At 62.3% G+C, this 115,343-nt stretch carries 94 protein-coding genes, 1 pseudogene and 1 riboswitch (1 of these 96 running past the window's edge); of the genes and pseudogenes, 62 read left to right on the forward strand and 33 right to left on the reverse strand.

The window, feature by feature from the left end:
- Positions 1–78: 78 nt before the first annotated feature.
- Genes J1N02_RS15790 through J1N02_RS15815 form a run of 6 tightly spaced genes read right to left on the reverse strand, consistent with a single transcriptional unit; the run spans position 79 to position 4,306 of the window.
- On the reverse strand, positions 79–1,749 hold the full coding sequence (locus J1N02_RS15790; protein WP_368961404.1) for an AMP-binding protein: 1,671 nt from the start codon (positions 1,747–1,749) through the stop codon (positions 79–81).
- Positions 1,746–2,291 (reverse strand): hypothetical protein, encoded by a 546-nt coding sequence (locus tag J1N02_RS15795; protein ID WP_421147479.1) that lies wholly within the window; start codon positions 2,289–2,291, stop codon positions 1,746–1,748. The genes J1N02_RS15790 and J1N02_RS15795 overlap by 4 nt, the downstream gene beginning before the upstream one ends.
- Complete coding sequence (locus J1N02_RS15800; protein ID WP_003187949.1) at positions 2,288–2,542, reverse strand: acyl carrier protein; 255 nt, start codon at positions 2,540–2,542, stop codon at positions 2,288–2,290. The genes J1N02_RS15795 and J1N02_RS15800 overlap by 4 nt, the downstream gene beginning before the upstream one ends.
- A 9-nt stretch (positions 2,543–2,551) precedes the next feature.
- Positions 2,552–2,821: a phosphopantetheine-binding protein gene (locus tag J1N02_RS15805; protein ID WP_027604978.1), complete on the reverse strand. Its 270-nt coding sequence runs from the start codon at positions 2,819–2,821 to the stop codon at positions 2,552–2,554.
- A complete protein-coding gene (locus tag J1N02_RS15810; RefSeq protein WP_027604977.1) occupies positions 2,799–3,611 on the reverse strand; it encodes a lysophospholipid acyltransferase family protein in 813 nt (270 codons plus the stop codon). Before J1N02_RS15810 ends, J1N02_RS15805 begins: the two co-directional genes overlap by 23 nt.
- Complete coding sequence (locus J1N02_RS15815) at positions 3,587–4,306, reverse strand: beta-ketoacyl synthase chain length factor (RefSeq protein WP_027604976.1); 720 nt, start codon at positions 4,304–4,306, stop codon at positions 3,587–3,589. Before J1N02_RS15815 ends, J1N02_RS15810 begins: the two co-directional genes overlap by 25 nt.
- 337 nt (positions 4,307–4,643) lie before the next feature.
- On the opposite strand from J1N02_RS15815, the gene J1N02_RS15820 reads away from it, so the two are divergent.
- The gene (locus J1N02_RS15820; RefSeq protein ID WP_027604975.1) at positions 4,644–5,414 is read left to right on the forward strand and encodes a ParA family protein; all 771 of its coding nucleotides are present in this window, start codon (positions 4,644–4,646) and stop codon (positions 5,412–5,414) included.
- A gap of 77 nt (positions 5,415–5,491) precedes the next feature.
- Here the strand turns inward: J1N02_RS15820 and trxC are convergent, their stop codons facing one another.
- A complete protein-coding gene (gene trxC / locus J1N02_RS15825; protein WP_421147480.1) occupies positions 5,492–5,926 on the reverse strand; it encodes a thioredoxin TrxC in 435 nt (144 codons plus the stop codon).
- A 235-nt stretch (positions 5,927–6,161) separates the two neighbouring features.
- Here trxC and J1N02_RS15830 point away from each other — a divergent pair, with 235 nt between their 5' ends.
- Together J1N02_RS15830 and J1N02_RS15835 are read left to right on the forward strand one after the other, a co-directional pair.
- Positions 6,162–6,449 (forward strand): type II toxin-antitoxin system HigB family toxin, encoded by a 288-nt coding sequence (locus J1N02_RS15830; RefSeq protein ID WP_027604973.1) that lies wholly within the window; start codon positions 6,162–6,164, stop codon positions 6,447–6,449.
- A gap of 6 nt (positions 6,450–6,455) precedes the next feature.
- Entirely contained in the window at positions 6,456–6,857 is a 402-nt protein-coding gene (locus J1N02_RS15835) for a helix-turn-helix domain-containing protein (RefSeq protein WP_027604972.1), read from the forward strand.
- An 18-nt stretch (positions 6,858–6,875) separates the two neighbouring features.
- Here the strand turns inward: J1N02_RS15835 and selO are convergent, their stop codons facing one another.
- The 5 genes and pseudogenes from selO to J1N02_RS15860 all read right to left on the reverse strand — a co-directional run.
- Positions 6,876–8,339, reverse strand: coding sequence for a protein adenylyltransferase SelO (gene selO, locus J1N02_RS15840; RefSeq protein ID WP_421147481.1), 1,464 nt, complete (start codon positions 8,337–8,339; stop codon positions 6,876–6,878).
- A gap of 48 nt (positions 8,340–8,387) precedes the next feature.
- A complete protein-coding gene (mscK, locus tag J1N02_RS15845) occupies positions 8,388–11,771 on the reverse strand; it encodes a mechanosensitive channel MscK (RefSeq protein WP_141156559.1) in 3,384 nt (1,127 codons plus the stop codon).
- Between the two features lie 52 nt (positions 11,772–11,823).
- On the reverse strand, positions 11,824–13,566 hold the full coding sequence (locus tag J1N02_RS15850) for a potassium/proton antiporter (protein WP_027604969.1): 1,743 nt from the start codon (positions 13,564–13,566) through the stop codon (positions 11,824–11,826).
- A gap of 233 nt (positions 13,567–13,799) precedes the next feature.
- On the reverse strand, positions 13,800–14,672 hold the full coding sequence (locus tag J1N02_RS15855; RefSeq protein WP_371914547.1) for a methyl-accepting chemotaxis protein: 873 nt from the start codon (positions 14,670–14,672) through the stop codon (positions 13,800–13,802).
- Positions 14,655–15,425, reverse strand: a pseudogene (locus tag J1N02_RS15860) (MCP four helix bundle domain-containing protein); the annotation flags it as partial. The gene J1N02_RS15855 and the pseudogene J1N02_RS15860, both read right to left, overlap by 18 nt.
- 275 nt (positions 15,426–15,700) lie before the next feature.
- On the opposite strand from J1N02_RS15860, the gene J1N02_RS15865 reads away from it, so the two are divergent.
- Positions 15,701–15,931 carry a hypothetical protein gene (locus tag J1N02_RS15865; protein WP_003187970.1) on the forward strand — a complete coding sequence of 77 codons (231 nt, stop codon included), beginning with the start codon at positions 15,701–15,703 and terminating at the stop codon, positions 15,929–15,931.
- Positions 15,928–16,218, forward strand: coding sequence for a cell division protein ZapA (locus J1N02_RS15870; RefSeq protein WP_017526490.1), 291 nt, complete (start codon positions 15,928–15,930; stop codon positions 16,216–16,218). Before J1N02_RS15865 ends, J1N02_RS15870 begins: the two co-directional genes overlap by 4 nt.
- On the opposite strand, the gene J1N02_RS15875 is transcribed toward J1N02_RS15870, so the two are convergent.
- Together J1N02_RS15875 and putA are read right to left on the reverse strand one after the other, a co-directional pair.
- Positions 16,215–18,017, reverse strand: coding sequence for an acyl-CoA dehydrogenase (locus tag J1N02_RS15875; RefSeq protein WP_098480498.1), 1,803 nt, complete (start codon positions 18,015–18,017; stop codon positions 16,215–16,217). The two genes, J1N02_RS15870 and J1N02_RS15875, sit on opposite strands and share 4 nt — an antisense overlap.
- Before the next feature lie 153 nt (positions 18,018–18,170).
- The gene (gene putA, locus J1N02_RS15880) at positions 18,171–22,124 is read right to left on the reverse strand and encodes a trifunctional transcriptional regulator/proline dehydrogenase/L-glutamate gamma-semialdehyde dehydrogenase (protein WP_098480497.1); all 3,954 of its coding nucleotides are present in this window, start codon (positions 22,122–22,124) and stop codon (positions 18,171–18,173) included.
- A 460-nt stretch (positions 22,125–22,584) separates the two neighbouring features.
- On the opposite strand from putA, the gene putP reads away from it, so the two are divergent.
- The 3 genes from putP to J1N02_RS15895 all read left to right on the forward strand — a co-directional run bounded on the left by putP (position 22,585) and on the right by J1N02_RS15895 (position 27,027).
- Positions 22,585–24,069, forward strand: coding sequence for a sodium/proline symporter PutP (gene putP / locus J1N02_RS15885; protein ID WP_027604965.1), 1,485 nt, complete (start codon positions 22,585–22,587; stop codon positions 24,067–24,069).
- A 203-nt stretch (positions 24,070–24,272) separates the two neighbouring features.
- Positions 24,273–26,327 carry a type VI secretion system tip protein VgrG gene (locus J1N02_RS15890; RefSeq protein ID WP_098480496.1) on the forward strand — a complete coding sequence of 685 codons (2,055 nt, stop codon included), beginning with the start codon at positions 24,273–24,275 and terminating at the stop codon, positions 26,325–26,327.
- A complete protein-coding gene (locus J1N02_RS15895) occupies positions 26,302–27,027 on the forward strand; it encodes a DUF4123 domain-containing protein (RefSeq protein WP_027604964.1) in 726 nt (241 codons plus the stop codon). The genes J1N02_RS15890 and J1N02_RS15895 overlap by 26 nt, the downstream gene beginning before the upstream one ends.
- Here J1N02_RS15895 and J1N02_RS15900 read toward each other — a convergent pair.
- Positions 27,013–28,290 (reverse strand): O-acetylhomoserine aminocarboxypropyltransferase/cysteine synthase family protein, encoded by a 1,278-nt coding sequence (locus J1N02_RS15900; RefSeq protein ID WP_027604963.1) that lies wholly within the window; start codon positions 28,288–28,290, stop codon positions 27,013–27,015. The genes J1N02_RS15895 and J1N02_RS15900 overlap by 15 nt on opposite strands.
- 175 nt (positions 28,291–28,465) lie before the next feature.
- Between J1N02_RS15900 and J1N02_RS15905 the strand changes: the two genes are divergently transcribed.
- Positions 28,466–29,302 carry a 23S rRNA (adenine(2030)-N(6))-methyltransferase RlmJ gene (locus J1N02_RS15905; protein ID WP_098480495.1) on the forward strand — a complete coding sequence of 279 codons (837 nt, stop codon included), beginning with the start codon at positions 28,466–28,468 and terminating at the stop codon, positions 29,300–29,302.
- Positions 29,303–29,378: 76 nt separating this feature from the next.
- On the opposite strand, the gene msrA is transcribed toward J1N02_RS15905, so the two are convergent.
- From msrA to aceE, 4 genes are all read right to left on the reverse strand, one after another.
- Positions 29,379–30,026, reverse strand: a complete 648-nt coding sequence (gene msrA, locus J1N02_RS15910; protein ID WP_065940825.1) for a peptide-methionine (S)-S-oxide reductase MsrA — start codon at positions 30,024–30,026, stop codon at positions 29,379–29,381.
- Positions 30,027–30,098: 72 nt separating this feature from the next.
- Positions 30,099–32,792 (reverse strand): putative bifunctional diguanylate cyclase/phosphodiesterase, encoded by a 2,694-nt coding sequence (locus J1N02_RS15915; RefSeq protein ID WP_027604960.1) that lies wholly within the window; start codon positions 32,790–32,792, stop codon positions 30,099–30,101.
- Positions 32,793–33,095: 303 nt separating this feature from the next.
- A complete protein-coding gene (gene aceF, locus J1N02_RS15920; RefSeq protein ID WP_027604959.1) occupies positions 33,096–34,745 on the reverse strand; it encodes a dihydrolipoyllysine-residue acetyltransferase in 1,650 nt (549 codons plus the stop codon).
- 11 nt (positions 34,746–34,756) lie between these two features.
- The gene (aceE, locus tag J1N02_RS15925) at positions 34,757–37,402 is read right to left on the reverse strand and encodes a pyruvate dehydrogenase (acetyl-transferring), homodimeric type (RefSeq protein WP_421147482.1); all 2,646 of its coding nucleotides are present in this window, start codon (positions 37,400–37,402) and stop codon (positions 34,757–34,759) included.
- Positions 37,403–37,785: 383 nt separating this feature from the next.
- Between aceE and glnE the strand changes: the two genes are divergently transcribed.
- From glnE to J1N02_RS15990, 13 genes are all read left to right on the forward strand, one after another.
- Positions 37,786–40,725: a bifunctional [glutamate--ammonia ligase]-adenylyl-L-tyrosine phosphorylase/[glutamate--ammonia-ligase] adenylyltransferase gene (gene glnE / locus J1N02_RS15930; protein WP_368961422.1), complete on the forward strand. Its 2,940-nt coding sequence runs from the start codon at positions 37,786–37,788 to the stop codon at positions 40,723–40,725.
- 54 nt (positions 40,726–40,779) lie between these two features.
- Complete coding sequence (waaF, locus tag J1N02_RS15935) at positions 40,780–41,814, forward strand: lipopolysaccharide heptosyltransferase II (RefSeq protein ID WP_027604956.1); 1,035 nt, start codon at positions 40,780–40,782, stop codon at positions 41,812–41,814.
- A 1-nt stretch (position 41,815) separates the two neighbouring features.
- Positions 41,816–42,877 (forward strand): lipopolysaccharide heptosyltransferase I, encoded by a 1,062-nt coding sequence (gene waaC / locus J1N02_RS15940; RefSeq protein ID WP_027604955.1) that lies wholly within the window; start codon positions 41,816–41,818, stop codon positions 42,875–42,877.
- Entirely contained in the window at positions 42,877–44,001 is a 1,125-nt protein-coding gene (locus tag J1N02_RS15945) for a glycosyltransferase family 4 protein (RefSeq protein ID WP_092359405.1), read from the forward strand. Before waaC ends, J1N02_RS15945 begins: the two co-directional genes overlap by 1 nt.
- Complete coding sequence (gene rfaP, locus J1N02_RS15950; RefSeq protein ID WP_092359403.1) at positions 43,998–44,804, forward strand: lipopolysaccharide core heptose(I) kinase RfaP; 807 nt, start codon at positions 43,998–44,000, stop codon at positions 44,802–44,804. Before J1N02_RS15945 ends, rfaP begins: the two co-directional genes overlap by 4 nt.
- Positions 44,804–45,538, forward strand: a complete 735-nt coding sequence (locus J1N02_RS15955; RefSeq protein WP_027604952.1) for a lipopolysaccharide kinase InaA family protein — start codon at positions 44,804–44,806, stop codon at positions 45,536–45,538. The genes rfaP and J1N02_RS15955 overlap by 1 nt, the downstream gene beginning before the upstream one ends.
- The gene (locus tag J1N02_RS15960) at positions 45,535–46,287 is read left to right on the forward strand and encodes a lipopolysaccharide kinase InaA family protein (protein ID WP_098480493.1); all 753 of its coding nucleotides are present in this window, start codon (positions 45,535–45,537) and stop codon (positions 46,285–46,287) included. The genes J1N02_RS15955 and J1N02_RS15960 overlap by 4 nt, the downstream gene beginning before the upstream one ends.
- The gene (locus tag J1N02_RS15965) at positions 46,287–47,744 is read left to right on the forward strand and encodes a lipopolysaccharide kinase InaA family protein (protein ID WP_098480492.1); all 1,458 of its coding nucleotides are present in this window, start codon (positions 46,287–46,289) and stop codon (positions 47,742–47,744) included. Before J1N02_RS15960 ends, J1N02_RS15965 begins: the two co-directional genes overlap by 1 nt.
- Positions 47,745–47,816: 72 nt before the next feature.
- Positions 47,817–48,695, forward strand: coding sequence for a DUF3800 domain-containing protein (locus J1N02_RS15970; protein WP_098480491.1), 879 nt, complete (start codon positions 47,817–47,819; stop codon positions 48,693–48,695).
- A gap of 307 nt (positions 48,696–49,002) precedes the next feature.
- Positions 49,003–49,989 (forward strand): sugar ABC transporter substrate-binding protein, encoded by a 987-nt coding sequence (locus tag J1N02_RS15975; protein ID WP_092359401.1) that lies wholly within the window; start codon positions 49,003–49,005, stop codon positions 49,987–49,989.
- Positions 49,989–51,512 carry a sugar ABC transporter ATP-binding protein gene (locus J1N02_RS15980; RefSeq protein WP_098480490.1) on the forward strand — a complete coding sequence of 508 codons (1,524 nt, stop codon included), beginning with the start codon at positions 49,989–49,991 and terminating at the stop codon, positions 51,510–51,512. The genes J1N02_RS15975 and J1N02_RS15980 overlap by 1 nt, the downstream gene beginning before the upstream one ends.
- On the forward strand, positions 51,505–52,491 hold the full coding sequence (locus J1N02_RS15985) for an ABC transporter permease (protein WP_108573639.1): 987 nt from the start codon (positions 51,505–51,507) through the stop codon (positions 52,489–52,491). Before J1N02_RS15980 ends, J1N02_RS15985 begins: the two co-directional genes overlap by 8 nt.
- Positions 52,488–53,414 carry an ABC transporter permease gene (locus J1N02_RS15990; protein ID WP_092359394.1) on the forward strand — a complete coding sequence of 309 codons (927 nt, stop codon included), beginning with the start codon at positions 52,488–52,490 and terminating at the stop codon, positions 53,412–53,414. The genes J1N02_RS15985 and J1N02_RS15990 overlap by 4 nt, the downstream gene beginning before the upstream one ends.
- A gap of 180 nt (positions 53,415–53,594) precedes the next feature.
- Here the strand turns inward: J1N02_RS15990 and J1N02_RS15995 are convergent, their stop codons facing one another.
- Positions 53,595–55,694, reverse strand: coding sequence for a TonB-dependent receptor family protein (locus J1N02_RS15995; RefSeq protein ID WP_368961437.1), 2,100 nt, complete (start codon positions 55,692–55,694; stop codon positions 53,595–53,597).
- 284 nt (positions 55,695–55,978) lie between these two features.
- Here J1N02_RS15995 and J1N02_RS16000 point away from each other — a divergent pair, with 284 nt between their 5' ends.
- Genes J1N02_RS16000 through J1N02_RS16030 form a run of 7 tightly spaced genes read left to right on the forward strand, consistent with a single transcriptional unit; the run spans position 55,979 to position 64,073 of the window.
- A complete protein-coding gene (locus tag J1N02_RS16000; protein WP_027604944.1) occupies positions 55,979–57,736 on the forward strand; it encodes a carbamoyltransferase in 1,758 nt (585 codons plus the stop codon).
- Positions 57,720–58,850, forward strand: coding sequence for a glycosyltransferase (locus tag J1N02_RS16005; protein ID WP_027604943.1), 1,131 nt, complete (start codon positions 57,720–57,722; stop codon positions 58,848–58,850). The genes J1N02_RS16000 and J1N02_RS16005 overlap by 17 nt, the downstream gene beginning before the upstream one ends.
- The gene (locus tag J1N02_RS16010) at positions 58,850–59,746 is read left to right on the forward strand and encodes a GNAT family N-acetyltransferase (protein ID WP_027604942.1); all 897 of its coding nucleotides are present in this window, start codon (positions 58,850–58,852) and stop codon (positions 59,744–59,746) included. Before J1N02_RS16005 ends, J1N02_RS16010 begins: the two co-directional genes overlap by 1 nt.
- On the forward strand, positions 59,743–61,140 hold the full coding sequence (locus J1N02_RS16015) for a PIG-L deacetylase family protein (protein WP_169899252.1): 1,398 nt from the start codon (positions 59,743–59,745) through the stop codon (positions 61,138–61,140). Before J1N02_RS16010 ends, J1N02_RS16015 begins: the two co-directional genes overlap by 4 nt.
- A gap of 23 nt (positions 61,141–61,163) precedes the next feature.
- The gene (locus J1N02_RS16020; protein WP_421147483.1) at positions 61,164–62,120 is read left to right on the forward strand and encodes a glycosyltransferase family protein; all 957 of its coding nucleotides are present in this window, start codon (positions 61,164–61,166) and stop codon (positions 62,118–62,120) included.
- A 51-nt stretch (positions 62,121–62,171) separates the two neighbouring features.
- The gene (locus J1N02_RS16025; RefSeq protein ID WP_027604939.1) at positions 62,172–62,936 is read left to right on the forward strand and encodes a hypothetical protein; all 765 of its coding nucleotides are present in this window, start codon (positions 62,172–62,174) and stop codon (positions 62,934–62,936) included.
- Positions 62,937–62,975: 39 nt separating this feature from the next.
- The gene (locus tag J1N02_RS16030; protein ID WP_027604938.1) at positions 62,976–64,073 is read left to right on the forward strand and encodes a glycosyltransferase; all 1,098 of its coding nucleotides are present in this window, start codon (positions 62,976–62,978) and stop codon (positions 64,071–64,073) included.
- On the opposite strand, the gene J1N02_RS16035 is transcribed toward J1N02_RS16030, so the two are convergent.
- Positions 64,062–64,628, reverse strand: a complete 567-nt coding sequence (locus tag J1N02_RS16035; protein WP_027604937.1) for a hypothetical protein — start codon at positions 64,626–64,628, stop codon at positions 64,062–64,064. The genes J1N02_RS16030 and J1N02_RS16035 overlap by 12 nt on opposite strands.
- 148 nt (positions 64,629–64,776) lie before the next feature.
- Here J1N02_RS16035 and J1N02_RS16040 point away from each other — a divergent pair, with 148 nt between their 5' ends.
- The 6 genes from J1N02_RS16040 to J1N02_RS16065 all read left to right on the forward strand — a co-directional run bounded on the left by J1N02_RS16040 (position 64,777) and on the right by J1N02_RS16065 (position 71,688).
- Positions 64,777–65,955, forward strand: a complete 1,179-nt coding sequence (locus J1N02_RS16040; protein WP_421147484.1) for an O-antigen ligase family protein — start codon at positions 64,777–64,779, stop codon at positions 65,953–65,955.
- Positions 65,956–65,964: 9 nt separating this feature from the next.
- Positions 65,965–67,773 carry a lipid A export permease/ATP-binding protein MsbA gene (gene msbA, locus J1N02_RS16045; RefSeq protein ID WP_027604935.1) on the forward strand — a complete coding sequence of 603 codons (1,809 nt, stop codon included), beginning with the start codon at positions 65,965–65,967 and terminating at the stop codon, positions 67,771–67,773.
- Between the two features lie 153 nt (positions 67,774–67,926).
- Positions 67,927–68,631 (forward strand): sulfotransferase family 2 domain-containing protein, encoded by a 705-nt coding sequence (locus J1N02_RS16050; RefSeq protein WP_027604934.1) that lies wholly within the window; start codon positions 67,927–67,929, stop codon positions 68,629–68,631.
- A complete protein-coding gene (gene cysC, locus J1N02_RS16055; RefSeq protein WP_027604933.1) occupies positions 68,624–69,232 on the forward strand; it encodes an adenylyl-sulfate kinase in 609 nt (202 codons plus the stop codon). The genes J1N02_RS16050 and cysC overlap by 8 nt, the downstream gene beginning before the upstream one ends.
- A 103-nt stretch (positions 69,233–69,335) precedes the next feature.
- Positions 69,336–70,760 carry a bifunctional D-glycero-beta-D-manno-heptose-7-phosphate kinase/D-glycero-beta-D-manno-heptose 1-phosphate adenylyltransferase HldE gene (gene hldE, locus J1N02_RS16060; protein ID WP_027604932.1) on the forward strand — a complete coding sequence of 475 codons (1,425 nt, stop codon included), beginning with the start codon at positions 69,336–69,338 and terminating at the stop codon, positions 70,758–70,760.
- Positions 70,753–71,688 (forward strand): NAD-dependent epimerase/dehydratase family protein, encoded by a 936-nt coding sequence (locus tag J1N02_RS16065; protein WP_027604931.1) that lies wholly within the window; start codon positions 70,753–70,755, stop codon positions 71,686–71,688. The genes hldE and J1N02_RS16065 overlap by 8 nt, the downstream gene beginning before the upstream one ends.
- A gap of 18 nt (positions 71,689–71,706) precedes the next feature.
- On the opposite strand, the gene J1N02_RS16070 is transcribed toward J1N02_RS16065, so the two are convergent.
- The 4 genes from J1N02_RS16070 to J1N02_RS16085 form a co-directional block, all read right to left on the reverse strand.
- Positions 71,707–72,675 (reverse strand): hypothetical protein, encoded by a 969-nt coding sequence (locus J1N02_RS16070; protein WP_027604930.1) that lies wholly within the window; start codon positions 72,673–72,675, stop codon positions 71,707–71,709.
- A 41-nt stretch (positions 72,676–72,716) separates the two neighbouring features.
- Positions 72,717–73,529, reverse strand: a complete 813-nt coding sequence (locus J1N02_RS16075) for an aldo/keto reductase (protein WP_405126252.1) — start codon at positions 73,527–73,529, stop codon at positions 72,717–72,719.
- Positions 73,526–74,701: an NAD(P)/FAD-dependent oxidoreductase gene (locus J1N02_RS16080; RefSeq protein ID WP_027604928.1), complete on the reverse strand. Its 1,176-nt coding sequence runs from the start codon at positions 74,699–74,701 to the stop codon at positions 73,526–73,528. The genes J1N02_RS16075 and J1N02_RS16080 overlap by 4 nt, the downstream gene beginning before the upstream one ends.
- A 119-nt stretch (positions 74,702–74,820) precedes the next feature.
- The gene (locus J1N02_RS16085) at positions 74,821–75,156 is read right to left on the reverse strand and encodes a DMT family transporter (protein ID WP_027604927.1); all 336 of its coding nucleotides are present in this window, start codon (positions 75,154–75,156) and stop codon (positions 74,821–74,823) included.
- A gap of 102 nt (positions 75,157–75,258) precedes the next feature.
- Here J1N02_RS16085 and J1N02_RS16090 point away from each other — a divergent pair, with 102 nt between their 5' ends.
- On the forward strand, positions 75,259–76,149 hold the full coding sequence (locus tag J1N02_RS16090; RefSeq protein ID WP_027604926.1) for a LysR family transcriptional regulator: 891 nt from the start codon (positions 75,259–75,261) through the stop codon (positions 76,147–76,149).
- 23 nt (positions 76,150–76,172) lie between these two features.
- The gene (gene waaA / locus J1N02_RS16095; RefSeq protein ID WP_027604925.1) at positions 76,173–77,450 is read left to right on the forward strand and encodes a lipid IV(A) 3-deoxy-D-manno-octulosonic acid transferase; all 1,278 of its coding nucleotides are present in this window, start codon (positions 76,173–76,175) and stop codon (positions 77,448–77,450) included.
- Positions 77,451–77,512: 62 nt separating this feature from the next.
- Here waaA and J1N02_RS16100 read toward each other — a convergent pair whose 3' ends face one another.
- A complete protein-coding gene (locus tag J1N02_RS16100; RefSeq protein ID WP_027604924.1) occupies positions 77,513–78,952 on the reverse strand; it encodes a TolC family outer membrane protein in 1,440 nt (479 codons plus the stop codon).
- A gap of 196 nt (positions 78,953–79,148) precedes the next feature.
- A riboswitch (TPP riboswitch) is annotated at positions 79,149–79,254 on the forward strand.
- A 149-nt stretch (positions 79,255–79,403) separates the two neighbouring features.
- On the opposite strand from J1N02_RS16100, the gene thiC reads away from it, so the two are divergent.
- Complete coding sequence (gene thiC, locus J1N02_RS16105) at positions 79,404–81,308, forward strand: phosphomethylpyrimidine synthase ThiC (RefSeq protein WP_027604923.1); 1,905 nt, start codon at positions 79,404–79,406, stop codon at positions 81,306–81,308.
- A 157-nt stretch (positions 81,309–81,465) separates the two neighbouring features.
- Positions 81,466–82,758: a putative hydroxymethylpyrimidine transporter CytX gene (gene cytX / locus J1N02_RS16110; RefSeq protein ID WP_108573631.1), complete on the forward strand. Its 1,293-nt coding sequence runs from the start codon at positions 81,466–81,468 to the stop codon at positions 82,756–82,758.
- Here the strand turns inward: cytX and J1N02_RS16115 are convergent.
- Positions 82,727–83,473 (reverse strand): RsiV family protein, encoded by a 747-nt coding sequence (locus tag J1N02_RS16115; RefSeq protein WP_027604921.1) that lies wholly within the window; start codon positions 83,471–83,473, stop codon positions 82,727–82,729. The two genes, cytX and J1N02_RS16115, sit on opposite strands and share 32 nt — an antisense overlap.
- 193 nt (positions 83,474–83,666) lie before the next feature.
- Here J1N02_RS16115 and J1N02_RS16120 point away from each other — a divergent pair, with 193 nt between their 5' ends.
- The 8 genes from J1N02_RS16120 to J1N02_RS16155 all read left to right on the forward strand — a co-directional run bounded on the left by J1N02_RS16120 (position 83,667) and on the right by J1N02_RS16155 (position 92,460).
- The gene (locus J1N02_RS16120; protein WP_027604920.1) at positions 83,667–84,284 is read left to right on the forward strand and encodes an NUDIX domain-containing protein; all 618 of its coding nucleotides are present in this window, start codon (positions 83,667–83,669) and stop codon (positions 84,282–84,284) included.
- Positions 84,275–84,724 (forward strand): DUF1249 domain-containing protein, encoded by a 450-nt coding sequence (locus J1N02_RS16125; protein ID WP_017526444.1) that lies wholly within the window; start codon positions 84,275–84,277, stop codon positions 84,722–84,724. Before J1N02_RS16120 ends, J1N02_RS16125 begins: the two co-directional genes overlap by 10 nt.
- A 97-nt stretch (positions 84,725–84,821) precedes the next feature.
- A complete protein-coding gene (gene cpdA, locus J1N02_RS16130; protein ID WP_027604919.1) occupies positions 84,822–85,637 on the forward strand; it encodes a 3',5'-cyclic-AMP phosphodiesterase in 816 nt (271 codons plus the stop codon).
- Between the two features lie 49 nt (positions 85,638–85,686).
- Positions 85,687–86,295 carry a YqiA/YcfP family alpha/beta fold hydrolase gene (locus tag J1N02_RS16135; protein WP_092359380.1) on the forward strand — a complete coding sequence of 203 codons (609 nt, stop codon included), beginning with the start codon at positions 85,687–85,689 and terminating at the stop codon, positions 86,293–86,295.
- 43 nt (positions 86,296–86,338) lie between these two features.
- A complete protein-coding gene (parE, locus tag J1N02_RS16140) occupies positions 86,339–88,243 on the forward strand; it encodes a DNA topoisomerase IV subunit B (RefSeq protein WP_027604917.1) in 1,905 nt (634 codons plus the stop codon).
- Complete coding sequence (locus tag J1N02_RS16145) at positions 88,243–89,238, forward strand: esterase-like activity of phytase family protein (protein ID WP_092359378.1); 996 nt, start codon at positions 88,243–88,245, stop codon at positions 89,236–89,238. The genes parE and J1N02_RS16145 overlap by 1 nt, the downstream gene beginning before the upstream one ends.
- Before the next feature lie 73 nt (positions 89,239–89,311).
- A complete protein-coding gene (gene parC / locus J1N02_RS16150) occupies positions 89,312–91,576 on the forward strand; it encodes a DNA topoisomerase IV subunit A (protein ID WP_027604915.1) in 2,265 nt (754 codons plus the stop codon).
- A gap of 173 nt (positions 91,577–91,749) precedes the next feature.
- On the forward strand, positions 91,750–92,460 hold the full coding sequence (locus J1N02_RS16155) for a PqiC family protein (RefSeq protein WP_027604914.1): 711 nt from the start codon (positions 91,750–91,752) through the stop codon (positions 92,458–92,460).
- A gap of 168 nt (positions 92,461–92,628) precedes the next feature.
- Here the strand turns inward: J1N02_RS16155 and J1N02_RS16160 are convergent, their stop codons facing one another.
- Positions 92,629–94,161: an AhpA/YtjB family protein gene (locus J1N02_RS16160; protein ID WP_027604913.1), complete on the reverse strand. Its 1,533-nt coding sequence runs from the start codon at positions 94,159–94,161 to the stop codon at positions 92,629–92,631.
- Positions 94,162–94,294: 133 nt separating this feature from the next.
- On the opposite strand from J1N02_RS16160, the gene serB reads away from it, so the two are divergent.
- Entirely contained in the window at positions 94,295–95,509 is a 1,215-nt protein-coding gene (serB, locus tag J1N02_RS16165) for a phosphoserine phosphatase SerB (protein ID WP_027604912.1), read from the forward strand.
- A gap of 50 nt (positions 95,510–95,559) precedes the next feature.
- Here the strand turns inward: serB and asd are convergent, their stop codons facing one another.
- Genes asd through J1N02_RS16180 form a run of 3 tightly spaced genes read right to left on the reverse strand, consistent with a single transcriptional unit; the run spans position 95,560 to position 98,846 of the window.
- Positions 95,560–96,420, reverse strand: a complete 861-nt coding sequence (asd, locus tag J1N02_RS16170) for an archaetidylserine decarboxylase (protein WP_003171334.1) — start codon at positions 96,418–96,420, stop codon at positions 95,560–95,562.
- A 16-nt stretch (positions 96,421–96,436) separates the two neighbouring features.
- Positions 96,437–97,252 (reverse strand): rhodanese-like domain-containing protein, encoded by an 816-nt coding sequence (locus J1N02_RS16175; protein ID WP_027604911.1) that lies wholly within the window; start codon positions 97,250–97,252, stop codon positions 96,437–96,439.
- 58 nt (positions 97,253–97,310) lie between these two features.
- Complete coding sequence (locus J1N02_RS16180) at positions 97,311–98,846, reverse strand: HDOD domain-containing protein (protein WP_421147485.1); 1,536 nt, start codon at positions 98,844–98,846, stop codon at positions 97,311–97,313.
- Between the two features lie 167 nt (positions 98,847–99,013).
- On the opposite strand from J1N02_RS16180, the gene motA reads away from it, so the two are divergent.
- Both motA and motB read left to right on the forward strand, forming a co-directional pair.
- A complete protein-coding gene (gene motA, locus J1N02_RS16185) occupies positions 99,014–99,865 on the forward strand; it encodes a flagellar motor stator protein MotA (protein ID WP_003171338.1) in 852 nt (283 codons plus the stop codon).
- A gap of 3 nt (positions 99,866–99,868) precedes the next feature.
- Positions 99,869–100,891: a flagellar motor protein MotB gene (gene motB, locus J1N02_RS16190; RefSeq protein WP_027604909.1), complete on the forward strand. Its 1,023-nt coding sequence runs from the start codon at positions 99,869–99,871 to the stop codon at positions 100,889–100,891.
- A 49-nt stretch (positions 100,892–100,940) separates the two neighbouring features.
- Here motB and rsgA read toward each other — a convergent pair whose 3' ends face one another.
- Positions 100,941–101,972, reverse strand: a complete 1,032-nt coding sequence (rsgA, locus tag J1N02_RS16195; protein WP_092359371.1) for a small ribosomal subunit biogenesis GTPase RsgA — start codon at positions 101,970–101,972, stop codon at positions 100,941–100,943.
- Between the two features lie 108 nt (positions 101,973–102,080).
- On the opposite strand from rsgA, the gene orn reads away from it, so the two are divergent.
- Both orn and J1N02_RS16205 read left to right on the forward strand, forming a co-directional pair.
- Positions 102,081–102,623 carry an oligoribonuclease gene (gene orn / locus J1N02_RS16200; protein ID WP_010213620.1) on the forward strand — a complete coding sequence of 181 codons (543 nt, stop codon included), beginning with the start codon at positions 102,081–102,083 and terminating at the stop codon, positions 102,621–102,623.
- Positions 102,624–102,798: 175 nt separating this feature from the next.
- On the forward strand, positions 102,799–103,413 hold the full coding sequence (locus J1N02_RS16205; RefSeq protein ID WP_027604906.1) for a trimeric intracellular cation channel family protein: 615 nt from the start codon (positions 102,799–102,801) through the stop codon (positions 103,411–103,413).
- Here J1N02_RS16205 and queG read toward each other — a convergent pair.
- Positions 103,410–104,474, reverse strand: coding sequence for a tRNA epoxyqueuosine(34) reductase QueG (queG, locus tag J1N02_RS16210; RefSeq protein ID WP_027604905.1), 1,065 nt, complete (start codon positions 104,472–104,474; stop codon positions 103,410–103,412). The two genes, J1N02_RS16205 and queG, sit on opposite strands and share 4 nt — an antisense overlap.
- 63 nt (positions 104,475–104,537) lie before the next feature.
- Between queG and J1N02_RS16215 the strand changes: the two genes are divergently transcribed.
- The 10 genes from J1N02_RS16215 to J1N02_RS16260 form a co-directional block, all read left to right on the forward strand.
- The gene (locus J1N02_RS16215) at positions 104,538–105,398 is read left to right on the forward strand and encodes an NAD(P)H-hydrate dehydratase (protein ID WP_368961467.1); all 861 of its coding nucleotides are present in this window, start codon (positions 104,538–104,540) and stop codon (positions 105,396–105,398) included.
- Positions 105,386–105,856, forward strand: a complete 471-nt coding sequence (gene tsaE, locus J1N02_RS16220) for a tRNA (adenosine(37)-N6)-threonylcarbamoyltransferase complex ATPase subunit type 1 TsaE (RefSeq protein ID WP_098480479.1) — start codon at positions 105,386–105,388, stop codon at positions 105,854–105,856. The genes J1N02_RS16215 and tsaE overlap by 13 nt, the downstream gene beginning before the upstream one ends.
- A gap of 15 nt (positions 105,857–105,871) precedes the next feature.
- The gene (locus J1N02_RS16225) at positions 105,872–107,293 is read left to right on the forward strand and encodes an N-acetylmuramoyl-L-alanine amidase (protein ID WP_027604902.1); all 1,422 of its coding nucleotides are present in this window, start codon (positions 105,872–105,874) and stop codon (positions 107,291–107,293) included.
- Positions 107,293–109,206 (forward strand): DNA mismatch repair endonuclease MutL, encoded by a 1,914-nt coding sequence (gene mutL, locus J1N02_RS16230; protein WP_027604901.1) that lies wholly within the window; start codon positions 107,293–107,295, stop codon positions 109,204–109,206. Before J1N02_RS16225 ends, mutL begins: the two co-directional genes overlap by 1 nt.
- Entirely contained in the window at positions 109,206–110,177 is a 972-nt protein-coding gene (miaA, locus tag J1N02_RS16235) for a tRNA (adenosine(37)-N6)-dimethylallyltransferase MiaA (RefSeq protein ID WP_027604900.1), read from the forward strand. The genes mutL and miaA overlap by 1 nt, the downstream gene beginning before the upstream one ends.
- Positions 110,178–110,271: 94 nt before the next feature.
- Complete coding sequence (gene hfq / locus J1N02_RS16240) at positions 110,272–110,532, forward strand: RNA chaperone Hfq (protein WP_003171355.1); 261 nt, start codon at positions 110,272–110,274, stop codon at positions 110,530–110,532.
- Between the two features lie 12 nt (positions 110,533–110,544).
- Entirely contained in the window at positions 110,545–111,846 is a 1,302-nt protein-coding gene (gene hflX / locus J1N02_RS16245) for a ribosome rescue GTPase HflX (protein ID WP_027604899.1), read from the forward strand.
- 96 nt (positions 111,847–111,942) lie between these two features.
- Entirely contained in the window at positions 111,943–113,118 is a 1,176-nt protein-coding gene (gene hflK / locus J1N02_RS16250; RefSeq protein WP_092359364.1) for an FtsH protease activity modulator HflK, read from the forward strand.
- Complete coding sequence (gene hflC, locus J1N02_RS16255) at positions 113,118–113,984, forward strand: protease modulator HflC (protein WP_010213607.1); 867 nt, start codon at positions 113,118–113,120, stop codon at positions 113,982–113,984. The genes hflK and hflC overlap by 1 nt, the downstream gene beginning before the upstream one ends.
- 293 nt (positions 113,985–114,277) lie before the next feature.
- A protein-coding gene (locus J1N02_RS16260) for an ATP phosphoribosyltransferase regulatory subunit (protein ID WP_092359361.1) crosses the window boundary here: on the forward strand, positions 114,278–115,343 show its 5' portion. Its footprint extends 122 nt past the window's final position; the window shows 1,066 of its 1,188 coding nt (coding positions 1–1,066); it begins with the start codon at positions 114,278–114,280; the stop codon falls past the right edge of the window.

Genomic DNA, 115,343 nt, shown 5'->3' on the forward strand with positions numbered 1-115,343 from the left:
GTGTCAGACAGACCTCCGGCGCAGGTTTTGGGGCCGCTACGCAGCCCAACGCGGGGCAAGCCCGCTCGCCACAAAAGCTTATGCATGGGCCGCTTCCAATTGGATGCGGCCGCTGGAGCAGGCGGCGACGCCGTTGCGGTAGGCGAAATACAACTTGCCGCGTTCCTGGTCAAAGCGCAGGTGCAGTTCGATACGGTCGCCGGGGCGCACCAGTTGCTGGAACTTGAGCACTTCCATGCCGGCAAAGGTGGCGGGCAGATCGAGCAGTTGTTGGCCGAGGTTGAACGCCCACTCCACCTGGACCACGCCGGGCAATACCGGAGTGACCGGGAAGTGGCCGCTGAAATAGGCCAGGTCTGGCGGCACGCTCAGTTGCAAGGTCCATTCGCCATCGACTTCGACTTGCTCCAGCACTTCCGGCGCCTTGGGCCGGGGCGCCAGCAGCAACGCGGCCACATCGGCCTGGGGCAGTTTGCCCTGGGCATTCAGCGGCAGCTGGCGCAGCAGCCGCCAGCGACGTGGCAGCGCCAGGGCTTCGCAATGCTGGCTCAAATGCTGGCGCAGGGTCTGGGTGACAGTCCGTCGGCCCTGGTTGCGCAAGGCGTGCAGGCCGTCGGCACTCAGCACCACCAGCGCGCCGAGGGAGGCGCGGTTTTCCTGCACCACCCCCAGGCGCGTTTCGGCGACCCACGGGTGGGCCATCAGCGCCTGCTCAAGCATGGGCAGGGAGATGCGTTTTTCTTCCAGCTTGACGATACGGTCCAGGCGCCCGAGCAGCTCGAAGCGACCATCGGCATGGATGCGCGCCGCGTCAGCGGTTTGTTCTATGTGCCCGACGGGCAAGTATGGCGAGGCGATGCGCAGGGCACCGTCGGCGTCCTGGCTCAGGTGTACATCGGCGAACGGCTGCCAGGGTTGCGCGCCCTGGCGCCAGGCGATGCCGCCGGTTTCCGAGCTGCCGAGGATCTCGGTCGGCCATTGCTGCAAGCGCTCGTAAAGACTGCCGGCCGCCTCGATGGGCAGGGCACCACCCGACGAAAATACCCGCGATACCTGGCTCAGCGCCGGCCAGTCGAGGTTGTCGCCCATGCGCTTGAGCAGCGCCGGGCTGGCGACCCAGGCGAATTGCGGGTGTTCGCGGCTGGCGCGTTGCATGTCTTCCGGAAACGCCAGCTGGCGGCGCACAAAGCTGCGCCCGGCGCACAGCGGCCACAGCACGCGGAACAGCAAACCGTAGATGTGCTGGGTGGCGACACTGCCGATGATGCAGGCGTCTTTCAGGTCTGAACCCCACAGCGCTTCCAGGGCCTGGACCTCATTGGCCAACTGGCGCAGGGTCTTGTCGATGCGCTTGGGTTCGCCGCTGGAGCCGGAGGTGCACAGGCTCAGTTGGCAGGTGTCCAGGTCGAGGGCAGCCGGGCTCAACGGTGCTTGATACAGCGCGTCCAGGTCTGCCGCTTCAGTCAGCCAGGCGTCGACAACCGTGTCCCAGCGTTGGCGGGTCTGGGGTTGCAGATCGGCGGGCAGCAGTACGCTGGCCCCGGCGCGCCAGGCGCCCAGCAGTGCAATCGCCAGCAGGCCGGCGTCTTCCAGGTGCAGGGCCAGGCGCTGGATGCCACGGGCTTGCAGCCCGGCGGCCAGGCTCAGGGAGTGCTCCCACAGCTGGGCGTGATTCATCGCAGGTTCGGTGGTCACCAAACGCTGTTCCAGCGGCTCGAGCAACAGGTGCTCAAGATTCAACCCATTCATACGCGGCCTCGAACCCTTTGTCGTACCAGCCATTCCACGGCAAACAACAGCCCCATCAGCCCGTAGGCAATCAAGCCGTTGTACAACGTCCACCAGCTCAACGGCGCCCATAGGGTGAGGGCGGCGGCGAGCAGGCCATTACACAGAAAAAACACGCACCACGCCACGGTGACCTGGCGCGTATACACGATCGCGTGCGGCGGCAGCACCGGGTCGGTCATGCGCGCCAGACGCTCCACCATCGGCGGGCCGTATTTCAGGCTCAGGCCGAACAGCGCCAACATGAACGCACTGACCAGGCTCGGGTACCAGCGCAACAGGTGCGGGTTGTCGAACCAGGCCAGGGCCAGGCAAAACACGATCACCGCCAACGCCATCCAGCGGCTGCCGGGGCGCGCCGCACCCGTGACCGCGCGCAGCAGCCACAGGCTGCCCAGCAGCAGGCCGAATTGCCAGGGCGCAAAGTGCTCGGTGCCGTAATACACCGCAAACGGGTACAACAGCCCCGCCAATAACAGGCCAAGGCCGATCAGCCGGCTCATGCGGCAGGCTGGACCAGACGGTACACCGCCTCAACCACGTCGTTGACGGTGCGCACGGCCTTGAACTCTTCGGCGGCGATCTTCTTGCCGGTCTGGCGCTTGATATGGTCGATCAGGTCCACGGCATCGATGCTGTCGATCTCCAGGTCCTGATACAGGTTGGCGTCGAGGGTGACGCGCTCCGGGGGCAGTTCAAACAGTTCCACCAAGGCATCGCGCAGGGTGTTGAAAATATCGTCACGAGTTTGCATGGTCCGGTCTCAAGCTGCCTGTCTGGCCGTGACGAACGCCGCAAGGCTGGCCACGTTGGTGAAGTGATTGCGGGTGTCCTTGGCGTCGGCATCGATCTTGATGCCGTACGTTTTCTGGATCGCCAGGCCCAATTCCAGGGCGTCTACCGAATCCAGGCCCAGGCCTTCGCCGAACAGGGTTTGGTCGCTGCCGATGTCATCGGCGCTGATGTCTTCCAGGCCCAGGGCCTCGATGATCAACAGCTTTATATCGTGCTCAAGGCGGTGTTGGTCGCTCATCTTCGGCGAGCTCCTTAATGAAATAATGGTGCAGGTAATCGTTGAGCTTGCGTGAGGCCTGGGGCGCGGGCCCCAGTGTTGCGAACGCCTGTGGTTCTATATCGGCCCCCACGCGCAAACTGAAGTGAAAACGGCATTTAGGGATGCGATACCAGGGTTCTGCCTTGGTCAGAGTGGTGGGGCTGACCTTGATCACTACCGGGGTGATGATTGTCGCACCGCGCAGGGCAATGGCGGCGGCCCCGCGATGAAAGGCGGGCGCCACGCCGGGGGTGGTGCGGGTGCCTTCGGGAAAGATGATCAGCGTCTGGCCGTTGCGCAGGGCGTCAGCGGCGGCGTCGAGCATGTCTGCGCTGCCGTCGTTGCTTATGTAACCCGCGTCGCGCACCGGGCCACGGGTGAACGGGTTTTGAAACAGGCTCTGCTTGATCACGCAATTGGTCTGGCGCATCAGGCCGATCAGGAACACCACGTCGATCAGCGAAGGGTGGTTGGCGATGATCATCTGGCCCGGCTGGCCGAGCCTTTCGGCGCCTTCGACGCTGTAGGTCAGCACGCCGGCGCGTTGCATCAGGCGGATAAAGAACCAGAACAGCTTGCTGATGGTATGGCGGGCGCGGCGCTGGTGCCTTTCTACGTTGCCCGGCAGGCAGCTGAGCAGGGGAAAGACCAGCAAACGCAGGCACAACCCGCCGACGCCGAACACGAAGAAGCTCGCGGCAGTGGCGAACAGGCGCCAGTAGTAGGCATCCCGTGGCTTATCGTTCACGACTTGCGTTGCCAGTTCCATACACGGTTCTTCCAGGCATGTTGGCAGGCGCCCTGTTCGGTAAGCAGGGTGCGCAGCAGGTTCAGGGCGTGGGGCCACTGGGTTTGAGTGGGTTGGACAGTGCCGGCGCTGAGTTCCAGTTGCCACTCGTCGCCTGGCGTCAGCAGCAGGCCGAGGGCGTAGGGAAACGGCACGTCAACGATCCAACTGGCGTAGGCCTCGGGCGGCTGTTCTTCGGTGATGACCAGCAATACCGCCGGAGCGCCTTCGTTGAGCAGGGCCGCGGCTTCGAGCATGCCGTGCTCCAGGCCATCGCCGGCGGCGGCGAGGGCTGTCATTTCGCTGGTTTCATTGCGCAGGATCGACCACAGGCCAATCACCGCGTTGTGCACCGACAGGCTGAATTGGGTCGGCGACAGCGGCTGGTCGTTGGCCAGGTCGCTGAGGATGTCGAGGGTGCGCGGGGTTTCGCCATGCCGGGAAACAAACACCAGCGGCAGGTCTTGCAGGCCGTCGGCCAGCGGCCAGCCTACGCTGAACGCCATGCGCGCCAGGCGGCTCAGGCGGCGGCGCTGCATGGCTGGCAGGAACGACACGTCGGGCGAGGCATCGCTGGCAGGCAGCAACACCGGGGCCTGGCACCAGGCGTGCCAGTCGTCCGCGCTTTCCAGGCCGGGGGCCCAGGCGCGCCATTGGGCGATGTTGAAGTTGATCACTGAGAAGTTATCCCGCCCCTGCGGGCTTCCATGTGCGGCTTTTGGCCCCGAATACCGGGACAAGGAGCAATCGCCGAGTGGCGCGCATTATCCCGGTGCTGCGGGGTTCTAGCAAACTTTGGTAAAGAATTGTGCAAGGCCGATTACAAATAAGTCGGGAAGGTTTACAGATTGTCCTTCAACGAGGGGCAACTTGGATCGTCGGACACTTCCTTTTCATTTGTACGCGACATATGACAGACCCGATGCAATGCAGCAATGCATCGATGAACGAGGTAGCTAACAGGCGCTTTTGCCCTCTACACTCGGACATTCATTGATACACGGAGGTTTTTCCATGCGGCGCGTGGTGTTCAATCAAAAAGGCGGTGTTGGCAAGTCGAGCATCGCCTGCAACCTGGCGGCGGTCAGCGCCAGCGAAGGCTATCGAACCCTGTTGGTGGACCTCGATGCACAGGCCAATTCAACCCAATACCTGACGGGGCTGACTGGCGACGACATCCCCATGGGGATCGCGGACTTTTTCAAGCAAACCCTGTCTTCCGGGCCGTTTTCGAAGAAGAACAAGGTCGATATCTACGAAACCCCCTTCGACAACCTGCACGTCATTACCGCCACCGCCGAACTCGCGGACCTGCAGCCCAAGCTTGAGGCCAAGCACAAGATCAACAAGCTGCGAAAGCTGCTCGATGAGCTGGGCGAAGATTACGATCGGATCTACCTGGATACCCCGCCAGCCCTGAACTTTTATGCGGTTTCTGCGCTGATTGCCGCTGATCGTGTGTTGATCCCCTTCGATTGCGACAGCTTCTCGCGCCAGGCCCTGTATGGCCTGCTGGCTGAAATCGAAGAATTGAAGGAAGACCACAACGAAGGCCTCGAAGTGGAAGGCATCGTGGTCAACCAGTTCCAGGCGCGGGCGAGCCTGCCGCAGCAAATGCTCGATGAGTTGATTGCCGAGGGCTTGCCGGTGTTGCCGGTGTACCTGGCCAGCTCGGTGCGCATGCGCGAGTCGCACCAGGAGAACAAGCCGCTGATCCACCTGGATCCACGGCACAAGCTCACACTGCAATTCGTGGAGCTGCATAACCTGCTGGAAAACGCCTGATTTTGCTGGCGACACAAAACCTCTGTGGGAGGGGACAAGCCCCTCCCACACTGTCCTGCATTGTTCTCCAGGTCCGATTACACCCCCTGGCTACGCAACCAGCTCATCAGCTGCGGCAACGGAAACGCTCCGCTCTGGCGCGCCACTTCGCGGCCGTTCTTGAACAGAATCAGACTGGGGATCGAACGAATCCCCAATTGTGCCGACAGCTGCGGATTGGCCTCGCTGTCCAGCTTGGCCAGCCTGCACTTGCCTTCCAGCTGCCCGGCCGCCTGTTCAAACACCGGCGCAAACGACTTGCATGGTCCACACCAATCGGCCCACACGTCCACCAGCAGCGGCAGGTCGCCCTTGATCTGACTGGCGTAGTCACCTTGTTTCAGCTCGAAAGGCTTGCCCAGTAGAACCGGTTGCTTGCAGCGCCCGCACTTGGGCGTATCACCCAGGCGTTCTGCGGGGATGCGGTTGAGGCCGTTGCAATGGGGGCAGGGGATAACGAGAGGTTCGGACATGGTGGGCTCCGTGGATGTGGCCAATGCTCCCTATCTGGAGTCAGGCATCAGCTTTATCAAGCTCGGGGGTGACGACGCATGTGCTAACAGATTCGCAAATGTCGATTGGCGCATGCCTATCTAGGCTGGAAGTGCTTGTTCGAAATAGCACCATCGGTCCGTTCGGCGCCATAGCAAATTGCGATAGTCGGCGTTCGGGTTTAACCTTCATAGCAATATGCGATAGGGATGTTGCATGCGTGTAATCAGTGCGAAACAAATCCGAAGTGCCAAGTTGAAGTGGCCTCATTCAGCCACTGCTTTGGATGAGTGGTATCGGAAAGTCAAAGTCCTCAATCCTGAGGACTTCGCGGCGTTGAAATTGATTTTTCCTGCAGTGGATAAGGTGGGGGCATTACACGTCTTCAACATCGGTGGTAACAAGCTACGGCTCATTGCGATTGTGCGCTACCGAATGCAGCGGCTTTATATTCGGCATGTGCTGGACCATCGGGAATACGACAAGGGTAAATGGAAGGAGTGATTGAAAATGAGTGTATTGATCGAGCAGGTCGCCGAGCACTGGCAATTCGTATCACCGCTGCTGCGCAAGCCCAAAACCGAGGCTGACTACGATGTGTTGGTGGAGGCGCTCGACGAATTACTGGATATCGTCGGGGATGACGAAGCCCATCCGTTGATGGGCGTTGTCGATATCATCGGTGACTGGGTCGAGGCTTATGACCTGGAGCATTGGCCGATGCCTGAGGCGAGCGGTGTCGACGTATTGCGATCAATGATGCAGGAGCATGGCCTGACTCAGAGTGATTTGCCGGGTGTTGGCGCTCAATCGGTGGTCTCGGAAATCCTCAGTGGAAAACGCCAGCTGAACGTGCGACAGATTCGTTGGCTGGCGGATTTTTTCAAGGTGCCGGTCGACCTGTTCATCTAACCGTGGGCATGGCGCGTATCACGACGAACAACTGATCTCCAAATGCTTGCCCCAATCCGGCGGTCGCTGCGCGTACTGTTCCATCCCAGCTTGCTCCTCGAACGGTTTGGAAAGCACCTCATGCAGTCGCTGCACTTCGCTGTAGTCGCCTGATTCGGCGGCGGCGATAGCGTTCTGTGCGAGGTAGTTGCGCAGGATGTACAGCGGGTTCACTGCATGCATCCGCTCACGGCGCTGCTCTTCGCTGTAATCCCCATCCCGCGCAACACGGGCCGTGTACAGCTCGGCCCAGGCATCGAACCCGGCGAGGTCGACAAAGTCATCGCGCAGCTTCGCCACCGCCATCGCTGCGGATTCATCCCCAAGTCGCCGGAAGAACAGCGTGTAATCCACGCCGCTGTTCTGCATCAGCTTCAGCAACCGTTCCACCAGCTTCTGGTCGTCGTCTTCGGCAGTGGTCAGCCCCAGTCGGCGGCGCATCAGGTCCAGGTAGTGGGCCTGGTACAGCGGCAGGTACAGGCCAAGGGCTTCTTTCAAGGCATCGACGCTGATAAATGGCGTGAGCGCCTGGGCCAGCGCGCTGAGGTTCCACTGGCCGATGGGTACCTGGTTGCTGAAGGAGTAGCGTCCTTCATGGTCCGAGTGATTGCAGATGAAGTGCGCATCAAAGTCGTCGAGAAACGCAAACGGCCCGAAGTCGAAGGTGATGCCGAGGATCGACATGTTGTCGGTGTTCATCACGCCGTGGCAGAAACCATAGGCCTGCCATTTGGCGATCATCTCGGCATTGCGCTCGACGATTTCACGGAACATCGCCAGGTACGGCTCGGGCTGTTCGCGGCACGCCGGGTAGTGCAGGTTCAGCACGTGATCGGCCAGCTCGGCCTGCTGTTCGGGCTTTTTGGTGTAGTAGAAGTACTCGAAATGGCCAAAGCGGATATGGCTGCGGGCCAGGCGCAGCACCATCGCCCCACGTTCCTGCTTCTCACGCCAGACCGGGGTGCTGGAGCCGATCACACACAACGCACGGCTGCTGGGGATGCCCAGTGCATGCAGCGCTTCGGAGGCCAGGAACTCCCGAATCGACGAGCGCAGCACCGCGCGGCCGTCGCCCATGCGCGAGTAGGGCGTCATCCCGGCACCCTTGAGGTGCAGGTCCCAATGCTCGCCGGCCTCGTTGTATACCTCGCCCAGCAGCAATCCCCGACCATCGCCCAGCTGCGGGGTGTAGCCGCCGAACTGGTGCCCGGAGTAGACCATTGCCCGCGGCTCGGCTTCGGCCCACAGCTTATGGCCGCTGAACAGCTCGGCGAACACCGGCGTTTGCGCCACGGCAGGGTCGAGGTCGAGCAGGGCCATGGCGGCATTGCTTGCCACCACCAGGCGCGGTTCGTCGAGGGGCTCGGGCAGTACGTGGGTTGAGAACGCGTCGCCCAGGCGTGCGAAGCGGTTGTCGAAGGTCAGTTCGTCGAGGGCTTTCACCGGCCATCTCCAGCAGAATGTCCGAGCATTCTGCTGGGGATAGGGCGTTTAGTCGAGTTTGCTGGGTGGTGGCTCGGGTGCATCCGCCACTTTGCCGTCCGGCGGCTCCGGCACATCTTGCGCTTCGGCCGGTCCGACGATGGTTCTCTTCTCGTCCTCCACCGGCACCAGCTTGTACTCCTGGCCGTGGAGGTTTTTCAGGTACACCTCCATCTGCCGGAACGAGATGTTGATGTGGTGGTTCTTGAACTCGCGGTTGATAAAGCGGTTCACTTCGTCGATCACCGGGTTGCGGTCACCGAGGTCGCGCACGTGCATGCGCAGTTCGTGGTCGAGGGTGCTTTCGCCGAAGTTGAGGAAGTACACATGGGGTTCCGGTTCCTTCAACACCCTTGGGTTTTCTCGCGCGGCCTTGAGCAACAATTCCTTCACCAGGTCCAGGTCGGAGCCGTAGTCCACGCCCAGCTTGAGGGTCACACGGGTGATGGTGTCGGTCAGCGACCAGTTGATCAGTTGCCCGGTAATGAACGTCTTGTTCGGGACGATGATGTCCTTGCGGTCGAAGTCGGTGATGGTGGTGGCGCGGATGCGGATCTTGCTTACCGTGCCCGACAGGTTGCCGATGGTGATGGTGTCGCCGATCCGCACCGGGCGCTCGAACAGGATCATGATGCCGGAGATAAAGTTGGCGAAGATCTCCTGCATGCCGAAGCCCAAGCCCACCGACAGCGCGGCCACCAGCCATTGCAACTTGTCCCAGCTCACGCCGAGGGTGGACAGGGTCGAGACAAAGCCCACGCCGGCAATGATGTAGGACAGCAAGGTGGTCGTGGCGTAGGCACTGCCCTGGGCCAGGTCCAGCTTGGACAGCACCAGCACTTCCAGCAGGCCGGGCAGGTTGCGCGCCAGGGCAAAGGTGATGCCGATGATGATCAGCGCGCCGAGCAGGTCGCCGATGCTGATCGGCACCATGCTGATATTGGCACCGGTGCCGCTGGTGTATTCGTACAGGGTGACGTTGTCCAGGTAGGAAAATACCGAGATCAGGTCCGACCATACCCAGTACAGCGCCGCGATAAAGCCGCCGAGCAGCGCCAGGCGGATCAGGCGCATCGATTGTTCGTTGACCTGTTCGATATCCAGGGTCGGCTCTTCGATCACCGCTTCGCCTTCGCCGGCTTCCTTGGCGGCCTGGCGTTTGGCCAGGGCGCGGGAATAGGCCAGGCGTCGGGCGGCAACGCCCAGGCCGCGGACGAAGGTGGCTTCGATGACCAGCCAGAACATCAGCAGGTACAGGGTGTTGATCAGCCGGTCGCTGAGCTTGAGGGCGGTGTAGTAGTAGCCAAAGCACACGGCAATGAACAGCGCGATAGGCAGGGCGGTAAACAGCAGGCCCACGGCTTTGCGGAACAGCGAGGCTTTTTCGTGGGTCGGGCTGTGCAGCAGCAGGCGTCCCAGCAGCCAGGCCATCAGGGCGTAGCAGGTCAGGACCACCCCAATGCCCAGCACGTCGTCGGCCAGCGCCGCCGGTTGATGCTCGGCAATCGCCACCACGGCCACCAGGGCCAGCACCACCAGCCCGAGCTTGCGCACCCAGCCCTGGAGGAATTCGACCTGGGGCTTTTCCCAGCGGAAGTGCAACTCGGCCACGCCACCCGGCGCCAGGATGCGGTAGGCGGTGTAGAACACCAGCCACGCCTGGGCAATCTGCAACAGGGCCGCGCCGAGGTTGGCGTTTTGTCCACGGGCATCTATTTGCAGTGCGTAGCCGCACAGCGCCAGGCCCAGTGCTACCGGCATCGCCAACAGGATATTCACCAGGATCGCCTGGGGCGTGTGCCATTGGCTGTCGCGTTTGAAGTGGCCGATGTCCAGGTGGACTCTTTTCAGGCGCGCGTACAGCGCGTTGCGGCGCCACAACAGGGCACCGATCAGCAGCAGCAACGGCAAAAACAGCAGCGGACGCTGGGTCAGGCCGTCGTACAGCTCGCTGACGCTGGAGGCCCAGGGCAGGGTGGTGACCTGCTTGCTCAGGTGCGCCGGCACGGTTTCCAGCCACTCGGTGTCCAGCGGCTTGTTGCTGGGGATCCAGAACATCTGTTCATCGAGCGTCGCGCGCAGGGTGGTGGCGGTGCTGAGCAGTTGTTTCTGGTTCAGTTGCAGGGTGATGGATTCGTTGAGCAGCGCGCTCAGCTCGCGGCTCAGGCGCTCCAGCAAGTCGCTGCGGGTGATCGCCAGTTCCAGCAGGGTGCGCCGCAGTTGCGGGGTGACGTCGGCCGGCGGCTGGTTGGCCAGCAGGTTATCCACATAGGTGCTGGGGGAGCTGATCAGCTCGCGCTGTTGGTTGACCTCGAACTGGTACAGGCGAATGTTGGCGATATCGTCCGCCAGGTCGCGGTCCACCGTCAGGCGGGGCAACGCTTGTTTCTGCTTATACAGAATCTTCGACAGGAGCAGGCTGCCCTTGAGCACATTGATCTGCTCGTCCAGGGCCGAATCGCTCTGGGTCACGGTGTCCAGCTGTTGCTTGGTCTGCAGGTTCTTCTGGGTCAGGTCGTTGAGGCGGTCGGTGCTCTTGAGCAGGTAGTCGGACAGCTTCAGGTTGGCCGCGCTTTCCGTGGCCAGCAGGCTGCTGCCGCCGGCTTTCTGCGCTTCGATGGACTGTTGGGTGACGGTCTGCTGGGACTGGGCCAGGCGCTTCTGGTTGATCAGGGTTTGCAGGTCCTGGATCTCCTGTTCCAGGCGCGCGGTTTTTTCCTGGATCAGGTCGTGCTGGCTGTTGCCCAGGTCCTGCAGCTGGCTGTTGCCGGCCAGCTCCTGGCGGCGCAGGGGGATCAGGGCATTCAGGGAGGCCAGTTCGGCATTCAGTTGGTTGCGCTGGTCGCCGCTGAGGGCTTTGCCATTGTCCTTGCCGGCCTTGAGGGTGGCATTGATCTGCTGGATACGCGTCTGGCTGCTGCTGATTTCGGTCTGGGCGCGCTCGGGACGGGTCTGGGCGGCGATGGTCAGGCTGTTGGCGTCGGCCAGTTCCTTTTGCAGGTCGCCTTGCTGGGTGCTGCGCTGCACCAGCAGTTGCTCAAGCTGCGGCACCGGCAGGGTGGCGTAGCGTTGGGCCACCGGAATGACCTTGGTGGCCTTGAGTCGGGTCAGTTCGCGCTGGTTCTCGCTGGTCTGGCGCGGCGCGTCTTCCAGCTGGCGCTTGAGGTCGACCAGGCGCTGCTCGTAATCCTGCTTGTTGCCCAGGTAGGTCAGGGTCTGTTGCAGGATCGACTGCAGCGCCTTCATGTCGGCGTCGGGCAGTTTGCGATCCGGCAGCTTGTCCAGGGTTTGCTGGATGGCGTCGGCGCTGGGCGGGTCGGCGGCGTAGACGCTGCCGACACAAAGGGTCAGGCCCAGCAGGGCAGTGGCGAGAAAAGTGCGCAGGGTTGGCATAGAGACCGATCGAGCAAGGTGAAGAATCGGGGGCGTGCTGTCGCCCCGCAGTTTAGAGGAAGAGTCCGGGGCCCGGGCGACTTCCTTCGGGGAATCTGACGCCGACTTTGCCAATCTTGTTCCCGTCCATGACCGCGACGGTCCAGATGGTGTTGTTCCACTCCACCTGGTCGCCCACTACCGGCGCGCCGCCGACTTTCTGGGTGATGAAGCGGCTCAGCGGCATGTCCGGGTCGATCCCTTCGAGCTTGAGGCCATACAGCGCCGAAACCGCGCCCAGCTGGGCGTCGCCTTCGAGGACGAAGTCGCCGAAGAAGCGCAAATCGAGGCCGCGTTGCGGTGCCTGGCTGAACAGTTTGCCCAGGGCCGGCAGGTTGTGTTCATGGCCGATCACACAGAGCAGATCGCCGACTTCCAGCACCGTACTACCCGACGGATGGAGCAGTTGCTGGCCACGGAACAGGGCCGCGATGCGCGTGCCTTCGGGCATTTTCAGCTCACGCAGGGCCGCGCCGATGCACCATTTTTCTGCGCCGAGGCGGTAGACGAACAGCTCCCACTCGCTGGTGACGTGCACTTCCAGGGCTGCGCGGGAGATCGGCGCCGGGTCCGGCGGAACGGTCACTTTGAGCAGCTTGGCCACCCACGGCAGGCTGGTGCCCTGTACCAGCAGCGACACCAGCACGATAAAGAACGCCAGGTTGAAGTACAGCTGCGCATGGGGCAGGCCGGCCATCAACGGGAACACTGCCAGGATGATCGGCACCGCGCCGCGCAGGCCGACCCAGGCGATAAAGGCCTTTTCGCGGCCATGGAAGGCTTTGAACGGCAGCAGGCCGACCATCACCGACAGCGGCCGCGCAAACAGGATCATCCACAGCGCCAGGCCCAGGGCCGGCAGGGCAATCGGCAGCAAATCATGAGGCGTGACCAGCAGGCCCAGCACCAGGAACATACCGATCTGCGCGAGCCAGGCCATGCCGTCGAGCATATGCAAAATGCCATGACGGCTACGCACCGGGCGATTGCCGATCACCAGGCCGCACAGGTACACGGCGAGGAAGCCGCTGCCATGGAAGGCGTTGGTCAGGGCGAACACGAACAGGCCGCCGGCGATCACCAGGATCGGGTACAGGCCGGTGGCCAGGTTGATGCGGTTGACCATTTGCAGCATCAACCAGCCGCCGCCGAGGCCGACGATGCCACCGATGCCGAACTCGCGCACCAGGTGGGTCAGCAGGCTCCAGTGCAGGCCGGTCTGGCCGCTGGCGAGCATGTCGATCAGGGTGACGGTGAGGAACACCGCCATCGGGTCGTTACTGCCGGATTCGATCTCGAGGCTGGCGGTCACCCGTTCGTTCAGGCCCTTGCCGCCCAGCAGCGAGAACACCGCTGCGGCGTCGGTCGAGCCGACAATCGCACCGATCAGCAGGCCCTGGATAATATTCAGGTCAAACAGCCAGGCCGCCGCCATGCCGGTGAGGCCGGTGGTAATCAACACCCCCACGGTGGCCAGGGACAATGCCGGCCAGAGTGCCACGCGGAAACTCGCCACCCGTGTACGCAAACCGCCGTCGAGCAGGATCACTGCCAGCGCGAGGTTGCCCACCAGGTAGGCAGTCGGGTAATTGTCGAAAATGATGCCGCCGCCATCGACGCCGGCCACCATGCCCACGGCCAGGATGATCACCAGGATCGGGATACCCAGGCGCGAGGAAAGAGAACTCACCAGAATGCTCGCACTCACCAGCAACGCGCCGATCAAGAACAGGCTGTTGATGGTCGTCGCATTCAAAGGCAGTACTCCATGGGCAAACAAGACGGGACGCAAACTGACCATGCAGTCTGCGTGCCAGGGATTCTAACCTGTTGAATTGCGGTGCTGTCAAAAAGCTTTTAACGTCGGGCGCAGATCTGAATGTGGGAGGGGGCTTGCCCCCGATGGCGGTATGTCAGTCAGCTTGTCTTTAACTGATCCACCGCTATCGGGAGCAAGCCCCCTCCCACATTTCAAGCCAGTGCAGGGCGTTAGAGGCGGAAGCGGCCTACCATCCCGTTCAGGTCTACCGCCAGGCGTGACAATTCGCTGCTCGCGGCGCTGGTCTGACTGGCGCCCGTAGCGGATTGCACCGACAGATCACGAATGTTCACCAGGTTGCGGTCCACTTCCCGCGCCACCTGCGCCTGTTCTTCCGCCGCGCTGGCGATCACCAGGTTGCGCTCGTTGATCTCGACAATCGCCATGTTGATGGTGTCCAGCGACATCCCGGCGCCTTTGGCGATGTTCAGCGTCGACTCCGCCCGTTCGGTACTGTTGCGCATCGAGTCCACCGCGTGCTCGGTGCCGGCCTGGATACTGCCGATCATCCGCTCGATCTCGCTGGTGGACTGCTGGGTGCGATGGGCCAGGGCCCGTACTTCATCGGCGACCACCGCGAACCCGCGACCGGCTTCACCGGCGCGTGCGGCTTCAATCGCCGCGTTCAGGGCCAGCAAATTTGTCTGGTCGGCCAGGCCGCGAATCACGTCCAGCACTTTGCCGATATCGCGCGACTCATTGGCCAGTTCGCCGATCAGGGTGGCGGTAGCCTGCACATCGCCGCTCATGCGCTCGATGGCGCTGACGGTTTCCTGCACCAGGTCGCGGCCGTCGCCAGCAGACGTGGTGGCGTTGCGCGAGGCTTCCGAGGTGCTCACCGCATTGCGTGCGACTTCTTCCACGGCGCTGGTCATCTCGTTGACGGCGGTGGCGGCTTGCTCGATTTCGTTGTTTTGCCGGGTCAGGCCACGGGCACTTTCGTCGGTGACGGCGTTCAGTTCCTCGGCGGCGGAAGCCAGTTGGGTGGCGGAGCCGGCGATGCGTTGCAGGGTGTCGCGCAGTTTGTCCTGCATCTTGGCCATGGCGGCGAGCAGGCGCCCGGCTTCATCGTTGCCGTCGACTTTGATCGGCCGTGTCAGGTTGCCTTCGGCGACTTCTTCCGCCGCTTCCAGTGCCTGTGAAATCGGCAGGGTGATGCTGCGGGTCAGCAGCCAGGCAAACAGCAGGGTCAGCAGCGTGGCGATCACCAGCAGGCCCACGACCAGGTTGAAGGCCGCGTTGTACTGGTCTTCGGCCTCCTGATTGGTGGCCAGGGCCATCTTGTTATTGAGGTCCAGCAGGCGCGTCAGCACGGCGTTGACCTGCTCGGAGTTGCTCAGCAATTCGGTGTTAAGCAGGCTGCGCAGCTCATCCACCTGGTTGGCCCGTGACAGGCTCTTCATGCGCTCTTCAATCTGATGGTACTGGCCCAGCAGGCTTACATATTCGTTGTAGGTGCTACGTTCTTCGCTGCTTTCGATCAGTTTCTCGTAGACGCCCTGGGCGGCGCGAATCTGCTGGTTGCGCAGTTCGAAGGCTTCCAGGGTCTTTTGCTGCACATCCGGCTCGCGGTTGGTCAGCAAGCGGTAAGACAGCACGCGCAGGCGCAGGGTCAGTTGGGTGAACTCATCCAGGGCACGGATGCTTGGCACGCTGGACAGGGTGATGTCTTCGGTGGCGCCACGGATCTTGCTCATCTGGTTCAGGGCGAACACGCCTAGAAACAACATCAACGCGCCAATAAACGCGAAGCCGAGGAAGGCCCTCGGAGCGATATTCATATTACGAAGCGACATGCGGAAATCCTGGGAGAGGCGCAATCCGTGCGGTCATGAGACGGGGTGTGCCTCTCTATCGGGCGTACGACTAAAGTCTAGAGGGGGCTGTGCGTTTTTGTCGCATCTGACGAGGGGTTGCGCGGATTCAGGAACCAGATGGGGGAAATGCAGTCACTAAGGCTCGAAAGCGTGGCCCGGCCCTTGAAAACGGGCTGCGCGCCAGGGATAACCCTGGCATCCGAGGTGAATTTTCTTTATCGTCACCGCCCTTTGAAAAAGCCCGAGAAATCAAAATGTTAGAAGCATCCCTCAGCCAACTGGAACAACTGGTCAGCGACCTGGTACAGCAGAATCAGGAGCTACTGGGCAGCAACGAATCCCTCAAGGCCGAACTGGCTCGCGCCAAGGATGAGAACGACAGCCTGCAACTGAACCTGATGGAGCAGGAAGAAAAGCACGGCGCCACCGCAGCGCGGATCCAGGCGCTGGTTGAGCGCGTGAGCGCAGGCCCTGTCAGCGCATGAATGAAGGCATAAAGGTCGTTTCGATTCTCGGAGAGGATTACTCGATCAAGGCCCCGGCCGGGGAAGATAAAACCCTGATGCACGCCGTGACCATGCTCAAGGCCTCCCTGGCCACCACCAAGAAAAAGTACCCGACCCTGATCGGTGACAAGCTACTGGTGCTGGCGGCGCTGAACCTGTGCGCCGAGCAGATCGAAATGCAGCAGGCTCACCAGCAGGAACTCGACCGTTACCAAGAGCAAGTCAGCGCCACGGTCGAGGTGATTTCCAAGGCGATCCAGCCCTAGAACCACTCATCCTGCATCCCCAGGCACGTATCATCCCGTGCCTCCAGAATCACCAGTTCATGATGGCAGCCCGGAATCTCCCAAGTCAGGAAGTACCGGGCGGCCTGGAGCTTGCCTTTATAGAAGGCGACATCGGCCCCATTGCCCTTGGTCAGCCCTTCTTCGGCGCGAATCGCCTGTTCCAGCCAGCGCCAGCCAATCACCGTATGCCCGAATACCTTCAGGTACAGCGCCGAGTTCGCCAGGCTGCTGTTGACCTTGCCCTGGGCGAGATCCGTCAGCAGGCCGATGGTCACGCTTTGCAGGCGGCTGACCAGGTGCTCCAGCGGCTCTCTCAATGCCGTCAGGCCTGGATATTCCTGTGCCCGCGCGCCCGTGTCGGCGATCAGCCGGATCAGTTGCTTCAGGCCCGCGCCGCCGTTCTGCGCCAGCTTGCGCCCCAGCAGGTCCAGGGACTGGATGCCATGGGTGCCCTCGTGGATCGGGTTCAGGCGGTTGTCGCGGTAGTACTGCTCCACCGGGTATTCGCGGGTATAACCGTGGCCGCCGAGGATCTGGATCGCCAGTTCGTTGGCCTTGAGGCAGAACTCCGAGGGCCAGGATTTGACGATGGGGGTGAGCAGGTCCAGCAGTTCATGGGCCTGTTTGCGTTCGGCCTCGGTTTCCAGTGTGGTGGTGTCATCGAACAGCCGCGCGGCGTACAGGCCCAGGTCAAAGGCACCTTCGACGTAGGCTTTTTGCGTCAGCAGCATGCGCTTGATATCGGCGTGCTGGATGATCGAGACCGGCGCGGTGCCTGGGTCCTTGCTGTCGGGCAAGCGGCCTTGCGGGCGTTCGCGGGCGTATTCCAGCGAATAGAGATAGCCGGCGTAACCGAGCATCACCGCGCCCATGCCGACACCGATGCGTGCCTCGTTCATCATCTGGAACATGCAGCTCAGGCCTTGGTGCGGTTTACCCACCAGATAGCCGACGCAGTTGCCGTTATCGCCGAAATTCAGTGCCGTGGACGTGGTGCCACGCCAGCCCATCTTATGAAACAGCCCGGCCAGCAGCACGTCGTTGCGCGCGCCGAGGCTGCCGTCGTCGTTGACCAGGAACTTGGGCACGATAAACAGCGAAATGCCCTTCACCCCAGCGGGCGCGTCCGGCAGCTTGGCCAGCACCATGTGCACGATGTTTTCCGACAGCGGGTGGTCGCCGCCGGAGATGAAGATCTTGTTGCCTTTGAGGCGATAGCTGCCGTCAGCCGCGGGCTCGGCGCGGGTACGAATATCCGACAGCGATGAGCCGGCGTGGGGCTCGGTCAGGGCCATGGTGCCGAAGAAGCGGCCTTCGATCATCGGTTGCAGGAAGCGCTGTTTTTGCTCCTCGGTGCCGAAGCTTTCGATCAGGTTGGCGGCGCCCATGGTCAGGAACGGGTAGGACGTCGAGGCCGCGTTGGCGGATTGGAAGTGAGCGAAGCAGGCCTGGGACAGCAGGGTCGGCAACTGCATGCCACCGGCTTCGAAGCTGCGGGCCGCATTGAGGAAGCCGGCTTCCAGGAACGCATCCACCGCCGGTTTGACTTCCGGAATCAGGATGGCTGCGCCGTTTTCGTAGCGCGGTTCGTTTTCGTCGTTCTTACGGTTGTGGGGGGCGAAGTGCTTTTCGGCGATGCTGCGCGCCGTGCTGATCGCGGCATCGAACGTTTCGCGATTGTGCTCGGCAAACCGCTCGCGCTGGGTCAGGCCCTCGGCATCGAGGACTTCGTACAGCTCGAAAGCCAGATTGCGGGAACTGAGCAGCGTCTCGGACATGGCGGCTTACCTTTGGAGGAATTGGCCTGAGTCTAAGTGCGCGAATAAAGACTGGATAGCAAGATTGATCTGGGTGATGAAGAGGCAGAACGCGGGGAGGGGAATTGAAATGTGATCAAATGTGGGAGGGGGCAAGCCCCCTCCCACATTCAGTTAGCCGATGGTCATCAGGCTGGCATTACCGCCGGCAGCCGCGGTGTTAACGCTCAACGCACGCTCGATCACCAGGCGCTCCAAGGCAATGGATGTTTCGCCCTGAGACAAACCATGTACCCCGACAATCGCCCCGCCACGCTGCGCCACTTGCTGGCACACCCCACGCAGTTGGTCGGAATCGCCGTGGTGCAGGACGGCGTCAAACACCACCTCGTCCTTGGTCCAGTCGGCCACGCGCTTGATTTTCGCCTGAATCTCCTTCGGCAACCGTGGGAACACGGCCTTGGTCAGGTCGGTTTCCGGCCACACCGCCGAACCGCCGACGGCCAATACCGCCGCCAGTTGAGTCAACAGATCGCCTTCCACGTCCGCCAGGCACAGTACGTGCTCGCGGGGCAGGATGGCGTAGCTGTTGCGCTCGCCGGTCGGGCCGGCCAACTGACGGGTGATTCCGCTTTGGGACTGCGCGGCGAACTGGCTGCACAGCGCACTCAGCTCGCTGAACTTATTGCTGTCGGCCCAGGTTTTCAGGGCGGTCAGCGGTTGGCTCATGGCATCACGCAGACGTACGTCCGGTGCCGCCAGCTTGTCGCCACGTACGAAGGATTGCTCGATCGCATCGGTAGGACGGGTCGACAGCAAGCGGTACAGGTACAGCGGGCCACCGGCTTTCGGGCCTGTGCCCGACAGGCCTTCGCCGCCGAACGGCTGCACGCCGACCACGGCACCGACAATGTTGCGGTTGACGTAGACGTTACCGGCATTGACGTTGTCGATCACCTTGGCGATGGTCTCGTCGATACGGGTGTGTACGCCCAGGGTCAGGCCATAGCCGGATGCGTTGATCTGGCCGATAAGCTGGTCGATCTCCTTGCGCTTGTAGCGCACCACGTGCAGCACCGGGCCGAAGATCTCCCGTTGCAGCTCGTCGAAGCTTTCCAGCTCGATCAGGGTGGGCATCACGAAGGTACCGCGCTTGATTTCTTCACCGTCGGCAATCGCCACCTGGTACACATTGCGGCCTTTGTCTCGCATGGCCTGGATGTGTTTCTCGATGCCGGCCTTGGCTTCGGCGTCGATCACCGGGCCGATGTCCACCGACAGGCGCTCCGGGTTGCCCAGGCGGCATTCAGCCATGGCGCCCTTGAGCATTTCGATCACGCGGTCTGCCGAATCTTCCTGCAGGCACAACACACGCAGGGCCGAGCAACGTTGACCGGCGCTGTCGAAGGCCGAGGACACCACGTCGATGACCACCTGTTCGGTGAGTGCCGAGGAGTCGACGATCATTGCGTTCTGGCCGCCGGTCTCGGCGATCAGCGGAATCGGACGGCCCTGGGCATCCAGGCGCCCGGCGACATTGCGTTGCAGCAGCCGCGCGACTTCTGTGGAGCCGGTGAACATCACGCCCTTGACGCGATCATCACCCACCAGACGGGCACCGACGCTTTCGCCCTGGCCCGGCAGCAATTGCAGCACGCCTTGGGGAATACCGGCTTCGAGCAGGATGCGCACGGCTTGTGCAGCCACCAGCGGGGTTTGTTCGGCTGGCTTGGCCAGTACCGGGTTACCGGCGGCCAGTGCGGCAGCCACTTGCCCACTGAAAATCGCCAGCGGGAAGTTCCACGGGCTGATGCACACCACCGGACCCAGTGGGCGGTGGGCGTCATTGGTGAAGTCGTTGCGCGCCTGTACCGCGTAGTAGCGCAGGAAGTCCACGGCCTCACGTACTTCGGCGATGGCGTTGGCGAAGGTCTTGCCGGCTTCGCGGGCCAGCAGGCCCATCAGCGGCTGGATCTCGCCTTCCATCAGGTCGGCGGCACGTTCCAGGATCGCGGCGCGTTCGGCGGGCGGGGTGGCCTGCCAGATCGGGCCGGCGCTGATGGCGCACTGGATCGCGTTGTCGACGTCTTCGACGGTGGCTTCTTGCACGTGACCGACCACGTCACGCAGGTCGGACGGGTTCAATACCGGTGCCGCCGCTTGATCGCTGGCGGCGCAACCGAGCATCGGCGCGGCCTTCCAGTTGTTGTGCGCGGTGGCCAGCAGGGCGCAGGACAGCGATGCCAGGCGGTGTTCGTTGGCCAGGTCGATACCGGCCGAGTTGGCACGGTCGCTGCCGTACAGGTCACGGGGCAGCGGGATACGCGGGTGCGGCAGGCCGAAGCCGCCTTCCAGCGTCGCCATCTGCTCGATGCTGGCCACTGGATCGGCCACCAGCTCCTGGATCGAGATGGACTGGTCGGCGATGCGGTTGACGAACGAGGTGTTGGCGCCGTTTTCCAGCAGGCGACGCACCAGGTAAGCCAGCAGTGTTTCGTGAGTGCCGACCGGTGCGTACACGCGGCACGGACGGTTCAGCTTGCCTTCGGAAACCTTGCCTACTACCTGCTCGTACAGCGGTTCACCCATGCCGTGCAGGCATTGGAATTCATACTGGCCGGGGTAATAGTTCTGACCGGCGATATGGTAAATCGCCGACAAGGTATGGGCGTTGTGCGTAGCGAACTGCGGGTAGATGACTTCCGGTACCGACAGCAGCTTGCGTGCACAGGCAATGTAGGAAACGTCGGTGTACACCTTGCGGGTATACACCGGGTAGCCTTCCAGGCCTTCGACCTGGGCGCGCTTGATCTCGCTGTCCCAGTACGCGCCTTTTACCAGGCGGATCATCAGGCGATGGCGGCTGCGGCGTGCCAGGTCGATGACGTAGTCGATCACATACGGGCAACGCTTCTGGTAGGCCTGGATCACGAAGCCAATGCCGTTCCAGCCGGTCAGCTGCGGTTCGAAGCACAGGCGCTCGAGCAGATCCAGCGACAGTTCCAGGCGGTCGGCTTCTTCGGCGTCGATGTTCAGGCCGATATCGTATTGCTTGGCCAGCAGGGTCAGGGACAGCAGGCGCGGGTACAGCTCATCCATCACACGTTCGTACTGCGCACGGCTGTAACGCGGGTGCAGGGCCGACAGCTTGATGGAGATGCCCGGGCCTTCATAAATCCCACGGCCGTGGGAGGCTTTGCCGATGGAGTGAATGGCTTGCTCGTACGAGGCCAGGTATTTCTGCGCGTCGTGTTCGGTGAGGGCGGCTTCACCGAGCATGTCGTAGGAATAGCGGAAACCCTTGGCTTCGAATTTGCTCGCGTTGGCCAGGGCTTCGGCGATGGTTTCGCCGGTCACGAACTGCTCGCCCATCAGGCGCATGGCCATGTCGACGCCCTTGCGGATCATTGGCTCGCCGCTCTTGCCGATGATGCGGCTCAGGGATGAGGTGAGGCCGGCTTCGTTATGGGTAGCGACCAGTTTGCCGGTCAGCAGCAGGCCCCAGGTAGCGGCGTTGACGAACAGCGACGGGCTGTTGCCCAGGTGCGGATGCCAGTTGCCGGTGCTGATCTTGTCGCGGATCAGCGCGTCGCGGGTGCCTTTGTCCGGGATCCGCAGCAGTGCTTCGGCCAGGCACATCAGGGCTACGCCTTCCTGGGACGACAGCGAGAATTCCTGCAGCAGGCCCTGGACAATCCCGGCACGGCCGCCGGCACTCTTCTGATTGCGCAATTTTTCCGCAATCGAAGCGGCGAGCTTGTTGGTGGCTTCGGCCATTTGCACCGGCAGGCGGGCCTGTTCGATCAGCATCGGCACCACTTCCGGCTCGGGGCGACGGTAAGCGGCGGTGATCGAAGCGCGCAGTACGGATTGCGGCAGGATGCTCTCGGCGAACTCAAGGAAGCACTGGTGGGCGTGGTCGCTCTGGACTTCGCCTGCGTCGTCAGCGTCCTTGCTGCTCAAGCCGTTGAGCTCGGTCAGGGTTGCACCACCCTCGAGTTTCTCCAGGTAATTGAAAATCGCCTGCTTGATCAGCCAGTGCGGCGTGCGATCAATGGAGGTCGCGGCCGCCTTGAGGCGTTCGCGGGTCGGGTCGTCGAGTTTGACCCCAAGGGTGGTCGTAGCCATTTTCTTATCCTCATGGGTGCCACTACCGAGTGGCATCAGCTGGCGGCAAGATTAGCTTTGCTCAGGGAGAGGTGCAACCGGGTGCAACCCATTTTGTCGATGAATTTTTCGTCGCTTGATCGGAAAAAAATTGGCCGGCGACGGAATCCGCTTCGGCTTGGTGCATTTGCTTCTGAGATCGGCTGTTCTTGCTCCGAAAAGGAGCAAAAAAGGAGCGTTTTGCGGGTTTTACACTTGGGTGCAACTTATTCCCAAGAAACTGGTTGCACCTTATTTGCTTTGTTGAATAGCATTCGCGCCCAAGGTGCAACCGGCTTTAGGGTTTGGTTCATCGGCTGGCGGCTTTCCTGGGGAAACGTCAGTCATAAATGCGCGGCACGCAGTTACGTTTACCTACTTCCAGTAGGTGGCCGTCTGACAGACCGCCGCTACATAAAAACAAAGCCAGGGCGTCACTCCTATGAGCGTTAGTAATCCAACCCTGATCACGTTCGTGATCTACATCGCAGCAATGGTGCTGATCGGCTTCATGGCCTATCGCTCCACCAACAACCTTTCCGATTACATCCTCGGCGGTCGCAGCCTTGGGAGCGTGGTGACTGCCTTGTCAGCCGGTGCTTCCGACATGAGCGGCTGGTTGTTGATGGGACTGCCGGGCGCGATCTACATGTCCGGCCTGTCGGAAAGCTGGATCGCCATCGGCCTGATCGTCGGCGCCTACCTCAACTGGCTGTTCGTGGCCGGTCGCCTGCGGGTACAGACCGAGCACAACGGCGACGCCCTGACCCTGCCGGACTACTTCTCCAGCCGTTTCGAAGATAAAAGCGGCCTGCTGCGGATCATCTCTGCGGTCGTGATCCTGGTGTTCTTCACTATCTACTGCGCGTCCGGCATCGTGGCCGGTGCCCGCCTGTTCGAAAGCACCTTCGGCATGTCCTACGAGACCGCGCTGTGGGCCGGCGCTGCGGCGACGATTGCCTACACCTTCGTGGGTGGTTTCCTGGCCGTCAGCTGGACCGACACCGTACAAGCCACGCTGATGATTTTCGCGCTGATCCTTACGCCGATCATCGTGCTGCTGGCCACCGGTGGCGTCGACACCACGTTCCTGGCCATCGAAGCCAAGAACCCCGACAACTTCAACATGCTGAAAAACACCACCTTCATCGGCATTATCTCGCTGATGGGCTGGGGCCTGGGGTACTTCGGCCAACCACACATCCTCGCGCGCTTCATGGCGGCGGATTCAGTGAAGTCGATCGCCAACGCGCGTCGCATCTCCATGACCTGGATGATCCTGTGCCTGGGCGGCACCGTGGCCGTGGGCTTCTTCGGCATCGCCTACTTCTCGGCGCACCCGGAAGTGGCGGGCCCGGTCAACGAGAACCACGAGCGCGTGTTCATCGAACTGGCCAAGTTGCTGTTCAACCCATGGATCGCGGGCGTGCTGCTGTCGGCCATCCTGGCTGCGGTCATGAGCACCCTCAGCTGCCAGTTGCTGGTGTGCTCCAGCGCCCTGACCGAAGACTTCTACAAGACCTTCCTGCGCAAAAGCGCTTCCCAGCTTGAACTGGTGTGGGTCGGCCGTCTGATGGTACTGCTGGTGGCCTTGATCGCTATCGCCATGGCCGCCAACCCGAACAACCGCGTCCTGGGCCTGGTGAGCTACGCCTGGGCCGGTTTCGGTGCTGCGTTCGGCCCTGTGGTGCTGATCTCGGTGATCTGGAAGAACATGACCCGCAACGGCGCACTGGCCGGGATCCTGGTCGGCGCGATCACCGTGATCGTGTGGAAGCACTTCGAACTGCTGGGTCTGTACGAAATCATCCCAGGCTTCATCTTCGCCAGCCTGGCGATCTACGTCGTGAGCAAGCTGGGCGCACCGACAGCCGGTATGGTCGAGCGCTTTGATGCGGCGGAAAAAGACTACAACCTCAACAAGTGATTTGCCGGGCGCTGAGCGCTCGATGAATTAAAAGAAGGCCCGCGTCCTACGGATGGCGGGTCTTTTTTTGCGTGCGATTCGAGCTGGACTGAGTAGGACTCCTACGTACACATGTAGGGTTTTACTGATTTATTTGGGCTGTGCCCGGCAGGGTGAGGCAGTGGTGCAGAATCTCCCGCCTACCCCTCGCAGAGAAACACCGGATGTTTGCTCCTGCCAATCAAAGTGCCTTTACCCTGACCCTCGACGGTGTGTCGAGTGAACTCAAGGTGTTTGAGTTCCGGGGTAGCGAAGCCATCAGCCAGCCGTATCGTTTTGATCTTGAACTGGTCAGCGAACAGCCCGACCTGGACCTGGAAAGCCTGCTGCATCGCCCGGCATACCTGGGCTTCGACGCTCACGGCCGTGGTGTCCACGGCCTGGTTTATCGGGTCGCGCAGGGCGATTCCGGGCGGCGGCTGACGCGTTACCAGATCAGCCTTGTGCCGCAGTTGGCCTATCTCGCGCACAGCAGTCGCCAGCGGATCTTCCAGCACAAGACGGTGCCGCAGATCATTGCGCAGGTGCTGGCGGAGCAGCAGCTCCATGCCGACCAATTCGAATTTCACCTCAGTGGCGCCTATCCCGAGCGCGAGTATTGCGTACAGTTTGGCGAGAGCGACCTGGCCTTCATTCAGCGCCTATGCGCCGAGCAGGGGATTCACTACCACTTCCAGCATTCGCCCGAAGGACACCTGCTGGTGTTTGGCGATGACCAGACCGTTTTCGCCCCGCCCGATCAGCCTACGTCCTACATGCCGGGCTCCGGGATGGTGGCGGATACGCCGGCCATCAAGCGCTTTGCGCTGCGGTTGGAAACCCGCACCACCGCGGTCAACCTGCGTGACTACGACTTTCTCAAGCCGAGCCTGGTGCTGGAGAGTGGCGTGGTCGGCGAACAGCTTCCACGGTTTGAGGCGCAGGCCTACCCCGGTCATTTTTCCGATCGCCCCCACGGCAAATACCTCGCGCAACGTGGCCTGGAGCGGCACCGTAGCGACTATCGAATAGCCCGTGCCAGCGGCGATGACCCTGCATTGAGCAGCGGCCGGTTCTTCAAGTTGACCGGGCATCCGCGGGACGAATGGAATGACGTGTGGCTGGTGACGCAAGTGACCCACGAAGGCAGGCAGCCCCAGGTTCTGGAGGAGGCTGTCACCGAGGTTGGCGGTGGAGATTTTCTTCAGGGGTATCGCAATGAATGTGTGGCGACTCCGTGGGACGTGATCTTCCGCCCGCCCTTGCCGGAGCAGGCGCGGCCGGCGTTGTCGGGTTATCAAAGCGCGGTGGTCACCGGCCCCGTCGACAGTGAAATCCACTGCGACGAATACGGCCGGGTCAAGGTGCAGTTGGCCTGGGATCGCGCTGGGGCGCATGACGATCATTCCAGCTGTTGGCTGCGGGTGGCCAGCGGTTGGGCCCATGACCGCTATGGCTCGGTACTTATCCCGCGAGTGGGCATGGAAGTACTGGTGGGGTTCGCCAATGGGGATATGGACATGCCGCTGGTGATGGCCTGCCTGCCGAACGCGGCGACCCCGGTCCCCCTCGACCTGCCGGCAGACAAGACCCGCAGTATCTTCCGTAGCCAGAGCAGCCCCGGTGGCGGTGGCTACAACGAACTGCGCATCGAAGACCGCAAGGGCGCCGAGGAGATCTACCTGCGCGCCCAGCGGGATTGGACCCAGCATGTGCTGCATGACCAGCAGGTGCAGATCGACCATCAGCGCCGCATCAGGGTGGGCGGTGAGTCGCACCATGAAGTACAAGGCGAAGAGCAGCGCATCACCCATGGCAACCGTTTGACGGAACTCAAGCAGGACGACCATCTGGTGGTCGGCGGTTCGCAGCAGATGCGGGCCGGGCGGGCCATCCGGATGGGTGCCGGGCAGAGTGTTGTCATTGATGCGGGCGCGAGCGTGACAATCCAGGCCGGTGGGCAGTCGATCACGCTGTCGGCAGAGGGGATTTTCAGCAGCACGCCCATTCAACTGGGAGGCGCGCCTGCTCCGGCGGCGTCGCCATTGATGCCTGGGGTGAAAGCGGCGTTGCTGGCGGTTATACCTGCACCGCTGAGCCGGATACAGGTCGCCAGCCTGAAACGGAGCGCGCCGTTTTGTGAAGAGTGCCAACGCTGCAGTGACGGGCAGTGCGCTCTCCCATTCCATTCAACCTTAAAAGGAATTTACCCTGATGTCCCAACCCTTGAGCCCCGATGACTGGCTGGCACAATGCCCTCTACTCCCCAATGAGCGGCTTTACGTGGTACTGAGCAGTGCCAGCGACGCGAAGCCGCTGGCTGCGTGGCAAGTCTCGGCCGGCGGGATGTTGCCTCAAGCGCTCTGGGCAGGTACGGCCTATGCCGGGTGGGATGAGGTGATGCCCTACGCAGCGGTTGTCGAGCCCGACAGTGCCTTCCTCGATTGGATCGCAACCACTGAAGCCTCGGACTGGGGTTGGCTGGCGGTATCGTCCAGTCCGCTGGAAGTCGTCGTTGCTCACCTGCAAGGCCTGACCAAGATAGTGCTTCCCGATGAGCGGAGCGTGTTCCTGCGCTTCTGGGATGGCGCCCAGTTTCTGCCGATTGTGCAGAAACTGGACGATGAAATCGGCGCAGTACTGCCCGTGTTCCAGCGCTATCTGATCAATGGCCAGCCGTTGAGCGTGGCGACGCCATCGGTCACTGCGGCCAAGGCCAGCCCTTGGTGGCGCGTGCCTGACGCGTTATTGGCGCACTTGGCCGCGCAGTCGCCGCAGACCCTGATCGACAACCTGCTGCAGTGGCTGGAAGAGCAGCGCCCCGACCTGTATGCCGCTTTTACGCCGGCGACCTTGCGGCACAAGGTCGCCTACTTCGCGCGCAGTACGGACATCAGCGCTGAAGCGCTGGCGGGCTACCTGGACTCAGAGTTGAGTTGAGGCCAGCGCCTGTTGCAGGTCGTCGATCAGGTCTTCGACCGCTTCGATACCCACCGACAGGCGAATCATTTCCGGCTTTACGCCGGCCTTGGCCTGTTCCTGCTCGTTCATCTGTCGGTGAGTGGTGGAAGCCGGGTGGCAGGCCAGGGACTTGGCGTCGCCGATGTTGACCAGGCGCTTGAAGATTTGCAGGGCGTCGTAGAAGCGCACACCGGCATCAAAGCCGCCTTTCAAACCGAAGGACAGGATCGCCGACGGTTTGCCCTGCATGTATTTCTGCGCCAATGCGTGGTGCGGGTGGTCCGGCAGGCCGGCGTAGCTGACCCACTCCACCTCGGCATGGCCTTGCAGGAATTGCGCGATTTTCAGGGCGTTTTCGGTGTGGCGCTCCATGCGCAATGCCAGTGTTTCCAGGCCTTGCAGCAACAGGAAGGCATTCATCGGCGCCAACGCTGCACCGGTGTTGCGCAGTGGCACGGTGCGGGCACGGGCGATGAAGGCGGCGGGGCCGAATTTTTCGGTATAGACCACGCCGTGATAGGCCGGCTCGGGCTGGTTGAGGCCGGGGAATTTATCCGCGTATTTCGTCCACGGGAACGTGCCACTGTCGACAATTACACCGCCCAGGGAGTTGCCATGGCCGCCGACGTACTTGGTCACCGAGTGCACCACGATGTCGGCGCCGAACTGGATCGGCTTGCACAGGATCGGCGTGGCCACGGTGTTGTCCACTACCAGCGGCACGCCGCGGGCATGGGCGACGTCGGCCAGGGCTTCGATGTCGATGATATTGCCCGCCGGGTTGCCGATGCTTTCGCAGTACACCAGCTTGGTGTCGTCGTCGATCAGTTCGGCGATGGCGGCGGCGCTGTCGTCCCGGGCGAAACGCACCTCCACGCCAAAGCTCGGCAGCAGGTGGGCGAACAGCGTGTAGGTGCCACCGTAGAGTTGCGGTGTGGTGACGATATTGTCACCCGCACGGGTCAAGGTCTGGATTGCATAGTGGATCGCCGCGCTGCCGGCCGAGACTGCCAGCGCCGCGATACCACCTTCAAGGGCGGCAATGCGCTGTTCCAGCACATCGTTGGTGGGGTTCATGATGCGCGTGTAGATATTGCCGGGTACGTCCAGGTTGAACAGGTCGGCGCCGTGTTGGGCGTTATCGAATTCGAAGGCGACGTTCTGGTAGATCGGCACGGCGACGGCCTTGGTGGTCGGGTCCGACTTGAAACCGTGGTGCAGCGCGATGGTGGCGTCTTTCATGATTGTTATTGACCTCCCTGGAGTAGTGGATGGCCACAATAAATCCGCCTCGCCGTCGACATTTAGATTTTTTTCAACGGGCTGCCTGCGTTTGCGGCATAAGCGCCGCCCGGCATGCGGCCCTGCACCTTTGCGCCCGTAGAAGGTAAACTTCGCCCCCTGCGCAGGAGCAACCATGAATTATCGTCACGCCTTTCACGCCGGCAACCATGCCGATGTCTTCAAACACCTGACCTTGACCCGCCTCATCGCCCTGATGTCGCGCAAGGAGCAGCCGTTCGCCTACCTCGACACCCATGCCGGGATTGGCCTGTACGACCTGCAAGGTGACCAGGCCAATCGCACGGGTGAGTACCTGGAAGGTATCGCGCGTTTGTGGGGCGCCGACGATCTACCGCCGTTGACCGCCGACTACATGCGCGTGCTGCACGAGATGAACCCCGATGGCCAGTTGCGCTACTACCCGGGCTCACCGGAGCTGGCGCGCCGCCTTACGCGCCCCCAGGACCGCGTGCTGCTCAATGAAAAACACCCGGAAGACGGCGTGTTGCTCAAGGACAACATGAAGGGCGATCGTCGGGTCAAGGTTCATTTGGGCGAAGGCTGGCATGTGCCGCGCGCGCTGTTACCGGTGCCGGAAAAGCGTGCGTTGATGCTGATCGATCCGCCGTTTGAAAAACTCGACGAAATGCAGCGCTGTGCTGCGTCCCTCAAGGAAGCCGTCAGCCGTATGCGCCAGACGGTCGCGGCGATCTGGTACCCGGTGAAGGACCAGCGCATGCTGCGTCGCTTCTACCAGGACCTGGCCGGCACCGGTGCGCCGAAGTTGCTGCGCGTGGAATTGCTGGTGCATCCGCTGGACACGCCCAACACCCTGACCGGCTCGGGCCTGGCGATTGCCAACCCGCCGTGGGGCCTGGAAGAGGAGTTGCGCGAGCTGCTGCCGTGGCTGTCCAAGCAGCTTGGCCAGACCCAGGGTGGGTGGCAGATGGATTGGCTCATAGCTGAGTAGTTGTAAGCCTCAAGCCTCAAGCTGCAAGTGAGAGCAGAAAACACCACATGCAGCTTGAAACTTGCAGCTCCGATCTTCAGATCGGGCAAGTCACCCCGGTACCGCCGATCCCACAGTAGCCCTGTGGATTCTTCGCCAGGTACTGCTGGTGATACGCCTCGGCGAAGTACACCGTCGGCGCCTCTTCGATTTCGGTGGTGATGGTGCCCAGGCCGGCCTTGGTCAATTCGGCCTGATAGGCCTCGGCACTGGCCTGCGCCGCCGCCAGTTGCTCAGGCGTGGTCGCATAGATCACCGAGCGGTACTGGGTGCCGATGTCATTACCCTGGCGCATGCCCTGGGTCGGGTTGTGCAGTTCCCAGAACATCTTCAGCAGGTCTTCGTAGTTCACCTTGGCCTGGTCATACACCACCAGCACCACTTCGCTGTGGCCGGTCAGGCCCGAGCAGACTTCTTCATACGTCGGGTTCGGCGTGAAACCACCGGCATAGCCGACCACGGTGCTGACCACGCCATCGCGCTGCCAGAACTTGCGCTCGGCGCCCCAGAAACAACCCAGGCCGAAGATCGCGAAGCCGACGTCGTCGACGAATGGGCCCAGCAGCGGGTTGCCGTTGACGAAGTGCGTCTGCGGCAGGTTCATCGGGGTTTCACGACCGGGCAACGCTTGTTCTTGAGTAGGCAGCACGTTTTTGTTCACCAGAATTTCCGAGCGCAAGACCATGAGCAGTCCTCTCGTCAGGTTGGGTTAGCGGTAAATTTCAGACAGCCAGTGTGCCCGAGTGTTACAGCGCTGTCAGGCGATTGGCCCGCGCGGGTAGCGTCTAAGCTTCTCGAGCAGCTCTGCACCGGGGATCGGCCGGTCGAACAGGTAGCCCTGGCCAACGTCGCAACGGTGCCGACGCAGGAACGCCAGTTGCTCGGCGGTCTCGATGCCTTCGGCCACCACCTTGAGCTTGAGGTTGTGGGCCATGGCGATCACGGCCGAGGTGATTTCCATGTCGTCCTGGTTGTCCGGGATTTCGTGGATAAAGCTGCGGTCGATCTTGATGATGTCGATGGGGAATTTTTTCAGGTAGCTCAGTGACGAGTAGCCGGTGCCGAAGTCGTCCATGGCCAGGGTCAGGCCGAAGCTCTTGAGCTGGTCCAGTTGCAGGCGCGTGTCTTCGGTCGCTTCCAGCAGCAGGCCTTCGGTCAGCTCCAGTTCCAGCAGGTTGGCCGGCAGCTGTTCTTCCTTGAGGATCGTGGCGATCGAGGCCACCAGGTCCGGGTCGGAGAATTGCTTGGGCGACAGGTTGATCGCCACCTGCAGATTGCCCAGGCCGGCGGCGCTCAGTTGCTTGCTCATGCGGCAGGCCTGGCGCGCGATCCATTTGCCGATCGGGATGATCAGGCCGGTTTCTTCGGCGACGCTGATGAACTGATCGGGGCGGATCATGCCCTTTTCCGGATGGTTCCAGCGCAGCAGCGCTTCCATGCCCAGCAAGCGGCCGCTGCGCAGGCACAGCTTGGGCTGGTAGAACACGTCCAGTTCGTTCTGGGTCAGGGCACGACGCAGGTTGTTCTCCACGAACAGCTTGTAGCTGGCCTCGGCGTTCAAGGCTTCGGTGAACACCTGTACCTGGTGTTTGCCGTTGGCCTTGGCCTTGTGCAGGGCCAGGCCGGCGTTGCGCATCAGGGTCTGCGGGTCGCGGCCGTGCAGCGGCGCGCAGGCCAGGCCCACCGAGCCGGTGACGCTGATCAGTTGGTTGTCGACGAACATCGGTTTGTCGAGGGTCGCCAGCAGTTGGCTGGCCACCTGTTGGCCGCTTTCCAGGTCAGTGTCGTCCAGCAGCACCGCGAATTCGTTACTGGCAAAACGCGCCAGGCTGCCGCCGGCACTCAGGCTGTTGCGCAGGCGGCGGGCCAGGCTGATCAGCAGCTTGTCGCCGGTCTGGTGGCCGAGGCTGTCGTTGATGCGCTTGAAGTTGTCGATGTCCACCAGCAACAGGCTGATCGGGCTGTCGCTGTCGCGGGCAAAGCGCTCATCCAGATTGCGGATAAATGCCGGACGGTTGCCCAGGTTGGTCAGGTTATCGGTGTAGGCCAGGCGTTCGATGCGCTGCTGGGCCAGCTTGTTCTGGGTGATGTCTTCGTAGATGCCGATGTAGTGGGTCAGCTCACGGTTGTCGCCATACACCTTGGAAATCGACAGCTGGCCCCAGTAGGGCTCGAGGTTTTTACGTCGGCTCTTGAACTCGCCCTGCCAGCTGTTGCTCTTGGCCAGGCTCGACGGTGCGTCGAACAGCAGCTCGCTGAGGTTTTCCAGGGCCGGCAGTTGGGCCAGGCGGTGGCCGTGGACTTCTTCGGCGCTGTATTGGGTGATCGCGGTAAAGCTTGGGTTGACGTATTCCACCACGCCGTCGCAGTTGACCAGCAAAAAGGCATTGGCACTTTGCTCCACGGCACGCTGGAACAGGTGCAGGGCGCTGGTGGCGGTACGGCGGTTGTGGTTGTTGATCACTTGCGCGAATTGGTCGGCCAGTTCGCCGGCAAAGGCAATCTCATCGGCCTGCCAGGCACGCGGGCTGCCGCCCTGTTCCAGGCACAGCACACCGACCACCTGGCCATCGACGCGGATGCTCGCATCGAGCATGGCGTGGATATCCTTGGCGCGCAGGTTCTCGGCCATTTCCCGGGTGCGCGGGTCGCGCATCGCGTTGGTCGCGTCGATTGCCCGGCTGGTGTGCAGGGCTTCCAGGTAATCCGGAAAGCAACTGGCGTCGATGGGCTCGGGCAGGTGGTGCTGCTGGTCATCGCGGTGGTAGGCCGAGATCGGTACCAGGCGCTGGCCTTCGAGGTTCCAGATGCTGGCGCAGTCGATCTGGTAGATGTCACAGGCGCTGCGGGTGATCAGCTCTGCGGCTTCCTGCAGCGAATTGTTGGCGGTGTAGCGCTGGCGGGCCAGCAACAGGATCAGCTCCTGCTGGGCGCGCACCCGCTCCAGGTGCTGCAGTTGTTCCTGCTGGGCGCGCTGGTTGAGCTCCAGGGCGATCTGCAGGCGGCTGTTCTGGCTTTCCAGGTCCTCCGTCGGGGCGGGCAGGGAGATTTCGTTGAACAGGCCGTCGACCACCATCAGGTAGCCGCGCAGCAGGTGGCGATTGTGTTGTTTGTAGGCTTCGCCCATTTCCAGCAGGCTCAGGGGGCCATCGTTGGTGTGCAGGGTGTAGCGCACCAGGTAGTGAGGGCTGTCGCTCAGTTGCTGTTGGATGGCGTCGTGCAGTTGATAGCGAGCCTGAGGCTCCATCAGGCTGGCGAAGGGGGTACCGAGCAGTGCACACAGCTCGACCGCCGACAGGCCGAATTGGCGCTCGCAGTTAGGGTCGAGGTACAGAAGGGCCCAGCTTGCCTCATTAAGCCGCTCGAAACGCAGCATACCGAGGCGCGAAGGCACCGGTAACTGCGTCACTACCTCGGCCGCCATACGGGCGACATCGGGTTGGCTTTTCATGGGGGGGAACTCACTTCAAATAACGCGCACGGCGCCGGGCTCACGCCCTCTTTACTGTTGCCTGCGGCAAGGTTGCATCATGCGGCGCGGGCTGACAAGAGAGGATGAAGGCTAAGTGCTATAAGGGGGTTATCGGCCGGGCGGGGGAATTCTTCAGTCAGGATGACAGAAGGTGTACAACCCTGTTCTGTCTGTAGAGAAAAGCAAAAAAAGCCCCGCCAAATTGACGGGGTTGAGGTACGAGCGTGGCGCTCGGAAATCGGTGCAACCAGGCCTCCCCGATGAAAGGGAGGCCGCTGTGGCTTACAGCAGGATGGTGCGGATGTCGTTCAGCAACTGGCTCAGGCGCTGGGTGAAGCGTGCAGCGGCCGCGCCGTTGATCACACGGTGATCGTAGGACAGCGACAGTGGCAGCATCAGCTTGGGCTGGAACGCTTTACCGTCCCAGACTGGCTGGATGGTGGCCTTGGAAACGCCCAGGATCGCCACTTCCGGCGCGTTGACGATTGGCGTGAAGCCCGTACCGCCAATGTGACCGAGGCTGGAGATGGTGAAGCACGCGCCTTGCATGTCGTCTGCGGTGAGCTTCTTGTCACGGGCTTTGGCCGCCAGTGCAGCAGCCTCGGCGGCAAGCTGCAGCAGGCTCTTCTGGTCGACGTTCTTGATGACCGGTACCAGCAGGCCATCCGGCGTGTCGACGGCAAAGCCTACGTGCACGTACTTCTTGCGAATGATCGCCTTGCCGCTTGGCGCCAGCGAACTGTTGAAGTCCGGCAGCTCCTTGAGCAGGTGCGCGCAGGCCTTGAGCAGCAGCGGCAGCACGGTCAGTTTCACGCCGGCCTTCTCGGCCACGGCTTTCTGCGCAACGCGGAAAGCTTCCAGGTCGGTGATGTCGGCCTGGTCGAACTGGGTCACGTGCGGAATGTTCAGCCAGCTGCGGTGCAGGCTCGACGCGCCGATTTGCATCAGGCGGGTCATCGGCACTTCTTCGGTCTCGCCGAAGCGGCTGAAGTCCACCACCGGGATCGGTGGAATCCCCGCGCCGCCAGTAGCAGTGCCGGCAGCCGGAGCTTCCTTGGCTTTCTGCATCATGGCTTTGACGTAGACCTGCACGTCTTCCTTCAGTACGCGACCGTGGGGGCCGGTGGCCGACACAGCGTTCAGCTCGACGCCGAATTCACGCGCCAGTTGGCGAACCGCCGGGCCTGCGTGAACCTTGGCACCGCTTGGCGCCGGTGCGGCAGCCGCAGGGGCCGGAGCGGCCTCGGCTTTTGCAGCCGGTGCCGGGGCGGCAGCGGCCGGAGCCGCTTCAGCCTTGGCCGCCGGAGCGGCAGCCGGTGCTGGAGCAGCGGCAGGCGCAGCGCCTTGTACTTTCAGCTTGAGGATGAAGTCGCCCGTGCCGACTTCGTCTTCCAGCTTGACCGCGATGCTTTCCACAACGCCGGCAGCCGGCGATGGGATTTCCATGGAGGCCTTGTCGGACTCCAGGGTGATCAGCGACTGGTCGGCTTCGACGGTGTCGCCGACCTTGACCAGCAACTCGATGATCTTGGCCTTGCCCGACGAGCCGATGTCCGGAACATGAATGTCCTGGACAGTCGCTGCGGCTGGAGCAGCAGCCGGGGCTGCAGGAGCCTCGGCAGCAGCGGCAGGTTTTTCCGCGGCAGGTGCCGGAGCAGCAGCGGCAGCAGGAGCCGCCGCAGGGGCCGCATCAGCGGCACCTTCGATTTCCAGTTCCAGCAGTTCGTCGCCTTCTTTCAGGCGGTCGCCCAGCTTCACTTTCAGGCTCTTGACCACGCCGGCCTTGGGAGCAGGGATTTCCATGCTCGCCTTGTCCGATTCCAGGGTCAGGATGCTCTGGTCGGCTTCGACGGTGTCGCCGACCTTCACAAACAGCTCGATTACTTCACCTTCACCGCTGCCGATGTCAGGTACGCGAATGAGTTCGCTCACAAAAAGTCTCCTCAGCAGTCCAGTGGGTTGCGTTTTTCCGGGTTGATCCCGAACTTGACGATAGCGTCAGCTACCACCTTGGGTTCGATCTCACCGCGGTCAGCCAAGGCTTCCAGGGCTGCCAACACCACGAAGTGACGGTCGACTTCGAAGAAGTGACGCAGCTTCTTGCGGCTGTCACTGCGGCCGAAACCGTCGGTGCCCAGGACTTTGAATTCCTTGGACGGGACCCACTGGCGAATTTGTTCAGCAAACAGTTTCATGTAGTCGGTAGAGGCAATGACTGGACCTTTACGGCCGGCCAGGCACTCTTCGACATAGCTCTGCGCAGGCTTCTGGCCCGGGTGCAGGCGGTTGTTGCGCTCTACGGCCAGGCCGTCGCGACGCAGTTCGTTGAAGCTGGTAACGCTCCAGACGTCGGCGCCGACGTTGAACTCTTCACGCAGGATCTTCGCCGCTTCACGGACTTCACGCAGGATGGTGCCGGAGCCCATCAGCTGCACGTGGTGCGCCGCTTCCTTGGTGTCTTCTTCGAGCAGGTACATGCCCTTGATGATGCCTTCTTCCACGCCGGCCGGCATGGCTGGCTGCTGGTAGGACTCGTTCATCACGGTGATGTAGTAGAAAACGTCCTGCTGCTCTTCGGTCATCTTCTTCATGCCGTCCTGGATGATCACCGCCAGCTCATAGCCGTAGGTTGGATCAAAGGTGCGGCAGTTCGGGATGGTGGCAGCCAGGATGTGGCTGTGACCGTCTTCGTGTTGCAGGCCTTCGCCGTTCAGAGTGGTACGGCCGGCGGTACCGCCGATCAGGAAACCACGGGTACGGCTGTCGCCCGCTGCCCAAGCCAGGTCGCCGATACGCTGGAAACCGAACATCGAGTAGAAGATGTAGAACGGCAGCATCGGCTGGTTGTGGCTGGAGTACGAAGTACCGGCAGCGATGAAGGAACTCATGGCGCCCGCTTCGTTGATGCCTTCTTCGAGGATCTGGCCCTTCTTGTCTTCCTTGTAGAACATCACCTGGTCTTTATCGACTGGCTCGTAGAGCTGGCCGACGGAGGAGTAGATGCCCAACTGGCGGAACATGCCTTCCATACCGAAAGTACGGGCTTCGTCCGGGATGATCGGCACGATGCGCGAGCCGATTTCCTTGTCCTTGACCAGCTGCGCGAGGATCCGCACGAAGGCCATGGTGGTGGAGATTTCACGGTCGCCCGAGCCGTCCAGGATCGCCTTGAGGGTATCCAGCGGAGGTGTCGGGATGTTGAAGCTCTTGGCGCGGCGCTGTGGCACGAAACCGCCCAGTGCGGTACGACGCTCGCTCAGGTAGCGGGCTTCGGCGCTGTTCGTCTCAGGCTTGAAGAACGGCAGGTTCTCCAGCTCTTCGTCCTTGACCGGGATGTCGAAGCGGTCGCGGAACAGCTTCAGGCTGTCGACATCGACTTTCTTGGTGTTGTGCGCGGTGTTTTTCGCTTCGCCGGCACCGGTGCCATAACCCTTGATGGTCTTGGCCAGGATGACGGTCGGTTGTTCTTTGTGGTTGACCGCTTCGTGGTACGCCGCATAGACCTTGTACGGGTCGTGGCCGCCACGGTTGAGTTTCCAGATCTCGTCGTCGGACAGGTCGGCAACCATCGCCTTGAGTTCAGGCGTGTTGAAGAAATGTTCACGCACGAACGCGCCGTCTTTGGCCTTGTAGTTCTGGTACTCGCCGTCGATGACTTCGTCCATGCGACGTTGCAGGATACCGTCGACGTCCTTGGCCAGCAGTGGGTCCCAGAAACGGCCCCAGATGACCTTGGTCACGTTCCACTGGGCACCGCGGAACACGCCTTCGAGTTCCTGGATGATCTTGCCGTTGCCGCGAACCGGGCCGTCGAGGCGCTGCAGGTTGCAGTTGATGACGAAGATCAGGTTGTCCAGCTTCTCGCGGCCGGCCAGGGAGATGGCACCCAGGGATTCCGGCTCGTCGCACTCGCCGTCGCCCAGGAAGCACCAGACTTTCTGCTTGCCTTCCGGGATGAAGCCACGGGCTTCCAGGTACTTCATGAAGCGTGCCTGGTAGATCGCCTGGATCGGGCCCAGGCCCATGGATACCGTCGGGAACTGCCAGAAATCAGGCATCAGCCAAGGGTGCGGGTAGGACGACAGGCCCTGGCCGTCGACTTCCTGGCGGAAGTTGTTCATTTGCTCTTCGCTGATGCGACCTTCCATGAACGCACGAGCGTAGACGCCCGGCGAGGTGTGGCCCTGGAAGTAGATCAGGTCGCCGCCGTGTTCTTCGGTCGGGGCCTGGAAGAAGTAGTTGAAGCCGATGTCATACAGGGTTGCGCTGGAAGCGAAGCTGGAGATGTGACCGCCCAGGTCAGAATCTTTCAAGTTCGTGCGCATTACCATCGCCATGGCGTTCCAACGTACCAGCGAGCGAATGCGGCGTTCCATGAACAGGTCGCCAGGCATGCGTGCTTCGTGGGTAACGGGGATGGTGTTGCGGTATGGCGTGGTGATGGCGTAGGGCAGTTGCGAGCCGCTGCGGGTCGCGAGTTCGCCCATACGGGTCATCAGGTAGTGAGCACGGTCTTCGCCTTCTTTGTCGAGAACCGATTCCAGGGCGTCCAGCCATTCCTGGGTTTCGACGGGATCGAGGTCTTGCATGGCTTGCTCCAGGGCGGAAAGGCTACCAGAATCGGTTGCCTGAAGTTTGCGACTGGCCTTGTGGGCAGACGACATAAATTCTTGGATGGCCGAAGGTTGCTTCGGCGTCCTGTAGTTTTACTACAAATCGTCGGCCATTTCAGCCTTTCGAATGTATATACGAGTAGTAAAACTACACAAGACCGAGCGGATTGCTCGGTCTGGCTGGTGAGCATAATCGTTATTGTTGATCTTTTGCGAACAAGAAAAGGTAGAAGTTTAATGTTGCCTGCCAAAAATTACATATTTTCAGCTATTTATCACCTTTGTTCGACAGTCCTGCATCGAGCGCGGCGCCTGCCTTCACAGCAGCAGGCCATTTACACGCCGACCAAGGATAGACCATGAGCCTTCCAACGCTGGCCGAACTGCCGGCCATTCTGTTGCCAAAAGCCCAGCGGGCCGAGCAGTCATTTCGTGACGCCGTGGCCGCGCTGGACGACGATCATGGCCTTTCTGCGTGGACGCCGCAACGGTGGGCCGACTTCGCCCGCGTGTGCGCCGCCAGTGATTTCGTCATTGAACAGAGTGTTCGTGACCCTTTGATGTTGCTCGAGCTGGCGGCCTGGGGCGAGCTGGATCGCGGCTTTGCGCCGGGCGAGCTGTGCGGGCAGATTGCCGGTGCCGTGCAACAGGCCGAAACAGAAGATGAGCTGGGCCGCGTACTGCGTCGCCAGCGTACCCGCCAGCAAGTGCGCATCATCTGGCGTGACCTGACCCGCCAGGCCGACCTGGTGCAAACCTGTCGCGACCTCTCCGACATGGCCGACGCCAGCATCGACCAGGCCTACCAATGGCTGTACCAGCGCCACTGCGTGCAGTTCGGCACGCCGACCGGGCGGCGCAGCGGCGAACCGCAGCACATGGTCATCCTCGGCATGGGCAAGCTCGGCGCGGTGGAGCTGAACCTCTCGTCGGATATCGACCTGATCTTCGCCTACCCCGAGGGCGGCGAAACCGTGGGCGTGAAGCGCTCCCTGGATAACCAGGAGTTCTTTATTCGCCTTGGTCAAAAATTGATCAAGTCCCTCGACCCGATGACCGTCGACGGCTTTGTGTTCCGTGTCGACATGCGCCTGCGCCCCTACGGTTCGGCCGGTGCCCTGGTGCTCAGCTTCAATGCGCTGGAGCAGTACTACCAGGACCAGGGTCGCGACTGGGAACGCTACGCCATGATCAAGGCGCGTGTGGTTGCCGGTGACCAGGTGGCCGGTGCGCAACTGCTCGATATGCTGCGGCCGTTCGTGTACCGCCGTTACCTGGACTTTTCCGCCATCGAGGCGCTGCGCACCATGAAGCAGCTGATCCAGCAGGAAGTCCGGCGCAAAGGCATGGCCGACAATATCAAGCTGGGCTCGGGCGGCATCCGCGAAGTGGAATTTATCGCCCAGGCGTTCCAGCTGATCCATGGCGGCCGCGACCTCAGCCTGCAGCAACGGCCGCTGCTCAAGGTGCTCGGCACCCTGGAAGGCCAGGGCTACCTGCCGCCGGCGGTGATCGCCGAGTTGCGTAATGGCTATGAATTCCTGCGTTACACCGAACATGCGATCCAGGCGATTGCCGACCGCCAGACCCAAATGCTGCCGGACAGCCCTGAAGACCAGGCGCGCATTGCCTTTATGCTCGGCTTTGCCGACTGGGCGGCGTTCCACGAGCGCCTGATGTACTGGCGTGGCCGCGTGGACTGGCACTTCCGCCAGGTGATTGCGGATCCTGATGAAGAAGAAGGCGCGGAAAGCGAGTTGGTCGTGGGCGGGGAATGGCTGCCGCTGTGGGAAGAGTCCCAGGATGAAGAGGCCGCTTGCCGTCAATTGGCTGAAGGCGGCTTCACCGACGCCACCAAGGCCCTTAAAGCCTTGGCCAGCCTGCGCAACAGCCCGCAACTGCGGGCCATGCAGCGCCTGGGGCGTGAACGCCTGGATGCCTTTATCCCGCGCTTGCTGGCCCAGGCTGTCGAGCACGCCAACCCGGACCTGGTGTTGGAGCGCGTACTGCCATTGGTGGAAGCTGTCGCCCGGCGTTCCGCCTATCTGGTGCTACTGACGGAAAACCCCGACGCCCTGCGCCGCCTGCTGACCCTGTGCGCCGCCAGTCCATGGATCGCCGAGCAGATCACGCGCTTCCCGCTGCTGCTGGATGAATTGCTCAACGAAGGCCGCCTGTTCAAGCCACCGCTGGCGCCGGAACTCGCCGCCGAGTTGCGCGAACGCCTTACGCGCATCCCCGAGGATGACCTTGAACAGCAGATGGAAGCCCTGCGGCACTTCAAGCTGGCCCACCGCCTGCGCGTGGCCGCGTCGGAAATCGCCGGCAGCCTGCCGTTGATGAAAGTCAGCGACTACCTGACCTGGCTCGCCGAAGCCATCCTCGAACAAGTGCTGGCCCTGGCCTGGCGCCAGACGGTCGCGCGCCACGGCTCGCCGCAGCGCTTGGACGGTACCTTGTGCGATCCTGGGTTCATCATTGTCGGTTATGGGAAAGTCGGCGGCATCGAACTGGGGCATGGTTCGGACCTGGACCTGGTGTTTATCCACGATGGCGACCCGCAGGCCGAGACCGATGGTGCCAAGCCGATCGACGGCGCGCAGTTCTTCACGCGCCTGGGCCAGCGGATCATTCACCTGCTGACCACCCAGACCAACTCCGGCCAATTGTATGAAGTCGACATGCGCCTGCGACCATCCGGCGCATCCGGGTTGCTGGTCAGTTCCCTCGGGGCGTTTGACCGCTATCAACAAAATGAAGCATGGACCTGGGAGCATCAGGCCCTGATCCGCGCGCGGGTGCTGGTGGGCAGCCAGGATGTGGGCCAGGCATTCGAGCAGGTACGGGCTAAGGTGCTGGGGCGTGAGCGCGACTTGGCGAAGTTGCGCCAGGAGGTCAGTGAGATGCGTGCCAAGATGCGTGACAACCTGGGGACCAAGGCCACGGCGGCCGGCACCGGCGCCAATGCCTTCGACGCCACGGTGCTGTTCGACCTCAAGCAGGACGCCGGAGGTATCGTCGATATTGAATTTATGGTGCAATACGCGGCTTTGGCGTGGTCTGCGCAACATCCATCGTTGCTGCGCTACACCGACAATATCCGCATTCTGGAAGGCCTCGAGCAGGTGGGCTTGATGCCCGCCGCCGATGCCCATCTGCTGCGCGAGGTGTATAAGGCCTACCGTTCCGCCGCGCATCGCCAGGCCTTGCAGAACGAGGCCGGTACGGTACCCGGTGATCAGTTCGCTGACGAACGGCGCCAGGTGATGCGAATCTGGCAGGCGCTGGGGTTGGGTTGAAACACTATTAGGGCGGGGAGGCATAAGCCTCCCCGCATCGTTTGTGGAAACTACATGAATATTCTGATCGTTGGGCCCAGTTGGGTCGGTGACATGGTGATGGCGCAGACTCTGTTCCAGAGCCTGCGTATGCGCTACCCGGACTGCCAGATCGACGTGCTCGCCCCCGAGTGGAGCCGGCCGATCCTCGAGCGCATGCCCGAAGTGCGCAAGGCCTTGAGCTTTCCGCTCGGCCACGGCGCCTTGGAACTGGCGACCCGCCGTCGCATCGGCAAATCCCTGGCGGGCCAGTACGACCAGGCGATCCTGCTGCCCAACTCGCTCAAGTCGGCGTTGGTGCCGTATTTTGCCGGCATTCCCAAGCGCACCGGCTGGCGCGGTGAGTTTCGCTACGTCCTGCTCAACGACGTGCGCACCCTGGACAAGGCGCGCTACCCGCTGATGATCGAACGCTTCATGGCCCTGGCCTATGCGCCGGGCGCCGAGCTGCCCAAGCCGTACCCGCGCCCCAGCCTGCAGATCGACCCGGTGACCCGCGATGCGGCACTGGCCAAGTTCGGCCTGGCCCTGGATCGTCCGGTGTTGGCCCTGTGCCCCGGTGCGGAGTTTGGCGAGTCCAAGCGCTGGCCGTCGGACCACTACGCCAAAGTCGCCGAGATGAAGATTCGCGAAGGCTGGCAGGTGTGGTTGTTCGGTTCGAAAAACGATCACTCGGTGGGTGAAGACATTCGCCAGCGCCTGATCCCGGGCCTGCGCGAAGAGGCCGTCAACCTCAGTGGCGACACGTCCCTGGCCGAGGCCATCGACTTGCTGTCCTGTGCGGACGCCGTGGTCTCCAACGACTCCGGCCTGATGCATGTGGCCGCTGCGCTGAACCGCCCGTTGGTGGCGGTGTACGGCTCCACCTCGCCGGGCTTCACCCCGCCGCTGGCCGACCAGGTCGAAGTGGTGCGCCTGGGGCTGGAGTGCAGCCCGTGCTTTGATCGCACCTGCCGCTTCGGCCATTACAACTGCCTGCGCCAATTGCTGCCGCAGCCGGTAACCGATGCCTTGCAGCGGTTGCAGGGCGACGTGGTCGAGGTTCACTGAGTTGCGGGTACTGGTAATCAAGACCTCATCCCTGGGCGACGTGATCCACGCCTTGCCGGCACTGACTGACGCGGCACGGGCGATCCCCGGCATTCGCTTCGACTGGGTGGTGGAAGAAGGCTTTGCTGAAATCCCCACCTGGCATCCGGCGGTGGACAAGGTGATCCCGGTGGCGATCCGCCGCTGGCGCAAGAACCTCTGGCAAACCTTCAAGAGCGGCGAGTGGCGGCGCTTCAAGCAGCAAGTCCAGTCGACCAAGTACGATCTGGTGATCGATGCCCAAGGCCTGTTCAAAAGCGCCTGGCTGACCCGCTACGTGCGGGCTCCGGTGGCCGGATTCGACAAACACTCGGCCCGTGAGCCGATTGCGGCGCGCTTCTACTCGCGGCGCCTGGCCGTGGCCCGTGGGCAGCATGCGGTGGAGCGTTTGCGCCAACTGTTCGCCGTGGCCCTCGGCTATGACTTGCCCAAAGGCTTGGGCGACTACGGCCTCAGCACCGAAAAACTGCTCGGCCTGCCGCCGAAAAAGCCCTTCGTCCTGCTGCTGCACGGCACCACCTGGGACACCAAGCATTGGCCCGAAGCCTACTGGCGCGAGTTGGCTGAACGTATGGGCCGCCTGGGCGTGGACGTGAAGTTGCCGTGGGGCAACGCCGCCGAAAAGGCCCGGGCGGAGCGCCTGGCCCAAGGCCTGAACAACGCCGAAGTGCTGCCCAAGCTGAACCTGGCCGGCGTGGCCCGGGTATTGGCCGGCGCCCGCGCCTGTGTGGCGGTGGACACCGGACTCGGGCATTTGGCGGCGGCATTGGATGTGCCGACCATTTCCCTGTTCGGCCCCACCAACCCCGGCCTGACCGGCGCCTACGGCAAGGGCCAGATTCACCTGGCCAGCGACTTTGCCTGTGCGCCGTGCCTGCAAAAACAATGTACCTATCAACCGACGGCCGACGACCTGCGTCGGTTCGACATCAAGCGCGAGTCGCCTCTGTGTTTCACGCGCCTGAACCCTGAGCGTGTGGCAACCCGGCTGAGCACGTTGTTACTGGCTGAGGAGCTGCACTGATGCAACTGGCTTTTGTTCTGTACAAATATTTCCCCTTCGGCGGCCTGCAGCGCGATTTCATGCGCATCGCCCTGGAGTGCCAGCAGCGCGGCCATCAGATTCGTGTCTACACGCTGATCTGGGAGGGCGACATCCCGCCCGGCTTCGAAGTGCTGGTGGCGCCGGTCAAGGCGTTCTTCAACCATCGGCGCAACGAGAAGCTCAGCGCCTGGATGGAGGCCGACCTGGCCAAGCGCCCGGTGGACCGCCTGATCGGCTTCAACAAGATGCCCGGCCTGGACGTGTACTACGCGGCCGATGGCTGCTTCGAAGACAAGGCACAAAACCTGCGCCATTCGCTGTACCGCAGTTTTGGCCGCTATCGCCACTTTGCCGAGTACGAGCGCGCGGTGTTTGCCAAGGACGCCAAGACCGAAATCTTGATGATTTCCGAAGTGCAGCAGCCGCTGTTCATCAAGCATTACGACACGCCGCTGGAGCGTTTCCACCTGCTGCCACCGGGCATTGCCCAGGACCGCCGAGCGCCGCCGAATGCGGCCGAGATTCGTGAAGGCTTCCGCAAGGAGTTCAACCTGGGCGATGACGACCTGCTGCTGGTGCAGATCGGTTCCGGCTTCAAGACCAAGGGCGTCGACCGCAGCCTGAAAGCGCTGGCCGCATTGCCGGCTGAGCTGAAAAAACGCACGCGCCTGTTTGTCATCGGCCAGGACGACCCCAAGGTATTCCAACTGCAAAGCGCCACCCTCGGGCTGGGCGATAACGTGCAGTTCCTCAAGGGGCGCAGCGATATTCCGCGCTTCCTGCTGGGCGCCGACCTGTTGATCCACCCGGCGTACAACGAAAACACCGGCACCGTGTTGCTCGAAGCCCTGGTGGCCGGGTTGCCGGTGCTGGTCTCGGCCGTATGTGGTTATGCCCATTACATCGCCGAAGCCGACAGCGGCCTGGTGCTGGACGAGCCGTTTGAACAGGCTCAGTTGAACCAGTACCTGGCGCAGATGTTGACCGATTCTGCACAGCGCGCGGCCTGGGGCCGCAATGGGTTGGCCTTCGCCGAGACGGCCGACCTCTACAGCATGCCGCAGCACGCTGCGGATGTGATTCTGGCGGAGCCAAAACGATGAAGTTGATTCTTGCCGAACCGTTCAAGACGTTATGGGCCGGGCGTGACGCCTTCGCCGAAGTCGAGAAACTGCAAGGCCAGGTATTCCGTGAACTGGCGGCGCGTCGCACGCTGCGCACCGAGGTGGATGGCCGCCCGTATTTCGTCAAAATCCACCGCGGCATCGGCTGGGCGGAAATCTTCAAGAACCTGATCACCGCCAAGCTGCCGGTGCTCGGCGCCGGCCTGGAATGGGATGCCATTCACCGCTTGCAGGCGATCGGCGTGCCGACCATGACCGGCGTGGCCTTCGGCGAAAAAGGCAGCAACCCGGCGGACCAGCACTCGTTCATCATCACCGAAGAGCTGGCGCCGACCATCAGCCTTGAAGACCTGACCATCAACTGGGTCGCCGAACCGCCCACACCTGCACTGCGCCATGCGCTCACGGCCGAACTGGCGCGCATGGTCGGCGACATGCACCGGGGCGGCGTGAATCACCGCGACTGCTACCTGTGCCACTTCCTGCTGGACACGTCCAGGCCGATCGACCCACGCAACATCAAGCTCTCGGTGATCGACCTGCATCGGGCGCAAATGCGCGCCCATCTGCCGCTGCGCTGGCGCGACAAGGACCTCTCCGCGCTGTATTACTCAGCGTTGGACATCGGCCTGACCCGGCGCGATAAATTGCGCTTCCTCAAGGGCTACTTCCGCCAGCCGCTGCGCCAGGTCCTGGCCGAGCAATCGGCGTCCCTGAGCCTGATGCAGCGCAAGGCCGACAAGCTCTACGCGCGCAAGCAACGTTATGGGGATGCGATCTGATGGCGGGTTGGAACCTGGAGCCTGCCTACGCCGCACTGGCGGATGATTTTGGAAGCCTCGAAGCGGTGTTTGCCCTGCAAGGCGAGCGGCTGACCCGCGACCCGCTGTCGGAAGTGATCCGGGTGGAGCGTGGCGGGGTCAACTACTACGTCAAACGCTACACCGGCGCCGGCAAGGGCCTGCGGCGTTACCTGGGCAAGCCGCGGGTCAAGTCCGAATGGCAGAACCTCAAGCGCTTCGCCAAGTGGGGCATTCCCACCGCCGATGTGGTTGCCTGGGGCCTTGAGCGCAGCGGCCTGGCCTATGATCGTGGCGCAATGATCACCCGCGAGTTGCCGAGGACCGAAGACCTCTCGGTCCTGGCCGAACGTAAGGATGCGCGCCTGCGCGACCCCAAGTGGGTCAACGCGGTCAGCCGCCAGCTCGCCGAATACACGCGCACCATGCACGATCATCGCTTTACCCATAACGACTTGAAGTGGCGCAACCTGCTGATCGACGACCAGGCCACCCTGTACCTGATCGATTGCCCCAACGGCGATTTCTGGCGCGGTTTCTGGCTCAAGTATCGCATCACCAAGGACCTGGCCTGCCTGGACAAGGTGGCCAAGTATCACTTGTCGGCCACTCAGCGCCTGCGCTTCTACATGCAGTACCGTGGGTGTCGGCACCTGAGTGAGTCGGACAAACGGCGGATTCGCCACGTAGTGAAGTTTTTCGAGGGACGTGAATGAGTGATTTCCTGGCGGCTGAAGATCGCGCCCTGCTGGAGCGCCACGGCCTCGCGACATTCGACGCCCTGTGGGCCCGGCAACTGGACGCGGTGGACGAGCCGAACACCAGCCGTGGCGGCTGGAGCAGCGTGTTTCGCCTGGAGCTCGACGGCCACGGCTATTACCTCAAGCGCCAGAGCAACTACCTCACGCGCAGCTTGCACCGGCCATTGGGCGAGCCCAGTTTCTCCCGCGAGTTCCGCAACATCAGCCGCTACCGCAAGCTCGGGATCCCGGCGTTGCAGGCGGCGTTCTACGGTGAGCGCAAAGTCGCCGGTGAGCACCGCGCGATGCTGCTGACCCGTGCCCTGGACGGTTGGAATGACCTGGATTCATTGCTGGAGCAATGGGCGCAACTCAGCGATGCCCAGCACCACGCGATCCTGCTGGCCTGCGGTCAACTGGCGCGCCGGTTGCACAGCGTCGGCCAGGTGCATGGCTGTTTCTACCCCAAGCATATTTTCCTGCAGGCCACCGGGGACGGCTACGCCGCGCAGTTGATCGACCTGGAGAAAACCCGCCCGCTGCTGTTCGGCTGGCGTGACCGGGTCAAGGACCTGGAGCCGTTGTTGCGCCGGGCACCGCAGTGGTCGGACGCACAGGTGCGTCAATTGCTGGCGGCTTACCTCGATCAGCCCGAAGGCAGCGCGCTCGTCACCACCTGGCTGCAACGCCTGACGAAGCGGCGTAGCCACAAGGAGAACCGTTGATGCGCCTGTCCGAGTTGAAAAACGCCGGCCGCACGCCGAGCCTGCCCCTCACTGTCGACCTGGCGGATGCCGCCGGCCCTGGCCAACTGCAACTGCTGAGCCTGTTGCGGGTGTTGCCGGGCGAGCGTTACGTGGGCGCGGCGATCTGGCGCGGGCGTCCGGTGCTGGCCAAGTTATTGGTGGGCGGCAAGGCCGCGCGGCATTTCCAGCGTGAACTCAGCGGCGTACGCCTGCTGGCCGAGCAAGGCCTGACCACCCCGCTGTTGCTCGCCGATGGCTTGCAGGACGGCGAGGGCGGCTGGCTGCTGTTCGAGTTTATCGAAGGTGCCGAGAGCCTGGCCGATGCCTGGCACGCCGTTGAAGCGCTACCGCCACTGGCCGACGAGCAAACCGCCGTGCTGGCCGAGGCCCTGGGTGCGATCGGCCAGATGCATGCCAAGGGCCTGTGGCAGGAAGACCTGCACCTGGACAACCTGCTGCGCCGGGACGGCAAGCTGTACTTGATCGATGGCGCCGGCATTCGTGTTGAAGAGGCGGGCAAGCCCCTGTCGCGCGACCGTGTGCTGGAAAACCTCGGGGTGTTTTTCGCCCAGTTGCCGAAAAACCTCGAGCCGTTTACCGAAGAACTGCTGGTGTACTACCTGCTGAGCAACGGCGAGCACGCCTTGCCCCTGCAAGCCCTGGAAAAACAGGTGCGCAAGGTCAGCGCCTGGCGTTTGAAGGACTTGTTGAACAAAGTGGGGCGCGACTGCACGCTGTTCAGCGTGGTGCGTGGCGCCTTTGCCTTGCGCGCGATCCGTCGCGAGGAAGAGCCGGCGATGCTGCCGGTGCTGGAGCAGGCGGATGCGTTGCTCGACCAGGGCCACCTGTACAAGACCGGTGGTGCGGCCAGCGTGGCCAAGGTCGATGTGGCCGGCCGGCCATTGGTGATCAAGCGCTACAACATCAAGGGCTTCGCCCATTGGCTCAAGCGCTTCTGGCGCCCGAGCCGCGCCTGGCATTCCTGGCGCGAAGGCAATCGCCTGGCGTTCCTCGGCATCGCCACGCCCAAGCCATTGGCCGTCCTGGAAAAGCGCTGTTTCTGGCTGCGCAGCCGCGCTTACCTGGTTACCGAATACCTGCCGGGCCCGGACATCATCGAGCGTTTCGCGCCCTATATCGAACACGGTGACGCGCCGGAAAACGAACTGCTGGCGCTGGACCAGTTGTTCGCCGAGCTGATTCGCGAGCGCATCAGCCATGGCGACTTCAAGGGCCATAACCTGTTCTGGGATAAGGATCGCTGGTCGCTGATCGACCTCGACGCGATGTGCCAACACAGCTCTGCCGCCAGCTTCGCCCCGGCGTATGCCAGGGACCGTGCGCGGTTTATGCGGAACTGGCCTGAGAGTAGTGCGTTGTATCAGATGATTGATCAGCGTTTGCCGAAAGGGGTTCAGACTGGTGGCCCTCTGTAGCAGAGCTTCGGGGCAATATGGGTGTAGGTGGGCGACCTAGAAAACACTTGAAACCCCAGGATTAACTATCCAATGGCAGATGAAAAACCAACCTCTCCGCAGTTTCTGCTTTTTGAAAGTGAGAGTGAGGCGGAGCGTGTTGCAGAAGTTGTGGCAGCGAAACCGCCAAAAGGGGAGTTCAGCGACTTCATCGTCTATGTGGATGAAAGTGGCGATCATGGGATGCAGACACTTGATGTCAACTACCCCATGTTTGTTTTAGCTTTCTGTGTTTTCCATAAGAGGCACTATTGCGAAAAGGTCATCCCTGCCCTTCAAAAGTTCAAGTTCAATCATATGGGGCATGACCTTGTTGGCTTGCATGAGCTGGAAATCCGTAAGGAAAAAGGGGCGTTCTCCAGTATGTTTGTCTCTCGCCAACACAAGCATGTTTTCCTGGAGGAGCTGACCAGCATCATTGAGTCGAGCAATTTCGTCTTGATCAGTTGTGTGATTGATAAAGCTACGCTTAGAGAGCAGCAAGGCCCAATACACAACCCCTACCATCTGGCTTTGGGCTTCTGTCTTGAGACGCTTCACGAGTTTTTACATGAGAAAAATCAGCAGAGCGCACTGACGCATGTGATTTTCGAGCGTCGAGGTCGTAAAGAGGATAACGAGCTTGAGTTGGAGTTTCGTCGGATGTGCGATGGAGCCAACCGTCCAGGTATCCGCCTACCATTTGACATCGTGTTTGCCACGAAGCAGGTCAACTCTACGGGGTTGCAGCTTGCGGATCTTGTTGCGCGCCCCATCGGCATGAGCGTTTTACGACCGGGCCAGGAAAATCGTGCCTTTGACGTGCTCAAACGCAAGTTTTATTGCAGTGGAGGGCGGAGCAAGGTGGGAGAGGGCTTTGAAAATTGGGGGCTGAAAATTTTCCCTACTGCTGAAAGCGAAAAGCCCCGGTGAGACTCACCGAGGCTATAACGCCGACCGGGATCCCCCAGTCCATTTGCGGCAAATTCTATGTCCGCGATTTTAGAGTGTCAACGCGCAGCACCTGAGTAACCGACGGCCGTGGTTGTGCGAGTCTACTGACGCGCTCAATAGTAAGAGCTGTTGCCTGAGCAACAGTTATCAGACAGTTGTTGGCCCAGAACGACAGCCCGCCTTAACCCGCAAACGTTATCCCCTTGATTTGACGTAATAAAAATCCTGGCACGGGCTCTGCAATGCCTCCTGGTGAACCCTTTCACCGGTCGCAGCGGAGCCCTGTATGCCTTCCAGCCTTTCCTCGCTTTCCCGTTTGATCTGCCTTGGCGCCGCGCTGTTGCTGGGCCATGTCGTCAGTGTCCAGGCTGCCGAGGGCGATGAGGCCGTGCCGTCCCTGGCCGGCAAGCGCATTGCCGTGAGCATGACCGGCACCAGCCACTATTTCGATATCAAGGCGTTCCAGGCCCAGGTCGATGAGATCAAGCGCCTGGGCGGCACGCCGATCACCCTCGATGCCGGGCGTAACGACAAGAACCTGGTGACCCAGCTGCAAACCGTGGTCACCCAGAAACCCGACGCCGTGATCCAGACCCTCGGCACCCTCAGCGTGATCGACCCCTGGCTCAAGCGCATCAGCAAGGCCGGCATCCCGCTGTTCACCATCGATGCACCGTCCCAGTACAGCCTCAACAACACCACCTCCGACAACGTCGCCACCGGCAAGGCGTTGGCCGATCAGTTGATCAAGGACGCCGGCGGCAAAGGCAAGATCCTGGTGTTCAACGGTTTCTACGGCGTGCCGGTGTGTGCGATCCGTTATGACCAGTTGAAGCTGGCGCTCAAGGATTACCCCCAGCTGGAGATCATCCAGCCGGAGCTTCGCGACGTGATCCCCAACACCGTGCAGGATGCTTATTCACAAGTCTCGGCGCTGCTCAACAAGTACCCGGCGGGCAGCGTCTCGGCGATCTGGTCGGCGTGGGACATTCCGCAGTTGGGCGCGAGCAAGGCGCTGATCGATGCCGGGCGCACCGAGATCAAGACTTACGGCGTCGACGGTACGCCGGAAGTGCTGGCGCTGCTCGGCCAGGCAAATTCGCCGGTGGGGGCGGTGGTGGCGCAGCAACCGGCGTTGATCGGCAAGACCGCTGTGCAGAACGTGGCGCGCTACCTGGCCGGGCAACGAGACCTGCCCAAGGAAACCCATGTGGCCACGCTGCTGACCACCGCGGCCAACCTGGACCAGGTTCAGCAACTGCGGGGTGACTGATGCCGGCATTGCACCTGCAACACTTGCATAAACGCTTTGGCGCCACCCTGGCGCTGGATGACGCAAGCCTTAAAGTCGAACGCGGCAGCATCCACGGCCTGGTGGGGGAGAACGGTGCGGGCAAGTCGACCTTGATCAAGATCCTGGCCGGCATCCACAAGGCGGACGCGGGGCAGGTGAGTATCGATGGCCAGTCGTACGCCGCCTTGTCACCGCGCCAGGTGGATGCGCTGGGCGTGCAGTTCATCCATCAGGAGCGTCTGTTGCCCGCCAGTTTTACCGTGGGCGAGGCGCTGTTTTTCGGGCATGAATTGCGGCGCGGGCCCTTTGTGGATCGACGCCGGCAGCAACGTGAAGCCGAGCGCTTGCTGGCGGAATATTTTGATCTGCAATTGCCCGCCGGTGCGCTGGTGAGCGAGCTGAACAGCGCCGAACGCCAGGTGCTGCAAATCACCCGGGCGTTGATTCGCCAGCCCAAGATCCTGGTGTTCGACGAGCCCAGCGTGGCCTTGGTCAAGCGTGAAGTCGACCAGTTGCTGCGCATCGTCAAGCGCCTGCGCGACCAGGGTTTATCCATCCTGTACATCTCCCATTACCTACAGGAAATCGACAGCCTCTGCGATGAAGTCACGGTGCTGCGCAATGGTCGGGACGTGGCGGTGGTGCAGCCCCGGCATACGTCCAGCGCCGAGATTGCGCGGCTGATGGTAAATCGCGAGGTGCAGGAGATGTACCCCAAGGCCAAGGTTGCACCGGGAGCGCCGCTGTTGCAGGTACGCGGGTTGAGCCTGGCGCGGCGCTATCGGCAGATCGATCTGGAGGTGCGGCGCGGAGAAATCGTCGGCCTGACCGGGCTGGTCGGCTCGGGAGCCAAGGAGTTGTTCAAGACACTCTTCGGTGTCGAGCGCGCCGACAGCGGCAGTGTGCATCTGGACGGGCGTTTGCTGCGCCTGCGTTCGCCGGCCCAGGCGATTGCCGAGGGCCTTGCGCTGGTGCCGGAAGAACGGCGCAGCCAGGGGATCTCGCCAGTGCTTTCGGTGCTGGAAAACCTCACGCTGGCGGGGCTCGGGCGGTTCAGCCGCTGGGGCTTGTTGAGCCGCCGCAAGGAGCAGGCGGAAAGCCTGCGGCTGATCGACGAATTGGCGATCAAGGCGCCGGGGCCCCAAGCGGCGGTCAGCCAGCTCAGTGGCGGTAACCAGCAGAAGGTCGCCCTGGGGAAGTGGCTGAGCCGCCGCTCGGCGGTGTACCTGCTGGATGAGCCCTGCGTGGGCGTGGATGTGGGGGCCAAGGTGGAGATCTACCGCTTGATCGGGCGCTTGGTGGAAGAGGGGGCGGCGGTGTTGGTGCTGTCGTCGGATTTGCCGGAGTTGTTGGGGATCAGTGACCGAATCCTGGTGCTGCATCGGGGTGAGATCGCCGGTGAATTCCGTGCCGGGGAGGCGGACAGCGATCAGTTGCTGGCCTGTGCGACGGGAGCCGTGGCTGCGGCGGCTTTAAGCGCTCGAGAGGTGGAACATGCTTGAAACGGCGACGCCTGGGTTATCGCAGCGGTTGTGGGTGCTGGTGCTGCGCCGTGGGTCGGTGGGCGTGTTTGTGGCGATCCTGCTGGGGTTTGCCGTGGCTGCGCCGAATTTTCTGTCGGTAGGCAATCTGGCCAATGTGTTCAGCCAGTCGGCGATCCTCGGCGTGCTGGCCTTCGGGCTCACCTGCGTGATTATCGGCGGCGGCTCGAACGTGGTGGCTGGAGGGCTGGACCTGTCGCTGGCGGCCAACCTGGGCTTGTGCGCGGCGGTATTCAGCCGCCTCAATAATGCCGGCCTGGATCTCGGGTTGACGTTGCTGCTGACTCTGGGCTGCGGTTTGGCGGTCGGCTTGCTGAATGGGCTGGCCGTGGTGGTGCTGCGTTTGCCGCCGTTGCTGGCGACCCTGGCGAGCATGAATGTATTGGCGGGGCTGGAGTTGGTGTTGACGGAGAACACGGTGGTCTCCACGGACTCGCCGCTGCTGGACCTGCTCAGTGGTGGCACCTGGTTGGGCGTACCGGCCCTGGCCTGGGTGCTGCTGGTGACGGCGGGCGTGTTGACGCTGCTTATCCAGCACTCGGCCTATGGGCTGCGCCTGCATGCGGTGGGCGAATACCCCCAGGCGGCCGAAGCGGCGGGCATTGGAGTGCCCGTCTACGTATTGTCGAGCTATCTGCTGTCCGGTCTATGTGCCGCGGTGGCTGCGCTGTGTTCGGCGGCGTTCTTCAGCGGCAGCACCACCGGCTCCGGTGACATGCTGCTGTCGGTGGTGGCGATCGCCTTTCTCGGCGTGGTGTTTTCCCGCCGGCTGGTGGCGAGCATTCCTGGGACGTTGCTGGCGGCGCTGTTGATTGGTTTTCTGATCAATGGCTTTCAACTGCTTAACCTCTCCAGCTTCTGGGTCAATGGTGTGCAGGGCGTGTTGATCCTGCTGGTCGTCGCAGCCTCCAGTGCAGTGAACCGAGGGGCGACGGCATGAACGCACGCGCCGTATTGCCGCTGACATTGCCACTGGTATTCACCCTGATTGTCGTGGTGTTTGCGCTGCAAGCGCCGGGCTTCCTCAGTGCAGGCAACCTGCAAAGCCTGGTGCTGAACAACTTCGTGCTGCTGGCGATTGTCGCTATCGGCATGACCTACGCGGTGGCGGCCGGTGGCATCGACCTGTCGGTGGGCACGGCGCTGGACTTTGCCAGTTTCAGCTTTGTGGTGCTGCTCAATGGCGGCCATGGCTGGGCGGTGGCGGCCACGGGCGCGCTGGCGGCGGCGCTGCTGGTGGGGCTGGTCAACGCCGGCCTGATTGCCGGGCTGCGCATCAGTCCGTTCCTGGCCACCCTGGGCACCCTGTTTATCGGCACCAGCGCCCAGCAACTGCTCTCGGACGGCGGCCAGCCGATCTATATCAGCCAAGGCTTGAAGCCTGAGCTCACTGGGCTGACACCGCTGCTGGTGGTAGTGGGGCTGGCGCTGTTCTACGGCCTGGCCCTGGCGCGCGGACGCCTGGGCCGTGAGTTGCTGGCCCAGGGCACCCAGCCGCTGCTGGCGTATTACTCGGGGTTGTCGGTGCGGCGCATCGTCACCGTCGTGGCCCTGGCTACCGCCCTGGCCTGTGGGGTGGCCGGTGTGTTGCTCAGCTCGACAGTCAGCGCCTATGTGCCGCTGTCCGGGAACGCGTTTTTGCTCAACGCGATTGGCGCGGTGTTTATCGGCGCCACCTTGAGTCGACAGGGACGGGCGAATGTTCCGGGGACCCTGCTCGGAGTGCTGTTTATCAACGTGATCGCCAACGGGCTGCTGCTGATCGGCTGGAATTTCTACTGGCAGCAGGTGGCGACCGGGGTGCTGATCTTTATCGTGCTGAGCTTCAGTTTCGCCAGCCGGCGGATGCTGGAGCGCGTCTAGTGTTGCACCCCGAAAGCTGGACTCCATCCGACGCTTGGGGGCATGAGCAAACTCCCCTTATTGCATAAACAATTTCAGGCGGCCGCATTCCTGTGGTGAGGGGGACAAGCCCGCTCGCCACAGGGGTTCCGGTTTGCTGCGCGACAGCGCGGGGCCTCCCACATTGAAGGTGTGGTGCGTTCAGAATTGATACTCCGCACCCGCCCCGGCATACCACGAGCGCCCAGGCGCCGCCTCGTAGTAGCGGCCATTGCCGTCGCCGACGATCACCGAACCGACGTACTGGCGGTCCAGCAGGTTATCCAGGCGCAGGGTCTGGTGGAAGGTCCAGTGTTCGACCTTCTGCTCGAACCGTGCGCGCCAGTTGAACACGCTGTAGCCCGGCGCGGCGTGTTGGCTGTTGGTGTCTTCGACGTAGACCTTGCTGCGGTACAGGCCTTCGACAGCGGTACTGACCCAGTCCCGGGGTTTCCAGTTAAGCTCGGCGAACAGCGTGGTTTGCGGCACGCCGGGGAGGTAGTTGCCTTTGTCCACGGCAGTTGTGCCACTGGTGAAGTCGCTGTCGTAGGTGGCTTGCAGGCGCGTGTAGGCGAGGTTGGTGCTCCAGTGTTCGGCGAGTTGGCTTTCGATGCCCAGTTCGAAGCCGCGACGCAGGGTGCGGCCGGCGTTTTGGTAAGTGGTGCGCCCTCCGCTGGATTGCTGCACTACCAGTTCGTCCTCGGTGGTGATCTGAAAGAGGGCCGCATTCACGCGGGTGTCCTGGCCAATGCGAGCTTTCAGGCCGATTTCATACTGTTTGCTGACCGATGGCTTGAGCGCAAAGTTGAAGCCGTTCGCCGTGCTGGAGTACGCGGACTCGGCCTGGGTTGGGGTTTCGAAACCTTTGCCCGCGCTTACATAACCGTGCAAGTCAGGTGTGAAGGCGTACATGACGCTGACCGACGGCGTGTTCTTCTGGTAGGTCTTGCTGCCGCTGTCGTTGCCGTCGCTGAGGAAGTGATCGTCTACGTCCATTTCCATGGTGCTGTGGCGCAGGCCGGCTTGCAGGGTCCAGTCACCCAGCAACCAGTTGGCTTGCACGAACGGGTCGAGGCTGGTGGCGGTGTCGATTTCATCGCGGCCCAAGGCCCCTTTGACACCATGCACCCCATTGACGGTGTTGGAATAACCTTGGCGATCATCCTGGCTGCGGTCGTAGTCGAGGCCGGTGATCAGGGTCAGCTCGCCGGGTGCGCTGGTGATGGGTTGCAGCCAATGGAGGGAGCCGCCATAGAACTTGCGGTCGAAAGCTACCACACCGCCGCGAGCGTTAGCCGGGTTGGCGGCGCCACTGCCGAACCTGTCCGGGATCGACAGATACTGAATCACACTCCGCCGCCCGGTATACCCGTTCACCTGCAGCGTCGCATCACCGAAATACCGCTCATAATTCATGCCCAATTGCTGATGATCGATACTTTTGCGCGTGTTGTACGTCAGCGCATTGCTGCTCACCGAGCGCGGGTCGGCCTTGTAGGCGTCCCAGGTCTGCCCCAGTGGATCCTGGGTACCGTTCTGCTCCAGGCTGCTGTAGATCAGCGCCAGCTTGCTGTCGTCATCCGGTTGGAAGTTGAGCTTGGCGAAGGTCTGGTCGCGACGGGCGCTGCTGTGGTCGCGGTAGCCGTTGGTATCCATGCGCGAGGCATCGAGTACGAAGCCTGCGCCATTGGCCGCGCCTTCGGCGCTCAGGTGGTTCTTGTTCAGGCCGTCGCTGCCCACCAGGGTTTCGGCGCCGATGCGTGGCGGGCCTTCGCCATCGCGGGAAAACATCTGGATCACGCCGCCGGCATTGCTGCCATACAGGGTGGCGGCCGGGCCGCGCAGCACTTCGATACGCTCGGCGGTGTCGAGGTTGAACGTGGCGGCCTGGCCCTGGCCATCCGGGGTGCTGGCGGGGATGCCGTCGGCGATCAGCTTGATGCCGCGCACACCGAACGCCGAGCGGGCGCCGAAGCCACGGGAGGAAATCTGCAGGTCCTGGGCATAGTTCTGGCGGTTCTGCACCACCAGGCCGGGCACGCGGGACAAGGCTTCGGAGGCGTTGATGCCCAATTGGCCGTCGCTGATCTGCTCGCGGCCGATGCCGTCCACGGAGTAGGGCAGGTCGAAGGTCGGGCTGGCGCTGCGCGAGCCGGTGACGACGCTGGGGTCGAGGATCAGCGCGGGGTCGTCAGCCTGGGCGACGCCGCACAGGGCGAGCAGGCCGGGCAGCAACAGGTTGAAGCGAGCGAGAGGGGTCATGAGTCAGCCGGAATCCGTGGCGCTTAGGGTGTAAACGCGCAAAAGGGCGCGAGTTTAGTGACTGGGAAGATTTTTATCATTCAGGAATTCGGCTACGCGCCCCATCAGCGCGCTCGCACTGTGCACACGGCGATGCTGCAGGCGACTCTTGCCGCTCGCCGCTAACAGCTTCCCACTGCTTTTGAGCTATAATCCCGCCCTTTAGCTGTTTCCTGCCCAGGCGGGAAGCACACTTTTTTCAGGCGCAACCCGCCTGCATGCAGACTAAAAGAGGCTAGACCCCTGTGGCATTGACGATTCTTGGCCTGTCCGGCGCCCTTAGCCATGATCCTTCCGCAGCCTTGTATATCGACGGCAAGCTGATCGCGGCCGCCGAAGAAGAGCGCTTCGTACGCGACAAACATGCAAAGAACCGCATGCCCTACGAGTCGGCGAAGTTCTGCCTGGAACAGGCCGGCATCAAGCCTTCCGACGTCGATGTGGTGGCGATCCCGTTTGCCCCGATCAGCCTGTTCGGCGAGGCGCGCTGGCACTACGCCAAGCGTTACTGGTACGCCCCGGACCGCGCGCTTGACGCGATCCTGATGGGCAACCGTCGCTACAAGCGCTATCGCAACAAGATCGTCTGGTGCCTGGAGCAACTGGGCTTCGATCCGAAGAAAATCAAGATCGAACCGGTTGAACACCACCTTGCCCACGCGTCCAGCGCCTACCACTGCTCCGGCTTCCAGGAGAAGACCGCGATCCTCGGCATCGACGGCAAGGGTGAGTACGCCACCACGTTCTTCGGCTACGGCGAGAACGGCAAGATCCACAAGATCAAGGAATTCTACGATCCGGACTCCCTCGGCGGCCTGTACGGCGCGATCACCGAGTTCCTCGGTTTCGAGATGCTCGACGGCGAGTTCAAGGTCATGGGCATGGCGCCGTACGGCGATGCCAGCAAGTACGACTTCTCGCGCCTGGCCTCGTTTGAAAACGGCGAGCTGGTGATCAACACCGACTACGCCAACGTCATCGGCCTGCGCCGTTATAAAGAGAAGGGCAAGGGCTTCTACTTCTCGCCGAAACTGATCGAGTGGCTGGGCCCCAAGCGCGAAGGCGACATCGCCGACGAGCCGTACATCCACTACGCCGCCAGCATGCAGGCGCTGTTTGAAAAGCTGGCCTTGCAGATGATCGACCATTACCTGGGCGACATCCTCAAGGACACCGGCAAGCTGGCCTTCGCCGGCGGCTGCGCGCTGAACGTCAAGCTGAACCAGAAGATCATTGCCCGTGACGACGTGAAAGAGCTGTTCGTGCAACCGGCGTCCGGCGATGCCGGCACTGCTGTCGGTGCCGCCGCGTACGTGTCCCACGCCCGTGGTGTACCGGTGGAGAAGATGGAACACGTCTACCTCGGTCCGTCCTACAGCAATGAAGACGTGATCGCCGCCTGCGCCAAGCACGAGAGCAAGCCGAACTGGCGCAGGATCGAGAACATGCCCAAGCGCATCGCCAAGATCATGGTCGACGGCAACCCGGTGGCCTGGTTCCAGGGCCGCATGGAGTTTGGCCCGCGCGCCCTGGGCGGTCGTTCGATCATCGGTTGCCCAAGTGCGACCGGCGTGGCAGACCGCATCAACCACCAGATCAAGTTCCGCGAGCGCTGGAGGCCTTTCTGCCCGTCGATGCTCGACACCGTAGCGCCCCAGATGATCAAGGTCGACCACCCGGCGCCGTTCATGACCTTCACCTTTGAAGTGTCGGAAGAGTGGAAGACCCGCGTGCCGGAAGTGGTGCATGAAGACGGCACCTCCCGCGCCCAGGTGCTCAAGCGCGAATACAACCCGCGCTACTACGACATGATGAAAGAGCTGGAAGTACTGACCGGCAACGGCGTGTCCCTGAACACCTCGCTCAACCGTCGTGGCGAAGCGATGATCTGCTCGCCGACCGACGCGCTGAACATGTTCTTCGGCTCCGACCTGCAGTACCTGATCATGGAAGACATCCTGGTCGTCAAGGACGGCGTGGACCCTTATGACGCGCTCGGCTGAACGCCACGTCCTGCAGTTCTGCCATGGCTATGACGGGCCGTTCCTGGACTGCGCGCGACAGTACGCGAGCCTGTTCGCAGGCTCCGGCTACAAGGTGACCACGGTGTTTCTCACCGGGGTCGCCGACCCGCACGTGGCCGCCGGTTGCGCGTCCGATGAAGTGTTGTTCATGGAATTCAGCTCCAAGGCCATTCGTGGCCTGAAGCTGGGTGCCATCCGTGAATTGCGCAAGATCGCCGCATCGCGCAACTTCAGTTTTTGTATCGCGCACCGTTTCAAGCCGATCTACATCGCCTTGCTCGGCACGCGGCTGCCGGTGATTGGCGTGCATCACGCCTTTGGTGACTACCAGCGTCGCAGTCGCAGGCTGTTTGCCGGGATCTTCCGCAAGCGCCTCAGCCTGCTGGGGGTTTCCGACGCGGTGCGTGACGATATGCGCCGCTGCCTGCCGACCTGGCCGGCGGCGCGCATCCAGACGTTGTACAACCGCATCGACGTCGACGCCTTGCAGGCCACCCAGGTGCCTGCACATGAGGCGCGTGACGCGTTGGGGTTGTCGCCGGACGAATGGGTGGTCGGCAATGTCGGTCGCCTGCACCCGGACAAGGACCAGGCCACATTGCTCAAGGGCTTTGCCCAGGCGCTGGCGCACTTGCCGGCCGAAAGCCGCCTGGCCATCCTCGGCAGCGGGCGCCTGGAGCAGGACCTCAAGGCCCTCGCACGGGAGCTGGGCATTGCCGACAAGGTGTTGTTCCTCGGCCAGGTGCCGGAGGCGCGCCGCTATTTCCGTGCTTTCGATGTGTTTGCCCTGAGCTCCGACCATGAACCCTTTGGCATGGTGCTGCTGGAAGCCATGGCGGCCGGCGTCCCGTTGCTGGCCACGGCCTGTGGCGGCGCGAAGGAAGTGGTCGAAGGCGTGGGTATCCTGTTTCCCTTCGGCGATGCCGGACACCTTGCCCAGGGGCTGCGGCACCTGGCAGCGATGGACCAACACCAGCAACGGCAGTGCGCCGAGATGATGCTGGTGCGCCTGCGCGAGCGTTTCTCGGATCAGGCGGTACGCGATACCTTCTGGCAATTGCCGCACGTTATTGAACTGACCGCGGGGGCTTGATGCTCAATCGATTCCAAGGCTGGCGCGAGCGTGGCTGGTCCGTCGTCGACGCGCCGGTCTACAGCGATGCCTGGCAACGTTTTGGCGGCAGTGTCGCGACCCACCCGCAAGTGATCGAACGTCTGGCCGGGCTGGCCGACATCCCGGTGCGTTACCTGGCCTGGGAGCAGGGTGGCGAGCTTCAGGCCTGCATCGCGACCTGGGGGCGCGACCTGGCCTTGTCCAAGGATGTGCTCAAGCAGCGCGGCAAAAAAGGCCTGTTCGACCTGGGCAACGCCGAGTTGATCCTGCCCGCCGCGCCTGCAGCCCAGGCGCCCTTGCGGCACCGTGCACGCTATTTGTCGGCCCTGAATGAAGGCCGTTTCAGCGGCCTCAAGCCCCAGGCCGAACAGTTGGCCATGGCCCGCACCCCGGAAGAACTGTCGAAGAAGTTTCGCTACAACCAGCGTCGCGAACTGCGCTTGCTGGAAGAGGCCGGTGGGGTGGTGCGACCGGTGAGCGAGTTTTCCAGTGGGGAGTTGGCCGCGATCTACTGCGATCTGTTCCTGCGCCGCTGGGGCTTTGTCGCCACCGGCGCCGAGCGCATGGCCGAGGTGATCGAGTTGCTGCGCGAATGGCTGATCGGTTCGGTGATCTTCCTCAATGATGCGCCCATCGCTGTCCAGTTGGTGTACCGGGTCGAGTCGCCGGAGTGGATCAGCGTGGAGTACGTCAACGGTGGTGTCGACCCTGAAACCCGTGCGTTCAGCCCGGGCAGTGTCCTGAGCTTCCTCAACACCCAGGGCGCCTGGGAACAGGCCCGTGAAGTGGGCAAGCCGCTGCGTTTCTCCTTTGGGCGTGCCGACCGCGAGTACAAGGACCGTTGGTGCAACCCTGTGCCGGTGCTGACCGTATGAGCCGCAAACAGCAATTGCTCAAGCACCATCGGCGCAACAAACGGGTCGGTTTGCTGATCGGCTTGCTGCTGCTGGTGGTGATCGGTATCTGGGTGGCGTGGTGGCTGCCGTTGGTGCTCGGTGTGCTGGCCTGGGTCGCCCACGAGGCATGGTTTGCCGACCATCTGTTTTATGCGCCCAACGAAGACTACCGATACCGGTTTTCGACGGATGCCGAGGTGGCTGGGGTTCGCTTCGACGGTGACCGGCTGCGGGTGGATTCGCTGCTGCAAGCCGAGGCGACCCTGGTATTGGCTATCAAGGTCAAGAGTGGTTGGTTGGGACGTTTCCTGGATCCGGCCATTGAGATTCTGGGCGGCGAGAGCACTGACCGACAGGCCTTCGAGCGCGGGGTGAATGGCGTTCGCTACCTGAACCTCAGTGGCTGGGCGCCGGCCCTGATGTCCGGTGAGCTGCGCTTGCGCGGGCGTTTTTGTACTGTGCAGGGCGCTCCTCGGCTGTGGGCCTGGGGCACGCCGGATTATTCGGCGCAGCGGGTCATGGTTATCGCGCCTCATGCCGACGATGCCGAATTGGCTGCCTTCGGTCTTTACAGCCAGGCCGAGAAGCCGTGGATCGTGACCCTTACCGCCGGTGAAATCGAAGCCGAGCACTATCAACGCATGGGCCTGGATCCGGTCGAGGCCGCGCGGACCAAAGGGCGTTTGCGCGCCTGGGACAGCATAGCCGTGCCGCTTTGGGCCGGTGTGCCACAGGCACACTGCGTGCAGCTGGGTTACTTCTGCCTGCAACTGCCGGCGATGCGCGCTGCGCCTGATCAGCCGATCGCTTCGCGCGAGGCCGACCTGTCGGATACCCGCCTGTTCCGCCAATTCAACCCTTTCCCGTTGCCGGCGGATGCCGATGGCCTGCCGACCTGGCAAAACCTGCTCGCCGATCTGCGTCAGTTGCTGCTGACCGCGCGCCCTGAAGTGATTGTCTTGCCCCATCCGGTCCTGGATCCCCATCCGGACCACATCTGCGCGCAGCAAGCGGTGATCGAAGCCTTGCAAGGTCTGGAGTGGCAGCCGACCACCGTGCTCGGCTACGCCAACCATCTGCATGACAACGACCGCTGGCCCATGGGCGACGCGGGCGCCGGAATTGCCCTGCCGCCGCTGTTCGATGACACGCTGGAACTGTGGCCGTGCAGCCTGTCGCTGTCGCCGGCCCGGCAGCGCGACAAGGCCATGGCGCTGGGCATGATGCATGACCTGCAACCCGCCCCTCCGTTCAAGCGTCGTGTGCGGCGCTGGCTGCAACGGGTCTTGGCGGGGCGGGCGCGGTCGCCTTATGGTGAGAACGAGTTTTTCCGCAAGGCCGTACGACGGCATGAGTTGTTCTGGCGTTTGTGACGGCAGTTGTGAAAGGGAAGGTCATGAAAGTTTTGTTTCTGGTACAGAAAGAACAGCGCGCGATTCTGGATCGCCTGTACGAAGGCATTGCCGAGCACTGCGAGTGTGATACCCGCTGGCTGAGCAGTGCTGAGCAGCGCAACCTGCGCGGTTACTTCAAGCGTGAAGTCGACGTGAGCCGTTATGACCGCATCGTGTTCTTCCTGCGGTTCAAGCAGGAGATTCGCCAGGCCGGCTTTATCCGTACGATCCCGAACCTGGTGATCCTCGAACACGATGCCTACCAGAACTACATTCCCTGCAAGTACACGGGCAAGTTCAGTGCCCATTACCGTCGCTTGCCGTGGGTGCGGGTTATCAGTTCGGGGCATATGGTGACCGAGCGCCTGCGCGCCGAAGGCTTCGATGCGGTGTTCGTGCCCAAGGGCTACGATCAGGCGCTGTTGCAGGCCCAGGGATTGGAGCGCGACATTGAGCTGGCATTTGTCGGCAGCACCAACAGCGTGGCCTACAGTGGTCGCAAGGCATTGCTCGATGAGTTGGCCCGCGTTGAACCTTTGGTGGTTACGCGCACCAAATCCGGTGAGGAATATTGCGCAACCCTCAACCGGATTCGTTTTTTCGTCAGTGCCGACGTGGGCATGGGCGAGTATATGATCAAGAACTTCGAAGCCATGGCCTGTGGTTGTGTGCTGCTGGCGTTTGACCAGGGCGCCGCGGAAAACCAGGCCCTTGGTTTCAAGGACATGGTCAATGTGGTGTTCTACAAAGACATTCCCCAGTTGCAGGAAAAACTCGCTGCATTGCGATCCAATCCTCAACTGGCGGCCGAGATTGCGCGCAACGGGCAGGACCTCGCGGTCAGCCAGTTCAGCTTTGCGCGCATCGGCCAGCGCATTGTCGAGGCGCTGAATCCGCCGCTGCGGCCCCGGGCACCGTTGAGTTTGCTGGAAACGCTGCGCTTGAAACTAGGCGTTTGATATCTGCCAGGTGGCCGCGCTTGGTGGCCTTATGATATTATCGAGGCTTGAATGCAATTCTCCGCTCAAAGCGATATAACGCTCGTCGTGACCAGTTGTGGTCGCTTCGATTTGCTGAAGCGCACGCTCGCGAGCTTCGATCTGTTCAATACAGCGGCCATCCGCGAAGTCTTCATTACCGAAGACTCTGGCGATGACGCGGTACGCCTGGCGATTCCCGAGCATTGGCTCGGCCATTGCACGTTCCTGATCAACCGCCCGAAGCTGGGGCAATTGGCATCCATCGACTTGGCCTACGGGTCGGTCAAGACCCCGTACATATTCCATTGCGAAGATGACTGGGCGTTTTATCGACCCGGGTTTGTCGAGGATTCGAAGACCGTGCTGGAGCAGCGTCCCGATATTCTCCAAGTCTGGTTGCGCAATTACGTTTACGACTTGCAGGTGCACAGCCCCTATATTCATCTGGGGCCGCGCGAGGTGATTGGCGGGGTACCTTGTTATTCCTTGCTGTCCGACAAGCCTGAGTGGCAAGGGTTCTCGCTGAACCCGGGGCTGCGACGTATCAAGGAATACCGGTTATGTGCGCCCTATGCCGGGTTCGAGGGTGAGAAAGGGCTTTCCAGGCGTTACGCGCAGCTGAACCTGGGCGCCGTCACCCTGGAGGGCGATGCGGTCTTGCACACCGGTTTCGGTTTGCATGTGGCGACGGCGGAAGAGCGCTTGACCAAGGCGCGGCGCAAGCGGCGAGAGCGGGTCAAGCTGGTGCTCATGCTGATCCTGGGGGTCGGCATCGGTTGGTTGATCCGCCAGTAAATACGACGAGCCACACCAACGCCGCATAAGGTTTTTTCGATGAGTATTCTCAACATCATGTGGGCTGGTGGCTCTGCATTCGCTTCGGTGCAGAAGGTTCATCAGCAAATACTGGCCCAGGCCGACAGCGATGTACCGGTGCACACCTGGTTGCTTCAGGGCAGCGCCGCCGGCAGCGATGGCCTGGTAGAGCAGGCCGTCGAGTGGAACCTCTCATCCGCCAGGCTCAAGGGGCGGCACCTGTGGAAGTGGCTGATGCCGTGGATGCGTGCGCGCTTCCAGAAGGCCCTGCCTGAGGATGTGCAGGTTGTACTGCTGGATGGCATCGGTGTCGCGCGGGTGCTTTTACCGGTGCTCAAGCACCTGCCGCAGGTGCGGGCCGTGGTGATTTTTCATGGTGTCACGCGCTTGCGCAAAGCTGATCGCAAACTCTTCGAGCAACTCCCGGCGTCGCAACTGACGCTGGCGGCCGTGTCGCAAACCCTCGCCGGTTCCCTTGAGCGTTACCTGCAAAGGCCCGTGGCGGTGCTGCGCAGTGCCTTCGATCCTGCGGTGTTTCGTGCCGCCGCGCTTGCCCGTGAGCCGGCGCGATCCCGCCTGGGGCTGCCGTTGGATGGCTCGCCGGCAGTGGGGGCGGTAGGTAGACTGGTCGACGGCAAGGGGTTCGGCTGTTTGCTGGAGGCCTTTGCCAGTGCGACGGCCGATCGGCCGGATGCGCGCCTGGTGATCATCGGCGAGGGGCCGGCGAGGCCCAGGCTTGAGGCGCGTATCGAGGCGCTTGGCTTGCGCGACAAGGTGTACCTGCCGGGGCATATTCCTGAGGCGGCGACCCTTTATCGGGCGTTTGACTGGGTCGCCATTCCGTCGACGGAAGAGGGCCTGGGGTTGATCCTGCAAGAGGCGGTGATGGCCGGCGTGCCTGTACTGACCAGCGAACTGGCAGTGTTCCGCGAACAACTGGGTGATGCCGGCTGGTACGCGCCCGTAGACAGCGCCACGTCCTGGGGGCAACTCCTGGCACGCGCGTTCGTGAGTTCCGGCGTGCAGGTTGTCGAGGCTCAATCGCGGGCGTTGGCGCCGGAGCAGGCCTGGAACGATTTCACTGAAACCACCCGGCGGCTGTTCTCATGCCGCTAGCAGTGCTTGCTCCAGTGCTTGCATTGGAAAGTGTTCGTTCAGCTTCTCGCGCGCAATATAGCGGGCGAAGTGTTGCAGGTTGCGCCTTGCCAGTTCCGGGTTCAGGGGCGCGCGCAGGAAGCGCATGTCGGCCACATCGATCAGGCCCATTTCATTGTCCGGTGTCACGACAATATTGCCCAGGTGCAACGAACGGAAGTAGATGCCCGCGCCATGCAGGCGGCGAATAAGGGCCACCAGCGGGTCGAGGTTGGTGTGCCAGTCAAAGCCTTCACGGTTGGAAATCTGGCGCAGCGTTTCGCCCGGCAAGGGGCGGTAGAGTACGGCGGTCATGCCGGGCGCCGTCAGTTGAAAGAACGCGAGCACGGTCAGGGTCGGGATGCCCCGTTGTTGCAACTGCGCCACGTTGTCGATGAAACGCTTGGAGTACGGGCGGAACAGCGCGGACGACAGCAGGCGCTTGCGGCGAAACAGCTTGAGGATGTTCCCGTCGGTCAGCAGGTAGACTTTGGGCCCGTAGCTGTCCTGTTCCAGGATTCTGGCACCTTCAATCATCGCGGTTAAATCGGCTTGGGAAAGCCTTGAACATTGCATCGTCGGAAAGCCTTGTGGGAGTCGCGGGCACAGTGATCGGTAATAATGCCGAAAGTTTTGGGTTTTAACCATGCCGGGTTGGCGGGTTGAACGTATTCAGGAGCGGGTGATGCAAGCAAGTCGTTGGGCGCAGGTATGGATGATTTTCGGGTTACTTTGGTTTTTGCTGGCGATTGCTTTTGCCCCGACCAATAAGATTTATCAACAGGGTTTGACGCTGTTCCTGTGGTTGCCGGCGATGGTGTTTGCCTGGTCGGCCCGTGAGCGTCTCATTGAGGTCTGGCGCGAGCAGCGCTGGCTCTGCGTGATGGTCGGGTTGCTGGCAGCTTGGGGGGCGATCAGCCTGACGTGGACCAATGCCGAGGACCCTTCGCGCGAAGCCAAGCGTCTGCTGTACATCGGCGTGTTCCTGCTGTTTTTCCCGGTACTCGCCTGTGGTCGGACCGAGCAGGTGATCCGCGTGATGCAATGGGGTGGTTTCGGCCTGGCCCTGTCGTCGCTCCTGGCGATCATCAAATTCTATGGCTTTGAGCATAACGACTGGTATGCGCGTCTCGAAGGCCTGGGTCAGTTGAGCCATCCCATCCTGGGTGCCTATGTGATCGGCCTGGCCGCCGTGTGGTTGCTGCACTGGCTGCCGCGCGGTCGCTGGATGCAGGTGGCATGGGCAGTGTCCATCGCGTTGCTTGGGTTGTTCGTGGTGCTGAGTCAAAGCCGCGGCGCCGCACTGGCGTTGTTGCTGACTGTCGTGGCAATGCCGGCCTGGTGCCGTGACCGCCGTAGCACGGTGATTGCAATTGGTGCGGTCATCGCGGCGCTGGCGGTGTTCTTCGCCATGCAGTCCCTGGTGCTGGCCCGGGGTGTGTCTTACCGCCCGCAGATCTTCATGGCCGCCGTGCAGATGATCAGCGAGCGCCCGTGGACCGGCCTGGGGCTGGGCGGGGACTACAAGGTATTTGCCGACAACCTCTTTTTCGATCACTCCCACAACCTGTTCACCCACGTGAGCATCGAGTTGGGCCTGCCCGGCCTGCTGCTGTGGTGCGGCCTGTGGTTCGGTGTGCTGTGGCAGGCCTGGAAGGCCCGCGACACGCTCTATGGCAAGGGCATCATCGGCATGTGGGTGTTTTCGTTCCTGGCCATGCAATTCGATGCCGCCAGCCTGACCGGCACGCCGCGGGCCGAGTGGTTTATCTCCTGGCTGCCGATTGCCCTGGCCAGTGTTTTGGTCTGGGCTCGGGCCAAACCCGACGCGTGTGATAAAGTTCGCGTCCTACCCAATCAGTGAGCTCGACACATGAGTGACGCACCGCCCAAAGCGGACCAGGAATCCAGCCTGAAAATCTATTTCCGGCTGCTGGGCTATGTGAAACCGTACCTCGGCATGTTCCTGCTGAGTATCGTGGGCTTCGTGATCTTCGCTTCGACCCAGCCAATGCTCGCCGGGATTCTCAAGTACTTCGTCGATGGCTTGAGCAACCCCGATGTGGTGTTCCTGCCCAAGATCCCGTTGTTCAAGGACCTGAAGTTGCTGATGGCCGTGCCGCTGCTGATCATCCTGATCGCCGCGTGGCAGGGGCTGGGGTCGTTCCTGGGCAACTACTACCTGGCCAAGGTTTCCCTGGGGCTGGTGCATGACCTGCGGGTCCAGTTGTTCAACAAGCTGCTGGTGTTGCCGAACCGCTATTTCGATACCCACAACTCCGGGCACCTGATTTCCCGTATCACCTTCAACGTGACCATGGTCACCGGTGCGGCCACCGATGCAATCAAGGTGGTGATCCGCGAAGGCCTGACGGTGGTGTTCCTGTTCGGCTACCTGCTGTGGATGAACTGGAAGCTGACCCTCGTGATGCTGGCGATCCTGCCGCTGATCGCGATCATGGTCGGCAGCACCAGCAAGAAATTCCGCAAGCAGAGCAAGAAGATCCAGGTGGCAATGGGCGATGTGACGCACGTCGCTTCGGAAACCATCCAGGGTTACCGGGTGGTGCGCAGCTTCGGTGGCGAAAGCTACGAGGAGCGTCGCTTTGCCGCCGCCAGCCAGGGCAATACCGACAAGCAACTGCGCATGAACAAGACCGGTGCGGTCTATACGCCGATGCTGCAACTGGTGATCTACACGGCCATGGCCGCGTTGATGTTCCTGGTGCTGCTGTTGCGCGGTGAAGCCACGGCGGGTGACCTGGTGGCCTACATTACTGCGGCGGGCCTGCTGCCCAAGCCTATTCGCCAGCTGTCGGAAGTCAGCTCGACGATCCAGAAAGGCGTGGCCGGTGCCGAGAGCATCTTCGAACAACTGGATGAAGAGCCCGAAGTCGACAGCGGCACTGTGGAGCGTGATCGCGTCAGCGGTCGCCTGGACGTGCGCAACCTGAGCTTCACCTACCCGGGTACGGAGCGTGAGGTGCTCAAGAACATCAGCTTCAGCGCAGCCCCTGGGCAGATGATCGCCCTGGTCGGCCGCTCGGGCAGCGGCAAGTCGACCCTGGCCAGCCTGATCCCGCGTTTCTACCATCACGAAACCGGGGAAATCCTGCTGGACGAGGTCGAGATCGAAGACTACCGCTTGCGTAACCTGCGTCGTCACGTGGCCCAGGTGACCCAGCATGTGACCTTGTTCAACGACACCGTGGCCAACAACATCGCCTACGGCGACCTCGCGGATGCACCTCGTGCCGACATCGAGAAAGCCGCCGCCGACGCCTACGCCATGGACTTCATCTCCGAGCTGCCAAAAGGCCTGGACACCGAAGTCGGTGAAAATGGCGTGCTGCTTTCCGGTGGTCAACGTCAGCGCCTGGCGATCGCCCGGGCCCTGCTGAAAAATGCCCCGCTGCTGATCCTCGATGAGGCCACTTCGGCCCTGGATACCGAGTCCGAGCGGCATATCCAGGCTGCACTGGACAAGGTCATGAAAGGTCGCACCACCCTGGTGATTGCGCACCGGTTGTCCACCATCGAGAAAGCCGACCTGATTCTGGTGATGGACCACGGCGAAATTGTCGAGCGCGGGACACATCTCGAACTGCTGGCCATGGGTGGTTATTACTCGCGCCTGCACGCCATGGGGCTGGACGAGCCGGCGACGGCAAACATCACCTGACCAGCCGGGGCGCGCAATGCGCCCCGGTGTTTGTATCGGGCCCGTTACAGGGCTTGACCAAAGCCAAATAATCCAGCGCTTGTCGTTTGTTATGTTGGCCTTCTCGATTCGAATGACGAACGAGAGGGCTAACCTTCTTGCGTGGGTATTGGAATGCTGCAACGTCTACTGTGGAAGCTGCTTCCCAAGCACCAGAGGGTGTTTCTGCTGGGGCGTTTGTCGGTGGTGGATCGCCAGGCGGTGAACAAATCCCTGTCTGGGGTAGCAACGCTTAACCCGGCTTTCGAACGACACCAGTGCGTGTTTATCCATGTGCCCAAATGCGCCGGTAGCAGCCTGTGCTCGGCACTTCTCGAGGGGCGCTGGCCGGGGCATCTGCCGTATTACTGGTATGAGCAGCAATTTCCCCAGCACTGCGAGCGCAGCTTCAAATTTGCCTTCGTACGCGACCCGCTGGAGCGTGCCTACTCGGCCTACACCTATTTGCGCGGCAACGCCATGGGCCCTCGCGACCTGCAAGCCCAGGCGCTGGTTTCCAGCTACCGTGACTTCGACCATTTCGTTGCCGGCTGGCTGCACCCGGATAACCTGCGACGCCAATTGCACTTCGCTCCCCAGACCGACTTCCTGGTCGACCACATGGGCCAGATGGCCATGGACTTTCTCGGGCGCCAGGAGTCTTTGCAGGAGGACTTCCTGCACCTGTGCGAACGCCTCGGGGTGGACTCATCCCTGCCGCATCTGAATGTTTCACTGGGGCGTCGCCACGAGGCGGTCAGGGACTTTTGCTCCTCGCGTACGCGCCGATTGGTCAGGCGTGCCTATCAACGTGACTACGAGGTGTTGGGTTATGAATAGCCAGTTGCTGACCGGCGGTTGCGCTGCCATCCGTCCCTTTTCCCTATCGCTGTCCGTGGCCGCACGGGCGGCGCTCAAGCATCAGCAGCCCTGCTGCGTATGGCTGACGGGGCTGTCCGGGTCCGGCAAGTCGACCCTGGCCAATGCCCTGGAGGTGCAACTCAATGAGCAGGGACGGCACACCTTCGTGCTCGATGGCGATAACTTGCGCGCGGGGCTGTGCAATGACCTGGGCATGAGCGATGCGGCGCGCAAGGAAAATATCCGGCGTATCGGCGAAGTGGCGCGCCTGATGGTGGACGCCGGCTTGATTGTCATTGTGTCGGCGATCTCGCCGTTCAGCGTCGATCGCGCGAGCGCCAGGGCGCTGTTCGGGCCGGAGCAGTTCTTTGAGATTTATGTCAGCACGCCCTTTGACGTATGTGCCCGGCGCGATCCCAAGGGCTTGTACCGCGCCGCACTGGAGGGGCGCATCAAGGCCTTCACCGGGTTGGACAGCCCCTATGAGGCACCGCTTGCGGCCGACTGCGAAATCAATACCGATGAGGTCGAGCTGGCCGAAGCCGTGGAGCACATCCTGGCGACACTGTTTAAAAAGTGATCAGTTTCAGTGCCTGATGCATCGCGGATAAAGCTCTCGAACTAGGCGGCGCTCACCCTGTGCTAATATCGCGCCCCTGTTCATTTTGTATGTGGGTTGCTCCATGAAGTTGTCCATGCCGCGATTCGATCAAGCCCCTGTCTTGGTGGTCGGCGATGTCATGCTCGACCGTTACTGGCATGGCGGTACCTCACGGATTTCCCCTGAGGCGCCGGTACCGGTAGTCAAGGTCGAGCAAATCGAAGACCGTCCAGGTGGCGCTGCCAACGTTGCCCTCAATATTGCCGCCCTCGGCGCCCCGGCCTCCCTGGTCGGTGTGACCGGCGACGACGAAGCCGCCGACAGCCTGGCCAACAGCCTGCGCGGCGCCGGCGTGCGCGCGCTGTTCCAGCGCATTGCCCATCAGCCGACCATCGTCAAGCTGAGGGTGATGAGCCGTCACCAGCAATTGCTGCGTATCGATTTTGAAGAACCCTTCGCCACCGACGCCCTGGCCCTCAGCGGCCAGGTCGACGCGTTGCTTGAAGGTATCAAGGTGCTGGTGTTGTCCGACTACGGCAAAGGCGCCCTGAAGAACCACCAGGAACTGATCCAGGCCGCCAAGGCGCGGAACATTCCGGTACTGGCCGATCCCAAGGGCAAGGACTTCTCGATTTATCGAGGTGCCAGCCTGATCACACCGAACCTCAGCGAGTTCGAAGCCATCGTCGGCGGTTGCGCCGATGAGCACGACCTGGTGAGCAAAGGCGCGGCACTCATGGCCGACCTTGACCTCGGCGCCTTGCTGGTGACCCGTGGCGAGCACGGCATGACCCTGCTGCGTCCCGGTCACCCGGCGATGCACCTGCCGGCGCGTGCCCGTGAAGTGTTTGACGTCACCGGTGCCGGTGACACCGTGATTTCCACCCTGGCGGCCTCCATTGCGGCCGGCGAAGAGTTGCCCCACGCCGTGGCCCTGGCCAACCTGGCGGCGGGTATTGTGGTCGGCAAGCTGGGGACGGCCGCGATCAGCGCGCCTGAACTGCGCCGGGCGATCCAGCGCTCCGAAGGTTCGGAACGTGGTGTGCTGAGCATCGAGCAATTGCTGCTGGCGATTGACGATGCCCGTGCCCACAACGAAAGCATTGTGTTCACCAATGGCTGTTTCGACATCCTCCACGCCGGCCATGTGACCTACCTGGAGCAGGCTCGCGCCCAAGGTGATCGGCTGATCGTCGCGGTCAACGATGACGCGTCGGTCAGCCGCCTGAAAGGCCCTGGCCGTCCGATCAACAGCGTCGACCGACGCATGGCGGTATTGGCCGGGTTGGGCGCGGTGGATTGGGTGATCAGCTTCCCTGAAGCCACCCCGGAAAACCTGCTGGCCCAGGTCAAGCCGGACGTGCTGGTCAAGGGCGGCGACTACTCCGTCGACCAGGTGGTCGGTGCCGACATCGTCAGCGCCTACGGCGGCAAGGTCAAAGTGCTGGGCCTGGTTGAGAACAGCTCGACCACCGCCATTGTCGAGAAGATCCGCAGCAATGAGTAAGGCTGATCCGTTGGTCCTGATCACCGGTGGCGCGGGCTTCATTGGCTCGCACCTGGTCGACGCGCTGCTTGCCAAGAGCTACGCAGTGCGAGTGCTGGATAACCTGTCCACGGGCAAACGCAGCAACCTGCCGCTGGACAACCCGCGCGTCGAGCTGCTCGAGGGGGATGTCGCCGATGCCGGAATGGTGGCGCGTGCCGCTGTCGGTGCGACGGCGGTGGTGCACCTGGCGGCGGTCGCTTCCGTGCAGGCTTCGGTGGATGACCCGGTCAGCACGCACCAGAGCAATTTCGTCGGTACCTTGAATGTCTGCGAAGCCATGCGCAAAGCCGGTGTGAAGCGGGTGGTATTCGCTTCCAGCGCGGCGGTGTATGGCAACAACGGCGAAGGTGCTTCCATTGACGAAGAGACCGCCAAGGCGCCGTTGACGCCCTATGCCTCGGACAAGTTGGCCGGCGAGCATTACTTCGACTTCTACCGGCGCCAGCATGGCCTGGAACCGGTGATTTTCCGCTTCTTCAATATCTTCGGCCCGCGCCAGGATCCGTCATCGCCGTACTCCGGCGTGATCAGCATCTTCAGCGAACGGGCTCAGCAAGGCCTGCCGATTGCCGTGTTCGGCGATGGCGAGCAGACCCGCGACTTCATGTACGTGGAAGACCTGGTGGACGTGCTGGTGCAGGCCATCGAAGCCCCGGACGCGCCGTTGGGGGCGATCAACGTCGGCTGGAACCGCACGACTACCCTCAAGCAGGTGCTGCAGGCGCTGGAAGAGGCCATTGGTACGTTGCCTGCCGTGACTTACGGCCCGGCACGCTCGGGAGACATTCGGCATTCGCGGGCAAATAACCAGCGTTTGCTGGCCAGCTTCAAGCTGCCTGAGCCGACCCCGTTGACGGTTGGCCTGGCGCGGTTGCTCAAGGGCTGATCCAGCAGAAACCAGCCCTCATCGGCTGGTTTTTTTCTTTGGCACGATCTTGCGCAGCATCTGGCGCGCCTTGCCGGTCAGGCGCTTCAATTTCGATTCTTTCTCAGGCTCCGCCAGGCCTTGCTGCCGCAGCCAATCCTTCCAGCGAATGCGTTCGTCGCGCACCAGCCAGCCTTCCTGCTGGGCGAAGCTTTCCGCCAGGTACAGACCGCGGGTGCTGGCGGGGTAGAGCTGGTCTTTCTTGACAGTGTAGAGCTCGGCGAGCGGTTGGCCGTCTTTCAATGGCATCAGGTACAGGTCCGGGCGCTGGCGGTCCAGGCGTGCCACCAGTTGGTCGCCTTCAAGCCGCTCATCCACATGGAACAGGCTCAGGGATTTGGCTTCCTTCGGCACTTCCAGGCGCAAGTCATAAATCAGTTGCAGCGACGCGGTCGGCACATGCACATAGGCCCGCGGGCGCTCGATCAGTTGGGTGGTTGCGCAACGTACCGGGCGTGCGGCCCCTGACAAAGGGCTCAGGCGAAACGGCAAGGCTTCGCGGTAATGCAGCGCGGCGGAGTAGGGGGCCGGCAACCAGGTGTCGTTGAAGCGCCCGCCGAGCCAGCCTTCCGGGGTCTCCAGCAGGCACTCCTCGGCAATCTCCTGGATGGCGGTGTGCAGCGGCAGGTTCAGTTCATGGGCGGGCACGTAGCCGGAGATCAGCTTGAGCACCACATCGCCACGGTCCTGGCGACGCTGGCGCACCAACACCCAGTAATCCTTGTTTTGCCAGTGCAGTGTCAGGCGCACCGATACGCCGAGGTTGGCCAGTTCCAGGGCGAAGCGTTCGGCATCCGGCACCTCTACCGGCTTGCGCCGTTGCAGGGTCTGGGCGAAGTTGAGCGGCATACCCACGCTCTGGTAGCTCAGGCCTTCGGGGGTGGCTTCGACGTGCAGGGGCAGTGTCTTGAAGTTGCTGGGGTTTTTTCTTATGAGCGTTCGCGGCATGTCGGCTCCTTCTTGCGACGGGGTCGGCCGCGTCGGCGGCATCAGAGTTGACGAATGACCTTGGCAGCGGTCGCCACGTTATGGGCCAGGTGCAGCGGATTGATGGTCCCGACAATAGCACTGGCGACGCCCGTTTGCGCAAACAACAGCATGAAACTGGCGTGTATTGGATCCATTCCCGGTTCCAGGCAGACGTGGCCGCTGGCCAGCGCCTTTTTGACCAGGATGCCCTTGCCATGGGCCGCCGCATACTCAATGACGGCTTTTTCCGCCTGTTCGTTCAGATTGTAGGTGACCATCGCGCAATCACCTTGTTCCAGAGCCCTCACGCCACCTTCGACGGTTTTGCCGGAGAAGCCGAAACCGCGAATCTTGCCCTCTTGTTTCAACTGCGCGAGGGTCGGGTACACCTCACAGTCGTTGAGGATGTGCAGGTCGTTGCCATCGGAGTGCACCAGCACCAGATCGATAAAATCCGTTTCAAGTCGTTTCAAGCTGCGCTCGATCGACATCCGTGTATGGGCAGCGCTGAAATCATGGCGGGACAGGCCTGCTTCGAACTCCTCGCCGACCTTGCTGACAATCACCCAGTCCTGGCGCTGGCCGCGCAGCAGTGGCCCCAGGCGTTCTTCGCTGCGCCCGTAGGCGGGTGCGGTATCGATCAGGTTGATGCCCAGCTGGCGGGCCTGGCGCAGCAACATCCGTGCTTCGTCGTCATCGGGAATGGTGAAACCGCTGGGGTACTTCACACCCTGGTCGCGGCCCAGCTTGACGGTGCCGAGGCCGAGCGGCGACACCAGCAGGCCGGTGCTGCCCAAGGGGCGGTGCAGGTCGTGCAGGGTCGGCAGGCTCATGGCAACAGTTGCTCCCAGGCCGGTACGCCGATGGCGGGTTTTGGCAGGTCGGGCAAAGGCTCCGATGCGGTTGGGCGGATGCCGTCGCGTTCGAGGCTGTTGATCACGCGATCGGCGAAATCCGGCGCCAGCGCCAGTTTGGTCGGCCAGCCCACCAGCAGGCGGCCCTCTTCGGCGACGAAGGCGTTGTCAGGCCGGCTCAGGCCCGATTGCAGAGGCTCTGCGCGGTCGACCCGCAGCGTCGCCCAGCGGGTCTGGCTCATATCGATCCAGGGCAGCAGGTGCGCCAGCTCTTTCCGGGCGGTGGCTATCTGTTCTTCGGGTGTGCGTGCCACGCCGTCGGCCTCGGCAATGTCGCCGCCCAGGTACCACACCCAATTGCCATCGGCAGCCGGGTGCGTGGTGACGGTGATGCGCGGCTTGGTACCGCCGCCCAGGCAGTGGGCGTACAGCGGCTTCAGGCCTGGGCCCTTGGCGATGATCATATGCAACGGGCGTTTCTGCATGGCCGGCTGGCTCAGGCCCAGGGCGGCGAGCAGTTCGGCGGTACCGCCGCCGGCGCTCAGGACGATGCGCTGGGCGCGGATTTCGCGGCCATCGACCTTCAGGCCCACCAGGGTGTCGCCTTCGCGCAGTGGTTCGATGCGCTGCCCGGCGAGCAAGCCGTCACCGGCCAGTTGCGCCAGGCGTTCGATCACGCTGGGTACGTCCACCACCAGTTCGGCCAGGCGATAGACCTTGCCCTTGAAGCCACGGTCTTGCAGGGCCGGCGGCAGGTCGTCGCCCTTGACCTGATCGACACGGCCGCGCACGGCCTTGCTGGCAAAAAAGCTGGTGAGGTTGCCGGCGATCGTGCCAGGGGACCACAGGTAATGGGCTTGCGAGAGCACGCGCACGCCGGACAGGTCCAGCTCGCCGTCACCGGCCAGGGCTTCACGCCAGCGGCGCGGCATATCGGCAATGGCTTCGGAGGCGCCGGTGAGGGCGCCGTGCAGGGCATATTTGGCACCGCCGTGGATAATCCCCTGGGATTTCACGCTTTGCCCGCCACCTAATGTGGCGTTTTCCACCAGCACCGTGGAAAACCCCTGGCGGCGTAGGCGCGCATTCAGCCAGAGGCCGGCAACTCCGGCGCCGACAATCAGGACGTCGGTGGAAATAACGGATGGCATGGGCGACCTCATTTCAAAACAAGGCCGCAAGTATACATCCCGCACCATGCACACCGCAGGCGCTGTCGCGCTTTAGCGAGGCGGCGAGTCCTGGATTCAATGGAGGCTCAAGTGAACACTCAATGCCCGGCGGTTTTCGAAAACAGCTGGATGACCACCACGCCCAGCACAATCAGGCCCATCCCCAGCATCGCCGGCACATCGAGCTTCTGCCCATAGATAAACAGCGCGGCAATGCTGACCATCACGATGCCCATCCCGGCCCATACCGCATAGGCCACGCCGACGGGCACGGTACGCACCACCAGGGTCAGCATCCAGAACGCCACGCCATAGCCGACGATCACCAGCAACAGCGGGATGGGAGTACTCCAGCCCTTGATGGCTTTCATGGAAACGGTAGCGATCACTTCCGAGCAGATGGCAATAGCCAGGTAGCAGTAGGCGGCGTTCATGGGTGAGTCCTCGGTGTAAAGCAATCTGATAAGGCCGGCATTCTAGAGTTTTATCAGATGGGGTAAAGTCATTACCTATCCGAAATTAAGATGGGTTGTGGCATGAGCATGCAATGGAACCTGGAGCAGATGCGTTTGTTTGTCAGCGTCGCCGAGCAGCGTTCGTTTTCAGCGGTGGCGCGCGGGCAGCGCAAGGCGCAATCGGCAGTCAGCAACGCGATTGCGATGCTGGAGACGGACCTTGGCGTGAGCCTGTTCGACCGTAGCAGCGGCCGCCAGCCCAGCCTGACCGAAGCCGGCAGTGTGTTGCTGGAGGAGGCCCGCGAAGTGCTGCGCCAATGTGAGCGCCTCAATGGCCGGGCACTGTCACTGACCCGCGGTGAAGAAGCCTGCCTGCGCCTGGCCCAGGATGAAGCCATGTTGTTCCAGCCGGTACTCGACAGCCTTGAGGCGCTGGCGGGGCAGTACCCGCTGCTGGAAGTACAACTGTCCAGCGCCGCCCAGGGCGATGTGGCGCGCAAGTTGGTGGAGCGCCAGGCCGACCTGGGCCTGCTGTTCTATCACGACCAGATCCCCGAAGCCCTGGAGCGGCGGGTGGTGGGCAGTGTGGAGATGGTCACGGTGTGCGGCGTGAACCACCCGCTGGCCAAGGAGTCGTACGTGACCTGCCAGCACCTGGCCCAGTTTCGCCAGTTGTTGATGTCGACCCAGACCAGTGTCTACCCCGGCAGCGAAGCGGCCAGCCCGCTGGTGTGGCGTGCCGACAGCTTCTACGTACTGGCCGAGTGGCTGATGAGCGGCCTGGGCTGGGCGTGGCTGCCACGGCATATCGTGCAATACCCGACCTATCAGCAGCAGATGGTGGAATTGGACAGCGAATGGACGCCACCGGCCCTGGTGGTGGAGCTGGTCTGGCGGCGCGACGAGCACCTGGGCCCCGCCGCGCGCTTTCTCGCCAAACGTTTTGCCGAGTGCTTGCAGGCGATCGACTGAAAAAGCCGATAAACTCCGCCGCCATGAATAGAACTCTCTACAGCTGTCTGTTTTACCTGGCGCTGCCGTTGGTGGCCTTACGTCTCTGGTTGCGTGCACGCAAGGCGCCGGCCTATGCCCGGCGCGTCGGCGAGCGGTTTTCCTATGGCTTGCCGGTGATGCAACCGGGCGGGATCTGGGTGCATGCGGTGTCGGTGGGCGAGAGCATTGCCGCGGCGCCGATGATCCGCGGTTTGTTGGCGCGTTATCCACAGCTGCCGGTCACCGTCACCTGCATGACGCCCACCGGTTCCGAGCGCATCCAGGCGTTGTTCGCCAACGAGCCGCGCATCCAGCATTGCTACCTGCCTTACGATTTGCCCTGTGCAGCCAAGCGTTTTCTCGATCGTGTACAGCCCAGGCTGGCGGTGATCATGGAGACGGAGTTGTGGCCCAACCATATCCACGCCTGTGCCCGGCGCGGTATTCCGGTGGCTTTGGCCAATGCGCGGCTGTCGGCGCGCTCGGCCAAGGGCTATGCGCGTTTTGCCAGGCTGACGGCGCCGATGTTATCGGAAATGAGCCTGTTCGCGGTACAGACCGAGACCGAGGCCCAGCGCTTCCTGAGCCTGGGCGCACGCGCGGAAACCGTCGAAGTCACCGGTTCGATCAAGTTCGACCTGACCATCGACCCCGAGCTGCCGCTGCGCGCCGCCGCCCTGCGCGAGCAATGGGGCGCCGCCGAGCGCCCGGTGTGGATCGCTGCCAGCACCCACGAAGGCGAAGATGACGTGGTGCTGGCGGCCCACCGGCAACTGCTCGAGAGCTATCCCAACGCGCTGCTGATCCTGGTGCCGCGTCATCAGGAGCGCTTCGGCCCGATGTTCGAGTTGTGTGCGCAACAAGGGTTTGCCACGGTGCGTCGCTCCAGCGGCGAGCCGGTGACCGCGCAAACGTCGGTACTGCTCGGCGATACCATGGGCGAGCTGTTGTTTCTCTATGCCCTGGCGGACAGTGCCTTTGTCGGCGGCAGCCTGGTCGCGACCGGCGGGCACAACCCGCTGGAACCGGCGGCGCTGGCCAAGCCGGTGATCATGGGGCCCCATGTGTTCAACTTCCTCGAAATCAGCGCGATGATGCGCGAAGCGGGGGCGTTGCGAGAGGTGGAGGACGCAGAAGGGCTGGCCGAGGCCGTACGCCAGCTGTTCGAACTGCCGCAGGATGCACGCCGGATGGCACAGGCGGGGCTCAAGGTGATGCAGGCTAACCAGGGGGCGCTTAAGCGCTTGCTGGATGGTTTGGATCGACTGATAGCTCACTGACTTAACACCGTTACCAATATGGGAGGGAACAAGCCCGCTCCCACATTGGTTTCGCGGTGCGCTCAGTAGCCCGGGCGAGCCTTGAGCTGCTCGGCGGCCGCCTTGGCCAGGTCCGGTGGCAGGAAGTCACGATCCGGGTTGTAGTCGGCCTTGAGGTAGCGCGTCAGGTCCTGCAGGTCCCCTGGGTTCAAGGTGCCCGCCGCCTGTTTCAGGCGCAGGTTGTCGAGGATGTAGTCATAGCGGCTGTTGTTGTAGTTGCGCACCGACGCGTAGAGCTGGCGCTGTGAGTCCAGCACATCGACTATATTGCGCGTACCCACCTGGTAACCGATTTCCGTGGCTTCCACGGCGCTCTGGTTGGAGATGATCGACTGGCGGCGCGCCTGGACCTGTTCCACATCGGTGTTCACCGCACGGTGCAGGTTGCGCGTGTTTTCCACCACCTGGCGACGCAGGCCTTCGCGTTGCTGCTCGGTCTGGCCCAGGCGCGAATACGACTCCCGCACCTGCGAGCTGGTCAGGCCGCCGCTGTAGATCGGGATGTTCAGGCGCAGGCCGATGGTGCGCTGCTCCACATCGCCACGGTAGGGCGTGCCAAAGGCATTCGGGTTGCTGAAGCCAAGGGCGTCGTTGTCACCTTTTTCATACTGTGCGACGGCGTCCAGGGTCGGTGCGTGGCCGGCCTTGCGCTGCTTGAGGGTTTCTTCGGCGGCCGTGACGGCGTAGTTGCTGGCCAGCAGGTTCAGGTTCTGGCGACCGGCGGTCTCGACCCAGGCCTTGGCGTCGTTGGGCAGCGGCGGCAACACCGGCAGCGTGTGGACAATGCCCTGTATCGAGTTGTACTGGCGGTTGGTCAGGGTAATCAGCGCTTCAAAGGCATCGTCCACCTGGCGCTGGGCCAGGATCCGGTTGGCCCGTGCAGTGTCATAGCTGGCCTGGGATTGCAGCACATCGGTCTTGTCCGACAGGCCCACGTCGAAGCGCTCGTTGGATTGATCCAGCTGGCGCTTGAAGGCATTTTCCTCGGCCTTGGTCGAGGCCAGGTTGTCCTGGGCGCGCAGCACGGCGAAGTAGCTCTCGGCGCTTTGCAGGATCAGGTTCTGTTCGGTGGCCGAGAGTTGCAGCGCCGCCTGTTCGTTGGTGGCTTCGGCGGCTTGCAGTTGGAACCAGCGATCGGCGCGGAACAGCGGCTGGCTCAGGGTTGCGCGCCAGGAGTGGGCATCGCGGTTGGCGGTGGCGGCGGGTGTGTCGATCTGGGTGCGCACGTTATTGATGTCGGCACCGCCCGACAGGTTCGGCAGCAACCCCGCGCGGGCCTGGGGCACGACTTCTTTCTGCGCGCCGTATTGGGCGCGGGCGGCGGCCAGGTCGGCGTTGTTGTCCACTGCTTCCTGATAGACGCTGACCAGGTCAGTTTTGGCGGACAAGGGCGCTTCAGCTGCCCAGACCATTCCGTTGGTCGCACAAGACACGGCGAGAGCCAGTGAGAGTTTGCGCAGCATGAGGCGATCCCTAGTGTGAATATTACGGCGATAATTTAGCGCCCAAGGCTAAGACGGGCCATTCCTGGCGTCAAGCATTGTGGCGGCAATCGAGTGTAGTGGCGCTGACTCGGCGCAACAATCCCGCAATCACGCCATTCATCACGCTGAATGCACCGCTATTGGCAATTTGCCCACGGCATGGTCTAGACTGGCCAAGTTCTTGTCGGGGTGCCTTGTTGGAAGGCTGAGATCGGTAAATACCGGATCCCGTTGAACCTGATCAGGTTAACGCCTGCGTAGGGAACAAGATTTCTCGTCCCCCGGCGAGTCCTCTTGTGCTTCGTCCGGGATGTTGTTCGACCTTCGAACAACCCTCGTGCACCAAGCACAGCACTGGTTTCAGTGCATCCGTCCGTCACAGGTTCGCTCCGACAAAAAAACCACCGCCTGGATAGTTGGAGAGCCCGTGATGAGCACAGAAATAAAAAGTACAAAACTGAAAAACACCGTGCACTTGAGTGAATCGGCCAAGGTCGACTCCGGCTCTGTGCAGCCGTTTACCCGCTCGCAAAAAATCTACGTGCAGGGCACTCGCCCGGACATTCGCGTACCCATGCGTGAAATCAGCCTGGACGTGACCCCCACCGACTTCGGCGGCGAAATCAATGCGCCCGTGGTGGTCTACGACACCTCCGGCCCGTACACCGACCCGAATGTGATCATCGACGTGCGCAAAGGCCTGGGCGATGTGCGCTCGCCGTGGATCGAAGCGCGTGGCGACACCGAGCGCCTGTCGGGCTTGAGTTCGCACTTTGGCCAACAGCGCCTGAGCGATGCGGAGCTGACTGCGCTGCGTTTCGCCCACGTGAAAAACCCGCGCCGCGCCAAGGCCGGGGCCAACGTCACCCAGATGCACTACGCGCGCAAAGGCATCATCACCGCCGAGATGGAATACGTCGCCATCCGCGAAAACATGAAGCTGGAAGAAGCCCGCGCCAGTGGCCTGCTCGACCAGCAACACGCCGGCCACAGCTTCGGCGCCAGCGTGCCGAAAATCATCACCCCTGAATTCGTGCGTGAAGAAATCGCCCGTGGCCGCGCGATCATCCCGGCCAACATCAACCACACCGAACTGGAACCGATGATCATCGGCCGTAACTTCCTGGTGAAGATCAACGGCAACATCGGCAACAGCGCCCTGGGTTCGTCCATCGAAGAAGAAGTGGCGAAACTCACCTGGGGCATTCGCTGGGGCTCGGACACCGTGATGGACCTGTCCACCGGCAAGCACATCCACGAAACCCGTGAGTGGATCATCCGCAACTCGCCGGTGCCGATCGGTACCGTGCCGATCTACCAGGCCCTGGAAAAAGTCGGCGGCGCGGCCGAAGACCTGACCTGGGAGCTGTTCCGCGACACCCTGATCGAACAGGCCGAGCAGGGCGTCGATTACTTCACCATCCACGCCGGCGTGCTGCTGCGCTACGTGCCGCTGACCGCCAAGCGCGTCACCGGCATCGTGTCCCGTGGCGGTTCGATCATGGCCAAGTGGTGCCTGGCGCACCACAAAGAGAACTTCACCTACACGCATTTCGACGAAATCTGCGAAATCATGAAGGCCTATGATGTCAGCTTCTCCCTCGGCGACGGCCTGCGCCCGGGCTCGATTGCCGACGCCAACGACGCCGCGCAGTTCGGCGAACTGGAAACCCTTGGCGAGCTGACCAAGATCGCCTGGAAGCACGACGTGCAAACCATGATCGAAGGCCCTGGCCACGTGCCGATGCAGTTGATCAAGGAGAACATGGACAAGCAGCTCGAATGCTGCGACGAAGCGCCGTTCTACACCCTTGGCCCACTGACCACCGACATCGCGCCGGGCTATGACCACATTACCTCCGGCATCGGTGCGGCGATGATCGGCTGGTTCGGTTGCGCCATGCTCTGCTACGTCACGCCCAAGGAGCACCTGGGTCTGCCGAACAAGGATGACGTGAAGACCGGGATCATCACCTACAAGATCGCCGCCCATGCGGCGGACTTGGCCAAGGGGCATCCGGGCGCGCAGATCCGCGATAACGCCTTGAGCAAGGCGCGCTTCGAGTTCCGCTGGGAAGACCAGTTCAACCTCGGCCTGGACCCGGACACCGCGCGTTCGTACCACGACGAAACCCTGCCGAAGGACTCGGCCAAGGTCGCGCACTTCTGCTCCATGTGCGGGCCGAAGTTCTGCTCGATGAAAATCACCCAGGAAGTGCGCGAGTACGCGGCCAACCAGCGCATTGACGCGGTGGATGTGGATGTGGCCAAGGGCCTGGCGGAGCAGGCGGAGCGGTTCAAGCAGGAAGGCAGTCAGTTGTACAAGAAGGTCTGACCCAGAGACGGCGGTGCCTGTACCGCCGTTATCGGGGGCAAGCCCCCTCCCACATTTTGAATGGCGAACACATTCAAGTGTGGGGGGGCTTGTCGAGTCGTCGCACCGCCCCGATTGCAATCTTTCAAACAAAAAATGCCCCTCAGAGATAACACCCTTGAGCATTCAACCCAGCACCTACTCCCCCGACATCGCGGTGCCTGCTGACAAACGCGTCTTCGGCGCCCGCGACCTGTTTTCCCTGTGGTTCTCCCTCGGCATCGGCCTGATGGTCCTGCAAACCGGCGCCTTGCTCGCGCCGGGCCTGGGCTTGTCCGGTTCCTTGCTGGCGATTTTCCTCGGCACCCTGGTCGGCGTGCTGTTGCTGGCCGCCGTCGGTGTAATCGGCAGCGACACCGGCCTGTCCGCCATGGCCGCGCTCAAGCTCAGCCTCGGGGCCAAAGGCGCGAGCCTGCCGGCGTTGCTGAACCTGCTGCAACTGATCGGCTGGGGCTCGTTCGAGATCATTGTGATGCGCGATGCCGCCAGCCTGTTGGGCGTACGCGCGTTCAGCGACGGCAGCCTGTTGGCCAGTCCGTTGCTGTGGACACTGTTCTTCGGTGGTTTGGCGACCTTGCTGGCGGTCAGCGGGCCATTGACCTTCGTACGGCAGATCCTGCGCAAATGGGGGATCTGGCTGCTGCTGGCGGCCTGCCTGTGGCTGACCTGGAACCTGTTCGCCAAGGCTGACCTCGGCGCACTCCGGGCCCAGGCCGGTGACGGTTCGATGCCCTTTGCGGCGGGCTTTGATATCGCCATCGCCATGCCGCTGTCGTGGTTGCCGCTGATTGCCGATTACTCCCGCTTCGGCAAGCGCGCCAAAAACGTGTTTGGCGGTACGGCGCTGGGCTTCTTTATCGGTAATTTCTGGCTGATGAGCCTGGGCGTGGCCTACACCCTGGCGTTTGCGCCCAGCGGTGAAGTGAATGCGCTGTTGCTGGCGCTGGCCGGGGCCGGCCTGGGGATTCCGCTGCTGCTGATCCTGTTGGACGAGTCGGAAAACGCCTTTGCCGATATTCACTCGGCGGCGGTGTCCAGTGGGATGCTGTTGCGTGTGAAGGTCGAGCACCTTGCCCTGGCCATTGGTGTGATCTGCACCCTGATTGCCTGTTTTGCCCCGTTGGCGCAATACCAGAACTTCCTGTTGCTGATCGGCTCAGTGTTTGCGCCGTTGTTCGGCGTGGTGCTGGTGGATCATTTCATCCTGCGCCGTCGTGGTCATCATGGCACGCTCGCCGGCCTGCGTTGGCCGGCTCTGTTGGCCTGGCTGGGTGGCATCGGCACGTATCACCTGTTGGCCAACCTGTACCCGGACATCGGCGCAACCCTGCCGGCGCTGGTGCTGGCAGGGTTGTTGCAGTTCATCCTGGGACGGGCCTTCAGCGGCGCGCGGGCACCAGCTCAGGCTTGAGGATGCCTTCCAGGCGCGAGTAGGGGATCTGCAACTCGACATGGCCCAGGGCGTACGGCGCGATGGTGCTGGTGGGGTACTTGAGGATCACGCCCCCGTAGGTCAGCGCCACGTTCGGGGTTTTCTGGAACGGGTAGGTTTTCACGAACTCCGGTTCCAGGCTCAGGCGGGTGCTGATCAGCCAGCTGTTATGCGCCACCTGGGCGGCTTTCCAGAACGCGTCTTCCTTGCCTGGCAGCAGCATATCGCTCAGCCACAGGGCTTTTTGCTGCTGGCGCGAATAGTTGATGAACGCGCGGCCAGGCTCGCCGTGGGTGGCGCCCTGATCCAGGTAGCTGGACAGCTCGATGATTACCAAACCGTCATGCTGCTCCCGTACCTTGGCCTGCAAGTACATGCTGTTGCGTGGGGCGGCGGTGCCGAGGAATTGCTCGCGATAGGACTCCAGGCTCGACGGCAGCGGGTCGCCCGCGTTGGTGCGGGTCATTTCCAGCAGGCGTTGTTCGATCAGGGCATCCAGCTTGGGTTCCTTGGCAAAGTGCACGGTGTCGATATTCACCAGCGGGCAATCGCTGGCGGCGCAGCCCGGCTTGCTCTGCTCGCTGGCGTCGCGGGTGGCTTCCAGCGGTGTGCGATAGCTGGGTTGGAACAGGCTTTGGCAGGCGCCGAGGGTCAGGGCGATGCAGGCCACGGAGGCGATTTTTAAAAGCGACATGGATGTCCTTCGTCTATCGATAAGAGCGAAATTGTGCAGCTTCGACTACCAGCAAGGCAGTCAGTTCGCCACTAAGCTGATTGAGCGTGAGTTTGACCTCCTCCGTCTGGCCCGGCAACCGCAAAGGGGCTGCACCAAGGGGCACGAGCGCGTTAGGATGGCGCGAATTGCACCGGACATGATGAGGAAGGGTATGACAGACATTGCGAAATCGACGCCGAGCACGATCGAGATTGTTCAGCGCGACAATGCCTACAAGGGCTTCTACCAGCTCGATCGCGTGCAATTGCGCCACGAAAAATTCGCTGGCGGCATGAGCCGAGTGATCAATCGCGAAGTCTTCGTCCGTCACGACGCCGTGTGTGTTCTGCCCTACGATCCGCAGCGTGATGAAGTGGTGCTCAACGAGCAGTTTCGCGTGGGTGCCATGGGCCGTACCGACAATCCATGGTTGATCGAGATGGTCGCCGGCCTGATCGACAGGGATGAGCAGCCGGAGGAGGTTGCACACCGCGAGGCCGAGGAGGAAGCTGGGCTGACGTTCTCCGCACTGTGGCCGATCACCAAGTATTTCCCGTCGCCCGGTGGCAGTACCGAATTTGTCCACTTGTACCTGGGTCGCTGCGACAGCTCGGGGGCCGGTGGTGTCCATGGACTGGAAGAAGAGGCAGAAGACATCCGCGTCACGGTCTGGGCTTTTGAAGACGCCCTGCAAGCCGTGCGCGACGGCAGGATTTCCAACGCAGCCAGCATTATCGCCCTGCAATGGCTTGCGCTTAATCGCGCGGAAGTGAGGGGGTTATGGCAGTAAAGGCACGGGAACGTTATCGAGTCGACCTGATCGGGCTGCAAGCCGCCTGCGAGGCCAACTATGCGCGGCTGATGCGCCTGTTGCCCGACATGCGCCACACCCCGGAGGCGCGCCGCATCGGCGTGACCCATGGCGACCAGATGCTGGGCGTGCTGGCCCTGGAAGTCATCGTCAATTGCCCGTACACCACCACCCTGCGGGTGCGCCAGGAACACAGCCTGCCGTGGCTGCCGGTGCCGCAGCTGGAAGTGCAGGTGTACCACGATGCGCGGATGGCCGAAGTGATCAGCGCCGAACATGCGCGGCGCTTTCGCAGCATCTATCCTTACCCGAATGTGTTCATGCACCAGCCCGATGAGAAAGCACAGCTCAATGTGTTCCTTGGTGAATGGTTGAGCCATTGCCTGGCCCTGGGCCACGAGTTCGAAGTCGTGCGGTAGATGTGAACTGCGTCTGCTTCCTGGGTTTCCTCTTTGTATCCTGCCCCAGCATAATCGCCCTACCTCCATTTTCCTGTGATTGCCCTGGGAGAGCGCCTTGCCGAGCGTATCCACCGTGAACCCCGATGCGCCGGCGTTGCTGGTGCAATTGTCCGACAGCCACCTGTTTGCCGAAGCCGACGGCACGCTGCTGGGCATGAACACCCGCGAGAGCCTGCAGCGGGTGGTTGAGTTGGTGCGCCGGCAGCAGCCGCACATCGACCTGATGCTGGCCACTGGGGATCTGTCCCAGGACGGCACGCTGGAGTCATACCAGCAGTTTCGCGCTCTGACCGCGGCCATCGGCGCTCCCATGCGCTGGATTCCCGGCAACCACGACGAGCCGCAGATCATGGCCCACGCCGCGGTACACAGCGACTTGCTCGAACCGGTGGTGGATGTCGGCAACTGGCGCGTTACCCTGCTGGACTCCGCCGTTCCCGGTTCCGTGCCCGGCTACCTGCAGGACCAGCAACTGCAACTGTTGGCCCAAGCGCTCAGCGAGGCGCCGAGCCGGCACCATCTGGTGTGCTTCCATCATCACCCTGTGCCCATCGGCTGTGCCTGGATGGAACCGATCGGCCTGCGCAACCCCGAAGCCCTGTTTGCCGTGCTCGACCGTTTTCCCCAGGTCAAGGCCGTGCTCTGGGGCCATGTGCACCAGGAGATCGACCGCGAGCGCAACGGCGTGCGCCTGCTGGCTTCGCCGTCCACCTGCATTCAGTTCGCGCCGGGCAGCGAGGATTTCAGCGTCAGCGAGCAAGCGCCGGGTTATCGCTGGCTGCGCCTGCATGCCGACGGACGGCTGGAAACCGGGGTGGAACGCCTGGTCGGCTTCGCGTTTACGGTGGATTACGGTAGCAACGGCTACTGAGATTTACCTGTAAACTGCGCCTCTTTGGCTGAAGCACGGAGAGCCCGGCATGTCCGCTTCGATCCTGTATATCCACGGTTTCAACAGCGCGCCCGCGTCCAACAAGGCCTGCCAACTGGTGACCGTGATGGATGCCCTCGGCCTGGCCGACCAACTGCGTGTGCCGGCCCTGCATCACCATCCACGTCAGGCAATTCCTCAATTGGAGGAAGCCATTGCCCAGCTGGGGCGGCCGCTGCTGGTCGGCAGCTCGCTCGGCGGCTACTATGCAACCCATCTTGCCGAGCGCCATGGCCTCAAGGCACTGCTGGTCAACCCGGCGGTCAGCCCCCATCGGATGTTCGACGGTTACCTGGGCACCCAGAAGAACCTCTACACCGATGAAACCTGGGAACTGACCCACGACCATGTCACGGCGCTGGCCGAGCTGGAAGTACCGGCACCCCAGGACGCCGCGCGTTACCAGGTGTGGTTGCAGACCGGCGATGAAACACTGGATTATCGCCTCGCCCAAGGGTATTACCGCGCCTGTGCCTTGCGCATCCAGGCCGGTGGCGACCATGGTTACCAGGGGTTCGCCCGGCAATTGCCGGCGCTGTTGAGTTTTGCCGGCATTGGCGCAGATCAGTATCAATCCTTCGACTTTGCAGCACTGTAAAGCCGCAGGTCACTTTTAATCGAACGACTCACGACGAGACCCCATGGCCACTCCCAGCGCTAGCTCTTATAACGCCGACGCCATCGAAGTCCTCTCGGGCCTCGACCCGGTGCGCAAACGCCCCGGCATGTACACCGACACCAGTCGGCCGAACCACCTTGCCCAGGAAGTCATCGACAACAGTGTCGACGAAGCCTTGGCCGGGCACGCCAAGTCGGTGCACGTCATTCTTCACGCCGACCACTCCCTGGAAGTGTCCGACGATGGTCGCGGCATGCCGGTGGACATTCACCCGGAAGAGGGCGTGTCGGGCGTCGAGCTGATCCTCACCAAGCTGCACGCTGGCGGTAAGTTCTCCAACAAGAACTACCAGTTCTCCGGTGGCTTGCACGGTGTGGGTATTTCCGTGGTCAACGCCCTGTCCACGCTGGTGCGGGTCAAGGTCAAGCGCGACGGCAACGAGTACGAGATGACCTTCGCCGATGGCTACAAAGCCACCGACCTGCAGGTCATCGGTACCGTCGGCAAGCGCAATACCGGCACCAGCGTGTACTTCGCGCCGGACCCTAAGTACTTCGACTCGCCGAAATTCTCCATCAGCCGCCTCAAGCACGTGCTCAAGGCCAAGGCCGTATTGTGCCCGGGCCTGCTGGTGACCTTTGAAGACAAAGGCACTGGCGAGAAAGTCGAGTGGCACTACGAAGACGGCCTGCGTTCCTACCTGGAAGACTCCGTCAGCGATTTCGAACGCCTGCCCAACGAGCCGTTCTGCGGCAGCCTGGCCGGCAACAAGGAAGCCGTCGACTGGGCGCTGCTGTGGCTGCCCGAAGGCGGCGACAGCGTGCAGGAAAGCTATGTCAACCTGATCCCCACCGCCCAGGGCGGCACCCACGTCAACGGTTTGCGCCAGGGCCTGCTGGATGCCATGCGCGAATTCTGTGAATACCGCAGCCTGCTGCCCCGTGGTGTGAAGCTGGCGCCGGAAGACGTGTGGGAGCGCATTGCGTTCGTGCTGTCGATGAAAATGCAGGAACCGCAGTTCTCCGGCCAGACCAAGGAGCGCCTGTCGTCCCGCGAAGCGGCGGCGTTTGTCTCCGGTGTGGTCAAGGATGCTTTCAGCCTGTGGCTCAACGAGCACCCGGAACTGGGCCTGGCCCTGGCGGAACTGGCGATCAACAACGCCGGCCGTCGCCTCAAGGCCAGCAAGAAGGTCGAGCGCAAGCGCATTACCCAGGGCCCGGCATTGCCGGGCAAGCTGGCCGATTGCGCCGGGCAGGACCCGATGCGCTCCGAGCTGTTCCTGGTCGAAGGCGACTCCGCCGGTGGTTCCGCCAAGCAAGCGCGGGACAAGGAGTTCCAGGCGATCCTGCCGTTGCGCGGCAAGATCCTCAATACTTGGGAAGTCGATGGCAGCGAAGTCCTTGCCAGCCAGGAAGTGCACAACATCGCCGTGGCCATCGGCGTCGACCCGGGCGCAGCCGACATGAGCCAGCTGCGCTACGGCAAGATCTGCATCCTCGCCGACGCCGACTCCGACGGCCTGCACATCGCGACCCTGCTGTGCGCGTTGTTCGTGCAGCACTTCCGGCCGTTGGTGGATGCCGGTCACGTCTACGTCGCCATGCCGCCGCTGTACCGGATCGACCTGGGCAAGGAGATTTTCTACGCCCTGGACGAAGCCGAGCGCGATGGCATTCTCGACCGCCTGGTGGCCGAGAAGAAGCGTGGCAAGCCGCAGGTCACCCGATTCAAGGGCCTGGGTGAAATGAACCCGCCGCAACTGCGTGAAACCACCATGGACCCCAACACCCGGCGCCTGGTGCAGTTGACCCTGGAAGACTTCGCCGCCACCTCGGAAATGATGGACATGCTGCTGGCGAAGAAACGCGCGCCGGACCGCAAGTCCTGGCTGGAATCCAAAGGCAACCTCGCCGAGGTCCTGGGCTGATGCGCACAGGTTTCGCCCTGGCGATCCTGATGTTGAGCGGGCTGGTGGCCACTTCGGTAGTTGCCGCGCCCGTGGCTGAGCTCAAGCTGGTGTCCGAACACCCGGTGGACGGCATGCGCGGCGGGAACCTGTCGGGCCTGGCGCTGTGTGGCAAGGCGCTGTGGACGGTTTCCGATCGTGATGACGACCAGATCTACCGTCTCGATACCCGTGCGCCGACCTGGCAAGCCGAAGCGGTAAGCATCGATGTGCCGCCGGTGCCGGAATCCGGGTTGCCCTGGGGGCTGCGTTCGCGCACTAAGGCTGCGTCGTTCATTCGCGGTGGCGACCTGGATTTCGAAGGCATCACCTGCGATGCCGCCGGCAATCGCTACATTGTCAGCGAAGCCCATGCGGCGGTGCTGCAGGTGCCGGTGAACGGTGCGCCTGAATGGTTGAAGATCGCCCCGGGCATGGTGCGTGAAGCCCGGGCCAGTGGCATGTTGCTGCACTTCAATGCGTTGTTCGAAGGCCTGGCAATCAACCCCGAGGGCAATCAGCTCTGGCTGGCTGCGGAGCGTGAGCGGCGCGGCCTCATCTCCATCAAGCGCCCGCAAAGCCTTTGGGATTGCGACGGCCCTTGCGTGTTGCTGAGCGAGGCCGGCCAGGAGATGCAGCCGGCCAAGTTCGTCGGTGCCAAGGCGGTGTCCAAGGATTTCGCCGATCTGTCACTGTTCAACGGCAAGCTGTTTACCCTGGAGCGCAATGCGTTCCAGATCTGCCGGCGCGATACGGTCACGGCCAAGGTCGAGCTGTGCTGGTCGTTCGCCGACGAAACCCTGACGCCCGAGCGGCGTTACGCCCAGCCCTATGGCCTGGCCGAAGCCCTGGTGGTGGACGCAGACGGTGCCTGGCTGGGCATCGACAATAATTTCGGCCCCCGCGCCGATGGGGAAAAACGCCCCATGGTCTATCGTTTTGCCGCCCCCGCCGGCGGCTGGAGCGCCCAGCCATGAGCGGCTACTTTTTTGAATCGATCCGGCGCGGCGGCATTTCCGCTGCGCCTTACCAAACAATGATGAGGCCCGCATGAGTGACATCCTCGCAGACAGCTTAGATGGCGTAGAACGCCGGTCGCTGGCTGACTTCACCGAAAATGCCTACCTCAACTACTCCATGTACGTGATCATGGACCGTGCCTTGCCGCATATCGGCGACGGCCTCAAGCCCGTACAGCGGCGCATCATCTACGCCATGAGTGAGTTGGGCCTGGACGCCGACTCCAAGCACAAGAAGTCGGCGCGTACCGTCGGTGACGTGCTCGGTAAGTTCCACCCCCATGGCGATTCGGCGTGCTACGAAGCCATGGTGCTGATGGCCCAGCCGTTCAGCTACCGCTACACCCTCGTCGACGGCCAGGGTAACTGGGGTGCGCCGGATGATCCCAAGTCCTTCGCGGCCATGCGTTACACCGAGGCGCGCCTGTCGCGCTATTCGGAGGTGTTGCTCAGCGAACTGGGCCAGGGTACCGCGAACTGGGGGCCGAACTTTGACGGTACTCTCGACGAGCCCCTGGTGTTGCCCGCACGTTTGCCGAATATCCTGCTCAATGGCACCACCGGTATCGCGGTCGGCATGGCCACCGACGTACCGCCGCACAACCTGCGCGAAGTCGCCACCGCCTGCGTGCGCTTGCTGGATGAGCCAAAGGCCACGGTCGAGCAGCTGTGCGAGCATATCCAGGGCCCGGATTACCCGACCGAAGCGGAAATCATCACGCCGCGCGCCGACCTGCTGAAGATGTACGAAACCGGCAAGGGCTCGGTGCGCATGCGTGCCGTGTATCACATCGAAGACGGCGACATTATCGTCACCGCCCTGCCGCACCAGGTATCCGGGGCCAAGGTGCTGGAGCAGATTGCTGCGCTGATGCAGGCCAAACCGTCGAAACTGCCCCAGGTCGCTGACCTGCGTGACGAGTCCGACCACGAAAACCCCTGCCGCATCGTGATCATCCCGACCAATAGCCGGGTCGACCACGAAGTGCTGATGCAGCATCTGTTTGCCAGCACGGACCTGGAGTCCAGCTACCGGGTCAACGTCAACATCATCGGCCTGGACGGCAAGCCGCAGTTGAAGAACCTGCGCAACCTGCTGGTCGAGTGGCTGGAGTTCCGGATACAAACCGTACGCCGCCGCCTGCAGTTCCGCCTCGACAAGGTCGAACGCCGCCTGCACCTGTTGGACGGCTTGCTGATTGCCTACCTCAACCTGGATGAAGTGATCCACATCATCCGTACCGCCGAGCACCCGAAAGCCGAGCTGATCGCGCGTTTCGAGCTGAGCGAGATCCAGGCCGACTACATCCTCGACACCCGCTTGCGTCAGTTGGCACGCCTGGAAGAGATGAAGCTGCGCGACGAACAGGACGCGCTGCTCAAGGAGCAAGCCAAGCTGCAAGCCCTGCTGGGCAGCGAAGCCAAGCTGAAGAAGCTGGTGCGCAGCGAGTTGATCAAGGACGCCGAAACCTATGGCGACGACCGCCGTTCGCCAATCGTGCAGCGTGCCGAAGCCAAGGCGCTGACAGAGACCGAACTGCTGCCGAACGAGAAAATTACCGTCGTTCTGTCGGAAAAGGGTTGGGTTCGTTCAGCCAAAGGGCATGATATTGACGCCACTGGTCTGTCGTACAAGGCCGGTGATGGCTTCAAGACCGCTGCGGCTGGGCGTTCCAACCAGTTTGCGGTGTTTATTGACTCCACCGGGCGCAGTTATTCGGTGCCGGCCCATACCTTGCCATCGGCGCGGGGGCAGGGCGAGCCGTTGACCGGTCGCCTGACGCCGCCACCTGGGGCGAATTTTGAATGTGTGCTGCTGCCGGATGACGATTCTCTGTATGTGATCGCTTCCGACGCGGGCTACGGGTTCGTGGTCAAGGGTGAAGACCTGCAGGCCAAGAACAAGGCGGGCAAGGCATTGTTGAGCCTGCCGAACAACGCCAAGGTCATCCTGCCGCGTCCGGTGGAAGACCGCGAAGGCAACTGGCTGGCGTCGGTGACCACCGAAGGGCGCTTGCTGGTGTTCAAGATCAGCGATCTGCCGCAGTTGGGCAAAGGCAAGGGCAACAAGATTATTGGTATTCCCGGCGAGCGGGTGGCCAGTCGCGAAGAGTACGTGACCGACATCGCGGTGATCCCGGAAGGTTCCACCCTGGTGCTCCAGGCCGGCAAGCGCACGTTGTCATTGCGCCCCGACGACCTCGAACACTACAAGGGCGAGCGTGGTCGTCGCGGTAATAAACTGCCCCGCGGCTTCCAGCGTGTGGATGCTTTGCTGGTGGAGACGCCGGTTTAAGGCGTATTAGAGCCCTCGATCTACGATTTAAAGCGTAGATCGACGCTTTGGCGCTGGAGTCATGGCGCATATTCACGGATGATATGGCCTTTCCAGCGCCGGCGTGGCCGAGCGTGTTTAGGTTATTTTTAGTATTACATTGTGGTTCGCCTTGTGGCAGCCACCTGGATGGGATGATGACTGCTCCACGCGTTCCTCTATTTTTGATGCTCGCTGGCCTTTTGGGGTTGGCGGGTTGCAGCACACACCAGCCTGTGTCGCTGTACCAGCTGGACAGCGGAAGTCCAGCTCAGCCAGCCCAGACCGCTGGCATGGCCGTTTTGCTCGGGCCGGTGGTCGTCGCCGACTACCTGCAACGCGAAACCCTGCTGCAACGTCAGAACGATGGAAGCCTGCAAGGTTCCACCGATGGTCGCTGGGCAGGCAGTTTATCGTCTGACATCAACCAGTTGATGTTGCGTCAGGTGGCCGGTCAGTTGGACAGCCAGCGTGTGGTCCTGGCGCCCGCGCCAACCGGCTTCAGCCCGGATGTGCAGGTGTTGCTGACCATTACCCGGCTCGACTCCGGTAAATCACAACCGGCGATCCTCGATGCGCAATGGCGCTTGATCGACCGTCGCGGCCAGGTGCGTGATAACCGCATCGTGCACCTGCAGGAAGAACATGCCGGCACCACTGCGTCTCAGGTTCAGGCCCAGGGCGTGCTGCTGCAGCAATTGGCGCAGCAGTTGTCGGTGGCCCTCAAGCCCCTGGCCAACCAGCCCCCCATCGCCGAGGCGCCCCGTAAGTCGGCCCCGGTACAGGCCAAGCCGGCAGAGCCGCAAAAGCCGAAGATGCCGATGGCTACGCCGATCCGTACGGATATGGAAGTGTTCAGGTTCTGATCTGAATGCCACATAAACAAAAGGCCCGCTGATTCAGCGGGCCTTTTGTTTGTGTGCGATTTACTTGGGGTTTGTGGAGATCCAAATATGGGAGGGGGCAAGCCCTAATGCTTTTTGTAGGAGCGAGCAAGCTCGCTCCTACAGGAGACATTAGTCCGGCGGTGTGCTTCAGGGCTTGGAGCGGGTCTCATGCATCCGTGCCAACTGCCGCTCCAGCATCGATGGATACGGTTCCATCAACCGTTCCACGCAGCTTGCCCCCTCGGGGCTGGCAATCGGGCGGATACGCGCGCGTTGGCGGATCAGCGTGTCTTCACTGATCTTGCGCTCCACCAGCAGCAGGTTGCGGCTGTGCTGGGACAAGGCCAGTGCGTCCTGGGCGTTTTCAGTCAGCAGCAGGTCGATCTGGCTCATGCCGAACAGGTCGTCGCCCACGGTGAGGCCCAGTTGCAGTTGCAGGGTGATGCCGCTGTCGGCGACTTCGATCTGCAATTCATGGCCCAGGGCGCGCAGCAACTCACCACAGCAAATCGCATTGGTCAGGTAGTCTTCGCCGCTGTCTTCGCTGTGGAACAGCATCAGCGTGCTGCCGTCGTTCAGGGTGTGCAGTTCGCTCTGGTACAGCGAGGCGGCCTGGTCGAGGCAGTCGCGGTAGCGCTCCAGCAGTTCGGTCAGGCGTGCGCGGGGCAGGCGACGCAATTGGTCCTGGGCACCCAGTTGCACGGCGAGCACAGCGCTGTACTGCGGCTCGCTGCTGCGTACCGGCGCTGCCTTGGGGGCGATTGCGGGGCTGTCGGCTGACGTATCGCGCAGGTCGGCGAAGGGGTCTTCATCGTCCAGCTCGTCTTCTTCGGCCTTGAAGGCATGGCGCGGTGCCGGCTTGAGGCCCGCCACCGGCGGACGCTCGTCGAAGCCCGGGTCACGCAGGTTGCGCACTTCGAACTCGGGCTCTTCGTCGTAATCGGTGTCGTCGTATTCAGGCTCTGGCTCGACCTCGGGCACCACCGGTTCCGGGGCGAAGCTGGCGTGCAGCTGGCGGGCAAGGTCGCCGATTTCATCCTGGCGGTCGGTTGCCGGGGTGTGCTCGTCGATGTCCCGCAGCCAGATGCGCAGTTGCATGAGCGGCGTGGAGATATGCCGCCCCAGGCGCAGGCTCAGGGCCAGGGCCAATGCCAGCAGGATGGCGCTGAGGATGCCCATGCTTTGCAGGCTGATGGTCATCGGCTGCTGGAACTGCTGCATGTCGAGGCTGATACGCAGTTGGCCGGCCTTCACATCCTGAAATGTGATATTGCTCTGGTACAGGCCTTCGGCTTCGCCCAACAGGCCGTTTTTCGGGCGCTGCCCGGCTTCGGCCATGATGCGGTTGTCCACGCTGTAGATGGCAGCATGGGCCACCAGCGGGTTCTTGGTCAGGTTGTTGAGCAGCACGTTGAGGCTGAGGATGTCGTTGGACACCAGCAGCTCAGTCGCCGAAGTGGCGGTCTGCGTGGTCAGGCTCTCGCCCAGGGCGTCGGCCTGCTCGTGCATGGCCTGCTTGAATTGCAAACCCATCACGCAGGCGTAGATCACCAGGGCCAATGCGACCAGGATCACGTTATGGCTGGCGATGCGTAATGCGATCGGTACACGGCGGTGGCGCAGTGCCCGGAAGATCAGCAGGAAGAAGTTGTCGGTTTTTACTGGCGTGGGCCGGTTCACTTGAGCTCGGCTCTTGGTCCGTGAAGTTGACGCGCAGTATAGCGACAGGCCCAAGACCGGCAAAGCGCTGGCTGTGCCCGATGGTCACTGAAAGTGGGTAGAATGCGGTTTTTTTCCAGCCTGGGGGTGCGCCTTGCGCGAAATTGTCCTGATTAACATCACTGGTGAAGACCGCCCAGGTCTTACCGCAGCCATTACCGGCGTTCTGGCCCAGGGTGGTGTGAACATTCTCGACATCGGCCAGGCGGTGATCCACGACACGCTGTCGTTCGGCATCCTGGTGGAAATCCCCAGCACCGAGCAGGCCTCATCGGTGCTCAAGGACATCCTGTTTACGGCGTATAAGCTCGATCAGCAGGTTCGTTTCACCCCGGTGTCCGAAGCGGATTACCAGCAGTGGGTGGCCGGCCAGGGCAAGAAGCGCCATATCGTGACGCTGCTGACCCGCAAGGTCACCGCCGAACAGCTGCAGCGCGTCAGCTCCATTACCGCGCAGTATGGTTTGAACATCGACCATATCGACCGTCTGTCGGGGCGCATGCCATTGGACACCCCGGCCGACAAGGGCAAGGGCTGCATCGAGTTCTCCGTGCGCGGTGAGCCGGCCGACCCGCAAGCCCTGCGCGCCGAATTCCTCAGCGTGGCCCAGGAGCTGAATGTCGATATCGCCTTCCAGGAAGATTCTCTGTTCCGCCGCAACCGCCGCCTGGCGGTGTTCGACATGGACTCCACGCTGATCGAAGCCGAAGTTATCGACGAGTTGGCCAAGGCGGCCGGCGTGGGTGAGCAGGTGTCCGAAATCACAGAGCGCGCCATGGCCGGGGAATTGGATTTCCGCGCCAGCTTCAAGGAGCGCCTGGCCTTGCTCAAGGGCCTGGACGTGAGCGTGCTGGACTCCATCGGCGCGTCGCTGCGCCTGACCGAAGGCGCCGAAACCCTGTTTGCCGAACTCAAGCGCCTGGGCTACAAGACAGCAATCCTGTCGGGTGGCTTCACCTACTTCGCCAAGCAATTGCAGGCCAAGCTGGGCATCGACTATGTGTTCGCCAACGAATTGGAAGTGGTGGATGGCAAGGTGACCGGCGTCGCGGTCGAGCCGATTGTCGATGCGCAGCGCAAGGCGGACCTGCTGAAGGAATTGGCCCACAAGGAAGGTTTGCGTCTGGAGCAGACCATTGCGGTCGGTGACGGCGCCAACGACCTGCCGATGCTGGCCATTGCCGGTTTGGGTGTGGCATTCCGTGCCAAGCCATTGGTCAAGCAATCGGCCAAGCAGGCGATTTCTACCCTGGGGTTGGATGGCGTGCTGTATCTGCTGGGTTTTCGCGACCGCGACGGTCAGTTGTAACTGACTAAATGTGGGAGGGGGGCAAGCCCTCTCCCACATTGGGTTCGGCGTCAGGCTTTAGGTAACGCGATGCCTTGGCCCATCTGCACCGGCGAACCTGCCACCAGTTCTTCAGCCCACTTCACCTGATCCGGCCCGAACAGCACGATCGCAGTGGAGCCCAACTTGAAGCGACCCAATTCCGCACCCTTCTCCAGGTGAATCGGCGCGCGGGCAGCTTCGTCATAGCGGAAGGTTTTCAGCTCGCGCTTCGGCGGAGTCACCAGGCCGGCCCATACGGTTTCAATCGACGCGACAATCATCGCTCCCACCAATACCACGGCCATCGGGCCGCGTTCGGTGTCGAACAGGCAGACAACGCGCTCGTTACGCGCAAACAACTCCGGCACGTTTTCGGCGGTGGTCTGGTTCACCGAGAAAATCCGCCCAGGTACGTAGACCATTTCACGCAGGGTACCGGCCAGAGGCATATGCACCCGGTGGTAGTCCTTCGGCGACAGGTAGATGGTGGCGAAATCACCGCCCATGAACGGCGCGGCGACCGCTGCATCGCCGCCCAGCAGTTCCAGTACGCTGAAGCTGTGGCCTTTGGCCTGGAACACGCGACCGTGTTCGATGGGGCCAAGCTGGCTGACCGCGCCATCGGCTGGGCTCAGCACTGCGCCAGGGGTCTGGTCGAGTGGGCGGGCGCCGTCTTTCAGGGCGCGGGTGAAGAAGGCGTTGAAGTGCTCGTAAGCGGTCACGTCTTCTACCAGGGCCTGGGACATATCCACTTGATAGCGCTTGGCGAACCACGTGGTGAAGGCATTCTTGAACCAGCGCACGCGGCACTCGGCGATGCAGCCGGCCAACCGCGACAGCAGGTGGTGCGGCAGCAGGTACTGGCTGAGGATAAACAACTGCTTTTTCATTGACTGTCCTTAAACCTTAAATCTCGACGGGGGTGTCGGGGTGGTTGCCCCATTCGCCCCAGGAACCGGCATAACCTTTGACTCGCGGATAACCGAGCGCCTTGGCCACCAGGTAGGTGAAGCCAGAGCGATGATGAGTCTGGCAGTGGGTGATGATTTCTTTGTCTTTGGTCAGCCCGAGGTCTTCGAGGATCTGCGGCATGTCGCGGCGAATGCGCAGGTTGCGCGCCTTGTCCATGCCGGCGGTCCACTCGAAATTCACCGCGCCGGGGATGTGGCCGCCTTTGGCCGCGAGGACTTTCTCGCCGGAGTATTCCAGCGGGCCACGCGCATCCCAGATGCCCAGGTCGGCAGCGCCGAGACGGCTTTGCAGGTATTCGCGGGTGGCAGTGGGGCCATCGTGCAGCGTAAGGCTGACCGGGCCGCCGGCCGGGGCGGGCACGTCGGTGGAGAGCGGGTGCTTGCCCTCCAGCCACGCCAGCAGGCCGCCATCCAGGTAGTGGTATTTCTGGTGGCCGATCACATCGAGCATCCAGATGAAACGCCCGGCCCAGCCACCGCCTTCGTCGTCATAGACCACGTAGGTGGCGTCGGGCGTGTGGCCCAGTTCGCCGAACAGTTTCTCAAGCTCGGCCTTGCCGGGCAGCAGGCCGGGCGCCGGCGCCTGGCCCAGTTGGGTGCGCTTGGGGTCAACGAAGTGCGCGCCGGGGATGTGCCCTTCGGCGTAGCGGGCGGCACTGGTGAGGTCCACCAGAATCAGGTGTTCGGCATCCAGTTGAGCGAGCAGGTCACTGGATTCGATCACCAGCGGCAAGCCAGAGAAGTCAGGCATGTGAGGTCTCCTGGGCACGAATGTTGGCGATTAAAGGACGGCGATTGTAGCGCAAGCATCAAGCGCTGCGGTTGGTAAAGCTGTGCAGGGCTTTCTCGATGCATTGGGCGGTTTTACCGAAGGCCTGCACGGTGGTTTCCGAGAACGGCCCGCCGCCCTGGTCGGCGACCATCACCATCACCACGCGACCGTTGCAGTTCATGGACCGCAACAACAGGTGCTCGCCGGTGAACAGGCGGCGCAGGATCGGCGGCAGCAGTGCCGAGAACTGGGCGTGGTTTTCCGGTGTGAGGCGCACCTGGGCGGACTTTTCCAGCAGGCGCTGCAGCAGCGTACTGTTGACCACGTCCAGGCTCAGGTTGGCGGCGTCCTTCGGCAGGCCGTCGGCCTGATGCACGCGCAAGGTGCTCAGGGCACGATCGGCCATGAACAGCAGGACGCGCTGCATGCCGCTGGCCACCAGGGCTTCCTTGGCGCACGTGGTCAAATGCATGGCGTTGGCAAAGCGGCTCGGCTCTACCAGCAGTTCGGTACAACGCTTGCGCCAGACGGCCAGGGCTTCGGCGGTGGGCGGTGGTGCAGGCAGCAGGCCGCGATGAATCTTGTGCACATGCCACGGCCAGATCAGCGACAGCGCCGGGTGCCAGAGGTCGGGCATCAAGGTGCTGCGAGCGCTGGTGACGGCTTGCTGGTGCACCTGTTGCTGCACCTCGCCCAGGGGCTGTTGCAGGTACAACGCGGTGAGGTACTGCCAGCGCTGGGTGTGCGGGCAGGTCCAGGACTCCTGGGCCGACATCGCCAGGCCGTTGGCCAGCAGCACGGTATTGGCCGGCTGATTCAACCAGCGGCGCAGGTTTGGGTCGGCGTCGAGCAGTTGCTGGTGACGAAGAGGGTCGTCTTCGCGGGCGATGTGCAGGGCCTTGACCAGTAAGCGCTGCTCGGTCCGCAACAGGGTATAACCCTGGGATACCCAGATCGGCAGGTGCCAGGTCTCGGTCAGGCCGAGGCACAGGTCCAGCAGGCGCACGCCGAACAATGCCTGTTCGACCTTGCGTGCCGACTCGCCCTTGTGGATGACCCGCAGTTCCCATTCTTCCAGGAGCTTGGGGTAGGCAACGGCCATCGGCCACAGCGGTGAAAGAAACAGCAGGCTGCCCCAGTGAATGTCCTGCCACAGCCGCGCCAGGCGACTGCCGAACAATCCATTGGCTTGTTGCGAGGCGTGCTGGCTGACCAGCAACAGCTGGCGCAGCGCTACGGGAATTTCATGGGCCGGCACCGACGGCAGGCGTGCCAGCAGTTCCTCGGCGCGTTTGAGGCCCAGGCGGTTAAGCGCCACTTCGAGGTTTTCCGCCGGCGCCGTCAGGCTGCCATGGGTGTGGCTGTTGGCCTCGCGCATGACACTGAGTACGAGGGCCGGGCTGTCTTGCATCAGCTCGGCAATATCCCGCAACGAACTGCGGCTATCGCGGATGGCTTTGCACACGCGGTCATGGCTGGCCTGTGGAACAGGCAGCAGCACTTCGTCCAGGCGCTTGATCCAAGCGGCTAGAGAAGCAGGTTTTGCAGTTGGGACTGTCGTTTCATTAGCCATGATTGGGGCGCGATCATCACTTGCGGTCAACACACCCGGAGCGGGCCGAACTGGCTTTTCGCCTTAACGGGCTATAGTCTGGCGCAGTTTTGCCGATAAGTAGAACAAGAGTTTTCCAGTTCCCCCAAATATGTCCATGAACCCGACGGCGCAAGTACTCATCTCCTATGGCTAAAATTATCGGCATTATCGTCGTCTTCGCGAGCGTGCTCGGCGGCTACGTCCTGTCCCACGGTAAAATTGCGGCACTGATCCAGCCTTTCGAGGTGATGATTATCGGTGGTGCGGCACTGGGTGCCTTCCTGCAGGCGAACCCCGGCTACATGACCATGCACGTGATCAAGAAGTCGCTGAGCATGTTCGGTTCGCGTTTCACCCACACGTTCTACCTGGAAGTGTTGGGCCTGGTTTACGAGATCCTCAACAAGAGCCGCCGCGAAGGCATGATGGCCATCGAGGCCGACATCGAAGACGCCGCGGCCAGCCCGATTTTCGCCAAGTACCCGGCCGTGCTTAAAGATGAGCGCATGACCGCCTATATCTGCGACTACCTGCGCATCATGTCCTCCGGCAACATGGCTCCCCATGAGCTTGAAGGCCTGTTCGACATGGAATTGTTCAGCCTCAAGGAAGAATTGGAGCATCCTTCCCATGCCGTGACCGGTGTAGCCGACGGCATGCCCGGCTTCGGTATCGTCGCGGCGGTACTGGGTATCGTGGTAACCATGGCTTCCCTGGGGGAAGGTGACCAGGCGGCTATCGGCATGCACGTAGGTGCGGCGTTGGTGGGGACCTTCTTCGGTATTCTCGCGGCCTACGGCTTCTTCGGCCCGCTGGCGACCTCCCTGGCCCACGACGCCAAGGAAGAAATCAACCTGTACGAATCGATCAAGGCCAGCCTGGTGGCGTCCGCTTCCGGCATGCCGCCTTCGTTGGCGGTGGAGTTCGGTCGCAAGGTGCTGTACCCGAAGCATCGCCCAAGCTTCGCCGAGCTGGAACAAGCGGTTCGCGGTCGCTAAGCCATGGAAAACAACCAGCCGATAATCATCAAGCGCGTCAAGCGCTTCGCTGCGGGGCACCACGGCGGCGCCTGGAAAATCGCTTTCGCCGACTTTGCCACGGCGATGATGGCGTTCTTCCTGGTGCTGTGGCTGATGTCCACCGCCACGCCCGAACAGAAGATCGCCATTGCCGGCTACTTCAAAGACCCGATTGGCTTCTCGGAAAGCGGCACGCCCTTCGTGATCGACCTGGGCGGTTCGCCGCAGTTGGCGCCTGAGCGCACCATCAACCCGGAAGTCAAGACCGAGGCACCGCAGGAAAAAATCCCGATCGAGCGCGATACCGTCGAAGCCATGGCCGAGCAGGTCGAGCAGGAACGTCTTGAGCTGTTGCTGCAAGAGTTGCAGAACAAGGTCGAGGAAAACCCGCAACTGCTGAAGTTCAAGGATCAGATTTCGTTCGAGATCACCCCGGATGGCTTGCGTATCCAGATCACCGACGCCGCCAACCGGCCGATGTTCGACTCTGGCAGCGCGCGTTTGAAACCGTACTTTGAAGACATCCTGCTGGCCATGGCCGACACCATCAAGGCGGTGCCGAACAAGATCAGCATCAGCGGCCACACCGATGCCAAGCCTTACGCGGGCCAGGGTGACTTCGGCAACTGGGAGCTTTCCGCCAACCGTGCCAACGCTGCGCGTCGTGCGCTGGTGGCTGGCAGCTATCCGGACCCGCAAGTGGCGCGGGTGGTGGGGTTTGCGTCCTCGCAACTGTTTGATGCGAAGGATCCGTTCAACCCGATCAACCGCCGCATCGATATCGTGGTGCTGACCAAAAAGGCCCAGCGTGCGATTGAAGGTGACCAGCATGTACCACCATCGGTCCCAACCTCAGGGGCGGGCGCGCCAGGTGAGGCCCCGGCCGACCCGAACACCATTCCGCACGGCCAGGAGCCATTGCCGGCCCATGAGCTGCGGCAGAAGCTGAACCTGTTTGATGATGGCGGGGTGAAAGATCCTACGGTGCCGGGGACGGGTTCCTAAGCCATATACAACAAGGCCGCGATGATCGCGGCCTTGTTGTTTCGCCAGTTTAGTAACTGCTTTCCGGCAAGCTCGCAATAATCGACCGATAGCTGTTCATTCGCTGCTGCTGCACGCGGCCGTCTTCCAGGGCCTTGAGCAGGGCGCAGCCCGGCTCGCGATCGTGTTTGCAATCGCGGAAGCGGCAGGTGCCGATCAGGTCGTTGAATTCGATAAAGCCCGCTTCCACATCGCTGCGGCTGACGTGGCCGAGGCCGAATTCACGGATACCCGGGGAGTCGATCAACTCACCGCCGCCCGGGAAGTGGAACAGCCGCGCCGTGGTGGTGGTGTGGGTGCCCTGGCCGGACAGCTCCGACAGCGGGCCCACGCGGGTATCGACTTCCGGCAGCAGGCTGTTGACCAGCGAGGATTTGCCCACGCCCGACTGGCCGACAAAGACGCTGATACGTCCGTCCAACTGCTGTTGCAGCTGTTCCATGCCATTGCCGTGATGGGCCGAGACTTCCAGCACCGGGTAGCCCAGGGTGCGGTAGACCCCCAGCAGCGCGTTGAGCGCGGGGGCATTCTGCTCGTCGATCAGGTCGAATTTGTTCAGCAGCAACAACGGGCGAATGCCGGCATGCTCGGCTGCCACCAGGTAGCGGTCGATCAGGTTGGCATGGGGCTCGGGCAGCGGTGCAAACACGATCACGATCATGTCGACGTTGGCCGCTACCGGCTTGAGCTGGCCACGGCTGTCGGGGCGGCGCAGCTCGGTGGTGCGCGGCAGTTGGGCGACGATCACGCCGATGCCCTGGTTGCCGGCGCGCCAGACCACCTTGTCGCCGGTGACCAGCGCAGGCAGGTTGGCACGCAAGTGGCAGCGGAACACCTGGCCCGCGAGTTCGCCTTCCAGCGCCTCGACTTCGACCTGCACACCGAAGTGCGCGATTACCAGGCCCGTCTGTTCGGGGCCCAGGTCGCCGCCCTCGAGCGCTTCCACGGCGGAGGATTCACGTTTGGCGGCGCGGGCGGCGCGTTCACCTTGAATCTTTTCGATGCGCCAGTTTTGGCGACGATTGAGCTGGCGTTTGGCCATTGGTGTTCCGTGTCGATAATGCAAAGGTTGGGTAAAACGGTCGCGAGTCTAGCACGGCCCCGCCTGCTAAACTGCGCAGCTACGCCAAGGTGCCAAGAGAATCAAGCCATGCAAAACCCACAGAACCTGATTTGGATCGATCTGGAAATGACCGGTCTGAACCCTGACACCGACGTCATCATCGAGATGGCGACCATTGTCACCGACAGCAACCTCAACACCTTGGCCGAAGGTCCGGTGATCGCCATCCACCACAGCGACGCCGTGCTCGCCACCATGGACGAGTGGAACACCCGAACCCACGGTAACTCCGGTCTGACCCAGCGTGTGCGTGACAGCCGCATCAGCATGGCCGAAGCCGAAGCCGAAACCATTGCCTTCCTGGAGAAGTGGGTGCCCAAGGGTAAATCGCCGATCTGCGGCAATAGCATCTGCCAGGATCGTCGCTTCCTTTATACCCATATGAAAGCGCTGGAAAGCTACTTCCACTACCGCAACCTGGATGTGTCCACGCTCAAGGAACTGGCCGCGCGCTGGGCGCCGGAGGTCAAGGACAGCTTCCATAAAGGCAGCACCCACCTGGCGCTGGATGACATTCGCGAGTCGATCGCCGAGCTGCAGCATTACCGCAAGCATTTCATCAAGGCTTGAAACGGTTTCTTACCGTGTCCGGGCTTTCTGTAGTGAGCGGGCTTGTCCCGCGCTGGGCTGCGTAGCGGCCCCACTGCTGTTGCCGCATTTTTCCCTATAGATATCATCGCCAAGTATTTGGGGCTGCTGCGCAGCCCAGCGCGGGGCAAGCCCGCTCACTACAAGGATCGCCTTCATGCTGCTGATGCTCTACCTCATCGCCATCACCGCCGAAGCCATGACCGGCGCGTTGTCCGCCGGCCGGCGCGGCATGGACTGGTTTGGTGTGGTGCTGATCGCCTGCGTGACGGCATTGGGCGGCGGCTCGGTACGCGACGTATTGCTCGGTCACTACCCTCTGACGTGGGTCAAGCACCCGGAATACCTGGTGCTGACCTCCATCGCGGCGCTGGTGACGATCTTTATCGCACCCTTGATGCGTCGCCTGCGCTCGCTGTTCCTCGCACTGGATGCCGTGGGCCTGGTCGCGTTCACCTTGATCGGCTGCATGACCGCCCTGGAAATGGGCCACGGCATGCTGGTGGCCTCGGTCAGCGGGGTGATCACCGGCGTCTTCGGTGGCATTCTGCGGGATATCTTCTGCAACGACATTCCGCTGATCTTCCGTCGTGAACTGTACGCCAGCGTGTCATTCCTCGCCGCCTGGTTCTACCTGCTGTGCCTCTACCTGGAACTGCCCAGCGAGCAGGCGATTCTACTGACCCTGTTCAGCGGCTTTCTATTGCGCCTGCTGGCGATCCGTTTTCACTGGGAAATGCCCAAGTTCGTCTACAACGACGACGTGCACTAGCGCGATGCGTGCTGGTTCAGCGCCCATTCCACATGTTCGCGTACCAGCTCCGACGGGTAATCCCGACGCGCCTTCAAGGCTTCCAGCACCGGAATGCTCGACGGCGCATTGCCCAGGCCCACCGCCAGGTTGCGCAGCCAGCGCTCGTAACCGGCACGGCGCAATGGTGAGCCTTCGGTACTGCTGAGGAATTTATCCTCATCCCACATGAACAGCTCCGCCAGTTCCGCGTTATCCAGGTTGTGCCGTGGCTTGAAATCGCTTTCGGCAGTGGGTCGCGCGAAACGATTCCACGGACAAACGATCTGACAGTCATCGCAGCCGAATACCCGATTGCCGATCAGCGGGCGCAGGTCTTCCGGGATTGCGCTCTTGAGTTCGATGGTCAGGTAGGAAATGCAGCGCCGGGCGTCCAGCACATAGGGGCCGACAAACGCGTTGGTGGGGCAGATGTCCAGGCAGGCGGTGCAGCGGCCGCAGTGCTCGGTGGCGTGGGGTGGATCCACGGGCAGCGGCAAATCGACAAACAGTTCGCTGAGGAAGAAATAACTGCCAGCCTTGCGATTGAGCACCAGGGTGTTTTTACCGATCCAGCCAAGGCCGGCTTGTTCGGCAATGGCCTTTTCCAGCACGGGCGCGCTGTCGACAAAGGCGCGAAAGCCGAAAGGGCCGATCTGCGCCTGGATGCGGTCGGCCAACTGCTGCACGCGCTTGCGGATCAGCTTGTGGTAGTCGCGGCCCAGGGCATACCGGGAGATGTAGGCTTTTTCCGGTTTTGCCAGCAGTTGCGCCATCTGCGTGTCGCCGGGCAGGTAATCCATGCGCAGCGACACCACGCGCAGGGTACCCGGCACCAGTTCGTCCGGGTGCGAGCGTTTGCTGCCATGGGCGCCCATGTAGTCCATCTCGCCGTGGTAGCCCGCGTCGAGCCAGCGTTGCAGATGGTGTTCATGCTCGGCCAGGTCCAGGCCGCTGATGCCGACTTGTTGAAAGCCCAGCTCGCGGCCCCAGTCTTTGATCGATTGGGCGAGGGCGGGCAGATCGGAGGTAATAGCGGGCATGAGACACGGGAAACCACAGGTTAGATGCGTATAATTCTGCCAGACATCGGAGCTTGAAGACGCATGCCGCAGACAAAACACGAAATAACCGACGTTCAGCCTTTGTTGCACGGCCATTTGCCGCAACTGGCTGCGCGTTCCCCTGACGCCCATAAAGGCCAGTTCGGTCACCTGCTGATGATTGGCGGCGACCGGGGCTTTGGCGGTGCCGCGCTGTTGAGTGCCGAAAGCGCCCTGCGCAGTGGCGCGGGCATGGTGTCCCTGGCCACTCGCCTTGAGCACGTGCCGGCCGCGCTGGCGCGTTTGCCGGAAGTCATGAGCGTCGGCGTGAGTTCGGCCAACCAGTTGATGGGCTTGCTGGAAAAAATCTCGGTAATCGTCATTGGCCCCGGCCTTGGCGAAGCCGCCTGGGGTAAAAGCCTGTTGTCTGTTGCAGCCAATGCACGGCAGCCGCAGGTCTGGGATGCCGATGCGCTCAATCAACTGGCGACTGGCAGCGTGAGCCTGCCGGCCGATTGCGTGATCACTCCGCATCCTGGGGAAGCGGCGCGCTTGTTGGGGATTTCGACAGCCGAGGTTCAGGCCGACCGTCTTAAGGTGGCGCGCGCGTTGAGCCAGAAATTCAATGCAGTGGCTATCCTCAAGGGTGCTGGCAGTTTGATTGCCAGCCCGGACGGGCGCGTTTCACGCTGCGATCAAGGCCATCCGGCGATGGCGACGGCGGGCCTCGGTGACGTTTTGGCCGGCCTGGTAGGTGCGCTGCTGGCCCAGGGCATGCCGGCGTATGAAGCCAGCTGCCTGGCCGTCTGGTTGCACGCCACGGCGGGAGATCGCCAGGGCAGCTTTGGTCGCGGGCTGGCCGCCAGCGACCTGATACCCGCCATTCGTCAATTGCTGGAGGAACAGTCGCCGTGCCTGAAGTAATTCTTTTCCTGGCCGATGAAGACGCCATGGTGGCGTTAGGTCAGCGTGTTGCCCAGGTCACGGCCGGGTCAGGCCTGATCTTTCTTGAAGGCGACCTGGGTGCGGGCAAGACCACGCTGTCCCGGGGGATCATTCGCGGTCTGGGCCACACGGGGGCGGTCAAGAGTCCCACGTTCACCCTGGTTGAACCCTACGAGATCGGCGCAGTGCGGGCGTTCCATTTCGATCTCTACCGCCTGGTCGATCCCGAAGAACTCGAATTCATGGGCATCCGTGATTACTTCGATGAAGACGCGCTGTGCCTGATCGAGTGGCCAGATAAAGGCACAGGCTTTTTGCCAAAGCCGGACCTGACCATTACCATTACGCCGCATGATCACGGACGTCAGCTGAAGTTGTTGCCCCAGGGTGCGCGCGGTGAGTCGTGGTGCGCCGCTCTGGCTTTGGAATTCAAATAATTGGTGGGGTTAGGTATGCGCTTTCGCGCGTTGGTTGCTGTCGTAGGGGTGTTGCTTGCGGCAATGACTGTCAATGCTCTGGCTGCTTCACAGGTGAAGAGTGTTCGCCTGTGGCGAGCGCCGGATAACACGCGACTGGTGTTCGACCTGTCTGGCCCGGTCCAGCACAGTGTCTTTACCCTCACGGCGCCCGATCGCCTGGTGATCGACATCAATGGTGCGACCCTGGCCGCGCCGTTGAACGTGTCCACCGCCAACACGCCGATTACCGCCATGCGCTCGGCGCAGCGCACGCCGACCGACCTGCGGGTGGTGATCGACCTGAAAAAGGTCGTGACCCCGAAAAGCTTCTCCCTGGCGCCAAACGCCCAATACGGCAACCGGCTGGTGGTCGATCTGTTCGACAACGCCGCCGATGCCGCGCCGCCGCCGGCGCCAACCCCGGCCGTGGCGACAGTGCCGGCCGTACCGGTCAACCCGTCCCAACCCCAGGTCAAGCTGCCACCGCCGCCGCCAGCGCCGGCCGGCAAGCGCGACATTATCGTGGTGATCGATGCCGGCCACGGCGGTGAAGACCCGGGCGCGTCCGGCTCGCGCGGCCAGCATGAGAAAGACGTGGTGCTGGCCATCGCCCGTGAGCTGCAGCGCCAGGTCAACGGCATGAAAGGCTACCGCGCCGAACTGACCCGTACCGGCGACTACTTCATTCCGTTGCGCGGCCGTACCGAAATCGCCCGTAAGAAGGGCGCCGACCTGTTCGTTTCGATCCATGCGGACGCCGCGCCTTCGACGGCGGCCTTCGGTGCCTCGGTGTTTGCCCTGTCGGATCGCGGCGCCACGTCCGAGACCGCGCGCTGGCTGGCCGACAGTGAAAACCGTTCCGACTTGATCGGCGGGGCCGGTAACGTGTCCCTCGATGACAAGGACAAGATGCTCGCCGGGGTACTGCTTGACCTGTCGATGACGGCCTCGCTGACCTCCAGCTTGAACGTCGGCCAGAAGGTGTTGAGCAACATCGGCCGGGTGACCTCGTTGCATAAGCAGCGCGTGGAACAGGCCGGGTTCATGGTGTTGAAATCGCCGGACATCCCATCGATCCTGGTGGAAACCGGGTTTATCTCCAACGCCAACGAAGCCTCGAAGCTGGCCAGTGCCAGCCACCAGCAGGCCTTGGCGCGCTCCATCAGTGCTGGCGTGCGCCAGTTCTTCCAGCAGAACCCGCCGCCGGGCACCTACATTGCCTGGTTGCGCGACTCCGGCAAAATCGCCCAGGGCCCGCGCGACCATCGCGTGCAGCCCGGCGACACCGTGGCCATGCTGGCCGTGCGTTTCCAGGTCTCGGCCGCGTCCCTGCGCAGCGCCAACAACCTGAAGAGCGATGAGTTGAAAATCGGCCAGGTATTGACCATCCCCGGCACTGAATTGGCGGCGCAGTAATGAGCGAATCAGTCTTGAACAGCGGGTCGCGCATTGAATTGCTCAGCCCGCGCCTCGCCAACCAGATTGCGGCGGGCGAGGTCGTTGAACGGCCGGCCTCGGTGATCAAGGAGTTGCTGGAGAACAGCATCGACTCCGGCGCCCGACGCATCGATGTCGATGTGGAGCAGGGCGGCGTCAAGCTGCTGCGCGTCCGCGACGATGGCAGTGGGATCTCCTCCGATGACCTGCCGCTGGCCCTGGCCCGTCACGCCACCAGCAAGATCCGCGACCTGGAAGACCTGGAGCGGGTGATGAGCCTGGGCTTTCGCGGTGAGGCATTGGCTTCCATCAGCTCCGTGGCGCGCCTGACCCTGACGTCGCGCACCCGTGATGCCGAGCAGGCCTGGCAGGTGGAAACCGAAGGCCGCGACATGGCGCCTCGGGTCCAGCCGGCTGCACACCCGGTGGGCACCTCGGTGGAAGTGCGCGACCTGTTCTTCAACACCCCGGCGCGGCGCAAATTCCTCAAGGCCGAAAAAACCGAATTCGATCACCTGCAAGAAGTCATCAAGCGCCTGGCCCTGGCGCGTTTCGATGTGGCGTTTCACCTGCGCCACAACGGCAAGACCATCCTCAGCCTGCACGAAGCCAACGACGACGCCGCGCGTGCTCGCCGTGTCGCGGCAGTGTGCGGTGCGGGGTTCCTGGAGCAGGCGCTGCCGATTGAAATCGAACGCAACGGCCTGCGCCTGTGGGGTTGGGTGGGCTTGCCGACCTTCTCCCGCAGCCAGGCGGACTTGCAGTATTTCTTTGTGAATGGCCGGGCGGTACGCGACAAACTGGTGGCCCACGCGGTGCGCCAGGCTTATCGCGATGTGCTGTTCAACGGCCGGCATCCGACCTTTGTGCTGTTTTTCGAGGTCGACCCTTCGGTAGTGGACGTCAACGTGCACCCGACCAAGCACGAAGTACGCTTCCGTGACGGGCGCATGGTGCATGACTTCCTCTATGGCACCTTGCACCGTGCCTTGGGCGATGTGCGCCCGGATGACCAGTTGTCTGCGCCCATCGTGACGGCGGTGGTGCGGCCGAGCGGCCCCGAAGCGGGCGAGTTTGGCCCTCAGGGCGAAATGAGCCTGGCGGCAAACCTGCTGCAATCGCCGCAACCCCAGCCGAGCTATACGGCGCCGGGCTCTGGCTCGGGAGCGGGTTATCAGTACCAATACACACCGCGTCCGCAATCGGCCGTGCCGGTCGCCGAAGCGCAGGCTGCCTATCGTGAATTCTTTGCGCCGTTGCCGGGTGCCGAGCCGGGCGCCGTGGCCTTGCCGGAAGGTGGCGGTGATATCCCACCCCTGGGCTACGCGTTGGCGCAGCTCAAGGGCATCTACATCCTCGCGGAAAATGCCCATGGCCTGGTGCTGGTGGACATGCACGCCGCCCACGAGCGGATCATGTACGAGCGCCTGAAGATCGCCATGGCCAGCGAAGGCCTGAGTGGCCAGCCGTTGCTGGTGCCGGAATCCCTGGCCGTCAGCCAGCGTGAGGCCGATTGCGCCGAAGAGCATCACGATGTGTTCCAGAAACTGGGCTTCGAGTTGCAGCGCCTGGGCCCGGAAACCCTGGCGATCCGCCAGATTCCCGCGCTGCTCAAGCAGGCCGAGGCCAACCGGCTGGTGGCCGATGTATTGGCTGACCTGATGGAGTACGGCACCAGTGACCGTATCCAGGCACACATCAACGAACTGCTCGGCACCATGGCCTGCCACGGTGCCATCCGCGCCAATCGCCGCCTGGCCCTGCCGGAAATGAACGGCCTGCTGCGCGACATGGAAAACACCGAACGCAGCGGCCAGTGCAACCATGGCCGTCCGACCTGGACCCAGATGGGCCTGGATGATCTGGACAAACTGTTCTTGCGCGGCCGTTGATGAGTGCCTTGCCCCCCGCGATCTTCCTGATGGGCCCCACGGCCGCCGGCAAGACCGACCTGGCCATCGAGCTCACCAAGGTGCTGCCGTGCGAGCTGATCAGTGTCGACTCCGCCCTGGTTTACCGGGACATGGACATCGGCACCGCCAAGCCTTCCAAAGCGCTGCTGGCGCAGTATCCGCACCGGTTGATCGACATCATCGACCCGGCCGAGAGCTATTCCGCAGCGGATTTCCGCACCGACGCCCTGGCCGCCATGGCCGAGATCACCGCGCGGGGCAACATCCCCTTGCTGGTGGGCGGCACGATGCTCTACTACAAGGCTTTGCAGGAAGGGCTGGCCGACATGCCGCCCGCCGATGCCCAGGTGCGCGCCGAACTCGAAGAAGAGGCTGCACGCCTTGGCTGGCAAGCCCTGCACGACCAGTTGGCAGCGGTTGACCCGGTATCTGCCGCGCGTATTCACCCCAATGATCCCCAGCGCCTCAGTCGCGCCCTGGAAGTCTGGCGGGTCAGCGGGCAGACCATGACTGAACTGCGGCTGAAACAAACTGCGCAAAGTGCTGATGCAGGCGCATCTGGACAGTCACAATTGCCCTATACTGTGGCGAATCTGGCCATCGCTCCGGCAAATCGCCAGGTGCTGCATGAACGAATTGCACAAAGATTCACAATTATGTTGGAACAGGGGTTTGTGGACGAGGTCGTAGCACTGCGTTCAAGAGGTGACCTGCATCCAGGGTTACCTTCGATACGTGCTGTAGGCTACCGCCAAGTCTGGGATCATCTGGATGGCAAGCTGACGTCAGCCGAAATGCAGGAGCGCGGCATCATTGCCACGCGCCAATTAGCGAAGCGCCAGTTCACCTGGCTGCGCAGCTGGAGCGATTTGCACTGGTTGGACAGCCTGGACAGCGACAATCTGTCACGCGCCTTGAAATACTTGGGAACGGTCTCCATATTGAGCTGAGTCCTTGCAATTGCCGTCTATCCTTGGGGGTGTGACGGCCATAAGCTATCTATTTTCCGATTTTTTATTATTGATCCTTAAAGGAGTGCGGCACATGTCAAAAGGGCATTCGCTACAAGACCCTTACTTGAATACTTTACGTAAAGAGAAAGTGGGGGTTTCCATCTACCTGGTCAACGGTATCAAGCTGCAAGGCACGATCGAGTCGTTCGACCAGTTCGTGATCCTGCTGAAAAACACCGTCAGCCAGATGGTCTACAAGCACGCTATCTCGACAGTGGTTCCAGTTCGTCCAATCCGTCTGCCTAGCGCCGCCGGTGATGATGCAGCTGACGCTGAGCCAGGTAACGCCTGATAGGAGTCTCCTTTGTTCTTTGAGCGCCACGGTGGTGGTGAGCGAGTCATCCTCGTTCACTTGGATGGACAGGACCCTGAGGCGCGCGAAGATCCGCAGGAGTTTCAGGAGCTGGCAAATTCGGCCGGCGCCGAGACCGTTGCGTTTTTTAACGTGCCGCGTCATCGGCCAACCGCCAAATTCCTGATTGGCAGCGGCAAGGTCGAGGAACTGCGCGACCTGGTCCATGCCGAAGAAGCCGATCTGGTGATCTTCAATCACACCCTCACGCCCAGTCAGGAACGTAACCTCGAACGTGTATTCGAGTGTCGCGTGATCGACCGCACCGGCCTGATTCTCGATATTTTCGCCCAACGCGCCCGTACCCATGAGGGCAAGCTCCAGGTCGAATTGGCCCAGCTTGACCACATGAGCACTCGGCTGGTTCGCGGTTGGACTCACCTTGAGCGTCAGGGTGGCGGTATCGGCATGCGGGGCCCGGGTGAAACCCAGTTGGAAACCGACCGGCGCCTGCTGCGGGTTCGCCTGCGTCAGATCAAGGGCCGACTGGAGAAGGTGCGCAGCCAGCGCGAGCAATCGCGACGTGGCCGTTCGCGTGCCGATATCCCTACCGTATCGCTGGTGGGCTACACCAACGCCGGCAAGTCCACGCTGTTCAACAACGTGACCAAATCGGACGTGTACGCGGCTGACCAACTGTTCGCGACCCTCGACCCGACCTTGCGCCGTCTGGATATCGACGACCTGGGGCCGATTGTCCTGGCCGATACCGTGGGTTTCATTCGGCACCTGCCCCACAAGCTGGTCGAGGCATTTCGGTCTACGCTCGAGGAGTCGAGCAATTCCGACCTGCTGTTGCACGTGATCGATGCGGCCGAACCGGATCGCATGTTGCAGATTGAACAGGTGATGGTCGTGCTGGGTGAGATTGGTGCCCAGGACTTGCCGATCCTCGAGGTCTATAACAAACTCGATTTGCTTGAAGGCGTCGAGCCACAAATCCAGCGCGACGAGAACGGCAAGCCCCAGCGGGTCTGGCTGTCGGCGCGCGATGGCAGTGGTTTGGAGCTGCTTGAACAAGCCATTGCCGAATTGCTCGGCAGCGATTTGTTCGTCGGCACCTTGCGCTTGCCTCAGCGTTTTGCTCGACTGCGTGCACAGTTTTTCGAGCTGGGCGCGGTACAGAAAGAAGAACACGACGAAGAAGGTGTCAGCTTGCTGGCCGTTCGATTGCCGCGCTCGGAGCTCAATCGGCTGGTCAGCCGTGAAGGCGTAGTACCGACAGAGTTCATCGAACAACACACTTTGCAATAAAAGCCTCCGAAAGCGGTTGTGCCGCAGTAGCAGGCATTCTGTAGCATTGGTCGGCGCGCCGTGGGTGCGTCTTTGCTTTATCAGATGGAGAGCGCTATGGCTTGGAATGAGCCGGGTGGCAACTCGAATAATCAGGATCCTTGGGGTGGTAAGCGCCGCAATAATGGCGACCGCAAGGGGCCACCAGATCTCGACGAGGCCTTCCGAAAGCTGCAGGAAAGCCTGAATGGGTTGTTCGGTGGTGGAAAAAAACGGGGTGGTGATGAAGGTGGTCGCACCGGCAAGGGCGGCGGCTACGGCCTGCTGGGCCTGGGTCTTGTCGTGCTGGCGGCCGTATGGCTGTACAGCGCCGTATACGTCGTGGACGAGCAGGAGCAAGCCGTGGTGCTACGCTTCGGCAAGTACTACGAGACTGTCGGTCCTGGCCTGAATATCTATTTCCCGCCGATCGACAAGAAGTACATGGAGAACGTCACGCGTGAGCGTGCCTACACCAAGCAGGGCCAGATGCTGACCGAAGACGAGAACATCGTCGAAGTGCCGCTGACCGTGCAGTACAAGATCAGCAACCTGCAGGACTTCGTTCTGAACGTCGATCAGCCGGAAATCAGCCTGCAACACGCAACCGAAAGCGCCCTGCGCCACGTGGTGGGTTCCACCGCCATGGACCAGGTGCTGACCGAAGGCCGTGAACTGATGGCCAGCGAAATCAAGGAGCGCCTGCAACGGTTCCTCGATACCTATCGCACCGGTATCACCGTCACCCAGGTGAACGTACAGAGCGCAGCGGCACCGCGTGAAGTGCAGGAAGCCTTCGACGACGTGATCCGCGCCCGTGAAGACGAGCAGCGTTCGCGCAACCAGGCTGAGACCTACGCCAACGGCGTCGTGCCGGAAGCCCGTGGCCAGGCCCAGCGTATCCTCGAGGATGCCAACGGTTACCGTGACGAAGTGGTCTCCCGCGCCAAGGGTGAAGCGGATCGCTTTACCAAGCTGGTCGCCGAGTACCGCAAGGCGCCTGAGGTGACGCGTGAGCGTCTGTACCTGGACACCATGCAGGAAGTCTTCAGCAACACCAGCAAGGTCCTCGTGACCGGCAGCAAGGGTGGGCAGAACAACCTGCTGTACCTGCCGCTGGACAAGATGATCGAAGGTGGTCGCAGCAGCTCCAGTGCACCGTCCACCGGTTCCAATGCCGCTGCCAATGAAGCGAGCGCCCGTGCGGCCGCTGACTTGCTGCAACAGCAAACACGTACCAGGGAGAGTCGTTGATGAGCAATAAATCGCTGACCGCCCTGATTGTGGGCGTCGTCGTGGTCATCGCTGCCTGGAACTGCTTCTACATCGTGGCTCAGACCGAGCGTGCGGTGCTGCTGCAATTCGGTCGCGTGGTCCAGGCGGATGTCCAGCCGGGCCTGCATGTGAAAGTCCCCTACGTCAACCAGGTGCGCAAGTTCGACGCGCGCCTGATGACCCTGGATGCACCGACACAGCGCTTCCTGACCCTGGAAAAGAAAGCCGTGATGGTTGACGCCTACGCCAAGTGGCGCGTCAAGGATGCCGAGCGCTTCTACACTGCGACCTCCGGCCTCAAGCAGATTGCCGACGAGCGTTTGTCGCGCCGTCTGGAGTCGGGCCTGCGTGACCAGTTTGGTAAGCGCACCCTGCACGAGGTGGTGTCCGGTGAACGTGATGCGCTGATGGCGGATATCACCCGTTCGTTGAACACGATGGCGGAAAAAGAGCTGGGGATCGAAGTTGTCGATGTTCGGGTCAAGGCCATCGATTTGCCGAAGGAAGTGAACCGCAGCGTGTTCGAGCGCATGAGCACCGAGCGTGAGCGTGAGGCCCGTGAGCACCGTGCCAAGGGTAACGAGCTGGCTGAAGGTATCCGTGCGGATGCCGACCGTCAGCGCCGTGTACTGCTGGCAGAAGCCTATCGCGAGTCTGAAGAGGCCCGTGGTGATGGTGATGCTCAAGCTGCGGCGATCTACGCCAAGGCTTACGGCCAGGACCAGGAGTTCTACGCGTTCTACCGTAGCCTGCGTGCCTACCGTGAAAGCTTCGCGAACAAAACCGACGTCATGGTGCTGGACCCAAGCAGCGACTTCTTCCGCTACCTGGAAAAGTCCAAGTAACCAGCCCGTGATTTTGTAGGGCGCACTCCGTCGGGCGGCTAAAACGCCTGGCGGGGTGATCCTTTCAGAAAACGGGTGTATGATGCGGCAGCCGGGAAATTCCCGGCTTTTTTGCGTCTGCATGTTTGATTCGGCAGGCGTGACAGGTTTTTCGAGGAAAGTGCCCGACGAGGCCGTTAACAGGTCGTTCGTCACGTCGCTCTTGCGCGTGGTTTATGCAGGGGGCGGGTATTTTCTGCTTCACTCAAGGCTCGGCCGAGGGCTGGCCGCCCGGATCATAGGGGAATGGCGTAATGGCAACGGTAGACCGCTGGCTGCTGCCAGATGGCATCGAAGAAGTACTGCCACCAGAAGCTGCGCGCATTGAAGTAGCGCGTCGCCAGGTGTTGGATCTGTTCCAGAGCTGGGGTTACGAGTTTGTCGTGACCCCCCATATCGAGTACCTGGAATCCCTGCTGACCGGCGCGGGCCAGGACCTGGATCTGCGCACCTTCAAGGTCATCGACCCGCAATCGGGCCGGCAAATGGGGTTCCGTGCCGACATCACGCCGCAAGTGGCACGCATCGATGCGCACACCCTGCGCCGCGAAGGCCCGAGCCGCCTGTGCTACGCCGGCAGCGTGCTGCACGCTCAACCGCGTGCCTTGTCGTCCTCCCGCAGCCCGATCCAATTGGGCGCGGAGTTGTACGGTGATGCCAGCCCGAGCAGCGACGTTGAAGTGATCAGCCTGATGCTGGCCATGCTGCAACTGGCTGATGTGCCAGATGTCCACATGGACCTCGGTCACGTGGGCATCTACCGTGGCCTGGCCCGTGCGGCCGGTTTGTCCGGTGAAGCCGAGCAACAGCTGTTCGATGCCCTGCAGCGCAAGGCGATCGATGAAGTCATCGCCCTGACCGCTGGCGTGCCTGCGGATCTGGCCGAGATGCTGCGTGCACTGGTCAACCTGTGTGGCGGCCGTGAAGTGCTGGTGGCTGCACGTGAACGCCTGGCCAAGGCGCCGGCGCCGGTATTGGCTGCACTGGATGACCTGTTGGCGATTGCTGAGCGGTTGTCGGCGCGGTTCCCGCAGTTGCCGCTGTATTTTGATTTGGGCGAGCTGCGCGGCTACCACTACCACACCGGTGTGGTGTTCGCGGTGTTTGTGCCGGGTGTTGGCCAGGCCATCGCCCAAGGTGGTCGTTACGACGACATCGGCGCCGACTTCGGTCGTGCGCGTCCGGCCACCGGCTTTTCCACCGATTTGAAAACCCTGGTGACCCTGGGGCGTGCTGAGGTCGAGCTGCCGTCTGGTGGCATCTGGATGCCCGACAGTACGGACGCAGCACTCTGGCAGCAGGTTTGCCAGTTGCGCAGTG

Origin of the sequence: Pseudomonas sp. NFX5, from assembly GCF_049132125.1 — a bacterium.
Lineage (GTDB): Bacteria > Pseudomonadota > Gammaproteobacteria > Pseudomonadales > Pseudomonadaceae > Aquipseudomonas > Aquipseudomonas marginalis.

Coding starts and splice junctions, on each gene's coding strand:
- J1N02_RS16030 (WP_027604938.1), top strand. CDS start 62,976: ATGAGTATTCTCAACATCATGTGGGCTGGTGGCTCTGCATTCGCTTCG.
- J1N02_RS15810 (WP_027604977.1), bottom strand. CDS start 3,611: ATGGAACTGGCAACGCAAGTCGTGAACGATAAGCCACGGGATGCCTAC.
- J1N02_RS16215 (WP_368961467.1), top strand. CDS start 104,538: ATGCCGCAGACAAAACACGAAATAACCGACGTTCAGCCTTTGTTGCAC.
- rsgA (WP_092359371.1), bottom strand. CDS start 101,972: ATGGCCAAACGCCAGCTCAATCGTCGCCAAAACTGGCGCATCGAAAAG.
- J1N02_RS15995 (WP_368961437.1), bottom strand. CDS start 55,694: ATGACCCCTCTCGCTCGCTTCAACCTGTTGCTGCCCGGCCTGCTCGCC.
- trxC (WP_421147480.1), bottom strand. CDS start 5,926: ATGTCCGAACCTCTCGTTATCCCCTGCCCCCATTGCAACGGCCTCAAC.
- mutL (WP_027604901.1), top strand. CDS start 107,293: ATGAGCGAATCAGTCTTGAACAGCGGGTCGCGCATTGAATTGCTCAGC.
- J1N02_RS15895 (WP_027604964.1), top strand. CDS start 26,302: ATGTCCCAACCCTTGAGCCCCGATGACTGGCTGGCACAATGCCCTCTA.
- J1N02_RS15835 (WP_027604972.1), top strand. CDS start 6,456: ATGAGTGTATTGATCGAGCAGGTCGCCGAGCACTGGCAATTCGTATCA.
- msrA (WP_065940825.1), bottom strand. CDS start 30,026: ATGGTCTTGCGCTCGGAAATTCTGGTGAACAAAAACGTGCTGCCTACT.
- J1N02_RS15960 (WP_098480493.1), top strand. CDS start 45,535: ATGAGTGATTTCCTGGCGGCTGAAGATCGCGCCCTGCTGGAGCGCCAC.
- J1N02_RS16100 (WP_027604924.1), bottom strand. CDS start 78,952: ATGCTGCGCAAACTCTCACTGGCTCTCGCCGTGTCTTGTGCGACCAAC.
- hfq (WP_003171355.1), top strand. CDS start 110,272: ATGTCAAAAGGGCATTCGCTACAAGACCCTTACTTGAATACTTTACGT.
- J1N02_RS15990 (WP_092359394.1), top strand. CDS start 52,488: ATGAACGCACGCGCCGTATTGCCGCTGACATTGCCACTGGTATTCACC.
- J1N02_RS16180 (WP_421147485.1), bottom strand. CDS start 98,846: ATGGCTAATGAAACGACAGTCCCAACTGCAAAACCTGCTTCTCTAGCC.
- J1N02_RS16205 (WP_027604906.1), top strand. CDS start 102,799: ATGCTGCTGATGCTCTACCTCATCGCCATCACCGCCGAAGCCATGACC.
- J1N02_RS15980 (WP_098480490.1), top strand. CDS start 49,989: ATGCCGGCATTGCACCTGCAACACTTGCATAAACGCTTTGGCGCCACC.
- J1N02_RS15855 (WP_371914547.1), bottom strand. CDS start 14,672: ATGGCCAAGATGCAGGACAAACTGCGCGACACCCTGCAACGCATCGCC.
- motB (WP_027604909.1), top strand. CDS start 99,869: ATGGAAAACAACCAGCCGATAATCATCAAGCGCGTCAAGCGCTTCGCT.
- J1N02_RS15795 (WP_421147479.1), bottom strand. CDS start 2,291: ATGAGCCGGCTGATCGGCCTTGGCCTGTTATTGGCGGGGCTGTTGTAC.
- hldE (WP_027604932.1), top strand. CDS start 69,336: ATGAAGTTGTCCATGCCGCGATTCGATCAAGCCCCTGTCTTGGTGGTC.
- J1N02_RS15970 (WP_098480491.1), top strand. CDS start 47,817: ATGGCAGATGAAAAACCAACCTCTCCGCAGTTTCTGCTTTTTGAAAGT.
- J1N02_RS16145 (WP_092359378.1), top strand. CDS start 88,243: ATGCGCACAGGTTTCGCCCTGGCGATCCTGATGTTGAGCGGGCTGGTG.
- J1N02_RS15875 (WP_098480498.1), bottom strand. CDS start 18,017: ATGTCCGAGACGCTGCTCAGTTCCCGCAATCTGGCTTTCGAGCTGTAC.
- hflK (WP_092359364.1), top strand. CDS start 111,943: ATGGCTTGGAATGAGCCGGGTGGCAACTCGAATAATCAGGATCCTTGG.
- putP (WP_027604965.1), top strand. CDS start 22,585: ATGAGCGTTAGTAATCCAACCCTGATCACGTTCGTGATCTACATCGCA.
- msbA (WP_027604935.1), top strand. CDS start 65,965: ATGAGTGACGCACCGCCCAAAGCGGACCAGGAATCCAGCCTGAAAATC.
- glnE (WP_368961422.1), top strand. CDS start 37,786: ATGAGCCTTCCAACGCTGGCCGAACTGCCGGCCATTCTGTTGCCAAAA.
- J1N02_RS16025 (WP_027604939.1), top strand. CDS start 62,172: ATGCAATTCTCCGCTCAAAGCGATATAACGCTCGTCGTGACCAGTTGT.
- motA (WP_003171338.1), top strand. CDS start 99,014: ATGGCTAAAATTATCGGCATTATCGTCGTCTTCGCGAGCGTGCTCGGC.
- J1N02_RS15865 (WP_003187970.1), top strand. CDS start 15,701: ATGTTAGAAGCATCCCTCAGCCAACTGGAACAACTGGTCAGCGACCTG.
- J1N02_RS15955 (WP_027604952.1), top strand. CDS start 44,804: ATGGCGGGTTGGAACCTGGAGCCTGCCTACGCCGCACTGGCGGATGAT.
- parC (WP_027604915.1), top strand. CDS start 89,312: ATGAGTGACATCCTCGCAGACAGCTTAGATGGCGTAGAACGCCGGTCG.
- asd (WP_003171334.1), bottom strand. CDS start 96,420: ATGAAAAAGCAGTTGTTTATCCTCAGCCAGTACCTGCTGCCGCACCAC.
- J1N02_RS15790 (WP_368961404.1), bottom strand. CDS start 1,749: ATGAATGGGTTGAATCTTGAGCACCTGTTGCTCGAGCCGCTGGAACAG.
- J1N02_RS15975 (WP_092359401.1), top strand. CDS start 49,003: ATGCCTTCCAGCCTTTCCTCGCTTTCCCGTTTGATCTGCCTTGGCGCC.
- orn (WP_010213620.1), top strand. CDS start 102,081: ATGCAAAACCCACAGAACCTGATTTGGATCGATCTGGAAATGACCGGT.
- J1N02_RS16120 (WP_027604920.1), top strand. CDS start 83,667: ATGACAGACATTGCGAAATCGACGCCGAGCACGATCGAGATTGTTCAG.
- J1N02_RS15890 (WP_098480496.1), top strand. CDS start 24,273: ATGTTTGCTCCTGCCAATCAAAGTGCCTTTACCCTGACCCTCGACGGT.
- J1N02_RS15800 (WP_003187949.1), bottom strand. CDS start 2,542: ATGCAAACTCGTGACGATATTTTCAACACCCTGCGCGATGCCTTGGTG.
- J1N02_RS15830 (WP_027604973.1), top strand. CDS start 6,162: ATGCGTGTAATCAGTGCGAAACAAATCCGAAGTGCCAAGTTGAAGTGG.
- J1N02_RS16225 (WP_027604902.1), top strand. CDS start 105,872: ATGCGCTTTCGCGCGTTGGTTGCTGTCGTAGGGGTGTTGCTTGCGGCA.
- queG (WP_027604905.1), bottom strand. CDS start 104,474: ATGCCCGCTATTACCTCCGATCTGCCCGCCCTCGCCCAATCGATCAAA.
- mscK (WP_141156559.1), bottom strand. CDS start 11,771: ATGCCAACCCTGCGCACTTTTCTCGCCACTGCCCTGCTGGGCCTGACC.
- J1N02_RS16015 (WP_169899252.1), top strand. CDS start 59,743: ATGAGCCGCAAACAGCAATTGCTCAAGCACCATCGGCGCAACAAACGG.
- J1N02_RS16040 (WP_421147484.1), top strand. CDS start 64,777: ATGCAAGCAAGTCGTTGGGCGCAGGTATGGATGATTTTCGGGTTACTT.
- J1N02_RS16010 (WP_027604942.1), top strand. CDS start 58,850: ATGCTCAATCGATTCCAAGGCTGGCGCGAGCGTGGCTGGTCCGTCGTC.
- waaF (WP_027604956.1), top strand. CDS start 40,780: ATGAATATTCTGATCGTTGGGCCCAGTTGGGTCGGTGACATGGTGATG.
- J1N02_RS16155 (WP_027604914.1), top strand. CDS start 91,750: ATGATGACTGCTCCACGCGTTCCTCTATTTTTGATGCTCGCTGGCCTT.
- hflC (WP_010213607.1), top strand. CDS start 113,118: ATGAGCAATAAATCGCTGACCGCCCTGATTGTGGGCGTCGTCGTGGTC.
- J1N02_RS16075 (WP_405126252.1), bottom strand. CDS start 73,529: ATGAGCCTGCCGACCCTGCACGACCTGCACCGCCCCTTGGGCAGCACC.
- rfaP (WP_092359403.1), top strand. CDS start 43,998: ATGAAGTTGATTCTTGCCGAACCGTTCAAGACGTTATGGGCCGGGCGT.
- miaA (WP_027604900.1), top strand. CDS start 109,206: ATGAGTGCCTTGCCCCCCGCGATCTTCCTGATGGGCCCCACGGCCGCC.
- J1N02_RS15965 (WP_098480492.1), top strand. CDS start 46,287: ATGCGCCTGTCCGAGTTGAAAAACGCCGGCCGCACGCCGAGCCTGCCC.
- J1N02_RS16070 (WP_027604930.1), bottom strand. CDS start 72,675: ATGCCGCGAACGCTCATAAGAAAAAACCCCAGCAACTTCAAGACACTG.
- thiC (WP_027604923.1), top strand. CDS start 79,404: ATGAGCACAGAAATAAAAAGTACAAAACTGAAAAACACCGTGCACTTG.
- J1N02_RS16135 (WP_092359380.1), top strand. CDS start 85,687: ATGTCCGCTTCGATCCTGTATATCCACGGTTTCAACAGCGCGCCCGCG.
- J1N02_RS15900 (WP_027604963.1), bottom strand. CDS start 28,290: ATGAAAGACGCCACCATCGCGCTGCACCACGGTTTCAAGTCGGACCCG.
- J1N02_RS15985 (WP_108573639.1), top strand. CDS start 51,505: ATGCTTGAAACGGCGACGCCTGGGTTATCGCAGCGGTTGTGGGTGCTG.
- aceE (WP_421147482.1), bottom strand. CDS start 37,402: ATGCAAGACCTCGATCCCGTCGAAACCCAGGAATGGCTGGACGCCCTG.
- J1N02_RS15905 (WP_098480495.1), top strand. CDS start 28,466: ATGAATTATCGTCACGCCTTTCACGCCGGCAACCATGCCGATGTCTTC.
- J1N02_RS16050 (WP_027604934.1), top strand. CDS start 67,927: ATGCTGCAACGTCTACTGTGGAAGCTGCTTCCCAAGCACCAGAGGGTG.
- J1N02_RS16005 (WP_027604943.1), top strand. CDS start 57,720: ATGACGCGCTCGGCTGAACGCCACGTCCTGCAGTTCTGCCATGGCTAT.
- J1N02_RS16035 (WP_027604937.1), bottom strand. CDS start 64,628: ATGATTGAAGGTGCCAGAATCCTGGAACAGGACAGCTACGGGCCCAAA.
- J1N02_RS16115 (WP_027604921.1), bottom strand. CDS start 83,473: ATGTCGCTTTTAAAAATCGCCTCCGTGGCCTGCATCGCCCTGACCCTC.
- J1N02_RS16090 (WP_027604926.1), top strand. CDS start 75,259: ATGAGCATGCAATGGAACCTGGAGCAGATGCGTTTGTTTGTCAGCGTC.
- J1N02_RS16175 (WP_027604911.1), bottom strand. CDS start 97,252: ATGCCTGACTTCTCTGGCTTGCCGCTGGTGATCGAATCCAGTGACCTG.
- J1N02_RS15870 (WP_017526490.1), top strand. CDS start 15,928: ATGAATGAAGGCATAAAGGTCGTTTCGATTCTCGGAGAGGATTACTCG.
- J1N02_RS15945 (WP_092359405.1), top strand. CDS start 42,877: ATGCAACTGGCTTTTGTTCTGTACAAATATTTCCCCTTCGGCGGCCTG.
- J1N02_RS16080 (WP_027604928.1), bottom strand. CDS start 74,701: ATGCCATCCGTTATTTCCACCGACGTCCTGATTGTCGGCGCCGGAGTT.
- waaA (WP_027604925.1), top strand. CDS start 76,173: ATGAATAGAACTCTCTACAGCTGTCTGTTTTACCTGGCGCTGCCGTTG.
- cysC (WP_027604933.1), top strand. CDS start 68,624: ATGAATAGCCAGTTGCTGACCGGCGGTTGCGCTGCCATCCGTCCCTTT.
- J1N02_RS15805 (WP_027604978.1), bottom strand. CDS start 2,821: ATGAGCGACCAACACCGCCTTGAGCACGATATAAAGCTGTTGATCATC.
- J1N02_RS16085 (WP_027604927.1), bottom strand. CDS start 75,156: ATGAACGCCGCCTACTGCTACCTGGCTATTGCCATCTGCTCGGAAGTG.
- putA (WP_098480497.1), bottom strand. CDS start 22,124: ATGGCTACGACCACCCTTGGGGTCAAACTCGACGACCCGACCCGCGAA.
- J1N02_RS16065 (WP_027604931.1), top strand. CDS start 70,753: ATGAGTAAGGCTGATCCGTTGGTCCTGATCACCGGTGGCGCGGGCTTC.
- J1N02_RS15915 (WP_027604960.1), bottom strand. CDS start 32,792: ATGAAAAGCCAACCCGATGTCGCCCGTATGGCGGCCGAGGTAGTGACG.
- J1N02_RS16020 (WP_421147483.1), top strand. CDS start 61,164: ATGAAAGTTTTGTTTCTGGTACAGAAAGAACAGCGCGCGATTCTGGAT.
- parE (WP_027604917.1), top strand. CDS start 86,339: ATGGCCACTCCCAGCGCTAGCTCTTATAACGCCGACGCCATCGAAGTC.
- J1N02_RS15820 (WP_027604975.1), top strand. CDS start 4,644: ATGCGGCGCGTGGTGTTCAATCAAAAAGGCGGTGTTGGCAAGTCGAGC.
- J1N02_RS16125 (WP_017526444.1), top strand. CDS start 84,275: ATGGCAGTAAAGGCACGGGAACGTTATCGAGTCGACCTGATCGGGCTG.